This window comes from Psychromarinibacter sp. S121, from assembly GCF_049801035.1.
Taxonomy (GTDB): Bacteria; Pseudomonadota; Alphaproteobacteria; order Rhodobacterales; family Rhodobacteraceae; genus Psychromarinibacter.
The window spans coordinates 985,927-1,069,672 of the sequence record NZ_JBNAGE010000002.1; the positions used below are offsets into that span (position 1 = coordinate 985,927).

Genomic DNA, 83,746 nt, shown 5'->3' on the forward strand with positions numbered 1-83,746 from the left:
CAGGACGTGGTCGGGCTGGCCGTCGCCCGTCAGATCGCCCCGATACAGGGCGCCGTCCTTCACCTCGGCGGTTCCCGGTGCGCAGGAGTCGCGGATCGTGGCGGACAGGATGTCGGGCATTGCATCGGCGGGTGGGGCAGGCTTCGCGGTGATCAGCGGGATCGGCACCGGCTTGTCCGGGGTCTCGGCGGGCTTCGGCACGATCAGCGGGATCGCCCCGGTGGCGGCTGGCGCCTCTGGCATGGGGATCAGGGGGATGCCGCCGCTTGGGGCGGGCGGCGGCGGCGCGGTCTCTGGCTTCGGTGGTGGGAAGACCCCGGCGCCCAGCCGGCCCGGACCACATTCCGCCAGAACCCGCGAGATACCGTCGCGCGAACCGTTCAGACCCAGCGAGAAGCGTCCCGTGGGTGTGACGAAGGTTGCCCGGTTGCCGCTCATCAGGGCTTCGGCGACCTGTGGCGTCAGCGGTGCGGACCAGCCCGGCTCTGCGACGTAAGGATCGGTGAAAGCAGGAAGCGGAAAGCTCTGACCGTCGACGACAACCGTCACCGACCCGGTCGCGTAGTCGGTCGGCGACGAGAATGTCGTCAGGTCCAGCGTCGCGCCGTAGGGTGCGCAGTCGACTGTCGCCGTCCAGACCCAGCCCCGCTCATCCCGGCCAAGCGCCCAGGTGGCGCGGTCGCGAAACTCGGTATCGGCGAACCACCAAATGCCCGTCCGGATCGTCTGGGCGGCGGCGGACCCCGCGCCGAGGCATAGGGCGAGCAGACCCGCCAGACGAATAAGACGCATTAATTTACCCCCGGCCAATATCGCGAAGCGTCACTTGCCGCCTTGCGTGATGTCAAGCGCCAGAGGTCAAAGCCACATCGCGCTCAGAGGATTGGCGCAGGGGTTCGCGTAGGGGTCGGGCATGCCAAGGTAGACCAGCGGCTCGCCTGCCTCGTGGGCGCGGATGGCGTTGGTGGAATGCATGAAGGTCTGCGTCACGACCTCGGTCAGGTTCTCACGCTCGGCGCGCGGGCCGACCAGCAAAGGAGACAGCATCCATGTCGTTGGTTTCGTAACGCGCTGCGCGGGCGGCGTGATGTCGTCCCAGATCGCGGCGACATCGGTGATGAACAGGCTGGCTTCCGGATCGTCGGCAATGGTGTCGCCGAAGCTGGCGCGCAGGATGTGCCGCAGTTCGTCGTCGATCCGGCGGGTCAGCAGAGGCGCGGCAATCGCAGCCACCAATACGCCGACGCCCCCGGCCAGAAGCGTGCGACGGCGCATCAGACCGACCTCCCTGCGCGCAGCGACAGGGCCGATAGCGTCAGCGTCGGGTTCGCCGCCGACGAGGTTGGAAATGACCCGGCCCCCAGCGCGAACAGCCCCTCGACCTCGTGACATCGCAGGAACCCGTCGGTGACCGAGGTTTCAGGATCCAGGCCCATGCGGTGCGTACCCTGAATATGCGCCTCGGTCGGCGAGAAATGTTTCGACACGATGCCCTCGACCGGAAAGGGAAACACATCCGCCAGCCCCGCCTCGGCCCGCGCGATCCCGGCATAGGCATAGTCCGTGTGGCCGATCCACGTCACATCGGGCTCGCCGTCGTCGCCCAGCGTCACGCGATTGGCGGCCTGCGGAATGTCCTCGGCGATCAGTTTCAGTTTCAGCCGTTCGGTCCAGCGACCGGGCTCGGTCCGCAGCTCGTTCGGCGCGTTGTAGTTCTCCATCAGCACGGCGCCGGCGGTGGCGCGATGGGGGCCGTCGTAGAAGCCATAACAATGGCCGGTGATCGACGTGCCGCCGAAGTAGTTCGGCGCGCCCACGTCCACGATCAACTCTTGGCTCACCTGCTCGTGCAGATAGCGTCCCAGCACCGACGACGTCAGCCCGCTGCGCAACAGGATCGCGGCGTTCCCGATCGCGTTCGCCGCCACGCCGACCAGCCCGGCCCGGACCCGCCGCTCGTTCCCGTCCGCATCGCGCAGGACGACGCCTGTGGCGGTGCCGCCTTCGATCTCGACCGAGCGGACTTCGGCCCCCGGCACCAGCCGCGCCGTATCGCGGACGAAAGCGTCGATGCCGTTCAGGATCGAGAACTTCGCATCCACCGGGCACAGGTCACAGACGCCGTTCGTGCAGCAGCCGGCCCGTCCGCCGCCGTTGGCGCGCGCGCAGGCAACCGGCAGCCAGATATCCGGCCGCGCCGCGATGCAGGCCGCGTCGCTGCGGGAGATGGCATGCGGGGGAAAGGGGAAGGGGCCAGAGCGGGGATGAACCGGGTCGTCGTCGGGGCCCGCGATCTCCATCACCGCCTCGACCTCGGCATAAAAGGGCTCGAGGTCGTCGTACCGGATCGGCCAGCGCGCCCCGACGCCATGATCTTCGAACAAGGTGAAGTCAGACGGGTGAAAGCGCGGAACCTGTCCCCACCAGCAGTTCGAGTTGCCCCCGAACATGCTATGCGCGACCCAGTACTTCGGAAGTTCCGAGCGGTTGTCCAGGCGGTAGTCGGCGCGCGGCAGGTCCAGCGTTTCGATCTGGTCGGCGTGGGGCATCACCGGCCCGCGCTCGACCACCAGCACCCGCGCGTCGGCGGGCAAACCGGCAAGGAAGAACATCGCCGCGAAACTGCTGCCCGCGATCAGGACATCCCAGCGTTCTGCCGCGGCCTGCTCCGCGGTGATGGTCTTGAACATCGACGCCGGTCCCTGCCTAACCCTACGTCATCACCGTCACTATACGAGAGGTCGTTTCAAAGGCAAGCAACGCCCCCGGCACGGCGTGGCCTTGCATTCGGAGGCGGTGCTGGGTAGCAGATGCCGCGACCCATCCAGACGAGGCCCAAGATGGACGATCTCAGAACCAAATACCTTGAGGCGATCGCCGGCGCCGGCGACGAGTCCGCGCTTGAGGACCTGCGCCTGCAGGCCGTGGGCAAGAAGGGCGAGGTCAGCCTGAAGATGCGCGAACTGGGCAAGATGACCCCGGAAGAGCGTCAGGTGATGGGTCCGAAGCTGAACGCGCTGAAGGACGAGATCAACTCGGCCCTGTCCGCCAAGAAATCCGCGCTGGCCGACGCCGCGCTGGACGAGCGCCTGCGGACCGAGTGGCTGGATGTGACGCTGCCGTCGCGCCCGCGCCGCCAGGGCACGATCCATCCCGTCAGCCAGGTGACCGAAGAGGTCACGACCATCTTCGCCGACATGGGCTTTGCCGTGGCCGAGGGCCCGCAGGTCGAGGACGACTGGTACAACTTCGACGCGCTGAACATCCCGGCCGAGCACCCGACCCGGACCGAGATGGACACGTTCTACATGCACAAGGCCGAGGGCGACGACCGCCCGCCGCACGTGCTGCGTACCCATACCTCGCCGGTGCAGATCCGCGCCATGCAGGAACAGGGCGCCCCGATCCGCGTTATCGCGCCGGGCCGCGTGTACCGTGCCGACTACGACCAGACGCACACCCCGATGTTCCACCAGATCGAGGGTCTGGCGATCGACCGCGACATCTCGATGGCGAACCTGAAATGGTGCCTTGAGGAATTCTGCCGGGCCTTCTTCGAGGTCGACAAGGTCGAGCTGCGCTTCCGCGCCTCGCACTTCCCCTTCACCGAGCCGTCGGCCGAGGTCGATCTGCGCTGCTCGTGGGAAGGCGGCACGCTGAAGGTGGGCGAGGGCGACGACTGGATGGAAATCCTCGGCTCGGGCATGGTGCATCCGCACGTGCTGCGTTCCGGTGGGATCGACCCCGACCAGTGGCAGGGCTTCGCCTTCGGCATCGGGATCGACCGTCTGGCGATGCTGAAATACGGCATCCCCGACCTGCGCGCCTTCTTCGACAGCGACCTGCGCTGGCTGCGCCATTATGGCTTTGCCTCGCTGGACGTTCCCTCGCTTGCGGGCGGCCTGAGCCGCTGAGCCCTTTTGGTCTTCTGACCCTCCGGCTGGCCGTACAGACACGGCTGGCCGCCGAGGATCTGGGCCGATCCACGACCGATGACAGCCTGAAGGCCGAGATCGCCCGGCACGCCGAGACCGCGCGTCTGGCCGAGTCGGCCCTGCGCGAGCGCCGCTTGACCGCGCGCGAGGGTCGCGCGCTGTCCGACGCCAACGACCGCCTGCGCGCGATATTCGACAACGCGCTTGGCGGCTCGGTCCGAATGGCGCGGCAGGTGGCCCGAGACTTCCACGCCGACGGCGGCGACACGCGCGGCTTCGGCGCCCGCTATCGGCCCGCCGGAGGATGGCTGCGGTTCTTCCGCCGCGAGATGCGCCGCGCCCGCTGACTGGCGCGGTCGCGGATCGCGCCTAGGTTTCGTCGTCATGACCGCCATAGGAGAGACGACATGCGCCTGTTCCGCCACGAAAACCGTGAACGAAACCACGACACGCGGCGCGTCTATGCGCTGTTCGAGCTGGTCTACACCTTCGTCGACTTCGCGGCGGCGGTCTGTTTCACCATCGGCTCGGTGCTGTTCTTCTGGGGAAGCACGCAGCGCCCGGCGACGTGGCTGTTCCTTGTGGGCTCGATCCTGTTCGCGGCGAAGCCGACCTTGCGCCTGATGCGCGAGCTCAAGCTGGCGCGGATGGGCAAGCTGAAGACGCTGGCGGAACGCGCAGAGGGCTGACCCGGGGCGAACCGTCCATGGAAGGGCGGCGTGTCACGTGGTGGGGCGATTGGCCGGACGTGGGTGAACGCCGGTTCGCGCCAGAACGCACCGCCCCCCGGGCTCCGCCCGTTCGCCCCTTGAAAGGTCCCCCGGACCTTTCACCACCTTCGGTGGACCGGGGCGAACCCCTTCCGGTTCCCGTTCGATTTCGCTAAGGACACCGCGACCGCATGACGAGGCAAGAGGCACGCCCATGAAATTCACGATGTCCTGGCTCCGGGACCATCTCGACACCACCGCGTCGGTGGACGAGATCGCCGAGACGCTGACCGACCTCGGGCTGGAAGTCGAAGAGGTGATCAACCCTCTCGACACGCTGAAGGGCTTTACCGTCGGCTTCGTGAAAGGGGCCGAGAAGCATCCCGATGCCGACCGTCTCCGCGTCTGCAAGGTCGAGACCGACGCCGGCCTTCAGCAGATCATCTGCGGCGCACCGAACGCGCGCGCGGGCATCCGCGTCGTCGTGGCCAAACCGGGCATGTATGTGCCCGGTATCGACACCACGATCCAGGTCGGCAAGATCCGCGGGATCGAGAGCCACGGCATGATGTGCTCCGAGCGCGAGATGGAACTGTCCGACGAACACGACGGCATCATCGAACTGCCGGGCGAGCCTGCCATCGGCACCGAGTTCGCTGACTGGCTGGCCGAGCATCAGCCCGAGAAGGTCGACCCGGTGATCGAGATCGCGATCACGCCGAACCGGCAGGACGCGCTGGGCATTCGCGGCATCGCCCGCGATCTCGCTGCGCGGGGTCTCGGCACGCTCAAGCCCTACGCGGTAGAGCCGGTGGCGGGCAGCTTCGAAAGCCCGATCAAGGTGACCATCGCCGACGATCTGAAGGACAAGGACTGCCCGCATTTCACCGGCCGCGTGATCCGCGGCGTGAAGAACGGCCCCAGCCCGGCATGGCTTCAGGCGCGGCTGAAGGCCATCGGCCTGCGTCCGATCTCGGCGCTGGTGGACATCACCAACTTCTTCACCTTCGATCAGAACCGCCCGTTGCACGTCTTCGACGCCGACATCGTCAAGGGCGACCTGAACGTGCGCTGGGTTGACGCGCCAACCGAATACGAGGGGCTGGACGACAAGACCTACACCGTCGAACCCGGCATGATGGGGATCTACGACGACGCGGGTCTCGAAAGCATCGGCGGCTGCCTTGGCGGCGCTCACACCGGTTGCACCGAAGATACCGTCAACGTGTTCCTCGAAAGCGCCTATTGGGACCCGGTGACCATCGCCGCCACCGGCCGCCGGCTGAAGCTGAACTCGGACGCCAAGTACCGGTTCGAGCGCGGCGTCGATCCCGAGTTCACCCTGCCGGGGCTGGAAGCCGCGACGAAGATGATCCTTGAGATCTGCGGTGGCGAGGCGTCCGAGGTCGTGCAGGACGGGGCGCCGGTCGCCTACGACCGCGCGTACAAGCTTGACACCGACCGGGTGGCGAGCCTCGTGGGCATGGACATCCCCGCCGAGACCCAGCGCAAGACGCTGGAGGATCTGGGCTTCACCCTGAAGGGCGACATGGCGCACCCGCCGTCCTGGCGTTCCGACGTGAAGGGCGAGGCCGATCTGGTGGAAGAAGTCGCGCGGATCGCGTCGCTGACCAAGCTTGAAGGCCGCCCCATGCCGCGCCCGCAGGCCGGTGTGCCGAAACCGGTGCTTACCGTCACGCAACAGCGCGAACAGGCCGCCCGCCGCACCGCCGCGGCGCTGGGCTATAACGAGTGCGTCACCTATTCGTTCATCGACGAGGCCAGCGCCAGGCTGTTCGGCGGCGGCGAGGACGCGACGCGGCTCGAGAACCCGATCAGTTCGGAAATGAGCCATATGCGCCCGGCGCTGCTGCCGGGTCTGCTGCAGGCCGCCGCCCGCAACCAGGCGCGCGGTTTCGCCGACATGGCCCTGTTCGAGATCGGCACCGCCTTCCACGGCGGCGAGCCGGGCGAGCAGCACTTGCTGCTGTCGGGGCTGCTGGTCGGCCACACCGGCCCCCGCGACGTGCACGGCGCGCGCCGTCCCGTCGACGTGTTCGACGTGAAGGCCGACGCAGAGGCGGTGCTGGCCGCCATCGGCGCGCCGGCCAAGGTGCAGATCCTGCGCGGTGCGCAGGGCTGGTGGCATCCGGGTCGCCACGGCAAGATCTGCCTCGGACCCAAGAAGGTGCTGGGCGTCTTCGGCGAACTGCACCCGAAGGTGCTGCAGGAGATGGACGTGAAAGGGCCGGCGATGGCCTTCACGATCTGGCCCGCCGAGGTTCCGGTGAAGCGGTCCACCGGCGCGACCCGCGCCGCGCTTCAGATCAGCGACCTGCAGGCGGTCGAACGTGACTTCGCCTTCGTGGTGGACGCCGACGTCGAAGCGCTGACGCTGGTGAACGCCGCCGCCGGTGCCGACAAGGCGCTGATCGAAGACGTGCGCGTGTTCGACGAGTTCATCGGCGGCGCGCTGGGCGCGGGCAAGAAATCCCTCGCGATCACCGTGCGGTTGCAGCCCACCGACCAGACGCTGACCGAGAAGGACATCGAGGCGATCGGCGCCAAGATCGTCGAAAAGGTCACCAAGGCCACCGGCGGCACGCTGCGCAGCTGACGCCCGGACAGAACCCAAGCCTCAGGGCCGCCGGGCGCTTCCCGGCGGCCTTTGCATGTCCGGCTCCGGGCTTCTTCTCTTTCAAAATACCTCGGGGGAGCCGCGCGGCACGCGCGGCGGGGGCAGAGCCCCGCCCGCTTTCGGTCGCACGCCCGGCTTTGACATTCGCGCCACCGACAGCTAGCCCGGCCTCCGAACCGCAATGGAGGACGCAATGACGCTGAAGGTCTATCTCTCGGGCGAGATCCACACCGACTGGCGCGAGCAGATCGTCGAGGGCGCGCAGGGGCTGGACGTGAGCTTTGACAGCCCGGTCACCGATCACGCGGCCTCGGACGATTGCGGGGTCACGATCCTCGGCGCAGAGCCGGACAAGTTCTGGCACGACCACAAGGGCGCGCAGATGAACGCGATCCGGACCCGCAAGGGCATCGCCGATGCCGATGTCGTCGTGGTGCGGTTCGGGGACAAGTACAAGCAGTGGAATGCGGCCTTTGACGCGGGCTATGCCGCCGCGCTGGGCAAGTCGCTGATCGTGCTGCACGGCCCCGACCACCAGCACGCGCTGAAAGAGGTCGACGCCGCGGCGCTGGCGGTGGCCGAAGAGCCGCGGCAGGTTGTCGACATCCTGCGCTACGTCCTGACCGGCAAGCTGCCGGGCGCATAGGGTCCGACCGCGGCGTCCTGTTGACAGGGCGGTTGACCCAAGGGCATTCTTGATCCGCACCAAATGCATTTTGACGGAGTCGCGGGGCGATCCGCCGCCGCTTCCGGGTATTGGTTGGGAGGGGCCGAATGCCTCGTATTTTCCTGATTGCTGCGCTGATCCTGCCGCTGGCCGGCTGTGCGCAGTTCGTTTCCCGCAATTCAGAACCGGACCTGCGGTTCGGCATGGGCTATCGCGGCACCGACGATCCGTGCCGCCGCGTCGGGGCGACGCGTTACACCGCACCCTACATCAGCCGGGACGAGGACCTTGTCGGCTGCCCGGTGGACTTCGAAGGTCGCCCCGAATTCCAGACCCGGCTTGGCGGTCGCGAGGTTACGCGCACCGACGAATGGGTGATCTACCGGGTGCCGCTGACCGGAGAGTGATCGCGCGTTAACCGGCCGGATTGAAAAAGGGCTTCCGCATCGCTGATGCGCCGGGGTATGGTAGTTCCGTCAGATGACCCGTGCCTCTCAGCGCCTTGCGCGCCGGCAGGGTATTGACCTTTTCCGGCCAGCCCCTTATTCCGCAGCGTCTCGACAGAGAATCGGCCGCAAGCCGGGGTCGCGCCCCGCTTACAGTCAACTTCGTATGGCAAAGACCCGCAGACCCCTGTGTCCGCGGGTTCGCGTTGTGAAAAAAGGTTCTGGTATTACGGAACCGCAACTGAAAAGGACATATACGTGGCACGTATCGCCGGCGTTAACATCCCCACATCGAAGCGCGTTCCGATCGCGCTGACCTATATCCACGGCATCGGCCCCGCAGTCGCGAAAAGCATCTGTGAAGCCGTTGGCATCGAATCCACTCGCCGCGTCAACGAACTGTCCGACGCCGAAGTGCTGCAGATCCGCGAGCACATCGACGCGAACGTGACGGTCGAAGGCGACCTGCGCCGTGAAGTTCAGATGAACATCAAGCGCCTGATGGACCTTGGCTGCTACCGTGGTCTGCGCCATCGCCGCAACCTGCCCGTGCGCGGTCAGCGCACCCATACCAACGCCCGCACCCGCAAGGGCCCGGCGAAGCCGATTGCCGGCAAGAAGAAGTAAGGGAGAGCAGGAACAATGGCACGCGATCGTCGCGCTCCGAAGCGCAAGGTTTCCAAGAACATCGCCGCTGGTGTCGCTCATGTGAACTCCAGCTTCAACAACACCAAGATCCTGATCTCCGACGTGCAGGGCAACGCGATCTCCTGGTCGTCCGCCGGTACCATGGGCTTCAAGGGGTCGCGCAAGTCGACTCCCTATGCCGCCCAGATGGCCGCCGAGGACGCGGGCCGCAAAGCCCAGGAGCACGGCGTCAAGACGCTGGAAGTCGAAGTGCAGGGCCCCGGTTCAGGCCGTGAAAGCGCGCTGCGCGCGCTGGCTGCCGTCGGCTTCAACATCACGTCGATCCGCGACGTGACGCCGATTGCGCACAACGGCTGCCGGCCGCCCAAGCGCCGCCGCGTCTGACCGGGGATCGTCAACTATCACGGGCTGCGCAGACCCCCGCGCGGCCCGTTCAGCCGTTTTTACCTCGGGAGTCGTCCGCCACGGGTCATAGGGCGGAGGGCAGGAATGGAGGCCGCACAGCATGATCCATAAGAACTGGCAGGAACTGATCAAACCGACGCAGCTTGACGTCAAGCCGGGCAACGACCCTGCACGTCAGGCCACCGTCATCGCCGAACCGCTGGAACGCGGCTTCGGTCTGACGCTGGGCAACGCGCTGCGCCGCGTTCTGCTTTCGTCGCTTCAGGGCGCCGCGATCACCAGCGTCCAGATCGACAACGTCCTGCACGAATTCTCGTCCATCGCCGGCGTCCGTGAGGATGTGACCGACGTGGTCCTGAACCTCAAAGGTGTTGCGATCCGCATGGATGTCGAGGGGCCGAAGCGCCTTTCGATCTCCGCCAAGGGTCCGATGGTCGTCGCCGCCGGTGACATCTCGGAATCCGCGGGCATCGAGATCCTGAACAAGGATCACGTGATCTGCCACCTCGACGATGGCGCCAACCTGTTCATGGAACTCACCGTGAACACCGGCAAAGGCTACGTCTCGGCCGACAAGAACCGCCCGGAAGACGCGCCCATCGGCCTGATGCCGATCGACGCGATCTATTCGCCGGTCAAGCGCGTGTCCTACGACGTGCAGCCGACCCGTGAGGGTCAGGTGCTGGACTACGACAAGCTGACCCTGAAGATCGAGACCGACGGTTCGATCTCGCCGGACGACGCGGTGGCCTTCGCCGCCCGCATCCTGCAGGACCAGCTGTCGATCTTCGTGAACTTCGAAGAGCCCGAGGCCGCCGGCCGTGCCGACGAGGACGAGGGTCTGGAGTTCAACCCGCTTCTGCTGAAGAAGGTCGACGAGCTCGAGCTGTCGGTGCGTTCGGCTAACTGTCTGAAAAACGACAATATTGTCTACATCGGTGATCTGATCCAGAAAACCGAGGCAGAGATGCTGCGCACGCCGAACTTCGGCCGCAAGTCGCTGAACGAGATCAAGGAAGTGCTGTCCGGCATGGGTCTGCACCTTGGCATGGATGTCGAGGAATGGCCGCCGGAGAACATCGAAGATCTCGCGAAGAAATTCGAAGACCAGTTTTAAGGTCTCGGACAGGGTGCGCATGAATGCGCACCCTACGGCACCGTACGGTGCGCATTCATGCGCACCTTCATGGGCCAAACCCGGGCGGCAACGCCCCAAGGAGAACCGGGAGACACGCATCCCCGGTCGGACAAAGCAAAACCGCCCGTAGAGGGCACGAAATGGAGAAAGACCAATGCGTCACGCACGTGGCTACCGCCGCCTGAACCGCACCCACGAACACCGCAAGGCGCTGTTCGCCAACATGGCCGGCTCGCTGATCGAGCACGAGCAGATCAAGACGACCCTGCCGAAAGCCAAAGAACTGAAGCGCATCGCCGACAAGCTGATCACGCTTGCCAAGCGCGGTGACCTGCACGCCCGCCGTCAGGCCGCATCGCAGCTGAAGCAGGACGCCTACGTGGCGAAGCTGTTCGAAATCCTCGGCCCGCGCTATGCCGAGCGTAACGGCGGCTATACCCGCGTTCTGAAAGCCGGCTTCCGCTATGGCGACATGGCGCCGATGGCGATCATCGAATTCGTCGACCGCGACGTCGACGCGAAGGGCGCCGCCGACAAGGCGCGCGTTGCTGCCGAGGACGACGCCGAGTAATCGGTATTCCCGGACGCCGCGGACCTGTCAGACAGTCCCGGACAATAAAAAGGCCGCCCCGTGGGGCGGCCTTCGTCGTTTCGGCGTCCTGTATCGGTTCAGGCGCTCAGAACCTCGTCCTGCTCCGCGATCCCAAGCCGCTCGCGCATAGCCTGCGGCAGCATGCGTGCTGAGGCAACTCGCGGGGCCGGGCATTCGGGTATGATCCGGTCGGGCCCGACCAAGGTCGCGTATTCTGCGTAGTTGTCGAAGGCATGGCGCCCCGCGGCGTCGATGAAGGTCTCGCAGGGCGTGTCCTCGGCCAGGATCACCACGTGGCCCGGCGTCTCGACATGGTACACGGTCAGCGTCTGCGGCAGGTCCCGACGCGGCACCGCGACGATGCTGTCACCGTTCACAAGAACCCCGGCCTGCACCAGAAGCCCGTCGATCAGCAGTGCGTGATCCGACGTCACCATCAGGTCGCGCGCAGGCAGCCCATCGCCAAGCGCGCCCTTGCGAAGCCGCACCAGCCCGACGTCGAAAAACCGGGGGCGCTGGGTCTGCCGGCCGATCCAGAGCACGGGAACCTCCTGCCCCTCGGCCGTAAGCACCCGGTCGCCGGGCTTCAGCGTCTCGACCGCCGCCGGACCGTCCGGGGTCGCGATCCCGGTTCCGGGCCCGAAGCAATAGGTGTAAGGCGTCGTGACATCCGAGGTCAGCGTCTCGCCGCCCGTGTACAGAACATCGGAATAAATATACATGGCGCCGGTTCCGGCACCGGCCTGAACGATGACGCCGCCGTCGCTGGTAAGACCGCGCAAGACGTAATCGTTCTCTGGGCCGCCCGGCCAGCGGGTCAAAGTGACATGGTCGTCAATGTTGGTCTGATCGTCACCGTCGTCACTGTCCAGAGTGTCTGTCAGTATGAATGGATTAGGCGCACCAACCTGCGTGTCGATCGTGATTGTGCCTCCGGGTGTACCGGTAAAAGTATATCCGTACAGGAAGCTCTGAGATGCGGGCATGCTCCATCCTCTTTATTTTATATCGTTAATAACGATGATATCGAGGGAGACTTTTATTTCAATTATGACTTGGCGTCACCGCAAGTGCGTATCATCTATTCTTTCGATTGGGCTGTTTGGGTTTGAGCTAAAACGCCGCAGTCCTTAACGATACTTATTGGTGTTCGCCTGCCGAGCGGTTAGATACAGGGCATGGCTGACCTCTTCGACTCTGCATCCGAAACCCCGGCAACCGGGGGGCACCGCCCGCTGGCGGACCGACTACGACCGCGCACCTTGTCCGAGGTGATCGGCCAGCAGCAGGTGCTTGGCCCCGAAGCTCCGCTGGGCGTGATGCTGGAGGCTGGCGCCCTGTCCTCGCTTGTGTTCTGGGGGCCGCCGGGTGTCGGCAAGACCACCATCGCGCGGTTGCTGGCGAACGAGACCGATCTGCATTTCGTCCAGATCAGCGCGATCTTCTCGGGCGTGGCCGACCTTAAGAAGGTGTTCGAAGAAGCGAAGCTTCGCCGCCGCACGGGGCGTGGCACGCTGCTGTTCGTTGACGAGATTCACCGGTTCAACAAGTCGCAGCAGGACAGTTTCCTGCCGCACATGGAGGACGGGACGATCCTGCTGGTGGGCGCCACCACCGAGAACCCTTCGTTCGAACTGAACGCCGCGCTTCTGTCCCGCAGCCAGGTCCTTGTGTTGGAACGGCTGTCGCTGGCGGATCTGGAACGGCTGGTGCAGCGGGCCGAGAAGGAACTGGACCGCGCATTGCCGCTGACCGGCGAGGCGCGCGAGCAGCTTTTGGAGATGGCAGACGGTGACGGGCGCGCGCTGTTGAACCTTGTCGAGCAGGTGATGGCGTGGCGGACCGAACGGCCACTGGACCCGGCGGCGCTGACCTCGCGCCTGCAAAAGCGGGCGGCGCAATACGACAAGTCGGGCGATGCGCACTACAACCTGATCTCGGCGCTGCACAAGTCGGTGCGGGGGTCTGACCCCGATGCGGCGATGTACTGGTACACACGGATGCTGGCCGGGGGCGAGGACCCTCGCTATCTCGCACGGCGGTTCACCCGCATGGCGGTCGAGGACATCGGGCTGGCCGACCCGCAGGCGCAACGCGTCTGTCTCGATGCGTGGGAGACCTATGAACGACTCGGCTCGCCCGAGGGCGAGCTGGCGCTGGCGCAGGCGGTGATCTACCTCGCCCTCGCGCCCAAGTCGAACGCCGGTTACGCCGCCTACAAGGCTGCTGTCATCGCGGCGAAAAAGACCGGGTCCGAACCGCCGCCCAAGCACATCCTGAACGCGCCGACGAAACTGATGAAGGAACAGGGCTACGGCGACGGCTATGCCTATGACCACGATCAGGAAGACGCGTTCTCGGGTCAGAACTATTTCCCCGACGGGATGAAACGCGGTGTCTACTATCTGCCGGTCGAGCGCGGGTTCGAGCGTGAACTGAAGAAACGAGTCGACTATTTCGCCAGCCTGCGGGCCAAGCGGAACAGCTAAACCGTCAAAGGCTTTTCCGCGCCCTCAGCGCCGCCGTGATCGTGCCGTCGTCGAGGTAGTCCAGCTCGCCCCCGATCGGCACACCCTGCGCCAGCGAGGTGACGTTCACCCGCCCGTCCAGCTGGTCGGCGATGTAATGCGCGGTGGTCTGGCCGTCGATGGTCGCGTTCAGCGCCAGGATGACCTCGGTGATCCCTTCAGAGGTCACCCGGTCGATAAGCTTCGGGATGCGCAACTCGTCCGGCCCAACGGCGTCCAACGCCGACAAAGTGCCGCCCAGCACGTGATACCGGCCCTTGAACACGTTCGAGCGCTCCATCGCCCACAGGTCCGCCACGTCCTCGACCACGCACAGTTCGCCGTTGGCGCGCTTTTCGGCGGTGCAGATCGGGCAGATATCCCCGGTAGAGATGTTGCCGCAGTTCAGGCACTCGCGAGCGGTCTGCGCGACGGCCTGCATCGCCTCGGCCAGGGGTTGCATCAGAAGGCCGCGCTTCTTGATCAGGTGCAGAACGGCACGGCGCGCAGACCGGGGCCCAAGCCCCGGAAGCTTCGCCATCATCTCGATCAGGGCATCGATTTCGCGGGGTGCGTCGGACATGGCGAGAAGATAGACCGGGGTAAACCCGAGCGACAGCGGAATGTGCCGATGACCAGTTCCCAGACCACGCCCCAGACCACGCCCCGGCGTCTTGGCGACGTATCTTTCTGGTACGCCGACCTTGGCGGTCTGCCGGCCCGGCGCGCGCCGCTGGACGGAGACACGACCGCCGATGTCTGCATCATCGGCGCGGGCTACACCGGGCTTTGGTCCGCGTGGTACCTGAAGCAGGCCGATCCCTCGCTGGACGTTCTGGTGGTCGAGAAGGACTTCGCCGGTTTCGGCGCGTCGGGCCGCAACGGGGGCTGGCTGACCGGCGGGTTCGCGTGGAGCCACGACAAGTACGTGGCGGCCAGCGGCCCAGCAGGCGTGCGCGCGATGGTCGCGGCGATGAACGGCACCGTGGACGAGGTGATCCGCGTGGCCGAAAGCCAGGACATCGACGCTGACATCCTGCGCACCGACGAATTGGTGTTTGCGGTAAACGACGGCCAGATGGCCCGCCTTGCCGCCGAGGCCGAAGACCGCAAGCACTGGGGCGAAGCGGACCGGATCGACGTGATCGGGGCCGAGGCCGCGCGGGCGCGGGTGAACCTGCCGAACACCAAGGGCGCGATGGTGGTCAAGAACGTCGCCCGCATCCAGCCCGCCAAGCTGGTGCGCGGGCTGGCGGCGGCGGTAGAGCGGGCAGGCGTACGGCTTGCCGAGGGGACCACGGTTCAGACGATCGAGCCGGGCCGCGTCGTGACCGACCGGGGCGCCGTAACCGCGCGCCATATCCTGCGCGCGACCGAGGGCTTCACCGCGACGCTGCCGGGGTCCAAACGCGAGTGGCTGCCGCTGAACTCTGCCCAGATCGTGACCGAACCGCTGCCGCAGGACGTCTGGGAAAAGATCGGCTGGAAGGGGCACGAGATCGTCGGCGATTTCGCCAACGCCTACTGCTACTGCCAGCGCACCCGCGAGGGCCGCATCGCGGTCGGCGGGCGCGGGGTGCCGTACCGTTTCGGCTCGGCCATCGACCGGTCCGGCACGCCGGACGACGGCACCGTATCGCGGCTGATGGCGATCCTGCGGCGCCATTTCCCGGCGGCAGCGGACGCGCGGATCGACCACGCCTGGTGCGGGGTGCTGGGCGTGCCGCGCGACTGGTGCGCGACCGTTGGCTACGACGACACTACGGGGATCGGCTGGGCAGGGGGCTACGTCGGCGTTGGCGTTTCGACCTCGAACCTTGCCGGGCGCACGTTGGCGGACCTCGTCGCCGGGCGCGACAGCGACCTGACGCGGCTGCCGTGGGTAAACCGCCGGGTCCGGCGATGGGAACCCGAGCCGCTGCGCTGGCTGGGCGTACAAGGGATGTACAAGCTTCTGGAGGCTGCCGACCGGCAGGAGGCCAAGGGCGGAGGCGAGTCGAAGCTCGCAGCGCTTGGCTACAGGCTGACCGGGCGCTAAGGCGCCCGGCTGCCGGAAACGTTCAGAACGGAAGTTTGAAATCCGCCGGAAGACCGAGGCCTTCGGTAATTTTCGCCATTTCCTGCTGGCTGCGTTCGGATGCCTTGATCTGGGCGTCCTTGATCGCGGCGAGGATCAGGTCCTCGACCACTTCCTTCTCGTTCGGGTCGAAGATCGACGGGTCGATATCCAGCCCGGTCAGCTCGCCCTTGGCGGTGGAGGTGGCCTTCACAAGACCCGCGCCGGACTCGCCGGTCACGGTGATGGTGTCGAGAGCGTTCTGCATCTCGGCCATCTTCTCCTGCATTTCCTTGGCCTTCTTCATCATCCCGGCCATGTCGCCGAGCTGGCCCAATCCCTTGAACATTGCGTCGCTCCTTTGTCCGGGGTGTCAGTGGGGTAGATACGGACCGGGGTCCGGGGAAACAAGGGCAGTCGGCCTGCTCAGTCGTCCTCGAACGGATCCCATTCGTCTTCGACTTCAGGCAGCGCCTCTGCCTCCGCTTCTGCCGCGATTTCCTCGGGCGAGCGGATGTCGGTGATCCTGGCGTCCGGGAAGGCGTCGAACACGGCCTGCACCAGTGGGTGCTTCTTCGCTTCGGCTTCCAGCGCCATGCGGTCGGCGTCGCGGTCCTCGGCGATGGTGGTGCCGCCGCCCTCGTTCACGACGGTGACGGCCCAGCGGACGCCGGTCCACGTCTGCAAACGCGCGCCAAGGCGGGCGGCAAGGTCAGCGGGGGCGTCGTTCGTCGGCACGAACTCGATCCGGCCGGGTTGATAGCGGGCAAGGCGCAGCGTGGTCTCGACCTCGACAAGCAGCTTCACGTCGCGGTTCGAGCGGATCAGTTCGACCACGTGGTCGAAGCGTGCGAACCGGGCCAGCGCCTGCGCCGGGTCGTTCGCCAGCGCGGTGGCCGCGCCACCCGCTCCGCCACCGGACCGCATCCGCGCGGCGTGGGTCGCGACGGCGGTCGCACCGGACGAGCCGCCGCCGTCACCGCCGCCGGACCCGCCGTATCCACCGCCCGGAGGAGCGGCGGGCGGAGGCGTGTCCTGCAGCTTGCGAAGCAGGTCCTCGGGCGGCGGCAAGTCGGCCACGTGGGTCAGGCGGATCACCGCCATCTCGGCGGCCATCATGCCATTCGGGGCCTGCGCGACCTCGTCCAGCGCCTTCAGCAGCATTTGCCACATCCGGGTCAGCACCCGCATCGGCAGGCGCTGCGCCATGTCCAGCCCGCGCGCGCGTTCGTCGGGACCGATGGTCGGGTCCTCGGCGGCGTCGGGGGTGATCTTGATCACGCTGATCCAGTGAGTGATCTCGGCCAGGTCACGCAGCACCGCCAGCGGGTCCGCGCCATCGGCATATTGCGCCGCCAGTTCCGACAACGCGCCCGCCGCGTCGCCAGCCATGATCATGTCGAACAGGTCCAGCACCCGGCCCCGGTCGGCCAGACCCAGCATCGCCCGCACTTGGTCGGCGGTTGTCTCGCCCGCACCGTGGCTTAGCGCCTGATCCAGCAGCGAAGTCGCGTCCCGCGCCGACCCTTCCGCCGCGCGGGTGATCAGCGCCAGCGCCTCGTCCGAGATCTCGCCGCTTTCGGACCCGGCAATCTTGCGCAGCAGGTCCATCATCACTTCCGGCTCGATCCGGCGCAGGTCGAACCGCTGGCAGCGTGACAGCACCGTCACCGGCACCTTGCGGATCTCGGTGGTGGCGAAGATGAACTTCACGTGGGCGGGGGGTTCCTCCAGCGTCTTCAGCAGCGCGTTGAACGCACTGGTCGACAGCATGTGAACCTCGTCGATGATGTAGATCTTGTAGCGCGCGCTGGCCGCCCGGTAATGCACGCTGTCAATGATCTCGCGGATGTCGTTGACGCTGGTGTTGGACGCGGCGTCCATCTCCATCACGTCGACGTGGCGGCCTTCCATGATCGCCTTGCAATGCTCGCACACGCCGCAGGGGTCGGTGGTCGGGCCGCCGTTCCCGTCTGGGCCGATGCAGTTCATCCCCTTGGCGATGATCCGCGCCGTGGTCGTTTTCCCGGTGCCGCGGATGCCGGTCATGATGAAGGCCTGCGCGATGCGGTCGGCCTTGAAGGCGTTGCGCAGGGTGCGGACCATCGCGTCCTGCCCCACGAGATCGGCGAAGGTCTCGGGCCGGTACTTGCGGGCAAGGACCTGATAGGCGGCGGGGGCGGTGTCTTCGGGCATCTGGGTTCCGGCTGAATCGGGCACGGGACGAGCCTAAAGGAAGCGGCGGGCGGCCCCAAGCCCGGATAGCGGGTGCTTGCCGGAACGGCAGGCGGCGGTTAGGATCGGCGGGCCGCTCAGGGGCGGCATCCGGGTCCGCGGAAAGCTGTGACAGCACCCCCGAGACGAAACCGACCCACATTCGGTTGAACTCATGCCCGGTTGGCGGACCGGCGGGCGGATAGAGGGATACCGATGACACTTCATCCAGACAAGCTGAGACGCGTGGCCAAGGGGCTGCGCAAGGCGTTCGCGGCGGGCGAGCCTGCGGCGATGGCGCGGGTGCATGCCGTTCTGCCGGACGCACGCCAGTTGCGGCACACGGATGCGCTGCACGTGATCGCACGCGAAGAGGGTTTTGCCAGCTGGCCGCGCCTGAAATTCGCGGCAGAGGCGCTGAACATGGATCGCGCGCAGAAGGCGGTGCGTCTGGATACGGCGCTGCACTTCGGCCAGCACTGGGTGGTCGAGGCGCTGCTGGCGGAACTGCCCGATCTGGGGCGTGACGACCTTGGGCTGGCAGCCGCGTTGTACGACATCGACCACGTGCGCGCCGTTCTGGCGCGCGATCCGGGGGCGGCGCTGCGAGAGATCCGTGGGCGGCGTCCGATCCTGCACCTTTCCTTCTCGCAGCATGTTCACGGCGGCGGCGACGCGACCGACATGCTTGCGGTGGCAGAGGCGTTGTTGGCCGCCGGGGCGGACGTGAACGACAGCTATGCCCATCAGGGCGATCCGACCGCGCCGCTTTCGGCGCTTTATGGAGCTTTGGGGCATGCAAACAACATGGCGCTGGCCGGGTGGCTGTTGTCCAACGGCGCCGATCCGAACGATGGCGAGTCGCTGTATCACTCCACCGAGCTTGGACACCGCGACGGGTTGCGGTTGCTGTTGGATCACGGTGCGCGGCCCGAGGGCACAAACGCGCTGCCCCGCGCGCTGGACTTCAACGATCACGAGGCCGTCCGGATGCTTCTTGCCGCCGGCGCTGATCCGAACGAGGGGATCACGCAGCACCCCTCGGGCGAGCCGCCGTTCGTCATCCCGGCGCTGCATCAGGCCGCGCGGCGTATGTGCGACGGCGAGATGGCCGGGATCTTGCTAGGGGCCGGGGCCGACCCGTCGCGGCGCTACAAAGGCGTGACGCCCTACGCGATGGCCCGCGTGTTCGGAAACGATGCGGTGGCAAAACGAATCGAGCAGGCCGGGGGCGACACCGATCTCGCCCCGGAAGAGACCATTCTGGCCGCTGCGGCGGACGATACGTTACCCCGTGGCGCAACTTTGGCGGTCAATGGCTTGCCGGAGGTCTACCGGGTCTTGCCGCGAGAAATGATGCATCTCCGAGGCAAATTTTCTCACATCCAGAGACTGATAGAGCTTGGCCTTGATCCCGACGCGACCGACGGGATGGGGCTTCCGCCGGTGCAGATCGCGGGCTGGGAAGGGCTTCCCGATGCGCTGAAGTTTTTTCTCTCGCTTAATCCAAATCTTAAGCATATCAATGGGTACGGGGGTGATCTGCTGTCCACGATCATCCATGGGTCCGAGAACTGCCCGGCCCGGAATGAGCCATCCGAAAACAGGGATCATGTCGCCTGCGCGCGCCTTGCCCTCGAAGCGGGTGTCCCGCTTCCAAGACGTGCGATCGCCTTCGCGGGCGACGAGGCAATGGCGGCCTTTCTGGCCGACTGGGCCGAAGCGCATCCCGGGCAAGTGACGGAACCGTCGCCCTAGCGGGGTGCCACCATCCCTTGGGAGGTCGGCCAAGATGACTGTCGAAACGACACGCGAATCCTGGCTTTGGGTGAAGGTCCTGCTTGCCGCCTGGCTGGTGGCCTGGCTTGGGTCCTTCGCCGCCTTCTGGATGGCGCCGAACGACGATCTGGGACTGACCCGCAGTTGGAACAAGCTTCGCGTTCTGATGCTGTGGCAGGGTGTGGCGACGCTGTTCGCCATGCTCTGCGCGGTTCAGGCGCCGATGCTGCCACGGGGCTCGCGCCGGCGGCGGGCGGCCTATCTGCCGCTGGGTGTGCTGGTGGCCACGGTGGCCGGCGCCAGCATGATGGCCCTGTGGGCGGGAATGGCCTGAGGGGACTGCCTGAGATGACAGCCTGAAACGCGAACGGCGCCCCGTGGGGCGCCGTCGTAGGGTGAGAGGCTGATCACGACCCAAGCGGGTCTCGTTACGGCTGCTTCCTTCCGGACCTGACCGGGTTGGCGAGGCGCCTGCCCGCGCCAACCTCTCAAGGCGTCATTTAGGCGATCCGGCGAAGGGTTTCAAGCCGTGTGGCGACGCTTACAGCGTGATCCGGAACCGCGCGAAACCGTCCGGACCGTCGCCCGCCAGTTCCATGTCGACGCCGGTGACCGTCTCGACATACTGCTCTGCCGCCGGGCCGGTATCGAACAGCACCGTCGCGCCATCGAGAGGGGCGAAGGTCCAGTTGGCATCCGCCGACGGGTTGATGGTGCCCTGTTCCACGATGTAGCGCACAATGACGTCGCGGTTGGTGTCCGGGCCCTCGAAGATGATCGTCGACCCATCCGCACCGGGAAAGCTGCCGCCGCCCGAGGCGCGGTAGTTGTTCGTGGCAATCACGAATTCCTGCGCGGGATCGATGGGCGCTCCGTCGAACTGAAGGTTCACGATGCGGTTCGTGTCCGGATTGATCACGTTGCCGTCGCGGTCGAACTTCATCGGCTGCGACAGGTCGATCTGATATGTCACCCCGTCGATGACGTCGAAGTTGTAGCTAGGGAAGTCGGGGTTCAGCAGCACCGCGTCGGTCGCGCCCGGCTCGACCTGGTTGAACATGCCCGCCGATCGTTCCAGCCACTCTTTCACCTGCGCGCCGGTGATCTTCACCGCGCGGATGGTGTTCGGGTACAGGTACAGGTCGGACACGTTCTTGATCGCGACGTCGCCCGCCGGAACGTCGGTATAGTACTCGGGGCCGCCGCGACCGCCGGCCTTGAAGGGCGCGGCTGCGGACAGGATCGGCAGGCTTTCGTACTCGGTGCCCTGCATCATCTGCTCGATGTACCAAAGTTGCGCCTGGCTCACGATCTGAACCGACGGGTCATCGGCCACGAGCGCGAAATAGGAATGCAGCGGTGCAGAAGTCTTGCCGACCGCGCGGCGGACATAAGCCAGCGTATCGTCGTGTTCTTTCTGGACCGCGGCTTCGACCTCGGGATCGCTTTCGACAAGCGGCGTGATGGAACGGTCCTCGTTGCGCTGCGAGATCGGGCGGGCCGAGGTCTCGGAACTGACGACCTTCCACGCGTTCCCGTCCATCTCGAGCATCAGGTCGATCAGGCCAAGGTGCGAACCCCAGAAGCCGCCCATCGTGGCGGGCTTTCCGTGGATCGTGCCGGCGGTCGTGTCGACAGCGGCGAACTCGTCATAGGTCGGGCTGGGGAACACAAGGTGGCTGTGGCCGGTCATCACGGCGTCGATGCCGTCGACCGCGGCCAGCGGAACGCTGGCGTTTTCCATGCCGTCGGTGTGGTCAGCCGATCCGATGCCAGAGTGCGACAGCGCGATCACGATATCCGCGCCGGCCTCGACCATTTCCGGCACCCACGCTTCGGCGGTTGCGACGATGTCGCGGACCTGCACGTTGCCTTCAAGGTGCTTGCGGTCCCAGTTCATGATCTGCGGCGGGGTGAAGCCGATAATGCCGACCTTGATCTGGTGCTCGTTCCCGGCGCCGTCGGTCACGGTCTTGTCGAGGATCACGTAGGGCTTGAACAGGGTCTTGTCGTCGCGCGGACCAGCACCCTGTTCCAGCGCCACGTTGGACAGCACGACGGGGAAGTCGGCGCCCGCCATCGACTTCATCAGGAAGTCGAGGCCGTAGTTGAATTCGTGGTTGCCGATGGTGGTGGCGTCGTAGCCCAGCGTGTTCATCGCGGTGATGATCGGATGCATGTCACCCTCTTTCATCCCGCGCTCGTAGGCGATGAAGTCGCCCATCGGGTTGCCTTGGATCAGGTCGCCGTTGTCCAGCAGCATCGAGTTCGTCGCCTCGGCGCGGATCTCGTCGACGATCGAGGCGGTGCGGGCAAGGCCCACCGTGTCGACCGGTTTGTCGGCGTAATAGTCGTAGGGGAAGACGTGGACGTGCAGGTCGGTCGTCTCCATCAGGCGCAGGTGCACCTGGTTCGCGGCGGCGCGGGCGGAATAGGGGTGCAGTGCGATCAGCGAGGCGCCGGCGGCGGTGCCTGCAAGAAAAGAGCGGCGGTTGAGAATGATGGAGGGCTTGGTGGTCATGTCGATTCTCCCTGGACTATGCCGCCGAGCCTATAGCCTCGGCATGTGACACCAAAGCGATGGAATACGCCGCGGCGCGTTCGCGCCGACTGGTGCCGCTTTGGGCGGCGCAGAGGGCCCGATTGCCTCGGCCGTCGGTGCGTGCCAACAAGGGTGGAAACCAAGGGGGCAGGTGCGTGCGGATCGCGGAAACGGTGACTTTCGGAGGCTCGGCGCTGAACCGGGCGGCAGAACTGCGCGGTGACGCCGCGGGCATGGCGGCACGGATGGTCGACCCCGACGCGGGCTTCCTGCCGATATGGCGCGGCAAACCCCTGTTCACCAACGCCGAGCAGGATGGGCTGGCATGGCTGCCGCCCGGTCACACTGTCGTCGCAGGGGGCGAGGCGGTGTTTCTCGGGCTGGAAGGCGACGCGCCGCGTTTCGCCTGCGATGTCTCGGACTGGGAACCTGAAGAACTTCCCGACACGCTTGGGGCCTTTCTCGACCCGTCGCAACAGCGCCATCCCGACCTGCCGGGCGCAGAGGTGTTCGCCGAACTGCGCGCGGCGATGACCCGGATGACGCCGCGCGACGCGGAACTGGCGGCCACCGCCAAGGCGGTCACCGGTTGGCACGACAGCCATGGACACTGTGCCCGCTGCGGTCAGCCGACGGTAATCGCAATGAGCGGCTGGCAACGCGACTGCCCGGCCTGCGGCACGCACCACTTCCCGCGCACCGACCCGGTCGTGATCATGCTGATCACGCGTGGCAACAAGGTCCTGATGGGGCGCAGCCCGCACTGGCCCGAGGGGATGTATTCGCTGCTGGCCGGCTTCGTCGAACCAGGAGAGACCATCGAAGCGGCGGTGCGCCGCGAGGTCTGGGAAGAGGCGGGCGTGAAGGTCGGCGAGGTCGGCTATCTGGCGTCGCAGCCGTGGCCGTTCCCCTCGTCGCTGATGTTCGGCTGCCGGGGCGAGGCGCTGAGCGACGACATTACCATCGACCCGGTCGAAATCGCCGACGCGATCTGGGTTGGGCGCGAAGAGATGATGGATGTGTTCGCCGGAAACAGCCAGCGGTTGAAACCGGCAAGGAAGGGCGCGATTGCGCATTTCCTGATTTGGAACTGGCTGGCTGACAGGCTAGACTAGCGCGGGGCAGGGCAGACAAACGGGCGAAACCGATGAAGTTTTCCACGCGCGAGGATATCGAAGCGCCGATCGAGCACGTCTGGGCATCGGTCACCCGCTTCAAGCGGTTCGAGCGGCAGTTGCTGCGTCGAGGGGCCGAGGTTGTACGCGCCGACGGCGGGCGGCCCGGACTGGGCACCGAATGGAACGTGAGGTTCCAGTACCGTGGCAAGCCGCGCACGGTAGAGGCCAAGATCACCGAATTCGACCGGCCGCACGGCATGAATCTCGCCAGCCAATCGGGCGGTGTCGAGGGTCTGGTCTCTGTCGATCTGGTTGCGCTGTCGCCGCGTCGCACGCGGCTTCAGGTGGGTGTCGAACTGACCGCGACGAACCTGTCCGCGCGGTTGCTGGTCCAGTCGCTCAAATTCGCCAAGGCCAACCTCAGCAAGCGGTTCAGCGACCGGATCTACGAGTTCGCGCAGGACGTGGAAGACGGGTACATCAACGCCGGCTAAGCGCCGGGCTTCCTTCGCATCAGCTTCGGAAGCCGGTGTCGGCGTTTGCGGCGCGATGTCCCCGCTTGCGCGGGGATCCGTGGATCATCGAAGCGAACGCCGGTCAGGCGTCCGGCGGAATGACGCCCTTGCGCAGCATGAAGCACCCGTAAAAGCGGCGTTCGCCGGTCTGGATCACCGCATAGGCTTCCTTGGCGAGGTCGTAGAACGCGAAACGCTCGATGCTGATCATCTTGCGCGGCTCGCCTTCGGCGGCGTCGATCACCGTCTGAACCTCTGCCTGAACCGGCGGGACCTCGTCGGGTGCGTCGACAATCTCCATCCGGCCCGCGAAGTCGGGCACGAACGTGTCCAGCGGCAGAACCGACAGCACGGCTTCGGCGGCCTCGGCCGAGGTCAGGTTGTCCATCCGCAGCAGGTCGCCATACACCGTCTGGTGCGCGATGCTGTCAGAGGGGAAGTTGGTGTCGGACAGGATCAGATAGTCCCCGTGACCCATGGCGCGCAAAGCGTAGAGCACCTCTGCGTTGAGGCGCGGGTCGATGCCTTTGAGCATGGTCTTCCTCCGGAAGTCTTGGGGCGGCGTCAGGCCAGACGCGCGCCCGTGGATTTGTCGAACAGATGGATCGCTGCGGGATCGGCGGCAAGGTTGATCGTGTCGCCGACACGATAATCGCCGCGTTCGCGCAGGACCGAGGTCACCTCGGATCCGCCGGAGCGGATGACAAGGTGGGTTTCGGCGCCGGTCGGTTCGACCACCGCGACCTCTCCCGGCAGACCTTCGGCGGCGGGCGACAGCGCTTCGGGGCGGATGCCCACCGTCACCTCGCGCCCGTCCTCGCAATGCGCATTGCCTGCGATCCGCAGTTGCGTCGCCCCCGTGTCGGCCATGATCACGCCGTCGCGCTGGCGCAGCACGGCCGGCAGCATGTTCATCGACGGCGAGCCGATGAAGCTTGCGACGAAAGTGTTGGCGGGCGTGTCGTACAGTTCCAGCGGCGTGCCGATCTGTTCGATATGGCCGCCTTGCATCACCACGATGCGGTCGGCCATGGTCATCGCTTCGATCTGGTCGTGGGTGACGTAGACGGTGGTCGTCTTCAGCCGCTGGTGCAGTTCCCGGATTTCGGTCCGCATCTGCACGCGCAGTTTGGCGTCGAGGTTGGATAGCGGTTCATCGAACAGGAAGACCTGCGGGTCGCGCACGATGGCACGACCCATCGCCACCCGCTGCCGCTGGCCGCCGGACAACGCGCGCGGATAGCGGTTGAGATACTCGGTCAGCCCAAGGATTTCGGCCGCGCGGCGCACCCGGTCCTGAATCTCGTCCTTCGGCATCCCGGCCATCTTCAGCGAGAAGGCCATGTTGGCGCCGACCGTCTTGTGCGGGTACAGCGCGTAGTTCTGGAACACCATCGCGATGTCGCGCTTGGATGGCGGCAGGTTGTTCACCACACGCTCGCCGATCGAGATCGTGCCGGACGTGATCCCTTCAAGTCCGGCGATCATCCGCAGCAATGTGGACTTGCCGCAGCCCGACGGGCCGACAAGCACCACGAACTCGCCATCGGATATGTCAAATTCCACGCCGTGGATGACCTCCAGCGAACCGTAGTTCTTGCGAAGATCGCGGATCCGTACCTCGGCCATGCGCCTGAATTCCTCCCTTGTCCCCTCCGGACCCGCGCAGGTTAAGCGAAGGGACAAGCGCCTGTCCATCGCCGAAATTTTAGGCCCGAAGTATGCTTGACAGGTCACGAAGACGCGCCGCACAGTTGGCCGCGTGCGACCTCGCGTCGCTGCCGGCAACGGGAGAGGAGGCCCGACCCGGCGACAAGACAGGGAGGATGTCTTTATGAGAAGAGAAGTTTACAACTATTTGCAGCGGACCGGTCGGCTTAAGCGCCGGGACGTCCTTAAAGGTATGGCGGGCATGGGTACGCTCGCCGCGTTTTCCGGCGTGTCCACCGGCGCAAGCGTGCGCCCGGCCTGGGCCGCGAGCCATGGCGCGTTGCGCGCCGAAATCCTGAAGATCCCCGGTGTGGGGATGGGCAGCCCGACGGATGCCGATTGGCAGAAGGTCGGCGAGATGTGCCTTGGCCCGATCAAGGAAGTCGTGTCCGAGGGCGAGTTCGCCGGCGTCGAACTGACGTTCATGGGGCTCAACAACCAGAACCTTCACAACTTCCTGTTCCGCGGTTTCCTGAAGCCGTGGGAGGCCTACACCGGCGCCAAAATCAACTGGATCGACCTTGCGCAGGCTGACTACAACGCCCGTCTGCAGCAGTCGATCGCCACCGGCACCGTCGACTTCGACATCATCGAGATGGGTGCGCCCTTCGAGGGTGACGTTCTGGGCCGCGGCATGGCATCCGAGATGCCCGACTGGGTCGCCGAGATCATCGACATGGACGACTACGTCGACTACCTCAAGGCGCCGGTCGGCACGTGGGACGGCAAGACCTACCGCGTCTCGATCGACGGCGACTGCCACACCTTCGCATACCGCAAGGACTATTTCGGCGAGGGCTCGCTGACCGGGCGCGAGGTGCCGACCACCTGGCAGGAAATCAACGAGGTCTCGAAGATGCTGGCCGGTCAATCCGACCCGCTGACCGGGCTGGATGCGCATGGCTATCTCGACCCGCTGAAGGGCTGGGGCGGCTTTGGCTTCTACTTCCTCGAAAACCGCGCCGCGCCCTACGTGAAGCATCCGGACGATCCGGCCTGGCTGTTCGACCCGGACACCATGAAGCCCCGCGTCAACAACCCGGGCTGGGTGCAGGCGATCCAGGACGTGATGGATCTCATCGCGACCGAGAACGCCTATCCGCCAGACCAGATCAACGCCGACCCCGGCACGACCGCGTTCCAGCAGTTCCTTGCCGGCACCGGCTCGATGCTGACCTGGTGGGGCGACGTGGGCTCTAGCGCGCGCACCTCTGACACCTCGGTGGTGGGCGACGTCGTGGGCTTTGGCATCAACCCGGCCTCGGACCGTCGCTACAACGCGGCGTCCGGCGAATGGGAAGACACCATGAACGAGGCGCCGAACATGGCCTACCTCGGGTGGGGCGTCTATGTCATGGCCACGGTCGAAGGCGACGAGAAGAAGAAGAAAGCCGCATGGTCGGCTGCCGCGCACCTTGGCGGCAAGGACCTGTCGCTGTGGGCTTCGGCCTATCCGTCGGGCTTCCAGCCCTACCGCAACTCGCACTTCCAGTACGACGAGTGGGAAGAAGCCGGGTACGACCGCGAGTACATCGAGGACTATCTCGGATCGAACCTCGACAGCTACAACCACCCCAACGCGGCGCTGGAACCCCGTATTCCGGGCATCTTCCAGTACTACTCGGTCGCCGAGGACGAACTGGCGAAGGGCTTCGCGGGCCAGTACGGCAGCGCGCAAGAGACCGCCGACGCCATCGCGGCAGCGTGGGAGACGATCACCGACCAGATCGGCCGGGACCAGCAGATCGAGCTGTACAAAGCCTCGCTGGGTCTGTGAGTTGATCCTGTTGACGAAACCTCGGGGCGCGGCGCAGGTCGCGCCCCGTTTCTTCCAGCCGGAGGATTGCCTTGCGCTGGCTGATACGCGGCATGCTGGTGGTTTTGGTTCTGCTGGGGGCGTGGCACGCCCTGCAATGGAACTTCTACCGCGGCGCCCTGCCGGAGGGGCTGGGTATCTGGTGGCGCAGCTATGCGCAGAACCGCACATGGGGCTTCGGGCCGGGCGGCAACGAGACGGGCTTCAACGAATTCATCCTGCCGGACGCGGCGGCCGAACGGTTGGCCAAGGGCGGGCCGGACTATCTTGCGACGCTGGAGCCGATCGGCTCGCGGCGCGGGTGGTTCAGGGATGGCGGCTTTGCCGGCTGGTCCGAGACGCCGGTCCCGGTGGAACCGCCATGGGTGCTGCGGCCCGGCCACGCAGTTGCGGGGACGGGGCCGGACGGGCCGTCGATCTTGCACCTCCTCGACCGGTACGGCGGCCTGATCGCGATCCCGCCAGAGCGCAGGGCGCGGATCGACACCGCGCTGACCGCGCCGGGGAGTTTCTATGCATTCGGCGCGGGAGGACGGGTCATCGTCATCTCGCCGCCGCAACGACGCGCATGGGTGGCCTACGCGGGCTGAGCCGCTGCGCATCAGGGGGAGACACAGGGTAATGGCAACGGAAGAGGGCGACCTTCTTCACGTCGTGACGGACGACGACATCGGGCCGGGACGCAGGCGCATCGGCCATTTGCTGGTCTGGGGCTCGTTCGGGCTGCTGATCGCGGTTTTCGCGGTGCTGACGCTGGCGCAGACCGGCCGGATCGGGCTGGAATTCGGCAACTGGCGTCCGGCGCTGTACGCGGCGCTGTTCTGGGGCATCTGCCTAGGCGTCGCGCAGGTGGTGCTTTACGGCGAACAGGGCAAACGGACGCTGTTCATCCTTCCGGCGACCCTGTTCGTGATCGCGATGGTGGTGTTCCCGCTGGTCTTCGCGCTGGGCATCGCGTTTTCGAACTGGAACCTGTCGTCGCTGGAGGGCCGCAGCTTCAACGGCTTCGACAACGTGGTGCAGATGTGGAACGACCCGTTCTACTGGAACGCGCTGAAGAACATGGTCTGGTACACGCTGGCGATCATCGTGGAATACGTCATCGCGCTCGGCCTTGCCCTGATCCTTGCCAGCGAGATCAAGGCGCGGAAGTTCTTCCGCGTCGCGTTCCTGTTGCCGCTGATGCTGTCTCCGGTCGCGGTGTCGTGGATGATCGGCAAGTCGATGCTCGAGGGCCGCTTCGGCCCCATCGCGCGGCTGGCGCGCTGGCTGGGCTGGGACCGGCCCGCCTTTTTCTCGGACCCCGAGATCGCGCGGACCATGATCATGATCATGGATGCCTGGACCTTCATTCCCTTCATGATGATCATGCTGCTGGCGGGGCTTCAGGCGATCCCGCGCGACGTGCAGGAAGCCGCCCGCGTCGACGGCGCGTCCGGTTGGCGCGGCTTCTGGGAGGTCACCTTTCCGCTGATGCTGCCGGTGTCGATCACCGCGATCCTGATCCGCATCATCTTCAAGCTGAAGCTGGCCGACATCATCATCAACGTCACCTCCGGCGGCCCCGGCGGCGCGACGGACAGCGTGACCAGCTTCATCTTCCGCGAATACCGTGACCGGTCGAACGTGGGCTACGGAACATTGCTGGCGATCGTCTATCTCGTGCTGATCGTGATCTCGATCACGATCTTCATGAAGCTCGTCGACCGCTGGATGAATCCGAGGTACTGATATGACCGACGCAACCCAGACCTCTGCCCAGATCTTTCATGACAGCGAGCACGACACCGGCGGTCGCGTGAAATGGTTCGCCGGGCGCCTGGCGATCTACGGCATCCTGATCATCTGGACCATCGTGTGCTTGTTCCCGATCTACTGGACGCTGACGACCTCGTTCAAGCTGGCGCCGAACGTGATGCAGGGCCACATGATCCCGTGGGTGGACTACCAGCCAAGCTGGAAGGGCTTCGAAAGCATCGGCATGTCGCCGCGCCTGCTGGGACAGGAATCGACGGTGCGCGAGGAATTCCTGAAGCGCTTCACCAATTCGGTGATCACGGCGGGCTCGGCCTCGTTGCTGGCGGTGATCCTCGGGTCGATGACGGCCTACGGCCTGTCGCGGTTCCGCTATCGCTTCGGCTTCATGCGGAACCCGGACATCTCGTTCTTCTTCCTGTCGCAGCTGATCCTGCCGCCGGTGGTGCTCGCCCTGCCGTTCCTTGTGCTCTACAAAGAGCTCGACTTTCTCGACACCCGGATCGGGCTGATCCTGCTGTATACGCTGACGGTGCTGCCCATCGTCATCTGGATCATGCGCGACCAGTTCCAGTCTATCCCGGTCGAACTGGAAGAGGCCGCGCTGGTCGACGGCCTGTCGATCTGGGGGGCGTTCCTGACCATCGTCCTGCCCATCGCGCTGCCGGGCATGGTAGCGGCCTTCATCCTGTCGCTGGTGCTGACGTGGAACGAGTACTTCTTCGCAGCGCTTCTCACCTCTACGGACGCCAAAACGCTGCCGGTGATGGTCGCGTCCCAGACCGGATCGCAGGGGATCAACTGGTGGGCGATGGCGGCGCTGTCCTCGGCGGCGATCATCCCGCTGATCATCATCGGCGTCCTGCTGGAACGCTACATCATCAAGGGGATGGCCGCAGGCGCGGTGAAGTGATGGACGGGGTTTGGCCCCGTCGCACCGGAGGTGCGCATTAATGAGTTAGGGGGGCTTGGCCCCCCCTGCGCCTGCGGCGCATTCACCCCCAGGATATTTGAGGACCAAAGAAGCTGGGGGTTGCGGGCCTAGTGCGCCGCCACCGACACGGTGTCGACGATGGAGCGGCCACCGTCCACGGTCAGGATCTGGCCCGTCATGAAGCCCGAGCCCTCGGACGCAAGAAACCGCGTCGCCTCTGCCAGTTCGGTCGCGCTGGCGATCCGGGCAAGCGGCGTGTTGCGGATGATGTCGTCCCGGCACCCTTCCTTGATCTTCAGCGTGTCCTTCAGGCTGGCGCTCATGACGCTGCCGAAGGCCACCGCGTTGACGCGGATGTTGTGCGGAGCAAGCGCCACCGCCATCGCGCGGGTCATCTGGTCCAGCGCTGCGCAACTGATCGAATAGCCCAGCAGGTCCGGATGGGTGCGGCGCGCAGCGATCGAGCTGAGGTTTACGATGGACCCCTGACACGGCTTGTCCTCTTCCTCGGCCTGCTTGATCATCCGCTTGGCGACAAGCTGGGTCAGGCGGAGCGAGGTCATGAGGTTCTGCTGTAGCAGTTGCTCGACGCTGTCCTCTTCCGGGCACAGCGCTTCGGAATAGGCGACCTGACGGCTGGCGTTGACGAGGATGTCGACGGTGTCGAACGCGTCGATGGTCGCCGAGAGCAGGTTGGCGATCGACAGCTTCTCGCGCAGGTCGCCGGCGAAATAGCGGGCGCGGGAGTCGTCTTTCGAAGCCTCTTCGCCGATCTCGCGCACAAGGCCCTCTTCGTCCATGTCGGCGAAGACGACGTTGGCATCCATTTCGAGGAAGTGCCGCGCGATCGCGAGACCCACGCCGTTTGCGGCGCCGGTCACGATGGCGGTCTTGCCTGCGATGGAGAAAGACATGAGTGAGTGTCCTGATTCCTGAGGGGCAGCCTAGCGGCGGTTCCCGCTATCGGGAAGCGCCCTTTGCGGCAATGGGTTTCGCGGCGCAAAGGATCTTGAACCGGCCGGTCCCGGCCAGTTCCTCGACCTCGCGAAAGCGCGCGCGGGCCTCGGTCTCGTAGGGCAGGTGACGGTTCGCAACCATCCAGAGACGGCCCGAGGGTTTGAGCATCGCGGCCGCCGCCGCGATGAAGCCGCGGCCAAGCGCGGGGTCGGCGGCGCGGCTGGTATGGAAGGGCGGGTTCGACACGACGGCGTCCACCGGCGAGCCGGGCCGCCACGTCAGCGCGTCGGCCCAGTGGAACTGTGCGCGGGGATCGTTGACGTTCAGACGGGCGCAATCCAGCGCGGCGCTTTCAGCCTCGACCAGATGCAGTTCCTCGACCCCGCTGCGCTTCAGGACCTCTGCCGCCAGATAGCCCCACCCGGCGCCAAGGTCGACGACCCGCTTGGGCATCGCCTGCGGCAGCACCTCGGCCAGCGCGGCGGATCCGGCGTCGATCCCGTCGGCAGAGAACACGCCCGGCGCGGTGACGAAGCCGCCGATGTCCTGCCCGGCTTCCGGCGCGGCCCAGGCCGAGAAATCGCCGGTCGCGGTGAAGATCTTGCCGTGCGCTTTCGAGATCACCTCGCCCACGCTGCCAAGCTTGCGGCAATCGCGCAGCAGGCTTTCGACGCCGTCGTCCTTCTGCCCGTCAACGATCACGGTGCCGCCGGTCAGGGCCGCCGCCTGCGCCACCAGGGCGCGCGCCTCGGCCTTGGCGCGGGGCACGCAGACCAGCGCGGCGGCAAAGTCGCCCTTGGGCGCGATGCCGGTGTCGTAGCCCTGCGACGCGAAAACGTCGTGGTCGGGGCGGAAGCCCTGTATCACCTGCACGCGGTCCTTCGGCAGCGCCGAAAGGTCCGCGCCGGCGCGCGGGCGGAACACTGCGATGCGGCCGGCATCGGGCAGCTGGCACGCGCCGTTTTCCAGCGCGGTGGTCAGTCGTGTCGAGGACATGGGGTGCGGGCCCGGGGCCCTATTCCTTTTCCATGGTGCACTGCAGCGGATGCTGGTGCCGGCGGGCGAAGTCCATGACCTGACCCACCTTGGTCTCGGCAATCTCGAAGCTGAACACGCCGACCACGGCGACGCCTTTCTTGTGGACGGTCAGCATAAGTTCGAACGCCTGCGCGTGGTTCATGCCGAAGAAACGCTCCAGCACGTGGACCACGAACTCCATCGGCGTGAAGTCGTCGTTCAGAAGCAGGACCTTGTAGAGGGGCGGGCGTTTCGTCTTCGCACGCGTCTCCACCACGACGCCGGTATCCCCGCCGTCATCGTCCTTGTTCGTCATGATCTCGGGCCAATGCATCCCGTGCATAAACTCCGCCGAATGTCTTGATTGCCTGGAGCGACTATATAAGGTCACCGTTCCCCATGAAAAGGGGGGCCATGGCCCTGTGGCGCCCTATACAGAGTAAGTTGGACGGATGGCGGAAAAGTTAACGACGATCGCGTTCGATGCGGACGACACATTGTGGCACAACGAGCAGTTCTACCGCATCACGCAGGACCGATTCTCCGAGCTGTTGGCGGACCACGCCGATCCCGATCACCTTGACCGGCGCCTGTTGGAGGCCGAGCGGCGCAACATCGGCCACTACGGATTCGGCATCAAGGGCTTCATGCTGTCGATGATCGAGACCGCGATCGAGGTGACCGACAGCCGGGTGCCAGCGACCGTGATCTCGGAAATCATCGCGGCGGGGCAGGAGATGCTGCGCCATCCGATCGAGCTTTTGCCGCATGCCGAGGATGCCGTCGCCGCGGCGGCCGAGCGCTATCGGGTGCTGCTGATCACCAAGGGCGACCTGCTGGACCAAGAGCGAAAGCTGGCGCAGTCGGGGCTGGGCGATCTGTTCGACGGGGTCGAGATCGTCTCGGACAAGACCGCGCCGGTCTATTCGCGGATCTTCACCAGCCACGCCGACGGCCCTGCACGGGCGATGATGGTGGGCAACTCCATGAAATCCGACGTGCTGCCCGCGATCGAGGCGGGCGGCTGGGGCGTCTATGTCCCGCACGGCCAGACCTGGGCGCTGGAACATGCAGAGCCGCCCGAGGGGCACGGCCGCTTCCGCGAGATCCCCGATCTTGGTGCATTGATGCCACTATTGTTCGAATTTGAATAGCCGCGCTGCCACATTCTCGCCACAAAGGAAACATCTAGCGGTCGCGCGCGGCCTATCCGCAACATGTCGCGCGTCGCTTGAAGAGGTATTTCAAACACATTGAAAATCTTCTGTTTTCGGCTTTCGGGGGCCATGCTACGCTGACCTCAATGATTTGACCGGGCGAGAAACGATCCGGCGGAACGAGGCAGTACAGGATTGGTGACGTGACCGCGCGCCTTAAGCACATGGCCCGTCTGGGTCTTTTCTTCGTTATTGTAGCATTCTTCGCGCCCCTGTCGGCGGCAGCAGCGCCTTATGCAGCATATGTGATAGACGCCAGGACCGGAGAGGTCCTGCATTCGGACAACTCCGAAACCCGGCTCCACCCGGCATCGCTGACCAAGATGATGACGTTGTACATCGTCTTTCAGGCCGTGGAGCACGGCGAGATCACGATGGACACCGAGGTGACCATCTCGAAATTCGCGGCGTCAGAGCCGCCCTCGAAACTCGGCCTGCGCCCGGGGCAGCGGATCAAGCTGCGGTACCTGGTGCGGGCGGCGGCGATCAAGTCGGCCAACGACGCGGCGACCGCGCTGGGCGAGGCGATCTCGGGCTCCGAGGCGGCCTTCGCCGAACGGATGAACCGGACCGCCAAGGCGATGGGGATGCGGAACACGACCTTCCGCAACGCGCACGGCCTGACCGACAGCGCCCACCTGTCGACCGCGCGGGATATGGCGCTGCTGGGGCGGCACCTGTTCTACGACTATCCTGAATACTACAACCTGTTCAGCCGCATCACGACCGATGCCGGGCTGCGCGAGGTGGCGAACACGAACCGCCGCTTCCTGAGCGCCTACAAGGGCGCCGACGGGATCAAGACCGGCTACACCCGCGCCGCGGGCTTCAACCTCGTCGCCTCGGCAGAGCGGGGCGGGGTACGCATCATCGCCGCCGTCTTCGGTGGACGTTCGACCCCGTGGCGGAACGAGGAAATGGCGCGCCTGCTGGACCTCGGGTTTTCCAAGGCGCCGTCCCGCGTGGCCGTGCGCCGCCCGGCCAAGCCGGCCTATACGCCGGGCGCGGACCTCGGCCGCATCCGCTATGCGCAGCGCGCGCCCGACCGTAGCCCGATGCCGCGCCTGCGGCCCGGACCCGGCGTCGAGGCGCTGCCGGACGAATTGCTGGTCGCGATGGCCGAGACCATCGAGGAAACGGTGGTCGCCATCGAAGCGACGGCGCCCGCGGCCTCGACCCTGCCCGAAGGCGCCCGCACGCCGCCGCCCTCGAATCCGGGCGTGGTGACCGCCGCGCTTCCGGTCGGCGAACCTGCGCCCCTGCCGGTGCCACGCCCGGCGTCGCTGACGACCGAGGTCGCCGCGGCCCCCGATCCGGTGGTCGAAGCGGAACGCGTCGTGGTCGAACGGCTGTCCACCAGCGGCGACCGCCACTGGGGCATCAACGTGGGCCTGTACAGCTCGCGCTATCAGGCCGAGCGGGTGCTGTTGCAGACCGCGCTGACCGAACTGGGCACGCTGGACGAGGCGCTGCGGAAGGTGAAGCAGAGCAACAAGGGGTTCGAAGCGAACTTCGTCGGGCTCACCGCCGAAGCCGCCGAGATGGCCTGCGAACGACTGAAGGCGCGCAACATCGCCTGCACCACTATGGGCCCGGCGTCCTAAGCCAAAGTGCCGCAAGGTGCCGGGGGGCGTTGCCCCCCGCGCGCAGATTGCGCGCTCCCCCCGAGGTATTTCGAAAGAGAAGAAGCAGCCCACGCGCGGCGCTTCTTTGGTCCCAAAATATCCTGGGGGAGACGCGCGGCACGCGCGGCGGGGGCAAAGCCCCCAATGATGCGCAACGCGGGCGGGATCAGGCGACGGCGGCGTCGTCCATGAAGGCGGCGGCCATCAGTTCCTTCGTGTAGTCGGATTGCGGGTTCTCGAAGATTTCTTCGGCGGTTCCCGATTCCACCACGTCGCCCTGTTTCATCACGAACACCCGGTGCGACAGCGCGCGCACCACCCTCAGGTCGTGGCTTATGAACAGGTAGGCCAGCCCGTGCTTTTCCTGCAGACGACGCAGCAGGTCGACGATCTGGACCTGCACCGTCATGTCCAGCGCAGACGTCGGTTCGTCCAGCACCACCAGTTTGGGGCGCAGCACCATGGCGCGGGCGATTGCGATGCGCTGCCGCTGGCCGCCGGAGAATTCGTGCGGGTAGCGATCCATCAGGGCCGGGTCGAGGCCGACCTCGGTCATGATCTCTGCGACCAGCTCGCGCCGGGGCCGATGATCTTCGGAGCCATGGATCTTCAGCCCCTCCGATATGATCTGCTCGACCGTCATCCGGGGGCTGAGCGAGCCGTAGGGGTCCTGGAACACGATCTGCATTTCCGATCGCAGGTCGCGCATTGCGCCGCTGCGAAGGTTCTGGATCGGGCGGCCGTCGAAGACGATTTTCCCCTCTGACGAGATCAGCTTCATGATCGCCAGCGCCAGCGTCGTCTTGCCGGACCCGGATTCGCCCACGATCCCCAGCGTCTCGCCCGCGCGCACGCTGACGGAGGCGTCGTTCACCGCTTTCACGTGACCCACGACCTTGCGCAGCAGGCCGCGCTGGATCGGGAACCAGATGCGCAGATGCTCGGTCTCGACGATCTCGGGTGCGTTGGCCGGGACGGGCAGGGGATGGCCCGCCGCCTCGGCGCTGAGCAGCTTGATGGTGTAGGGGTGGGTCGGGTTGTCGAAGATCTCGGCGGTGGTGCCCTGTTCGACGATCTCACCGTCCTTCATCACGCAGACCCGGTCGGCGAAACGCCGGACGATGTTCAGGTCATGGGTGATGAACAACAGGCTCATCCCCTCGGCGTCTTTCAGTTCGGCCAGCAGGTCGAGGATCTGCGCCTGGATCGTGACGTCCAGTGCGGTGGTCGGTTCGTCCGCGATCAGAAGGTCCGGCCCGTTCGCCAGCGCCATCGCGATCATCACACGCTGCCGCTGGCCGCCGGACAGCTGGTGCGGGTAGTCCTTCAGCCGCGTTTCGGCATCGCGGATGCCCACCTTTGTCAGCAGTTCGACGATCCGGTCCTTGACCGCCGCGCCGCGCAGGCCCTGGTGCAGTTCGATCGACTCGCGCAGCTGCTTTTCCAGCGTGTGGAGCGGGTTCAGCGAGGTCATCGGTTCCTGGAAGATGAACGAGATGTCGTTGCCGCGCACGTTCTTCAGTTGCTCGAACGAGGCGCCGACCATCTGCTGGCCCTTGTAAAGGACCGAGCCGTCCACCTCGGCGCTGTCGGGCAGCAGCGAGACGGTGCTGAGCGCCGTCACCGACTTGCCCGAACCGGACTCACCCACAAGGGCCACGGTTTCGCCCTTGCCGACGGTGAAGCTGTTGCCCTTCACCGCGTGCACCGTCGCGCCGTCCTGGCGGAAGCGCACGTTCAGGTCGCGGACTTCGAGGATCGGCGTCATGCGAAGGTCTTTCTGGGGTCGAAGGCGTCGCGGATGCCTTCGAAGACGAAGACGAGAAGCGACAGCATGATGGCGAAGGTGAAGAACGCCGTGAAGGCCAGCCATGGCGCCTGCAGGTTCTGCTTGGCCTGAAGCGTCAGTTCACCCAGCGACGGGGCCGACGAGGGCAGGCCGAAGCCAAGGAAGTCCAGCGAGGCCAGCGTGCCGATGGTGCCGGTGATGATGAAGGGCAGCATGGTCAGGGTGGCGACCATCGCGTTCGGCAGCATGTGGCGGAACATGATGGTCCAGTTGCCGACCCCCAGCGCCCGCGCCGCGCGGACGTATTCGAAGTTGCGTGCGCGCAGGAATTCCGCGCGCACCACGCCCACCAGTGCGGGCCAGCCGAACAGCGCGGTCAGGAACACCAGCAGCCAGAAACTTCGGCCCAGGATCGCGAACATGATGATGATGATGTAAAGCGACGGGGTGGAGACCCAGATCTCGATCAGGCGCTGGAACACAAGGTCCAGCCACCCGCCGAAGAAGCCCTGCACCGCGCCCGCGATGATGCCCACGACGCTGGCAATCGAGGTCACGATGATGGTGAACAGGATCGACAGTCGGAAGCCGTAGATTACCCGCGCCAGCACGTCGCGGGCGGTGTCGTCGGTCCCCAGCCAGTGCTGGCTGTCCGGCGCCGACGGCGCGGTGCCCGAGATGTCGTTGATTGTGTTGTAGGAATAGGGGATCGGCGGCCAAAGCATCCAGCCTTGTTCGATCGCCCCGCCATCGACCGTGCCGGTCTCGGCCTGCGCCATCACGCCTTCGGGGTCGTCGAAGCAGCTTTCCAGCCCGCCCGAGACGATCAGGCATTTTACCTCGATATCGGCATAGACCGCCTCGGTCGCGAAATCGCCGCCGAACTGGGTCTCGGGATAGAACTTGAAGATCGGCATGTAGTAGTCGCCGCGGTAGTTCACGAGGATCGGCTTGTCGTTGGCGAGGAACTCGGCGAACAGCGACAGGCCGAACAGGATGCCGAAGATGATCGCCGACCAATAGGCCCGGCGGTTGCGCTTGAAGTTGCGCCAGCGGCGCTGGTTCAGCGGCGACAGGGTCATCCGCCGGCGGCGGACGGGCGGCACCGGTGCCGCGGGATCGCCGGGCGTGGGTTCGGGTTGCAGACCGGCGGGGGCGGTGCTGGGCTGGTGCGTCTGATCCATCTCAGGCCTCCCGCCGCTCGAAGTCGATCCGCGGGTCGACGAAGACATACATCAGGTCCGAGATGATGCCGATCACCAGCGACATCAGCCCGAACACGAAGAGCGTGCCGAAGATCACCGGATAGTCGCGGGCGACCGCCGCCTCGAAGCCCAGGCGGCCCAGACCGTCCAGCGAGAAGATCGTCTCGATGATGATCGACCCCGAGAAGAACACGCCGATGAACACCGCCGGGAAGCCTGCGATCACGATCAGCATCGCGTTGCGGAACACGTGGCCGTACAGCACGCGGCGCTCGGACAGGCCCTTGGCGCGGGCGGTCATCACGTACTGCTTCTTGATCTCGTCGAGGAACGAGTTCTTGGTCAGCAGCGTCAGCGTCGCGAAACTGGAGATCAGCGAGGCGATGACCGGCAGGGTGATGTGCCAGAAGTAGTCGGCGATCTTGCCGATCAGCGTCAGCTGGTCCCAGTTGTCCGAGGTCAGTCCCCTGAGCGGGAAGATTTTCCAGTACGACCCACCCGCGAACAGCACCAGCAGCAGGATCGCGAACAGGAACCCCGGGATCGCGTAGCCCACGATGATTGCCGACGAGGTCCAGGTGTCGAACGAGGTTCCGTCCTTCACCGCCTTGCGGATGCCCAGCGGGATAGAGATCAGGTAGGCGATCAGCGTCGACCACAGCCCGAGAGAGATCGAGACCGGCATCTTTTCGATGATCAGGTCGACCACGCTGATGGATCGGAAATAGCTCTCGCCGAAGTCGAAATGCAGATAGTTCCACATCATCGTCAGGAACCGTTCAAGCGGCGGCTTGTCGAAGCCGAATTCGCGCTCGAGTTCCTCGATGAACTCTGGCGGCAGCCCGCGCGCGCCGAGATAGCGGTCACCGGCGCCGCCGCCACCGCCGGCGGCGTTCGTGGCGGCTTCGTTGCCGCCGCCCGAGATCGACTCGAACACGTCGCCCGTGCCTTCCATGTTGGCGATGATCTGTTCGATCGGGCCGCCGGGCACAAACTGGGTCAGAACGAAGTTCACGATCATGATCCCCAGTAGGGTAGGGATCACCAGCAGGAATCTGCGAAGAATATAGGCTCCCAAGGGGAGAAGCTCCTTACTTCACTGCGCCGGCAGAACGAAGGTCGGCCGCGGCGTCCTCGTCGTACCACCAGAAGCTCAGGTACCCAAGCGCCAGCGGCGGCAGGTCTTCGGGGTGACGGTACATGTCGTAGTAGGCGACGGTGTTCACGTTCTTGAACCACTGCGGCACCCAGAAGCCCTTGGCGCGCAGGACGCGGTCCAGCGCGTGGGTCGCGGTGGCCAGCTCGTCCAGCGTCGGGGCATCGACAACGATCTCGATCAGCCGGTCGACGGCTTCATCCTGCAGGCCCATCAGGTTGCGCGAGCTGTCTTCTGCCGTGTCCGAGCCGTACCACTGGTACAGGCCGATGCCCGGCTCGAACCCCATCGAGAAGGTGTGGTTGACCAAGTCGTAGTCGCTGCTGCGGCGGCGGTCGACATATTGCGAGATGTCGACGCGTTCCAGCTTGGCGTCGATCCCGATCGAGCGGAGGTTCTGGATGTAGGGGTTGATGATACGGTCGAAGGTCGGGCTGTAGGACAGCACGGTCAGCGTCAGGGGCTGGCCGTCCTTGGTGCGGAAGCCGCCGCTGCCGGCCGTCCAGCCCGCCTCTTCCAGAAGGTTGGCGGCTTCGCGGCGCACGCGGCGGCCCGGAAGGTTCTCGGACGCCTCGTTGACCGGCGCCATCACGGCTTCGTCGGTAAGGATCGACGCGTCAAGCAGTCCCTCGTCCACCAGCGGTTGAAGCAGCGCGACCTCGGCCTCGGTCGGGGTGCCGGTGGCTTCTAGTGGCGAGTTCTCCCAGAACGAATTCACCCGTTCGTACAGCCCGTAGAACAGCGTGTCGTTCGACCATTCGAAGTTGAACATCATGCGAACCGCTGCGCGGACCTTCGGATCCTGCCACTTCGGGTCGCGAAGGTTGAAGACGAAAGACTGGCCCGAGCCGATGTTGCCGTCCGGCAGTTCTGCGGTCTTCACCCAGCCCTTCTGTACGGCGGGAAAGTTGTAGCCGGTCGCCCAGTCCTTCGACGAGTTCTCGATCCGGAAGGTGTATTCGCCTGCCTTGAATGCCTCGAACGCGGCAGAGCTGTCGGCGTAATACTCGACGCGGATCGTCTCGAAATTGTTCTGGCCGATGTTCAGGGGGTGGTCGGCGCCCCAGAAGTTCTCGTCGTAGCGATAGATGATCTGGCGGCCGACATCGAAGCTGTCGACCTTGTAGGCGCCGGTCGCCATGAAGGGTTCAAGCGTGCTTTCGTCCAGCCGTGCGCCGGTTTCCTCGAACCACGCCTTCGAGAAGGCGTTGGTGCCGCCAGCGATTCCGATGACGTCACGGCGGGGGGCTTCGTCCGTGAAGGTGAATTTCACGCGGTACTCGTCCAGCACCTCGACGCTTTCGATATAGCTTTTCACCACGTTCACGTATTCGGTGATGCCCTGTTCCATGAACAGTTCGAACGTGAACTTGATGTCCTCGGCGGTCATCGTGGTGCCGTCCCAGAACTTCACGTCGTCGCGCAGGTTGAAGATCACCCAGTCGCGGCTTTCGGGATATTCCAGCGTCTCGCACAGATAGCAGTACAGGCCATAGGGATCGTCCGCCGTGGCGGCCAGCATGTCCTCGTACATCAGTTCGGTCAGCGCCGCCGATACGCCCTTGCGGGTGTAGTTGTTGAAGCTGTCGAAGTTGCCCGATGCCCATTCGCTGATCTCGCCGCCCTTGGGTGCGACCGGATTGACATAGTCGAGATGGGAGAAGCCCTCGGGGTATTTCAGTTCGCCGAAGTTCGACACCCCGTGTGCGACGATGACCTCTTCGTCGGTCTCCTGCGCATGGGCGGTGGCGGCGAGGGCGGCCAGCGCGGCGGGCAGGGCGATCCGGCGGATCATGGTTGCGGTTCGGGGCATGTCGGGCTCCTTCCAAGGGACAGGCGGGTGCTTTGCACCAGGTACAGCCTAGCGTGTCTGTCGGGCGTGTCTTGCGCGAATTTTAAGAAAAATATCCTAATAGCAAGTTGCAGTCCGTCAAACGCGCGTGATCCGGCCGTTACACATGCAAAAGGGCCGCCCTTTGGGGGGCGGCCCTTGGCAAAACTGCTTGATCGGCGGGCGATCAGTCGTCGAGGCTGTCCAGCCACGCGATCAGGTTGGCGCGGTCCTCGACATCGTCCATGCCGCCGTAGGTCATCTTGGTGCCCGGCGCAGCGCCGCGCGGGTCTTCCAGGAAGTGGCTCAGGTTCTCGGGGGTCCAGGTCTCGCCGATCTGCTCCAGCGCGCCGGAGTAGGCATAGCCATCGACCGTGTCGATGCCGCGGCCAACCACGCCGTACAGCGTCGGGCCGGTGCCGTTCGCGCCGGGCTCGACCTTGTGGCAGGCCTGGCAGGGGCGGAACAGGCGCTCGCCCGCGGCGGCGTCGGCGGCGGCATAAACCTCGGCGAAGTCCACTTCGGGCTCGGGCTCGGCGGCGCTGTCGCTGTCCTCGACCTCGATCGTGTAGGCTTGGTGATGCTCGTCGCCGTGACCGGATTCGCCGACGTGGTACAGGGTCTCGCCAACCCAGCCGCCAAGAAGGAAGATCAGGAACGTGCCGCAGAAGCCGCCCACGACCTTGGTTACCGTCATTGTGTCGAACATATCGCGCCTAGCTCCGTCCAGATTCCGGCGCTATCTATCCGGTTCCCTTCCTCCGGTTCAAGGGATATGAGGCGCGACCAAACGACCTTTTCGGCATTTTTGGCGGACCTTACACGAAATGAGCGGACGTATCGCATTCCAAGGGGAGCCCGGCGCCTATTCTCATCAGGCCTGCCGAGACGCGCGACCGGACATGGAGGCGCTGCCCTGCCACACGTTTGAAGACGTGATTTCAGCCGTGAATACGGGCGCTGCGGACCTTGCGATGCTGCCAGTCGAGAACACGACCTATGGCCGCGTGGCCGACATCCACCGGCTGCTGCCGGAAAGCGGGCTGCACATCGTCGACGAAGCCTTCGTGCGGGTTCACATCTCGCTGATGGCGCTGCCGGGCGTGCCGATCGAGGATATCGAGAAGGTCCGCGCCCATCTGGTGCTCATCCCGCAATGCGCCGCGTTCCTGTCGGAATACGGAATCAAGGGCGAGGCCGCAGCCGACAGCGCCGGCGCGGCCGAGGAACTGTCGAAGGCCGGTCTGCGGACCGAGGGCGTGCTGGCCTCGGATCTCGCGGCAGAGATCTACGGGCTGAACATCCTTGCCCGACACATCGAGGACCACGCGCACAACACGACCCGGTTCCTGATCATGTCGCCGAAGCCCGAGCACGACCGCCGGGACGACCGCATGATGACGACCTTCGTGTTTCGCGTGCGGAACATTCCCGCCGCGCTGTACAAGGCGATGGGCGGCTTCGCGACGAATGGCGTCAACATGACCAAGCTGGAAAGCTACATGGTCGACGGCTCGTTCACCGCGACGCAGTTCTACGCCGACATTCAGGGGCACCCGGACGACCCGCACGTCGCCCGCGCGCTGGAAGAGCTGGAATACTTCACCTCGTACCTGAAGATCCTCGGCACCTACCCGGCGGACCCCGCGCGCGGCTAAGGCTACGGCCGGTTCCGGTCGCGCCGTCCGCCCAGCAGCCCACAGCTTTTCAGGTCGCGGCCGGCGGCCCGTGCGGCGGTCATCGCGATCAGCCGTAGGTCCATCGCGACCGAGCGGCGCCTGCGGTAGATCAAATCCAGTTCGGCTTTGCGGGGGACGCAGCGGCGGGAATAGACCGCGTCGGTTTCTTGAGCGGTCTCGCAGTCGGCCAGCAGCCTTTCCTCGTGCCGGTGATAGTACAGCGTCGCCAGTCCGGTGATGCCGGGCCGGCATTGCAGCACTTCGACGTACAACTCCGGGAAGCGCTGGACATACAGGCGCAGTGGCGGGCGGGGGCCGACAAAGCTGATGTCGCCGCGCAGCACGTTCCAAAGCTGCGGGATCTCGTCCATCCGTGTCCGCCGCAGGAACCGACCGTGCTTCGTCAGCCGCGCGGCCTTGTCGCCACCCGAGACGCCGCTGTCGGTGTCGACCACGGTCATCGTACGGAATTTCCAAAGCTGGAACGGCTCGGACGCGGTCTTCATCCGTTCCGAAACATAAAATACCGGCCTGCCGTCGCGGACGAGGATCAGCAGCGCGATCACCAGAGCCACGGGCGCAAGCACCACCGACAACAGCAGCGCAAGGATCAGGTCGAGCGCGCGCTTGCCGGGGGTCATGCCGCAGCCTCTGCTTCCGCCAGCCCGGCAAGCAGGGCGGGTGCCGGGCGGTCGGGAAGGGGGACCATCGCCTTCAGGCGCGACAGGTCCATCGAAACCTCGCGCAGCGCGGTCTCTGGCGCGGGCCGGGTGTCATAGCCCGCGTCCGCCGCATCCATCAGGGCCGCCATCTCGACCGGCGGATCGGCGGCGAGGTTCAGCACCGGCGGCAGGTCCGACTGACGGACCAGCGCCACCAGCACCTCTGCCAGCAGCGTGGGGTCGATATACGAACGGGCGGGCGTCGCCCCGTCGGCGAACCGGTCCAGCGTGATCGCCCGTCCGGCCGCGATGTTGCGAAACAGCGCGTCCGCGCCAGCGACGTTGCCCAGCCGCAGCGCGGTCACCGCGACGTCGCTTGCCGCTTCTGCGGCGCGCCGCTCCATGTCCAGCTTCGACGCGCCGTAGGCGGTGGCCGGGGCGCAGGGGCCGTCCTCTGCGTGGCCAGCGCCGGGGCCGTAGACGGCCATCGACGAGAACAGGAACACCCGCTGGCAGCCCGCCCGCCGCGCCGCCTCGATCACCGCCAGCGCGACTTCGGCGTTCAGGTCGAAGCTGTCCGCTCCCGGTGTCGCGCCCGCGAGGCATAGAACCGCATCCTGCCCGCATAGCGCGGGCGCCAGAGCCGCCGGGCCGTCCATCAACGTCCACGTTACATCAGCGCCGCTGCGGGCGCACCACGTTACCGGCACATCGCGGAAAGGCCGGCGCAGCAATTGCCCAACCCGGCTGTTTCCTCCCACGACCAGCAATTTGGCGTCCATCGCGTCCTCTTGTCCCGTCACCGGTCTAGCCCCACGGTCCGGGCTCCGCCAGAGCAGGCGCGCGGCGGGGCGGCAGGATGGCCACAGATGTGCACATATCCGCCACGGGTTCGGGCGGTCTCCGGGGGTCGCCTTGACCTCGCACCCGGCGCGCGGCAACCCTGCCCTGCGAGGGAGGTTCAATTTCGGCCCGAAGCGCATTCGCGCACAGGCAGCTCCTTCAAGGGGGGATTTCCATGAGCCGCAACCTGATCGCCATTCTGCGCGGCATCACACCCGACGATGCGGTGGCCACCGCCGCCGCGCTGATCGAGGCGGGGATCGACCGGATCGAGGTTCCGCTGAACTCTCCGCGCCCCTTCGACAGCATCGAGGCGATGGTCGATGTCCACGGTGACGCCGCTCTGATCGGCGCGGGCACCGTGCTGACCCCGGAAGATGTTGCGCGCGTGCATTCCGTTGGCGGGAAGCTGATCGTTTCGCCGAATTGCGACGAGGCGGTGATCCGCACGACGGTCGATGCGGGCATGCAAAGCTATCCCGGCGTATTCAGCGCCACCGAGTGCTTCAACGCGCTGAAATGGGGCGCGACCGGGCTGAAGATCTTCCCGGCGGCCCAAATGGGACCCGCCGGCCTTAAGGCGCTGCGCGCCGTGCTGCCGGACGGCACGCAGGTCTACGCGGTGGGCGGTGTCGGTCCGACCGACTTTGCCGCGTGGCATGCGGCGGGGATCGACGGCTTCGGCATCGGCTCTTCGCTGTACAAGCCCGGCAACCCGGTCGAGGTCACCGCCGCCAACGCGGCAGAGACCGTTGCCGCATATGACGAGGTGTGGGTATGAGCGACGTTTACGACAACCGCCGTTGCGAGCTGGGCGAGGGGCCGCTGTGGCACCCGGAGCGCCAGCAGCTGTTCTGGTTCGACATCCTGTCGAACCAGCTTCTGACCCAGCGCGACGGCGCGCCGTGGCGCTGGCAGTTCGACGAGATCGTCACCGCCGCGGGCTGGATCGACCGCGACCGCCTGCTGATCGCCAGCGAGACGCGGCTGTTCACCTTCGACCTCGAAACCGGTGACGAAACCTATGTCTGCGGGCTGGAAACCGAAGACGAGACGACCCGCTCGAACGACGGCCGCGCCGACCGGCAGGGCGGGTTCTGGATCGGCACGATGGGAAAGCAGGCGGAAGACGGCAAGGGCGCGATCTATCGCTGGTACGATGGCGAGCTTCGCAAGATCGTCTCGGACATCACCATCCCCAACGCGATCTGCTTCACCCCGGACGGCGCCGCCGCCTACTACGCCTGTTCCCGCGCCGGGATCGTGTGGCGCGAGGCGCTTGACGCGGATGGCTGGCCCGCGGGAGAGAAAGAGGTCTTTCTCGACTTCACCGGCGAGGACTTCGCCCCCGACGGCGCGGTTACCGACGTCGAGGGCAACTTCTGGAATGCCCAGTGGGGCGGCTACCGCGTCGCGGTCTACGACCCTTCGGGCGCGTTCATCGAGGCGCACGAGATCCCGGCGGCGCACACGTCCTGCCCCGCCTTCGGTGGCCCGGACCTGTCGACGGTCTACGTCACCACCGCGCTCGAGAACCTGCCGCCCGAAGAGGCCGCGCGGTCCGAGAACGGAATGACCTATCAATTCGCTTCCGGCGCCCGCGGGCTGCCAGAGCCGCGCGTGGAGATCTGAGTATGGCGGTGGAAACTTTTGGCACGACGCAGGACGGCGAGACCGTTTACCGGCTTCTGCTGGGCAACGGGCCGCTGTCGGTCGCCGTGCTGACCTACGGGGCGAACCTGCAGGACGTGCGGCTGGAGGGCGTGGCGCATTCGCTGACTGTCGGCAGCCCGGAACTGGCCGCCTACGAAGGCAAGATGGCAAGCTGCGGCGGCCTGATGGGCCCGGTGGTGAACCGCATCGCCGGCGGCACCGCCGAGATCGACGGCACCCGCTTCGAGTTCACCAAGAACTTCGGGGGCCGGCACACCATCCACGGCGGCGACGCTGCGTTTCACCGGCGCGTCTGGGAGATCGTGGAAGAAGGTCCATCGCACGCGGTTCTCCGGGTGAAGGCGCCGGACGGCGAGGCTGGCTTTCCCGGCAACCGCGTTGTGACTGCCCGGTTCGATGTGCTGGAAGACGCCACGCTGCGCCTGACGGTCGATGCCGAAACCGACGCTCCGACGCTGATGAACCTTGCCAACCACAGCTATTGGCGGATGGATGACGCGCCCACGGTGAAAGGGCAGGTGCTGACGCTTGCCGCCGATCACGTGCTGCCGCGCGACGAGGACATGATCGTGACCGGAGAGATCCTTCCGGTCGACGGCACCCGATTTGACTATCGCGAGGGCCGCGCGCTGGAGGCCGGGGCCGAGGGGCTGATCGACAACAGCTTCTGCCTGTCCCGCGCGCGCGTCGCTCTGCGGCCGGTGGCGTCTTTGCAAGGCCAAAGCGGCGTGCGGATGGAGATGTCCACCACCGAGCCGGGTGTGCAGGTGTTCGACGGCCATATCCTCGAGCTGCCGCAATACGCAGGCAACGACGGCCCTTCGCCTGTCGCCTATTGCGGCGTCGCGCTGGAAGCGCAGTTCTGGCCGGGCGCCACCGCTCATCCGGAGTTCCCCAGCTTCGTGCTGCGTCCCGGAGACGACTGGCAACAAGTGACCGAGTGGCGGTTTGCGCGGTAGGCCAAAGCCGGGGGCTCTGCCCCCGGACCCCCGGGATATTTCCGGTCCGAAGAAGCTGAGGAGGGCATGCCGGTGAAAGGAAGTGTCGAGGTGCGGCAGGCGATCATCGACGCCTGTCTCGAGATGAACAGCAGCGGGCTGAACCAGGGCACGTCGGGCAACATCTCGGTGCGCGAGGGCGACGGGATCCTGATCACGCCCTCCGGCCAGCCCTATGCGAGGATGAAACCCGAAGACATCGTCTGGCTGGGCTTCGACGGCAGCCGAGAAGGCGCGCTGAAGCCCTCGACCGAGTTCCGGTTTCACCTCGACATCCTGCGCGCCAAGCCCGAGATGAACGCGGTGGTGCATGCGCATCCGACCGCCTGCACGACGCTGGCGATCATGGAAAAGGGCATCCCGCCGCTGCACTACATGGTGGCGGTCGCCGGCGGGCACGACATTCGCTGCGCGCCCTACGCGACCTTCGGAACCGCAGAGTTGTCGGAACTTGCCGTCGCGGCGCTGGAAGACCGGGCGGCGTGCCTTCTGGCGCATCACGGCAGCATCGCCTGCGGCAACTCGCTGGACAAGGCGATGTGGCTGGCGGTGGAGGTCGAAGCGCTGGCCAAGCAGTACCTCGGCTGCCTGCCCTTCGGCGAACCGCCGTTGCTGAGCGTCGAGGAAATCGACCGGGTGCTGGAGAAAGTAAAAGGCTACGGCCTGCAGAAGTGAGCCCTGGTCCGCCTTTGGCGGCAAAAGGTCCGGGGGACCTTTTGAGGGGCGAACGGGCGGAGCCCCCCCGGTCCGCGCTATCGGCGATGCGTCCGCCTAGCCCTCGTCGCGTTCCGGCAGGCCGAGATACTTCGTCAGAAGCCGCTTCAACTGCCCGATCTCGCGCGGCGTCAGTCCATTCGGCCGCTCCGCGTCATGCGCCAGCAGCCGTGGCAGCGTGCGGCCGACCACAGCCTCGCCCTCTGGGGTCAATGACAGATGGATCGCACGGCGGTCCGCCGGGTCTGACTGGCGCTCGACCCAGCCGGAGGACTCGAACCCTTTCAGAAGCTTCGTCATGTAGGCCAGCTTGATCACCAGCATCTCGGCGACCTCGCCATGCCGGATGCCCGGGTTCTCGTGGATCACCGTCAGCACCGACAATTGCGCGGTGCTGAGCCCTTCCAGCGCCTCAAGCTGCTCGTCCATCCGGTAGACATGCGCCTGCGCCATCGACAGCAGAAAGCCGGACATCTCCGTCAGCACGCCAAAGCTTCGCGTTCCGTCGCCGGCCATACCCGTTCCCGCCTCCCGAAATCGTTTCCCCGTGAACTTCTGGTCCGTTGTTGTGACACGGGCGCTTGCGTCGCGGCAAGCCTGATCTGCGCGGGCGGGATGGCGCGGGCTTCGGGATGTGCTATTCGGCAGCCACCGCGCCGCACCGGCGCGCCGGACTTGAGGCGAGGAACGACATGGCCAAGACGATCTACATCCTGAACGGACCCAACCTGAACCTGCTGGGCAAGCGCCAGCCCGAGATCTACGGCCACGACACCCTGGAAGACGTCGAGCGCAACTGCCGCGCCGTGCTGGCCGAAGGCTTCGACCTCAAGCTGATGCAGTCGAACTGGGAGGGCCAGATCGTCGACTGGATCCACGAGGCGCGCGAACAAGCCTGCGGCATCGTCATCAACCCCGCTGCATTGACACATACCTCGGTCGCGGTGCTGGACGCGCTGAACACCTTCGTGGGCCCGGTGATCGAGATCCACATCTCCAACGTCCACAAGCGCGAGAGCTTCCGGCATCACTCTTACGTTTCGATGCGCGCCGACGGCGTCATCGCGGGGCTGGGGATCGAGGGCTACGAGGCCGCCGTCCGCCGCGTCTGCACCCTGGCCGCCTGAGGCCGGCGCGATGACACAGCTGATCACCGGCCACACAAGGATCATCGCTCATCTCGGCGTGCCGACCGAAAGCTTCCGCGCGCCGATGATTTACAACCCGTTCTTCGAGGAACGCGGCGTGGATTGCGTCGTGGTGCCGATGGGCTGCGGGCCTGACGACTTCCCGCAGTTCATGCGCATGGTCGCGCGGCTGACGAATTTCGCAGGCGCTCTGATCACAATGCCGCACAAGGTGCCCGTGGTGGACCTGCTGGACGAGGTCTCGCCCGCGGTCCGGATCTGCGGCGCCTGCAACGCGGTGAAAGCCGACGGCGAAGGCAGGCTGGTCGGCGACATGTTCGACGGCGAGGGCTTCGCGCGCGGTCTCTTGCGGAAGGGGTGCGAGATCGCCGGACGCTCGGCGCTGGTGGTGGGCTCGGGCGGCGTCGGCTCTGCCATCGCCGCGTCGCTGGCCAAGGCGGGTCTGTCCCGGCTGGGGCTTTTCGACGTGAACGGCGCCGCTGCCGAGCGGCTGGCCGGTCGGCTTGGCGAAAGCTACCCGGACGTCGCCGTCTCGACCGGATCGAACGACCCGGACGGCTGGGACATCGTCGTGAATGCAACGCCGCTGGGCATGAAGGCGGGCGACCCGATGCCGATGGACGTCGCGCGCATCGCGCCCGAGACCTTCGTCGGCGAGGTGGTGATGAAGCGCGAAGAGACAGCCTTCCTCGCCGCCGCCCGCGCCCGTGGCTGCGCCACGCAGGTCGGCGCCGACATGCTGTTCGAGCAGATCCCGGCCTATCTCGAATTCTTCGGCCTGCCTTCGACGACGCCGGATGTACTCCGCCGCGTGTCACGGTTAACGTATTAACGAACAAGCCAAGGGAGGAGCGACACAATGGAAATCCCCAAGAACCGGTTCAAGGAGGCGATCCTCGCCGGCAAGCCGCAAGTGGGCATCTGGTGCTCGATCCCCGATCCGGCGATGGCCGAGATGCTGGCCAACACCGGCTACGACTGGATGATGTTCGACACCGAACACTCGCCGATGGATCCCTTGAACGTGCAGCCGATGCTGCAGGCGGCGGCGCCTTATGACGTGTCCTGCGCGGTGCGTCCCACCGGGCTGGACCCGCTGCAGATCAAGAAATTCCTCGATGCCGGCGCCCAGACGGTGATGATCCCCTACATCCAGACACCCGAGGAAGCCGAACTCGCCGTGGCGGCGGTGTCCTATCCGCCCGACGGCATGCGCGGCGTCGCTGGCGTCATGCGCGCCAGCCGCTGGGGTGCCGTGGCCGACTATGGCCGCAAGGCGCGCGACGAGATCTGCCTGATCCTGCAGATCGAGACGAAGGAAGCGGTGGACCGGCTGGAAGAAATCGCCGCCGTCCCCGGCGTGGACGCAATCTTCGTGGGGCCTGCCGACATGGCGGCCTCGCTGGGCTACATCGGGCAGAACGGCCACCCCGAGGTGCGCAAGGCCTGCGCCGATGCGATCCGCCGCATCCGGGCCGCGGGCAAGCCGGCGGGCTTCCTGTCGCCCGACGACTCGCTGCTTGAAGAGATGGTGGACGCAGGCTCGGTCTTCACCGCTGTCGACCTCGACGTGACCATCCTGCGCCGCGGCGCGCTGGCGCGTGCGAAAGCGTGGAAGGACAAGCTCGGCGGGTAGGGGCCTGCCCGGCCTGACGCCGGGGCCTTCTTCTCTTCCAAAAATACCTCGGGGGAGTCGCGAAGCGACGGGGGCGGAGCCCCCATGCGCGCCAGTGCCCGGCAGCCGCGGGGGGTTGGACATTCCCCGCGCCGCCCCCTAGCGTCCGGGCATGAGTTCCGCGTCCCTTCTCGACACCCGTTATTCCTGGACCCGGCTGGCGATCACGCTGGCCGTGGCGTCGATCGGGAATGTCGGCATGTGGGCGGTCATCATGGTGCTGCCCTCGGTCGAGGCCGAGTTCGGCGTATCGCGCGCCGACGCTTCGCTGCCGTGGACGCTGACGATGGTGGGCTATGCGCTGGGCAACCTGTTGCTTGGCCGCGCCATCGACCGGTTCGGAGTCACCCGTGTCCTGCTGATCGCGGCTGTGTCCAATGCCCTGGGATTCACGCTGGCGTCGATGAGCGGCGGCATCCTGATGCTCGCCGCCTGTCAGCTTCTGATCGGCTTCGGTACCGCGGCCAGCTTCGGGCCGCTGATTGCCGATATCTCGCAATGGTTCCTGCGTCGTCGCGGTGTCGCGGTCGGCATCGCGGCAGCGGGAAATTACCTGTCGGGCGCGGTCTGGCCGTGGCTTCTGTCGGACGTGCTGGTGAACCGGGGCTGGACGGCGGTCTATCTGACACTTGCCGTCATCACGCTTGCTTTGATGATCCCCGGCGCCTTGGCGTTGCGCCGCCGGGTGCCGCCCGAGGCGCAGGCCGAGGCCGACGCGGTCTCGCACCTCAATCGCGGGCGGGTCAACCTGTCGCCCGCCGTGCTGCAATGGGCGCTTGTGATCGCCGGGGTCGGCTGCTGTGTCGCGATGTCGATGCCGCAGGTCCATATCGTCGCTCTGTGCACCGATCTTGGCTATGGCCCGGCAGTCGGCACAGAGATGCTGTCGCTGATGCTTTGGGGCGGGGTGGTCTCGCGCTTCGTCTCGGGCCTGCTGGCGGATCGGCTGGGCGGCGTGATGACGCTGCTGGTCGGCTCGACGCTGCAATGCATCGCGTTGTTTCTTTACCTTCCGGCGGGCGGCATGGCGTCGCTTTACGCCGTCTCGCTGGTCTTCGGTCTCAGCCAGGGCGGCATCGTCCCGAGCTATGCGCTGATCGTCCGCGAATACATGCCCGCGCGCGAGGCGGGCGCCCGTGTCGGCCTTGTGATCTTCGCCACCATTCTCGGGATGGCGCTGGGCGGCTGGATGTCGGGCTGGATCTACGACCAGACGGGCAGCTACACGATGGCATTCCTGAACGGCATCGGATGGAACCTTCTGAACCTCGCGATTGTCGGCTACATCTTCTTCACCACGCGGCGGCGGGCGGGGATGGCCCATGCCTGACGCCACGCACCATGTCGCTTTCAGACGCGCCCTGTCGCGTCCCCGCCTGTTAGACCCCACGCGACCCAGACACACCGGAGGCCCAAGATGAACGTGAACCTCACCCCCAATGACCTGTCCCACGTGGTCGCGGCCGACCGCGCCCACGTCTGGCATCACCTGACCCAGCACAAACCGTACGAGACGATCGACCCCCGCGTGATCGTCGAGGGGCGCGGCATGAAGGTCTGGGACGCCACCGGCAAGGAATACATCGACGCCGTCTCTGGCGGCGTCTGGACCGTCAACGTGGGCTACGGCCGCGAGACCATCGCGGACGCGGTGCGCGATCAGCTGGTGAAGATGAACTTCTTCGGCGGCTCGATGGGGTCGGTCCCCGGCGCGCTGTTTGCCGAGAAGCTGCTGGAGAAGATGCCGGGCATGAGCCGCGTCTACTATTCCAACAGCGGCTCCGAGGCGAACGAGAAGGCGTTCAAGATGGTCCGCCAGATTTCGCAGCGCTTCCACGGCGGCAAGAAATGGAAAATCCTGTACCGCGACCGCGATTATCACGGCACCACCATCGCCTGTCTCGGCGCGGGCGGGCAGGACGAACGCGGTGCGCTTTACGGCCCGTTCCCGGATGGCTTCGTGCGGGTGCCGCACTGCCTTGAGTACCGCAAACAGTGGGAGGACCTGTCGGGCGAAGAGTACGGTCGCCGCGCCGCGGACGCCATCGAGGAAGTGATCCTGCGCGAAGGGCCCGACACCGTCGGCGCGATCTGTCTTGAGCCCGTCACCGCCGGCGGCGGCGTCATCGTCCCGCCCGAGGGCTACTGGCCCCGCGTGCAGGAGATCTGCCGCAAGTATGACATCCTGCTGCATATTGACGAGGTCGTCTGCGGGCTGGGCCGCACCGGCACCTGGTTCGGTTACCAGAACTGGGGCGTCGAGCCGGACTTCGTGACGATGGCCAAGGGCGTCGCCTCGGGCTACGCGGCGATCTCCTGCACGGTGACGACCGAGAAGGTCTTCGAGATGTTCAAGGACGATGCCAGCGATCCGCTGTCCTACTTCCGCGACATCTCGACCTTCGGTGGCTGCACCGCCGGTCCGGCGGCGGCGCTGGAAAACATGCGCATCATCGAGGACGAGGGCCTTCTGGAGAACTGTCTTGCCATGGGCGAGCGCCTGATGGGGAACCTCGCCGCGCTGAAAGAGAAGCACGCCGTCGTCGGCGACGTGCGCGGCAAGGGCCTGTTCTGCGGCGCCGAACTGGTGGCCGACCGCGAGACGAAGCAGCCGGTCGAAGAGAAGAAGGCGCAGGCCGTGGTCGCCGCCGCGATGGCGCGGGGCGTCATCATCGGCTGTACCAACCGTTCGCTGCCGGGGATGAACACCACGCTGTGTCTCAGCCCCGCGCTGATCGCCACGCCTGCCGAGATCGACCGGATCACCGACGCCATCGACGGCGCGCTGACCGAGGTTTTCGGCTGACACCGCCTTTCGGCGCCCTTTGGCGGGGCGCCGAACCGGGGTAGCATCCCCTCGCATCAGTCATGAAATGCGAGGGGGCCCCATGACCACGACACTGGTTCACATCACCACCGGCCCAGCCGATCCGAACAAGGCGACGCTTGGCCTGCTGATCGCGCTGACAGCGCAGACCGAAGGGCACGACGTGACCGTCTTCCTTGCGGGCGATGGCGTTCACCTTCTGGCACAGGCGCATCGGGAACTTGAGGGCGAAGGCACCGGCGTCGTGGGCGAGCATCTTGCCCGCCATGGCGCGAAGGGCACGCGGTTCCTTGTGTCCGGCAAATCCGCGAAAGCGCGCGGGTACGGCGACGATTTGCTGGACGGTCTGAACGCCTCTTTCGCGATGCCGGAGAAGCTGGTCGAGGTCGCCGCGGCGGCGGATACCGTGCTGTGTTACTGATCCGCCGTGCCAGGACCTTCCCGTCTGGTGCGGCCCGACTGTTTCATGCGTGATCCATTGCATCGCCCCGGCCTTTTTGCCATGACGCCCGGGCATCAGCGAAAGGCTTCGGGCGATGGATCATTTTCTGTATCGTGACGGTCTCCTCCACGCCGAGGACGTGCCCGTCCCCGAGATCGCGGCAGCGGTGGGAACGCCGTTCTACGTCTATTCGACCGCCACGCTGACCCGGCATTTCAAGCTGTTCGACGACGGGCTGGACGGGGTGCCGCACCTTGTCTGTTACGCTATGAAGGCGAACTCGAACCAAGCTGTCCTGCGGGTGCTGGAACAGCTTGGCGCCGGTGTCGACGTCGTGTCGGGCGGCGAGTATGCCCGCGCCAGAGCCGCCGGTTTCTCGGGCGACCGCATCGTGTTCTCGGGCGTCGGCAAGACGCGCGAAGAGATGCGGCAGGTGCTGGAAGGCGGCGTCCGCCAGATCAATCTTGAAAGCGAGCCCGAGATGCGGCTGCTGTCCGAGGTGGCGGCATCCATGGGCGTCACGGTGCCCGTGACCGTGCGGGTGAACCCGGACGTGGATGCGAAGACGCACGAGAAGATCGCCACCGGCAAGAAAGAGAACAAGTTCGGCATCCCGATCGCCCGTGCGCGCGAGGTCTATGCCGAAGTCGCCGCGCTGCCGGGGCTGGAGGTCGTGGGAATCGACGTGCACATCGGCAGCCAGCTGACCGATCTTCAGCCTTTCCGCGATGCCTACAATCTGGTCGTGTCGCTTACGGAACAGCTTCGCGCCGACGGTCATGCCATTCGCCGCCTCGATCTGGGCGGCGGGCTTGGCATTCCGTACGAGCGGTCGAACGCGGCGCCTCCGTTGCCCACCGATTACTGCGAGATGGTCAAGGACGTCATCGGCCCCACCGGCTGCGAGGTCGAGATCGAGCCGGGCCGGCTTATCGCCGGGAATGCAGGCATCCTCGTCAGCGGCGTGATCTACGTGAAGTCCGGCGAGGGCCGCGATTTTCTTATTCTCGACAGTGCGATGAACGACCTGATCCGGCCTGCGATGTACGGCAGTCATCATGACATCGTGCCGGTGATCGAGCCTGCGGCGGGTGTCGAATACGCGCCCTACGACATCGTTGGACCGGTCTGCGAATCTGGGGATACCTTCGCCAAGCAGCGGCAGATGCCGCCCGTCGCGGCGGGCGATCTGGTCGCCTTCCGGTCCGCCGGGGCCTATGGCGCGGTGATGTCGTCAGAGTACAACACGCGGCCGCTTATCCCCGAAGTGCTGGTGCACGAAGATCAATTTGCCGTCATCCGCCCGCGACCTTCCTTTGACGAAATCATCGCCCGCGATAAGGTGCCTGCATGGTTGTAACGCGCGATCCGGCGCGACAACCGATGGCACGGGTATATGACCGAGACGACGAAGCTTTCTGACGCCGCACTCGACCGTTTGCGCTGGCCGCTGGCCCTGACCCGCACGGGCATGGTCGCCGAACGCGCGCTTCGGGCATTCTGGCCGCTCTGGACCGTCCTTCTGCTGGCGCTTGCCGCGCTGATGCTTGGGGTTCACGAAACCTTGCCGCTGGAAGTCACGTGGGCCGGCATTGTCGTCGCCGTTCTCGGACTGATCGGTGCGCTTTGGTACGGCATTCGCCGGTTCCACTGGCCCTCGCGGGCCGAGGCGCTGGATCGTCTGGACCGCACGCTTCCCGGCCGCCCGATTTCCGCGCTGGCCGATACGCAGGCAATCGGCGCCACCGACGCCGCGAGTCAGGCGGTGTGGAAGGCGCATGTCACCCGCATGGCCGAGCGCGCCGCTTCCGCCCGCGCCGTCGAGCCGAACCTTCGAATTGCAGACCGCGATCCCTATGCGCTGCGCTTCGTGGCGGCGCTGGCCTTCGCGGTGGCGCTGCTTTTCGGGTCTTTCCTGTCGGTCGCCACGGTGTCCGAGGCCGTACCCGGCGGCAGCAGCACCGTTGCGCAGGGCCCCAGCTGGGAAGGCTGGGTCGAACCGCCCGCCTACACCGGCAAGCCCTCGCTGTATCTCAATGACATCAAGCCCGGCACCTTCGAGGTTCCCGAGGCCAGCCGCGTCACGATCCGCCTGTATGGCGACGTTGGCGAACTGACGGTGACCGAGACGGTCTCGGGCCGGACGCATGAAGTGCCCGCCGCCAGCGACGAGGCGCAGAACTTCGAGGTCACGCAGGCCGGGCGCATCGCCATCGACGGCCCGAACGGCGCCGCGTGGGACATCAGCGTCACGCCGGACACGGCCCCGCAGGTCACCATCCTCGGCGAGCCCGAGCGTGGGCTGTCGGGCGAGATGCGCCAGACCTTCTCGGTCAGCGACGACTATGGCGTCGTCGCGGGCCGGGCCGAGATCACGCTGGACCTTGCCGCGATCGACCGCCGCTATGGTCTGGCTCCCGATCCCGAACCGCGCGAGCCGATCACGCTGGACCTTCCCATGACGATCTCTGGCGACCGGTCCGAGTTCGAGGAAGTCCTGATCGAGAACCTCGCGGAACACCCGTGGGCGACGCTGCCCGTGACGATGGTGTTCTACGCGACCGACGACCTTGGACAGGAAGGGCAGTCCGAGCCTGCCCACGTCGTCCTGCCGGGGCGCCGCTTTTTCGACCCGCTTGCCGGCGCGATCATCGAGATGCGCCGCGACATGCTGTGGAACCGTGACGAGAACGGCCGCCGCGTGGCGCAGGTTCTGCGCGCGGTCAGCTATCACCCGGACGAAGTTTTCGACAGCGACACCGCCTATCTGAAGCTGCGGACGTTGCAGCGTCAGCTGGAGCTGTTCAACCAGTACGGCATGACCGAGGAACAGCGCGACGAGATCGCGCAGATCCTGTGGGACCTTGCCGTCCTGATCGAGGACGGCAGCCTGTCCGACGCGCTGGAGCGCCTGCGCGAGGCGCGCGAACGTCTGGAAGAGGCGATGCGCAACGGCGCGACCGACGAAGAGATCGCGGAACTGATGCGCGAACTGCGCGAGGCGACGCAGGACTACATGCGTCAGCTGGCCGAACAGCAGCGCCAGAACGGCGAGAACCCGGACGGACAGGACCAGGCGCAGGGCGAACGGCAGGAGATCACCGGCGACCAGATCGAAGCGCTGATGGAACGGCTGCAGCAGCTTATGGAAGAAGGCCGCATGGACGAGGCCATGGAGCTGATGGAGCGACTGGCGGAGATGCTCGAGAACCTCGAGATCACCGAGGGCAACGGTCAGGGCTCGCCGGGGCAGGAAGCTATGGAAGGGCTGGGCGAGATGCTGCGCGATCAGCAGGATCTCAGCGACGAGACCTTCGGCGACCTTCAGGACCAGTTCGGCCAGAACGGCCAGCAGGGCGAACGTGGCGAGGACGGGCAGCGGGGCAACGGCCAGCAGCAAGGCGACGGTCAGGGTCAGGGGCAGGGTCAAAGCGGCCCGCCGAACGGATCGAACGGCCAGGGCCAAGGGCAGGGGCAAGGTCAGGGTGAACTTGACGGCGAAGCGCTTGCCGACCGCCAGCAGGCCCTGCGCGAGGAACTGAACCGCCAGCGCAACAACATGCCGGGCGCGGGCACCCCCGAGGGCGACGCCGCCGGCGAGGCGCTGGACCGCGCCGGCCGCGCCATGGACGAGGCCGAGGAAGCGCTGCGCAACGACGATCTTGCTGGCGCTCTGGACAGCCAGTCCGACGCCATCGAGGCGCTGCGCGAGGGGATGCGGAACCTCGGCGAGATGATGGCTCAGGAACAGAACAACCAGGGCCAGCAGGGCGAGGCGCAGGGACAGGCCGACAACAGTCAGGCCCGCGATCCGCTGGGCCGCGAGCCGGGGGCGAACGGTCAGATCGGCACCAACGAAGAGATGCTTCAGGGTGACGACATCTACGGTCGTGCGCGCGAACTTCTCGAGGAACTGCGCCGCCGCTCTGCCGAGCAGACCCGGCCCGACGAAGAACTCGACTACCTGCGGCGGCTGCTGGACCGGTTCTGACAGCCGTCGCTAGCCGCCGGTCAGGTGCCTGACACGATCCATCAGTTGCATCCGTAGCCCGAACCGGCGTTCACCGGCGGCGCTGTAGTGATCGCCGTCAAGGAAGTAGAGCCCCTCGCAATCCGTCAGGTCCTCGGGCAGGCGCAGGTCCACAAGGTCCTGCTGCGAGACATAGGCGACCGGCGAGCTTTCCAGCCGCTTCGCGACAGCATCGTCAAGCCGGGCAAAGGCGTCGCGCTGACCGGGACGCAGGGCATAGGGATAACGGCAACCGCGCCATGCCATGCTGTCGACGTTTACGTGCGGCTCCAGCCTCGGGCCAAGCCACAGCACCGGCGCGTGCGGGGCCAGCGTTTCGAGGTAGTCCACCACCGCCTCGATGCGTTTCTCATGCGGTGTAAAGCCGTCGAACGGCAGCGCGTCGCCGACGAAATCCGTCCGGGTGGCGGCGTTGCCGTCGGCATTGCGCAGCAGATAGAAGGCGGCCTGCGAGAACACGATGGCGCGGAAGTCTCCATCCGGCAGAAGGTCGACTGTGTCGGCATAGGGGCAGCCGCGCAGCGGTCCGTGCGGGCGGCAACCGGGCGAGACGATGCCGACGACGAAGGGTTCTTCCGGCGCGGTCGCGACCATCACGCCCATGATATCGACACCGTGGCTGTCGCCCAGAACCATCACGCCGGGGCCGAACCTGTCGCGGCAATCGCGGATCCGCGCCCGGGTTTCGGGATCAAGCGTCGCGGTGCTGAACACGCAAGCGCCGTCGTCGAAGCCTTCGGTCTCGATCGCGGCGTTCGCCTGCCGCTCTGCGTCGATCATCCGAACCATCGCCCGGCGGTCGGCGGGCAGAATGGCATAGTATGGCGTGCGCCAGCCGTCGCCATAGCCCACCGCCGCGCCCAGCGCCGAAAAGCTGCCGATGGCCGCCAGTGACAGACCGAACACGGCATCGCGCGAGACGCGGTCGCGCTGGCGGAACGGCCGTTCGACAAAACGCCACGACAGCCACGCAAGCGCGCCGGTCAGCGCGAACAGCGCGACGAGGGCGGTCCAATGCAGCCCGTCCGGCCACCGCATGCGGGCGAAGACCAAAACCGGTTGGTGCCAGAGGTACAGGGAGTAGCTGACAAGACCGACGGCCACCGGCCCACGCAGCGCCAGGGTGCGGCCCACAGGCTCGGCCTCTGACGCGAACAGCAGCACAAGGCAGGTGCCGGCAACCGGCAGCAGGGTGTAATGCGAGGGGAAGGGCAGGTCGCCGTGATAGGCCGCGATGGCTGCGGCGATCATCACCAGTCCGGCCGCCGCCGGAAGCCAGTGCGCGCGGACCTTGGGCATCGCAACCGTGCAAAGCGCGCCAGCCAGCAATTCCCAGAACCGGGTCGGCGACAGGAAGAAGTTCGCGACCGGCCATGCCCGCGCCCCCCACAGGGCCAGCGCGAAACTCGCCAGCGCCATCGCCAGCAGTCCGGGCACAAGCCAGGACCGCCGCCAGCGGACCAGCGCCAGCAGGATCAGCGGAAACAGGATGTAGAACTGTTCCTCGACCGACAGGCTCCACGTGTGCAGCAGCGGAAGCTCTTCCGCCGTGGGTGCGAAATACCCGGTTTCCAGCCAGAACAGGATGTTGGACCAGAAGGTCCCGGCCGCGAGGACGCTGCGCCCGAACAAGGCGATGTCGCCCGGCAGCATCAGCGCCACGGCGAAAGGGATGCATGCCGCCATCACGACGAACAGCGCGGGCAGGATGCGGCGGGCCCGGCGTTCGTAGAAGGTCAGGATCGAGAACCGGTCGTCCTGGATGTCCTGAAGCAGAAGGCCGGTGATCAGAAAGCCCGAGATGACGAAGAACACGTCGACCCCGACATAGCCGCCGCCGAAGCCCGGAACCCCCGCATGGAACAGCACGACCGGAAGCACGGCGACTGCGCGCAATCCGTCGATTTCCGGCCGGTATCGCATCGCTTTCGACCCCTTCGCGCCGCGAGGCGGGGCGCTAGCCTCCGATCAGGCCGTTGATCCTGACGACGATGCTCTCGATCCCGCCATTCACCGCGACCCGCACCTGGTTCACCGCGTCGACATAAGCCCGCAAGGCGGGTTCGGCCGCGGGCGCCGTGTCGGCGATATCGGGAGCGAAAGCGTATACCGCCACAAGCATCGCGACGATGATCACGACGATGAGAAAGCCAGAGCGGAAGCTCATCCCGGTTTCGGCGGGCGGCGGCGCCATCTCCGGCATCGTGTCGACGGTTTCGCGCTCGTCCTGTCCGCGCAGGGTCGAATTGATTTCGTCTACGTCGGGAAGCAGGCCGCTGCGGGTGCCGGGGGTATCGTCGATCTCGTCCTCGGTGTGACCGCGCATCTTCGCCATGCGGTCACGCGCGGCGGCAGAGCGATCCTGCGGCGTGTCGTCCTCGTCAAGCCCAAGGTCGGGCTGCGACTGCATCTCGGTCGCCGCTTCGGCGCGGCGTGCGGCCGACTCCCGTTCGGCTTCCTCGCGCAGGATATCGGCTATCTCGGGCTCGAGCTCGCGGCGGTTCGGAGCAGCGACGGGCTGGTCCTCTTCGTCCTCGTAATCTTCGTCATAGTCGTCGCCGTAGACCGCTCCGTCTTCCTCTTCGGAGGGCGTTTCCCATGCGGGCGGGACGCTTTCTTCCGCGTCGTCCTCGTAATCTTCCTCGTAGGTGTCTTCATAGGCGGCGCGGGCGCGTGCGGGGTCGTCGCCGGTGCTCTCGCCCTGATCGTCTGTCTCGGTTGCGGAAACATCCGCCGCGAAAGCGGCGTCCAGCGCGTCCTCTTCATCCTCGGGCTCGACGCCTTCGGGATGCTGGAACCAGCCGTGGCCGCAATTCGAACACTGGACGTCACGTCCGGCGGGCGGGATCAGGCCCGCGTCAACTTCGTATGTCGCGCCGCAGTTCGGGCAAATCAGCCGCATAACGTCCCTTTCGGATCGCCCCAGAGGTACCTCACGATCCCTTCCGCTTTTCCACAGGGTTTATCAGGCCCTTGGGGCAATTCAAAGCTTTTGCGCCGGGCCCGATTGCAACCGATCCCCAAGTTCGGCAAAAGAGCCGCAGTCTTAACACAGATCGGGGTGCCCAGGTGATCGAGCTCGACGACGTGTCCTACAGTTACGGCGGCGGCGAGCTTCTATCCGGAATAAGCCTGACCTTGCAGCCCGGCTCGTTCCATTTCCTGACCGGGCCGTCCGGGGCAGGGAAGACCACCTTTCTCAAGCTTTGCTATGGCGATCTTCTGCCGACCGCCGGGCGGGTGTCGGCCTTCGGGCAGGACGTGCGGGACATGGGCCGCGACGACATCGCGCGGCTTCGGCGGCGTGTGGGTGTGGTGCATCAGGACTGCGAGTTCCTTGATCACCTGTCCGTGGAAGAGAACGTCGCGCTGCCTCTTACTGTTTCCGGTCGGGATACAATCAACGAGGTTGCCAACCTGTCCGACCTGCTGTCGTGGGTCGGTCTGTCGGCGCAGGCGCGGTCGCTGCCGCCAGAACTGTCGGGCGGTGAACGGCAACGGGCGGCGCTGGCGCGCGCCGTGATTATGGCGCCCGAGATCATCATCGCCGACGAGCCCACCGGGAACATCGACTGGGAAATGTCGCTGCGTCTTCTGACACTGCTGGTCGAGCTCAACCGGATGGGCAAGACCATCGTGATCGCAACCCACGACCTGAACCTGATCCGGTCGGCAAAGGCGCAGGTGCAGGCGCGCGTGCTGCGCATCCGCGACCGTCAGCTTCAGCTTGCGGGAGCCGACCTATGAGCGTTCTGGGAGACATCGTGGGCGTCGCGCGCGGCGACCATCAGGCCGACCGCGTGGTTCCGCCCACAGGCCACACCGCGTGGCTGACGCTGTTCACGTCGGGCGCGATGGCCTTCCTTGCCGTTTTCGCGCTGGCGCTGTCTTTGGCGACGGGCCGCCTTGCCACCAACTGGGGCAACGAACTGGCCCGCACCGCCACCGTTCGGATTTCCGCCCCCGCGGGGCAGGAGGACGCGCAGGTCCGCGCCGCGATGCAGGTGCTGGAGACGACGCCCGGCATCGCCGAGGTTCGCGTCCTGACCGACGAGGAACAGCGGGCGTTGTTGGAACCGTGGTTCGGACCGGACCTGCCGATCGAGGCGCTTCCGGTGCCGCGCATGATCGAAGTGATCGAGGACGGTGACGGCTACGATTCCGAGGGCCTGCGCCTGCGCCTGACCGCCGAGGCGCCAGGCGCGGTGCTGGACGACCACACCCGCTGGCGGCGACCGCTGGTGTCCGCAGCCAGCCGCCTGCGGACGCTCGGCCTGCTGTCGATCCTGCTGATCGGCGCCGCGACCGCGGCGATGATCACTCTGGCCGCCAATGCCGCGCTGGCCGCCAATGCGCAGGTTATCCGCGTACTCAGACTGGTCGGCGCGCGCGACGTCTACATCGCCCGCGCCTTCGTGCGCCGCTTCACCCTGCGGGCGGTCACCGGCGCGGCGGCGGGCACCGTGGCGGGCATGGCGGCGATTGCCCTGCTGCCTTCGGCCTCGACCGAGGGCGGGTTCCTGACCGGGCTTGGCTTCCAGGGCTGGCACTGGCTCTGGCCGCTGGTGATCCCCGTGCTGGCCGCTATCGTGGCCTTCTGGGCGACCCGGACTGCCGCTTTCCGGTCCCTGAGGGAGTTGATGTAATGCAGTGGATCCGCTCGCTGATCTTCGTGGTGCAAATGTACCTCGCGATGGCGGTGCTGGCGGTATGGTACATCATCCCCGCGATCCGGTCGCCCAAGGGCGCCTATGACGGGATCCACACCTATTGCCGCTATGTGCGCTGGTCCGCGCGCTGGCTGGTCGGGCTGAAGACCGAGATCCGCGGCCCGGTGCCGACGGACGAGGTTCTGATCGCCTCCAAACACCAGTCCTTTCTCGACATCATCATGCTGTGCTCGGTGCTGCCGCGTCCCAAGTTCATCATGAAGAAGGAATTGAAGTGGGCGCCGATCCTCGGCTGGTTCGCCCTGCGCATCGGCTGCGTCCCGGTCGATCGCGGCAAGCGCGGCGCCGCCATCGCGCGGATGATCGAGGATGTCGAGAAGGGCGCGGCGCTGCCCGGACAGCTGATCATCTATCCGCAGGGCACCCGCGTCGCCCCCGGCGTTCAGCGCCAGTACAAGGTCGGCAGCGCCGTGCTGTACGAACAGCTTGGTCAGGACTGCGTGCCCGCCGCTACCAATGTCGGCCTGTTCTGGGCGCGCACGGGTATATACCGCAAGCCCGGCCTTGCCGTGCTTGAGTTCCTGCCCCGGATCGAAGCCGGACTCGACCGCGACACCTACATGCAACGGCTGGAGGCCGAGGTCGAAACCGCCTCCAACGGCCTGCTGGCCGAGGCCGGTTTCCAGCTGGAGTTCCAATGATGGACTACATCGAAGACATCGCCGCGCTCGAGGCGCTGTATCCCGAGCCGCCGGTGGAACGCTCGCTGACCAAGGTCGTGCCGCAGATGACGCCGATGTACCGCAAATGGATCATGGCCTCGCGCTTATGTATCCTGTCCACGGTCGGCCCCGAGGGCACCGACGCCAGCCCGCGCGGCGATGACGGCCCCGTGGTCGCCGAGCTGGACCCGCATCGGCTGGCGCTGCCGGACTGGCGCGGCAACAACCGGATCGACAGCCTGCGCAACATCGTCCGCGACCCGCGCGTCTCGCTGATGTTCATGGTGCCCGGCTCGCAGAACGTGGTGCGGGTGAACGGCACCGGCCGGATCAGCGCCGATCCGGCCCTGCTGCAAAGCTTCGAGCAGAAGGGCATGCACCCGCGCTCGGCCATCGTGGTCGAGGTCGCCGAGATCTATTTCCAGTGCGCCAAGGCCCTGATCCGCTCGGGCCTCTGGTCCCGTGGCGATGAAAGCGACGCGGTGCCGAGCGCGGGCGATTTCGTCAAGGAAATCGACGAGGGTTTTGACGGCGAAGCCTACGACCGCACCTACCCGGAATACGCCAAACCCCGGCTCTGGTAGACGGTACAGTTTCGGAACTGGCCTTGCGCGGAAGGTCCGTGGCATCGTCCTGACCGTGACCCAACGGAAAGGCGAGGCGTATGCCCGAGGTTTTCGGATACCAGGTGGACGAGGCGATCACGTCGCCAGAGGAATTGCGGCAGCACTACAAGATGCCGTCCCGCTATGTCAGCGACAAGGTCATTGACCATATCGATCCTCTTGCGGAACGCTTTCTCGCAGCCACATCGCTGGTGTTCCTCTCGACCCGCCGCCCGGACGGACAGATCGACCTCAGCCCTCGCGGCGATCCTCCGGGGTTTCTGAAGGTGCTGTCGCCGCGTCTTCTGGCACTGCCCGACCGGTTGGGAAACAACCGGGTGGACGCGTTCGAGGATCTGCTGCGCGATCCGCAGGTCGGGCTGATCTGCGTCATTCCCGGACATCGCGACACCCTGCGCATCTCTGGCGAGGCGCGGCTGGTCGTTGACCGGGACCTGTGCGACAGCCTGTCGGTTCAGGGCAAGTCCGCTCAGGCCGCGTTACTGATCCGCGTGAACCGTGTGCTGTGCCATTGCCCTAAGGCTTTCGTGCGCGGCGGCGTCTGGGATGTTGACGGATGGCCTGCGCGCGAGACGATCCCGACGCTGGGAGAGATGATGGTGGCCCATGGTGCGCTTTCCGACACCGTTGCCGAGGTCGACGGCATCGTGAAGCGCGACGGGGAAACGCGGCTGTACTGACCCGGGCTATCCCGTTCGCGATCCTGCGGCCGCCCGGACCGTGCGGGTGCCAAGCTTCTTCTCGATATGCTCGATCACCTTCGTCGCGATGTCCTGTCCGGTCACGCCCTCGACGCCTTCGAGGCCCGGGGACGAGTTCACTTCCAGCACCTTCGGCCCACTATCGCTGCGCAGCAGATCGACGCCCGCGAAATCCAGCCGCATCGCTTTCGCGGCGCGCAACGCCGTCTCGCGTTCCTGCCGGGTGATTTTCACCGTGCTCGCCGTGCCACCCTGATGCAGGTTCGACCGGAAATCGCCCGGCGTACCCTGCCGCCGCATCGAGGCGACGACCTTGCCGCCCAGCACGACACAGCGGATATCCTCGCCCGACGCTTCCTTGACGAAATGCTGCACAAGGAAATCGGCCCGCAGACCCCGGAAGGCCGAGATCACGCTGTCCGCCGCCTTCCGCGTCTCGGCCAGCACCACGCCCTTGCCCTGCGTGCTTTCCAGCAGCTTCAGGATCACCGGAGCGTCGCCCACGAGGTTGATCAGGTTCTTCGAATCCTTCGGGCTGCGCGCGAAGGCGGTGTCGGGCATGCCGATCCGGTGCCGCGCCAGAACCTGATGCGCGTGCAGCTTGTCGCGCGAAACCGAGATGCCCTCGGATCCGGTCAGGCAAAAGGTGCCCATCCCCTCGAACTGACGCACCACGGCGGTGCCGTAGTTGGTGATCGACGCGCCGATGCGCGGAATGATCGCGTCGTAATGGGGCAGCTTGCGGCCGTCATAGTGGACTTCGCCGCCGACGCCCTGGATGTGCATATAACAGCGCGAGGTGTCGATCACCTCCATCGTATGGCCGCGCGCCTCGGCCGCGGCGACGAGCCGTTTGCTGGAATAATTGTCGGGCTCGCGCGTCAGGATTGCCATGCGCAGCACGCGCTTCGTCCACTTGGACCGGGGCACGGCGCGATACTCGTCGAAGCTCAGTTCAGGCTGTTGGAAACTGGCCGACGGCGCGACCTGCACATCGTCCTGCAGCGCCGAGCGCCCCAGCAGCATCCGGTAGGCCATGCCGCTGCGGTCGGTCAGCGAAATCTCGATCGGCCAACTCCGCCCACCGATCAGGATGTCGGTCTCGATCACATAGCGATACTCGGTCTCACCGTTCGACGATGTCACCTCGCGCTGGTCCTTCAGCGGGGCCGAGCACATGATCTCCAGCTTCGGATCGTCCGGGTTCGGGTGGATGCCGAAACGCACCATCGGGCGGTCGGCGGGACCGAAAGGCTCGATGGCGAACGCGTGCAGCGCCGAGGTCCGCGCGCCGGTATCGACCTTCGCCTTGATCGCCGGCAGCCCCAGTTCGGGCAGCGCAAGCCATTCTTCCCAGCCCAAGGTAAACCCTGTCATGTCCTGTCCTCGTTACCCGATTGATCTTGCGGGCCTCGCGCCCGCGCCGCGGAATCGCCGCGCCTGTCGGCGCCCGTGTTGCCAGAGACATGTAGGGCGCGCCATGACGATTTCATGAACGACGCCGCCCGGGCGACCCGACACACGCAAAAGGGCGGCAGGCATGCAACGTCGGCCTCCGCCCGCTTCTTCTCTTCCGAAATACCTCGGGGGAGTCGCGCAGCGACGGGGGCAGAGCCCCCTCTGGCCCGGCGGGCTAGTGCCGCGTCAGGCCGCCAGTCCCTTCGACCCCATCGACAGGAACTTCTTGCGCCGGTCCTTGACCAGCGCATCGCGGTCCTTGCCGTCGAGCCCTTTCAGCATCGCCTCCAGCGCCTTGCGCACGCCATCCGTGGCGGCCAGCGGGTCGCGATGCGCACCGCCCAGCGGTTCGGGGATGATCTTGTCGATCACGCCAAGCTTGCTGAGATCCTGCGCCGTCAGGCGCAGCGCTTCCGCCGCTTCCCGCATCTTCTCGGCGTCTTTCCACAGGATCGACGCGCAGCCCTCGGGCGAGATGACCGAGTAGATCGAATGTTCCAGCATCGCGACCTTGTTGGCCGTGGCAAAGGCCACCGCGCCACCGGATCCGCCCTCGCCGATGATCACCGACACCATCGGCACGCCAAGCTGCAGGCAGCGCTGGGTCGAGCGGGCAATCGCCTCGGACTGGCCGCGTTCCTCCGCGCCCTTGCCGGGATAAGCGCCGGGGGTGTCCACAAGTGCGATGACCGGCAGGTTGAAGCGGTCGGCAAGGTCCATCAGGCGGATCGCCTTCCGATAGCCTTCCGGGCGCGCCATGCCGAAATTGCGTTCGATCCTGCTTTTGGTGTCATTGCCCTTCTCGTGGCCGATCACCACGACAGAGCGGTCGCCGAACCGGGCCAGCCCGCCCATCACCGCGTGATCGTCGGCAAAGTTCCGGTCGCCGGCCAGCGGCGTGTACTCGGTGAACAGAGCCTCGATATAATCCTTGCAGTGCGGCCGGTCGGGATGCCGCGCCACCTGGCATTTCCGCCACGGGATCAGGTTCTTGTACAGGTCCTTCAGCATCTGGGATGCTTTCTGGTCCAGCGCGGCGGCCTCTTTCTCGACGTCCATTCCCTCGCTCGTCCGTGCGAGCGCCCGGAGTTCGTTGGCCTTGCCTTCGATCTCGGCAAGCGGCTTTTCGAATTCGAGGTAGTGGGTCATGGATGGTCCCTGAGAGTGAGCGGTTGCGCGCTATATGACGATGCCGGACGTTCTTTGCAACGGGCTGCGCGGGGTCAGACCCCCCGCGTGATGCCCCCGTCGATGCGCAGGTTCTGCCCGGTGACGTATCGGCCTTCGGGACCGGCAAGGTACGAGATCAGCCCCGACACCTCGGCCATCGTCCCCGCGCGGCCGAGCGGAACGGGGGCAAGCCGTTCGTCGTTGTGCGGGCGGCTGTCGATGAAGCCCGGCAGGATGTTGTTGACGGTGATGCCGTCGGGACCGTGCTTGTCCGACAGAAGCTTGGTGAAGTTCCCCAGCGCCGCGCGGAACACGCCCGAGGTCGGAAAGCGCGGGTCCGGTTCGTAGGCCGCGAAGGTCGAGATGTTGATGATTGCGCCGCCGCCGTTCGCGGCCATGACCGGCACGACCAGCCGGCAGGGGCGGATCACGTTCAGCAGGTAGGCTTCCATGCCCCGGTGCCAGTCCTCGTCGGTGATGTCGAGCACGCCGCCTTTCGGCCCGTCGCCCGCCGAGTTCACCAGCACGTCGATCCGGCCCCATGCCTCCATCGCGCGGTCGACCAGCGCCTGATGCGTCGCCGGGTCGAGGTTCGAGCCGGTCACGCCGACGCCGCCCAGTTCTTCCGCCAGCGCTTCGCCCTTGCCCGAGGACGACAGGATCGCCACGCGGAACCCGTCCGCCGCCAGCCGCCGCGCCGCATCCGCTCCCATGCCGGAGCCTCCCGCCGTGATCAGCGCCACCTTCTGCTCGGTCATGTCCGTTCCTCCTGTCCGTCGGCCGGAAACTTGCACCTCGCGCCCGCCGCTGCAAGTCGGCAAGATTTGCGAACCGGGGGCAGGGCACAAGGGTCCCGGAACGAACCGGAGGATACGGAATGGCGGGACGCTACGAAGACAGGCTGCTGCGGGTGCTGGATTACATCCACGACAATCCCGCGGGCGACCTGTCGCTTGACGCTCTGGCCGACGTCGCCGCGATGTCGCGGTTTCACTGGCACCGCGTGTTCTGCGCGATGACCGGCGAAACCTGCGCACAGGCGGTGCGGCGGTTGCGCCTGCATCGCGCCGCCGGGTGGCTGATCCACTCCGAATGGTCGCTGGAGACGGTGGCCGAGCGGGCGGGCTACGCCAGCAAGCAAAGCTTTTACCGGGCCTTTGGCGAGGCGTTCGGCATGACTCCGGGTGCGTTCCGAAACCGCGGCGAGCTTCGGTCGCCGCTTCTGAAACCAGAGAAAGGAACCTACCCCGTGTTTCCCATCGAGATCATGACCCAGCCCGCCCGACGCCTTGCCGGTCTGCCCCACCGTGGCGACTATATGGACGTCGCCGAGAAATTCGAGAAATGCGCGATGCTGTTCGCAGCCCGCGCCCTGTGGCCGCACGGCAGCCAGATGATCGGCGTCTACTATGACGACCCCGACGCGGTGGCCGAAGCCGACCTGCGCAGCTTCGCGGGGATCAGCGTCGACAGCGGCGCCGCCGTGGATGCGCCGCTGGAAGAATTGCACCTGCCCGGCGGGCGTTATGCGGTTATGCACTACAAGGGACCGTATCCGGGGCTGAAAGCGGCCTATGCGCATCTCTACGGCTCATGGCTGCCGGAGTCGGGTGAGGAACTGGGCGATCACCCGCCCGTCGAGGTCTATCTGAACGCCCCCGTCGACACCGCGCCCGAGGATCTGCTGACCGAGGTTTGCGTGCCGCTCAGGTAGAGCTCCACAGCACCGGGATCAGCGACAATACCAGCAGCCCCGCCATCGTCCAGTTGAACGCCCGGATGCGGGCGGGCTTGTCCAGAAGCCGCCGGGCCTGTTGTCCGGCGGCGGCCCACAGGCTGATCACCGGCAGCGAGATCACCGCGAACGTCGCGATCACCAGCCCGATCGCAGGCAGGTCCCGACCCGGTGCATAAAGCGTGATCGCCGCCAGCACCATCGTCCACGCTTTCGGGTTCACCCATTGAAACAGCGCCGCCTGTAGCCCGGTCATCGGCGCGCCTTCGGCCGCGCCCGGCTCTGGTGGCGCGGCGTTTGCGATCTTCCATGCCAGCCAAAGCAGGTAGGTCACGCTAAGCGCCGTCAGGATCAGGTGCAGCGGCGGGAACACATCGAACGCGCGGGCAAGGCCAAGGCCCACCAGCAGGTTCATCACCGCCACGCCTACCGCGATGCCAAGGATATGCGGGATCGTTCGGCGATAGCCGAAGTTGGCGCCCGAGGCGAGCAGCATAAGGTTGTTCGGCCCCGGCGTGCCGGTCTGAACCAGCGCGAACAGCGCGAGGGCGGGAAGGTATGCGGTATCCATGCGGCGCAATCTTTCACGATCTCAGTCGCATGAGGTTGCGATTTGCGTTGCGCGAGGCGGTAAATTGACAACTATTGGCGCCTATGGACCGAATAGACGATCACATATTGCGTATTTTGTCCCGCGATGGGCGGATCAGCAACATCACTCTTGCGGCAGAGGTCGGCCTTTCTCCGTCCGCCTGCCTTCGGCGCGTTCAGGAACTGGAACGCTCGGGCATCATCAAGGGCTACCGCGCCGTCCTTGATGCCGCCCGGCTTGGCCACGGGTTCACGGCCTATGTCGGCGTTGGCCTGTCGAACCACAATTCCACCGCGCTCGACGCCTTCGAACGCGCGATGCGGCTGGCCCCGGAGGTGCGCGAGTTGCACAACACCACCGGCACCATCGAATACCTGATGCGAGTGGAATGCCCCGACCTTGCCGCCTATCAGCGGTTCCACCGCGAGGTGCTGGGCGCGCAGCCGATGGTCAGCGCGATCACGACATACGTCATCATGGGCAGCCCGAAGGACGAGCGGGCGTAGTACTGCATGTGTTTAACATGCTACTTAACGGTGCTATTCCAGACATCCATGCCGGGCCTTCTGCCGCGTTAGCTTTGAGATGCGCACTGATTTGGGCCGGTATGGTGCCGGTTTGGCAATAGCCCGGAAGGTAAGCATTTTTTAAGGAGGCAATCATGGCAGTGCAGTATACAGGAAACACGTTGACTGGGGTCGTCGTCTCGGGGAGCGGCGATACGTGGTTTACCCGCGAGGGGTATTACGTCGCTTCGGACGCAGACGGGTTCGATGCGGTTGATTTGGACAATTTGGAATACTTTCTTGATGGCGACATCTTTGCCGGAGACGACGGCATTGTCGCGACGTCCGGCTCGAACAACTTTGACGTCGTGATCGGCGCGAATGCGTCGGTCAACGCCGGCGGCGACGGGATTCAGTTCCTCGGAAACTCGCTTAGCGACACGGGCCACGACATCGTCAACTATGGAAGCATCACGGGATCTGGGGGCGAAGGCGTGGATGTTCGCGCCAGCCTGTCGTCGCTGACGAACCACGGCGCGATTACCGCCTCATCCGTCGGGGTGTACTTCTCGGGCGAGGGCAACAGGGTTATCAACTACGGGGAAATGACTTCCCACAACACCTACACGGCGTGGCTTGTCGGCGACAACGCGCAACTGGTGAATTACGGAACCATAACCGGCGGCCAGGGAGTCGACGCAATTATCGTGAGCGGCGACGACACAGAGGTCGTGAATGCTGGCACTGTCATTGGAACAATCGGACTTTCCATCGGCAACGTCGATACCGTCGCCATCGCCCGGAACACGGGTAGCATCATTGCTCAGGAGATCGGTGTCGAACTCAACGGCAACATCGGTGCGGCCGTGCTGGACTTCTCGAATTCCGGAGAGATCCGGGTTGCAAGCGGCGGCCTCGCAATCGAGGCCGACGAAACCACGAACCTGATTTACAACACCGGTATCATCGAAGGCCGTATCGAACTGGGTGACGGTAACGACGTGTACGACGGTCGTGGCGGCACTCTGATTGGCGTTGCCGATGGCGGTGGCGGGGCCGATACCTACTGGGTCGATGACAGCACTACAGAGGTGTTTGAAAGCCCTGGTGGCGGGGTGGACACGGTCTATGCCTCAGTTGATTTCGCGCTGGGCGGGTTCATCGAGAATCTGACCCTTGTCGGTGCAACCGACGTCGACGGCGCGGGCAACAGTTCGCAGAACATTGTTACCGGTAACGTGGCCGACAACTATATTTCGGGCGACGGGTCGCGCGATACGCTGTCCGGCGGCAGCGGAAGTGACACCGTGGACGGCGGGCGCGGCGACGACGTGCTGAACGGCGACGCGGGCGACGACATCCTGCTGGGCCGCGCCGGGGTCGACATCATGGACGGCGGAGAAGGCGACGATTTCCTGTTCGGCGGAGTCGGCGGCGACATCATGCTTGGCAACGACGGCAACGACACGCTGAAGGGCGGGCTTGGCTCTGACACTATGACCGGGGGCGACGGGCAGGATATCTTTGTGTTCAGCCGCGTGTCCGACAGCCCGTCCGGCGGTTCGGATGTCATCCTGGACTTCACGCCAGGAACAGACGTTCTGGATTTCAGCGGGATGCTGTCGGGCGTATTCGACCTGTCGATCCTTGGCCCCTATTCCGGGACGGGGCCCAGCATACGCACAAGCGTGAACACCTCGGGCGACACCATTGTGTTCGTGGATGCCGACGGCGACGGCGGCACCGACATGCGTATCGAACTGGATCAGGTGACCGGCGTGACCGAAAGCGACTTTCTCCTGTGACGGTCCGCGCCGCCCGACCTGGTTAGGCGGCGCCGATCATCTCGGCCTGGCGCACGATCACCTCGGCCTGCTTGATCGACGCGATGTCGACCAGCCGGCCCTTGTAGACCGTCGCGCCGGCACCGCTGGCCTTGGCGTCCTCCATCGCGGCAAGGATCTCGCGCGCCTCGGTCACCTTTTCGGCGGACGGGGTGAAGACCTCGTTCGCCAGTGCCACCTGCTTGGGGTGGATCGCCCACTTGCCGACCATGCCCAACGTGGCGGAGCGGCGCGACTGGGCGACGAAGCCGTCGTTGTCCGAGAAATCCCCGAACGGGCCATCGACAGGCAGAACCCCGTGGGTGCGGCAGGCGGCCACGATGGCGGCTTGCGCCCAATGCCACGGGTCGGGCCAGTACCGCTGGCCCTCGCGCACCATGTAATAGTCTTCCTGCGTGCCACCGATGCCGGTGGTCTGCATCCCCATGGACGCGGCGAAATCGGCCGCGCCGAGGCTCATGGCCTCAAGGCGCGGGGAGCCGGCGGCGATGTCCTCCACATGCGCGATGCCGGCTGCACTTTCGATGATGACTTCGAACTTGATCGGCTTCTCGCGGCCGACGGCGCGTTCGGCAGCGGTCACGAGGGCGTCCACCGCATACAGATCGGCGGCACAGCCGACTTTGGGGATCATGATGCGGTCCAGACGGTGCGAGGCCTTCTCGACCACCTCGATCACGTCGCGGTACCAATAAGGCGTGTCCAGTCCGTTGATCCGCACCGACAGCGTCTTGTCGCCCCAGTCCACGTCGCCGATCGCCTCGATCACGTTGGCGCGCGCCTGCACCTTGTCGTCGGGCGCGACGGAATCCTCGAGGTCGAGGTTGATCACGTCCGCCGCGCTGGCCGCCATCTTCTCGAAGATCGCGGGACGCGAGCCGGGGCCGAACAGCTGGCAGCGGTTCGGGCAGGCAGGGGCGGCGGGCTGTATGCGGAAGGACATTCGGAACCTCTTCGCAACAAGATTTCAAGTTCAGCGCCGTTCTCGATATATTGTTGCTTTCACGTGTGCAACCCGCTTTTTGCGGCGCAGCGGGCCTTTCGCCGATGCGGCACGAGGCGCAGGGTGGGACGGGAGGCGCGCATACGCGTTCGCAAACTGCACATCTTTCGAGCATCCGACGATCTGCCGGAGAATCTTCGCACATATCGTCAAAACGACGCAGAGATTTGCGCGTTGACCCTGCAATCCGCCGAACTTGGCAAACATCCTCGACTTGCCCGCCGCTAGACTATCTCGTCAGAAAACGGAGAAACGCGCAATGATCGAGACCCCCTATCTACTGTTCCTCGGCGATGCCCCTGACGGGCTGGCGGCCAAGGTCGCCCAAGGCATCAAGGACTGGCGTCCGCAATACGCGCTGGGCCAGTACCGGATGGACGGGTGCAAGGCGGATCTCAGGATCGAGGACATGGATCTTGCCGCCGCCAAGGACGCGGGCGCCAAGACGCTGGTGATCGGCGTCGCCAACCGTGGCGGCGTGATCAGCCAGGAATGGAAGAAAGTCCTGATCGCGGCGCTGGAAGAGGGCTTCGATCTTGCCTCTGGCCTGCACAACCTTTTGCGCGATGAAGAGGACCTTGCCGCCGTCGCCAAGTCCTGCGGCCGCCAGTTGCACGACGTGCGCGTTCCGTCGGTGAAATATCCGATCGCGAACGGCAAGAAACGGTCGGGCAAACGCTGCCTTGCCGTCGGCACCGATTGCTCGGTCGGCAAGATGTACACCGCGCTGGCGATGGACAAGGTGATGAAAGAGCGCGGCATGAAGTCGTCGTTTCGCGCCACTGGCCAGACCGGCATCCTGATCACCGGCAACGGCGTTCCGCTGGACGCGGTGGTCGCCGACTTCATGGCCGGCTCGATCGAGTGGCTTACGCCGGACAATGACGACGACCATTGGGACATGATCGAGGGGCAGGGCAGCTTGTTCCACGTGTCCTACTCGGGCGTCACGCTGGCGCTGGTCCACGGCGGCCAGCCCGACGCGCTGGTGTTGTGCCACGAACCCACGCGGACCCACATGCGCGGGCTGCCCGAATATGACCTGCCGACGCTGGAAGCGCTGCGGGACACCGCGCTGCCGCTGGCGAAGGTGGCGAACCCGGCTTGCCAGGTCGTCGGCGTGTCGATCAATACTGCCGGCATGGGCGAAGACGAGGCGCTGTCGTATCTGGAGAAGGTCGAGAAGCAGATGGGCCTTCCCACCGCCGACCCGTTCCGTCAGGGTGCCGAGCGTCTGGCCGACGCGCTGGACGCCATCTGATCCGCCTGCGGGCAAAGAGACCAAACGCGGGGGCCGTCATGGCCCCCGAAACGTTTACGACACGATATACGGCACGAGTAACGACTGGGGGAGCGCCATGAAACTCGACATCACGCAGGACGCCTTCAAGATCGCTGGCAGCTTCGTCATCTCGGGGCGCGGCGACAAGAAGCCCTGGGTGCGGACCGAAGCCTGGGTGCTGACCGTCACCATCGAACGCGACGGCATCGTCGGGCGCGGCGAATGCACCCCTTACCCGCGCTACAACGAGACACTGGAAAGCTCGACGGACGAGATCCTTGCGGTCGAGGCGCAGTTGAAGGCCGGGCTGGACCGGCAGGGGTTGCTGACCGCGATGAAGCCGGGTGCCGCACGGAACGCAGTGGACTGCGCGCTGTGGGACTGGGAGGCCAAGGCGGCAGGCAAGCGGGTCTGGGAACTGGCCGGCCTGCCAGAGCCCAAGCCGGTGCCGACCGTCTTCACCCTGTCGCTGGGCGAACCCGACGACATGCGCGCCAAGGCGGCCGAGAACGCGCACCGCCCGGTGCTGAAGGTCAAGCTGGGCGGCGAGGGCGACATTGCCCGGCTTCGCGCCGTTCGCGAGGGGGCGCCGCAGTCCCGTATCGTGATCGACGCGAATGAGGGCTGGACGCTGGACACCTACCGCGAGATGGCCGCCGTACTGCCCGACCTTGGCGTCGACATGGTGGAACAGCCGTTGCCCGCCGGGGACGACGGGGCGCTTCTGGGCATCGACCGTCCTCTGCCGGTCTGTGCCGACGAAAGCTGCCACGACCGGACGTCGTTGCCGAAGCTCAAGGGCAAGTACGACATCGTCAACATCAAGCTCGACAAGACCGGCGGCCTGACCGAAGCACTGGCCCTGCGCGAGGCTGCGTTGGCCGAGGGCTATGGCATCATGGTCGGCTGCATGATGGGGTCGTCGCTGGCGATGGCGCCCGCGCATCTGGTGGCGCAGGGGGCGACGGTGGTCGACCTCGATCCGCCGCTGCTGCTGTCGACGGACCGCGAGGATCCGATGTTCTACGACGACGCGGGCGCGCATCCGCCGTCCGCGGCGCTTTGGGGTTGATTTCGGCGGGGAAAATCCGGTGAGGGCAGGTCGCTTGCGCCGTTGCGGCTGACCTCCTATAGCCGCGCGCAACAGGTCCACCGAACCAAGGGGTACGCCCGATGATCCTTGACCGCCGCACTTTCCTGATGGCGTCCGCCGCCGCAGCCGCCGCACCGTCCATGGGGCTGGCCGCTGCCGGTTATGCACCCCGGCCGAATGGCTGGCGGGGCTTTACCCTGACCACCAGCGTCGCGTTGCCCCGCGCGGGCGCGCCGGCGCAGGTCTGGGTGCCGGTACCCTCGCTGACCGCGGCAGAGTGGTCCCGCCCCGGCGACACGACCTTCACCACCACAGCCGACCGGGCCGAACTGGTGGTGGACAACGCGCAGGGCATTGCCTTTGTCCATGCCGCGTGGGACGCGGGCGACACTCCGGCCACGCTGGATGTGGTTTCGCGCGCCGCCACGCAAAGCCGTGCGGTGACGTTCGACACCACCGGCGCCTCGCTGACGGCTGACGAGCGCGCCCGCCACACCGCCCCGACAGACCTGATCCCCACCGATGGCATCGTCCGCGAGACCGCGCTGATGATCACGGACGGTATTCCGGACGACCTGACCAAGGCGCGCGCGATCTTCGACTGGGTCGTCGAAAGCACCGAGCGGAATCCGGAAACCCGGGGCTGCGGGCTGGGCGATGTGGCCTCGATGCTGACGCTGGGCGACCTGACCGGCAAGTGCGCCGACCTGAACGCGCTGTACGTGGGCCTTGCCCGCGCTGCCGGTCTTCCGGCGCGCGATCTCTACGGTCTGCGCGTCGCGCAGTCGGCCTTCGGCTATAAAAGCCTTGGCGCCGGGTCCGAGACGGTGACCAAGGCGCAGCACTGCCGCGCTGAGGTCTTCGTCGAGGGCATCGGCTGGATCCCCGCCGACCCGGCCGACGTGCGCAAGGTCGTGCTCGAGGAGCCGCCGAAAACCCTGACGCTGGCCGATCCCGAGGTGCAGGACGTCCGCGCCGCGCTGTTCGGTTCCGCCGAGGGCAACTGGCTGGTCTACAACGACGCCCATGATGTCGTGCTGCCGGGGGCCACGTCCGGCACGCTGCCGTTCCTGATGTACCCGCATGCCGAGATCGACGGCGTCGAGCAGGACGAACTGTCTCCCGACGATTTCGTCTATACGATCACCGCGCGCGAGATCGTCTGAGCGGACACGCGCCGCTCAGGACGAGGCGGCAAGATCCATGTGGCGCTTGAAGCGCGGGTCCATCCTTGGATCCGCGCCCGCCGCTTCCGCCAGCCGCACCACGTAGTCCGCGCAGCAAAGGTGGTGCAGCCGCGCGACGCCGGGGATTGCCATCGCCTCGGCATACAGCGGATCGAAGCGGGGGGCATAGCGCAGGGCCGACAGGTCTTCGACCTCGTTTCGGTTGTAGTTGTCCCAGAACTCGTCGGTGTATCGGTCCTTCCCGGCCGAGGGGCTGGCGATGCCGCGCTTCAGCGCATAGCTCTCGGGCGTGCGGGTGATGTAGTGGTTCATCTGCGCGCCGACATGCGTGACCCGGTCGGGCGCCGTCGCGCGCTGCGCCGCGCCGTCCGGGTTGTAGCGGCCCAGCTTGCGCCCCTCGCCATCCAGCCAGACGTTTCCGGCCTCGCCCCAGATGCCGGGGCCAAGGAACCGCTGCGGACTGTGCGCGCCATAGACCGCGAATTCCAGCGGTCGGCGGATCAGCGATTTGAACGAGGTATTGGCCTTGTGATCCGTCTCTGCCGCGCGAGTGAAGAAACGGTGCTGAAGCGCATCCTCCCACCTGGCGTGACCCGAGGTGCCGAAGCACTTCCAGTGGAAGCCGATGCCGTGGAACCGGTTGTCCGACGTATCGCCAAGGTAGCTGGCAACCGTGCCGTCTCCGATATGGAAGACAAGAAACTCGTCCACGTCGCAGACCAGCAGCCATTCATGGGCGGCGGTCTGCGGGTGGTTGCGGATGGCGCGGTGCGCGGTGCGCTTGGGCGGGGTGCCGGGATCGGGCGAATGGGTGGTATGTGTCAGCCAGCCCGCCTCGTGCAGCAGGTTCAGCAGCTGGGGTGAATGATCCGTGCAATCGTTCGTCGCGATCAGGATGTCGAACCCAAGCATCCGGTACCACGTGACCCACTCGACGAGAAAGGCGCCCTCGTTCCGCATTCCTGCGGCCACGAGAAACTCCGAACTCTGCGTCATGACACGTAATCCCTGCCGGTTCCCTGTCGCAGGTATACCCGCCCGGCGCGCCACGTAAACCTAGCGCCCCACCCAAGGTTGACCGGGCGCGGCGCGGCTGCCACTGTCCGCGCCGGGGCGGTAACGGCAGGCGCATATGGACATCCGAAACCAGGTGATCGGGCTGATCCGGTTTTCCTTCGCGACGATCGGGAATTTCTATCCGGGCTTCGAGACGATCGAGGACATGGAAGCCTTCCTGTTCGACCCGGAACGTCTGGAGCGGCGGTTCCGGCTGTTCGAGGTCTACTGCCTGCCGTCGCTGGCGCAACAGACCGACCCGGACTTTACCTGCATCCTGCTGGTCGGTGCGAACATGCCCGCCGCGTGGAAGGACCGACTGAAGGAGATGTGCGCCAGAGTCCCGGCGATCCGCATCATCGAGGCCGAGCCGCAGCATCACTACGCCGGTATCCGCGCCGCCTTCGCCGAGATCCCGTCAGAGGGGTTCACGCACCGCACCACCTTCCGGTTCGACGACGACGATGCGCTGGACAACGGTTTCATCGCGCGGCTGAAGGACATCGCGCCCAAGGCGGCGGCTGTGGGCGGTATCGACAACCCGACCGCCATCGCCCACAACCTTGGCTTCTATCTTGAGCGGCGGGACGACAAGACGATCGTCTACCCCACGTGCGAACGCACGCCGATCAGCGTGGGGGCGGCGCTGATCGCGCCGGTCAGCTGGCGCGACAATATCTACAAGGTGGACCACCGGCAGTTGCCGCAGTTCTTCAACGCATGGTCGGACACCCAGCACTATGCCTATGTCCGCACGATCCATCAGGACAATAAGGCAAACCCGCATCGGACGGGCGAGAAGCTGCAACTGCCGAACAAGGAAATCGACGCGATCCTGCGCGAGAACTTCGGCCGCAAGCTTGGGGCGTTCAAACACATCGATTGAAGTCGCGCTTACGGGCAGGACGTTCCGGGAATTCCTGCGCCGCACGCACTTCTCAAGGCCCGTGTCTCGCCCCGCGCACTTCGGCTCTGGCGCGGCCCGGGTTTCGCTGATAGCTGCCGAAGCATGACGACGTCATCCAATTCCGACAACCTGCGCGGCGCGGCCCTCATGGCGGGCTCCATGGCCTGCTTCACCATGAACGACACCGCGATGAAGGCGCTGTCGGACGAGTTGCCTATGTTTCAGGCGGTGTTCCTGCGCGGGATCGCCACCTCGGTCTGGATGTACCTTTTGGCCCGCGCGCTGGGTGGCCTGCGCTTCAACTTCTCGCGCCGTGACTGGACGCTCATCGCGATCCGGAACGTGACCGAGATCGGCGCGGCCTATTTCTTCGTTTCGGCCTTCTTCAACATGCCCATCGCCAACGCGACCGCGATCCTGCAGGCGATGCCGCTGTCGGTCACGCTGGCGGGCGCACTGTTTCTGGGCGAGACCGTCGGCTGGCGCCGGATCAGCGCGATCCTCGTCGGCTTCGCGGGGGTGATGCTGATCGTGCGGCCGGGGGGCGAAGGGTTCAACTTCTACTCGATCTACGCGCTGATCGCCGTGGCTCTGGTGACCGTGCGGGATCTTCTGTCCCGCCAGCTGTCGTCCGACGTGCCGTCGATGACGGTCGCCTTCTTCAACGCGGTCGCGGTCATGATCTTCTTCGGCATCGGCTCGATCTTCATAGAGTGGCAGCCGGTTTCCGGGCTGGCCGCGATGCAGATGGGCATGGCCTCGGTTCTGCTGATCGGGGGCTATGTGTTCTCTGTCTCGGCGATGCGGGTGGGCGAGGTCGCGGTGATCGCGCCGTTTCGGTACACCAGCCTGCTTTGGGCCCTGCTGCTGGGGTTCGTCGTGTTTGCCGACTGGCCGGACCGGCTGACGTTGCTGGGCGCGGCGATCGTGGTCGCGACGGGGGTCTACACGTTTTACCGGGAAAGAAACCTCAGCAGATCCACTCCGAAAGCGCTCCGCATCCGTTGACAGCGGGGGCGTCGTTCCCCACCTACAGGCGGTGACGCTCTCTGCTTGACGCGCCGGGAGGGCGGGCTGTTGACAAGGGTCGGGACTCACCCTATACGGCGCGCACTTGGGCAGGGGGCCTCCTGCCTTTAACAGAACTGTAGTGGTCACGATCCAGGCATATGCCTCGATCCTCTGAATGCCCACCGCATCGTTCCCGCGAACGGGGACGGGGGCGGTTTTCGTGTTTTGCGGACGCGCGGAGCACGCCAGATGAACCGGGGACGCGCGCCCCAGAGATGAACATGAAGTGTTGCAACACGGGGAATAAACCGGAATGCCAACGATCCAACAGCTGATCCGCAAGCCGCGGCAGCCCAAAGTCAAACGGTCCAAGTCTCAGCACTTGGAGAGCTGCCCGCAAAAGCGTGGCGTCTGCACGCGTGTCTACACGACGACGCCGAAGAAGCCGAACTCGGCCATGCGTAAGGTTGCCAAGGTGCGCCTGACGAACGGTTACGAGGTCATCAGCTACATCCCGGGTGAAAGCCACAACCTGCAGGAGCACTCGGTGGTCCTGATCCGTGGCGGCCGTGTGAAAGACCTTCCGGGCGTTCGTTACCACATCCTCCGCGGTGTTCTGGATACCCAGGGCGTCAAGGACCGTAAGCAGCGCCGGTCGAAGTACGGCGCCAAGAAGCCGAAATAAGAGGATCTGACAGATGTCCCGCCGTCACGCTGCTGAAAAACGCGAGATTCTGCCCGACGCCAAGTATGGCGATCGCGTGCTGACGAAGTTCATGAACAACCTGATGATCGACGGTAAAAAGTCGGTCGCGGAAAGCATCGTCTACAACGCCTTCGAGCGCGTTGAAGGCAAGCTGAAGAAAGCTCCCGTGGAAGTGTTCCACGAGGCGCTGGACAACATCAAGCCGGCCGTCGAGGTCCGCTCCCGCCGTGTTGGTGGTGCGACCTACCAGGTTCCGGTCGAGGTGCGCCCCGAGCGTCGTGAAGCGCTGGCGATCCGCTGGCTGATCACCGCCTCGCGCGCCCGCAACGAGAACACCATGGAAGAACGCCTTGCTGGCGAGCTGATCGACGCGGTCAACGGCCGCGGTTCTGCCGTCAAGAAGCGCGAAGACACCCACAAGATGGCCGACGCGAACAAAGCGTTCAGCCATTACCGCTGGTAATTCAGATCTAAGGGCCCTCCAATGGCACGCGACTACCCCCTCGAGCGCTACCGTAACTTCGGTATCATGGCGCACATCGACGCCGGCAAAACCACGACGACCGAGCGGATCCTGTACTACACCGGCCGGTCCCACAAGATCGGCGAAGTTCACGATGGCGCCGCCACCATGGACTGGATGGAACAGGAGCAGGAGCGTGGCATCACGATCACCTCTGCTGCCACGACGACGTTCTGGCAGTGGCAGGAAGATCCGACCGAGGAAGGCACCTCGGACACCAAGTTCCGCTACAACATCATCGACACCCCCGGCCACGTGGACTTCACCATCGAAGTGGAGCGTTCGCTGGCCGTTCTCGACGGCGCGATCTGTCTTCTGGACGGTAACGCGGGCGTCGAGCCGCAGACCGAAACCGTGTGGCGTCAGGCTGACCGCTACAAGGTTCCACGCATCGTGTTCGTCAACAAGATGGACAAGATCGGCGCGGACTTCTTCAACTGCGTGAAGATGATCAAGGACCGCACGGGCGCGACCCCCGTTCCGGTGAACTTCCCGATCGGCGCCGAGGATCAGCTGGAAGGCATCGTCGACCTCGTGACCATGGAAGAGTGGGTCTGGAAGGGCGAAGACCTGGGCGCCTCGTGGGTGCGCGGTCCGATCCGTGACGAACTGAAAGACCTGGCCGACGAGTGGCGCTCGACCCTGATCGAGAACGCCGTCGAGCAGGACGACGACGCCATGGAAGCCTACCTGGAAGGCGAAGAGCCCGACGTCCCGACCCTGCGGAAACTGATCCGCAAGGGCACGCTGTCGCTGTCCTTCGTTCCGGTTCTGGGTGGTTCGGCCTTCAAGAACAAAGGTGTCCAGCCGCTGCTGAACGCCGTTGTCGACTTCCTGCCGGGTCCGCTTGACGTTCCGCCGTACATGGGCTTCTCGCCGGACGACGAAACGGAAGAGCGTAACATCGCGCGTCACGCCAACGACGACGAGCCCTTCTCGGGCCTCGCGTTCAAAATCATGAACGACCCGTTCGTCGGCTCGCTGACCTTTACCCGGATCTACTCGGGCGTCCTCAAGAAGGGCGACTCGATCACGAACTCGACGAAGGGCAAGCGCGAGCGCATCGGTCGTATGATGATGATGCACTCGAACAACCGTGAAGAGATCGACGAGGCGTTCGCGGGCGACATCATCGCGCTGGCCGGTCTGAAAGAGACCACCACCGGTGACACCCTCTGCGACAGCCAGAAGCAGGTCGTCCTCGAAACCATGACCTTCCCCGATCCGGTTATCGAGATCGCGGTCGAGCCGAAGACGAAGGCCGACCAGGAGAAGATGTCCCAGGGTCTGCAGCGCCTTGCCGCCGAAGACCCGTCCTTCCGCGTCGAGACCGACATCGAGTCGGGTCAGACCATCATGAAGGGCATGGGCGAACTTCACCTGGACATCCTGGTTGACCGTCTGAAGCGCGAGTTCAAGGTCGAGGCGAACATCGGTGCGCCGCAGGTGGCCTATCGCGAGACCATCTCGAAAGAGGTCGAGCACACCTACACCCACAAGAAACAGTCGGGTGGTTCGGGTCAGTTCGCCGAGGTCAAGCTCATCATCACCCCGACCGAGCCGGGCGAAGGTTACTCCTTCGAGTCGCGCATCGTCGGCGGTGCGGTGCCGAAGGAATACATCCCCGGCGTCGAGAAGGGCATCAAGTCGGTCATGGACTCCGGTCCGCTGGCAGGCTTCCCGGTGATCGACTTCAAGGTTGCTCTGGTCGACGGTAAGTTCCACGACGTTGACTCCAGCGTTCTCGCCTTCGAAATCGCGGCCCGCATGGGTATGCGCGAAGGGATGCGGAAAGCCGGCGCCAAGCTTCTGGAACCGATCATGAAGGTCGAGGTGCTGACGCCGGAAGAATACACCGGCAACATCATCGGCGATCTGACGTCCCGCCGGGGTCAGGTGCAGGGCCAGGAGAACCGCGGCAACGCGATCGCCATCAACGCCTTCGTGCCGCTGGCCAACATGTTCGGCTACATCAACAACCTGCGCTCGATGTCCTCGGGCCGCGCGCAGTTCACGATGCAGTTCGACCATTATGAACCGGTGCCGCAGAACATCTCGGACGAGATCCAGTCGAAGTACGCCTAAGTGCGGTGCGTGGGAGACCACGCACCCTACCCCGTAGGGTGCGCGATGATGCGCACCGCAAAAGAACAAGGAGGCCACCATGGCTAAGGAAAAGTTTGAACGTAACAAACCGCACGTCAACATCGGCACGATTGGCCACGTTGACCATGGCAAGACGACGCTGACGGCGGCCATCACGAAGTACTTCGGTGACTTCCGTGCGTATGACCAGATCGACGGCGCGCCGGAAGAGAAGGCCCGCGGCATCACGATCTCGACCGCTCACGTGGAATACGAGACCGAGAACCGTCACTACGCACACGTCGACTGCCCCGGCCACGCCGACTACGTGAAGAACATGATCACCGGTGCCGCCCAGATGGACGGCGCGATCCTGGTCGTGAACGCCGCTGACGGCCCGATGCCGCAGACGCGCGAGCACATCCTGCTGGCCCGTCAGGTCGGCGTTCCGGCGCTGGTCGTGTTCCTGAACAAGGTCGACCAGGTGGACGACGAGGAACTGCTCGAGCTGGTCGAGATGGAAGTTCGCGAACTGCTGAGCTCGTACGAGTTCCCGGGCGACGACATTCCGATCATCGCGGGTTCGGCTCTGGCCGCCATGAACGGCGACAACCCGGAGATCGGTGAAGAGAAGATCAAGGAACTTCTCGCCGCCGTCGATGAGTACATCCCGACCCCCGAGCGTGCTGTGGACCAGCCGTTCCTGATGCCGATCGAAGACGTGTTCTCGATCTCGGGCCGCGGTACCGTTGTGACCGGCCGTGTCGAGCGTGGCGTGGTGAACGTGGGCGACGAACTGGAAATCGTCGGCATCAAGGACACCAAGAAGACGACCTGCACCGGCGTGGAAATGTTCCGCAAGCTGCTGGATCGCGGTGAAGCCGGCGACAACATCGGCGCGCTGCTGCGCGGTATCGACCGTGAAGGCGTCGAGCGTGGCCAGGTTCTCTGCAAGCCGGGTTCGGTGAAGCCGCACACGAAGTTCAAGGCCGAGGCCTACATCCTCACCAAAGAGGAAGGTGGCCGTCACACCCCGTTCTTCGCGAACTACCGTCCGCAGTTCTACTTCCGGACCACGGACGTGACCGGCACCGTGACCCTGGCCGACGGCACCGAGATGGTGATGCCGGGCGACAACGTGTCGTTCACGGTTGAACTGATCGCGCCGATCGCGATGGAAAACGGCCTGCGCTTCGCCATCCGTGAAGGCGGCCGCACCGTCGGCGCCGGCGTCGTGTCGGAAATCATCGAGTAA

The 83,746-nt window shown here is 65.7% G+C and carries 81 protein-coding genes and 1 other RNA gene (1 of these 82 cut by a window edge); 52 read left to right on the forward strand and 30 right to left on the reverse strand.

From position 1 onward, the window contains the following. The 3 genes from ACP156_RS13260 to ACP156_RS13270 form a co-directional block, all read right to left on the reverse strand. On the reverse strand, positions 1–792 hold the 5' portion of the coding sequence (locus ACP156_RS13260) for a hypothetical protein (protein ID WP_425051808.1). The gene continues 255 nt to the left of window position 1, outside the view; 792 of the gene's 1,047 nt are visible here — the first part of the coding sequence; it begins with the start codon at positions 790–792; its stop codon lies off the left edge, out of view. Between the two features lie 66 nt (positions 793–858). Then, positions 859–1,275, reverse strand: a complete 417-nt coding sequence (locus ACP156_RS13265) for a hypothetical protein (protein WP_425051809.1) — start codon at positions 1,273–1,275, stop codon at positions 859–861. Then, positions 1,275–2,690 (reverse strand): GMC oxidoreductase, encoded by a 1,416-nt coding sequence (locus ACP156_RS13270; RefSeq protein WP_425051810.1) that lies wholly within the window; start codon positions 2,688–2,690, stop codon positions 1,275–1,277. Before ACP156_RS13270 ends, ACP156_RS13265 begins: the two co-directional genes overlap by 1 nt. A gap of 150 nt (positions 2,691–2,840) precedes the next feature. Between ACP156_RS13270 and pheS the strand changes: the two genes are divergently transcribed. The 10 genes from pheS to rplQ all read left to right on the forward strand — a co-directional run bounded on the left by pheS (position 2,841) and on the right by rplQ (position 11,158). Continuing rightward, positions 2,841–3,914 (forward strand): phenylalanine--tRNA ligase subunit alpha, encoded by a 1,074-nt coding sequence (gene pheS, locus ACP156_RS13275; protein WP_425051811.1) that lies wholly within the window; start codon positions 2,841–2,843, stop codon positions 3,912–3,914. A 155-nt stretch (positions 3,915–4,069) separates the two neighbouring features. Beyond that, the gene (locus tag ACP156_RS13280) at positions 4,070–4,282 is read left to right on the forward strand and encodes a hypothetical protein (RefSeq protein ID WP_425051812.1); all 213 of its coding nucleotides are present in this window, start codon (positions 4,070–4,072) and stop codon (positions 4,280–4,282) included. A gap of 60 nt (positions 4,283–4,342) precedes the next feature. Continuing rightward, the gene (locus ACP156_RS13285; protein WP_425051813.1) at positions 4,343–4,624 is read left to right on the forward strand and encodes a YrhK family protein; all 282 of its coding nucleotides are present in this window, start codon (positions 4,343–4,345) and stop codon (positions 4,622–4,624) included. Positions 4,625–4,859: 235 nt separating this feature from the next. Further along, on the forward strand, positions 4,860–7,262 hold the full coding sequence (gene pheT, locus ACP156_RS13290; RefSeq protein WP_425051814.1) for a phenylalanine--tRNA ligase subunit beta: 2,403 nt from the start codon (positions 4,860–4,862) through the stop codon (positions 7,260–7,262). A 214-nt stretch (positions 7,263–7,476) separates the two neighbouring features. After that, a complete protein-coding gene (locus tag ACP156_RS13295; RefSeq protein ID WP_425051815.1) occupies positions 7,477–7,929 on the forward strand; it encodes a YtoQ family protein in 453 nt (150 codons plus the stop codon). Positions 7,930–8,057: 128 nt separating this feature from the next. After that, a complete protein-coding gene (locus tag ACP156_RS13300; RefSeq protein ID WP_425051816.1) occupies positions 8,058–8,357 on the forward strand; it encodes a hypothetical protein in 300 nt (99 codons plus the stop codon). Between the two features lie 297 nt (positions 8,358–8,654). Next, entirely contained in the window at positions 8,655–9,023 is a 369-nt protein-coding gene (rpsM, locus tag ACP156_RS13305; RefSeq protein WP_425051817.1) for a 30S ribosomal protein S13, read from the forward strand. 15 nt (positions 9,024–9,038) lie between these two features. Then, positions 9,039–9,428, forward strand: a complete 390-nt coding sequence (gene rpsK, locus ACP156_RS13310; protein WP_275568785.1) for a 30S ribosomal protein S11 — start codon at positions 9,039–9,041, stop codon at positions 9,426–9,428. 121 nt (positions 9,429–9,549) lie between these two features. Next, on the forward strand, positions 9,550–10,566 hold the full coding sequence (locus ACP156_RS13315; RefSeq protein WP_425051818.1) for a DNA-directed RNA polymerase subunit alpha: 1,017 nt from the start codon (positions 9,550–9,552) through the stop codon (positions 10,564–10,566). Positions 10,567–10,741: 175 nt separating this feature from the next. Next, entirely contained in the window at positions 10,742–11,158 is a 417-nt protein-coding gene (gene rplQ / locus ACP156_RS13320) for a 50S ribosomal protein L17 (RefSeq protein WP_425051819.1), read from the forward strand. A gap of 98 nt (positions 11,159–11,256) precedes the next feature. Here rplQ and ACP156_RS13325 read toward each other — a convergent pair whose 3' ends face one another. Continuing rightward, positions 11,257–12,165 carry a Hint domain-containing protein gene (locus ACP156_RS13325; protein ID WP_425051820.1) on the reverse strand — a complete coding sequence of 303 codons (909 nt, stop codon included), beginning with the start codon at positions 12,163–12,165 and terminating at the stop codon, positions 11,257–11,259. A gap of 192 nt (positions 12,166–12,357) precedes the next feature. Between ACP156_RS13325 and ACP156_RS13330 the strand changes: the two genes are divergently transcribed. Beyond that, positions 12,358–13,668: a replication-associated recombination protein A gene (locus ACP156_RS13330; protein WP_425051821.1), complete on the forward strand. Its 1,311-nt coding sequence runs from the start codon at positions 12,358–12,360 to the stop codon at positions 13,666–13,668. Positions 13,669–13,672: 4 nt separating this feature from the next. On the opposite strand, the gene recR is transcribed toward ACP156_RS13330, so the two are convergent. Beyond that, the gene (gene recR, locus ACP156_RS13335; RefSeq protein ID WP_425051822.1) at positions 13,673–14,269 is read right to left on the reverse strand and encodes a recombination mediator RecR; all 597 of its coding nucleotides are present in this window, start codon (positions 14,267–14,269) and stop codon (positions 13,673–13,675) included. 48 nt (positions 14,270–14,317) lie between these two features. Here recR and ACP156_RS13340 point away from each other — a divergent pair, with 48 nt between their 5' ends. Beyond that, positions 14,318–15,724: an NAD(P)/FAD-dependent oxidoreductase gene (locus tag ACP156_RS13340; protein ID WP_425051823.1), complete on the forward strand. Its 1,407-nt coding sequence runs from the start codon at positions 14,318–14,320 to the stop codon at positions 15,722–15,724. A gap of 22 nt (positions 15,725–15,746) precedes the next feature. Here the strand turns inward: ACP156_RS13340 and ACP156_RS13345 are convergent, their stop codons facing one another. Next, positions 15,747–16,091, reverse strand: coding sequence for a YbaB/EbfC family nucleoid-associated protein (locus ACP156_RS13345; protein WP_425051824.1), 345 nt, complete (start codon positions 16,089–16,091; stop codon positions 15,747–15,749). A 77-nt stretch (positions 16,092–16,168) separates the two neighbouring features. Next, positions 16,169–17,938 carry a DNA polymerase III subunit gamma/tau gene (locus ACP156_RS13350; protein ID WP_425051825.1) on the reverse strand — a complete coding sequence of 590 codons (1,770 nt, stop codon included), beginning with the start codon at positions 17,936–17,938 and terminating at the stop codon, positions 16,169–16,171. A 234-nt stretch (positions 17,939–18,172) separates the two neighbouring features. On the opposite strand from ACP156_RS13350, the gene ACP156_RS13355 reads away from it, so the two are divergent. Beyond that, positions 18,173–19,714, forward strand: coding sequence for an ankyrin repeat domain-containing protein (locus tag ACP156_RS13355; protein ID WP_425051826.1), 1,542 nt, complete (start codon positions 18,173–18,175; stop codon positions 19,712–19,714). A gap of 34 nt (positions 19,715–19,748) precedes the next feature. Beyond that, positions 19,749–20,069: a hypothetical protein gene (locus ACP156_RS13360; RefSeq protein ID WP_425051827.1), complete on the forward strand. Its 321-nt coding sequence runs from the start codon at positions 19,749–19,751 to the stop codon at positions 20,067–20,069. A gap of 59 nt (positions 20,070–20,128) precedes the next feature. Here the strand turns inward: ACP156_RS13360 and ffs are convergent. Together ffs and ACP156_RS13370 are read right to left on the reverse strand one after the other, a co-directional pair. Further along, positions 20,129–20,226: signal recognition particle sRNA small type (gene ffs, locus ACP156_RS13365), an RNA gene on the reverse strand. Positions 20,227–20,276: 50 nt separating this feature from the next. Further along, positions 20,277–22,256, reverse strand: a complete 1,980-nt coding sequence (locus ACP156_RS13370; RefSeq protein WP_425051828.1) for a bifunctional 2',3'-cyclic-nucleotide 2'-phosphodiesterase/3'-nucleotidase — start codon at positions 22,254–22,256, stop codon at positions 20,277–20,279. Positions 22,257–22,432: 176 nt separating this feature from the next. Between ACP156_RS13370 and nudC the strand changes: the two genes are divergently transcribed. Next, positions 22,433–23,392: an NAD(+) diphosphatase gene (gene nudC / locus ACP156_RS13375; protein ID WP_425051829.1), complete on the forward strand. Its 960-nt coding sequence runs from the start codon at positions 22,433–22,435 to the stop codon at positions 23,390–23,392. A 32-nt stretch (positions 23,393–23,424) separates the two neighbouring features. Continuing rightward, positions 23,425–23,889 carry an SRPBCC family protein gene (locus ACP156_RS13380; protein ID WP_425051830.1) on the forward strand — a complete coding sequence of 155 codons (465 nt, stop codon included), beginning with the start codon at positions 23,425–23,427 and terminating at the stop codon, positions 23,887–23,889. Between the two features lie 103 nt (positions 23,890–23,992). On the opposite strand, the gene ACP156_RS13385 is transcribed toward ACP156_RS13380, so the two are convergent. Together ACP156_RS13385 and ACP156_RS13390 are read right to left on the reverse strand one after the other, a co-directional pair. Continuing rightward, positions 23,993–24,445, reverse strand: a complete 453-nt coding sequence (locus tag ACP156_RS13385) for an RbsD/FucU family protein (protein WP_425051831.1) — start codon at positions 24,443–24,445, stop codon at positions 23,993–23,995. Positions 24,446–24,474: 29 nt separating this feature from the next. Next, positions 24,475–25,539 (reverse strand): ABC transporter ATP-binding protein, encoded by a 1,065-nt coding sequence (locus ACP156_RS13390; protein ID WP_425051832.1) that lies wholly within the window; start codon positions 25,537–25,539, stop codon positions 24,475–24,477. A gap of 283 nt (positions 25,540–25,822) precedes the next feature. On the opposite strand from ACP156_RS13390, the gene ACP156_RS13395 reads away from it, so the two are divergent. The 4 genes from ACP156_RS13395 (at position 25,823) to ACP156_RS13410 (ending at position 30,104) form a co-directional block, all read left to right on the forward strand. Further along, a complete protein-coding gene (locus tag ACP156_RS13395) occupies positions 25,823–27,397 on the forward strand; it encodes an ABC transporter substrate-binding protein (RefSeq protein ID WP_425051833.1) in 1,575 nt (524 codons plus the stop codon). Positions 27,398–27,468: 71 nt separating this feature from the next. Next, positions 27,469–28,026, forward strand: coding sequence for a hypothetical protein (locus tag ACP156_RS13400; RefSeq protein ID WP_425051834.1), 558 nt, complete (start codon positions 27,469–27,471; stop codon positions 28,024–28,026). 31 nt (positions 28,027–28,057) lie between these two features. Then, a complete protein-coding gene (locus ACP156_RS13405; protein WP_425051835.1) occupies positions 28,058–29,167 on the forward strand; it encodes a carbohydrate ABC transporter permease in 1,110 nt (369 codons plus the stop codon). A gap of 1 nt (position 29,168) precedes the next feature. After that, on the forward strand, positions 29,169–30,104 hold the full coding sequence (locus ACP156_RS13410; protein ID WP_425051836.1) for a carbohydrate ABC transporter permease: 936 nt from the start codon (positions 29,169–29,171) through the stop codon (positions 30,102–30,104). Between the two features lie 128 nt (positions 30,105–30,232). On the opposite strand, the gene ACP156_RS13415 is transcribed toward ACP156_RS13410, so the two are convergent. The 3 genes from ACP156_RS13415 to clpS are packed head-to-tail and all read right to left on the reverse strand — an operon-like array spanning position 30,233 to position 32,415. Further along, positions 30,233–31,039, reverse strand: coding sequence for an SDR family NAD(P)-dependent oxidoreductase (locus tag ACP156_RS13415; RefSeq protein WP_425051837.1), 807 nt, complete (start codon positions 31,037–31,039; stop codon positions 30,233–30,235). A 46-nt stretch (positions 31,040–31,085) separates the two neighbouring features. Continuing rightward, positions 31,086–32,078, reverse strand: a complete 993-nt coding sequence (locus ACP156_RS13420) for a class I SAM-dependent methyltransferase (protein ID WP_425051838.1) — start codon at positions 32,076–32,078, stop codon at positions 31,086–31,088. 19 nt (positions 32,079–32,097) lie between these two features. Beyond that, on the reverse strand, positions 32,098–32,415 hold the full coding sequence (gene clpS, locus ACP156_RS13425) for an ATP-dependent Clp protease adapter ClpS (protein ID WP_425051839.1): 318 nt from the start codon (positions 32,413–32,415) through the stop codon (positions 32,098–32,100). 136 nt (positions 32,416–32,551) lie between these two features. Between clpS and ACP156_RS13430 the strand changes: the two genes are divergently transcribed. Together ACP156_RS13430 and ACP156_RS13435 are read left to right on the forward strand one after the other, a co-directional pair. Next, the gene (locus tag ACP156_RS13430) at positions 32,552–33,253 is read left to right on the forward strand and encodes an HAD family hydrolase (RefSeq protein ID WP_425051840.1); all 702 of its coding nucleotides are present in this window, start codon (positions 32,552–32,554) and stop codon (positions 33,251–33,253) included. A gap of 227 nt (positions 33,254–33,480) precedes the next feature. Next, positions 33,481–34,920 carry a serine hydrolase gene (locus ACP156_RS13435; protein WP_425051910.1) on the forward strand — a complete coding sequence of 480 codons (1,440 nt, stop codon included), beginning with the start codon at positions 33,481–33,483 and terminating at the stop codon, positions 34,918–34,920. A gap of 187 nt (positions 34,921–35,107) precedes the next feature. Here the strand turns inward: ACP156_RS13435 and ACP156_RS13440 are convergent, their stop codons facing one another. The 5 genes from ACP156_RS13440 to ACP156_RS13460 all read right to left on the reverse strand — a co-directional run bounded on the left by ACP156_RS13440 (position 35,108) and on the right by ACP156_RS13460 (position 41,631). Continuing rightward, positions 35,108–36,709, reverse strand: coding sequence for an ABC transporter ATP-binding protein (locus ACP156_RS13440; RefSeq protein ID WP_425051841.1), 1,602 nt, complete (start codon positions 36,707–36,709; stop codon positions 35,108–35,110). Next, positions 36,706–37,812, reverse strand: a complete 1,107-nt coding sequence (locus tag ACP156_RS13445) for an ABC transporter permease (protein ID WP_425051911.1) — start codon at positions 37,810–37,812, stop codon at positions 36,706–36,708. The genes ACP156_RS13440 and ACP156_RS13445 overlap by 4 nt, the downstream gene beginning before the upstream one ends. Positions 37,813–37,915: 103 nt before the next feature. After that, positions 37,916–39,013 carry a microcin C ABC transporter permease YejB gene (locus tag ACP156_RS13450; protein ID WP_425051842.1) on the reverse strand — a complete coding sequence of 366 codons (1,098 nt, stop codon included), beginning with the start codon at positions 39,011–39,013 and terminating at the stop codon, positions 37,916–37,918. Between the two features lie 13 nt (positions 39,014–39,026). Beyond that, entirely contained in the window at positions 39,027–40,904 is a 1,878-nt protein-coding gene (locus ACP156_RS13455) for an extracellular solute-binding protein (protein WP_425051843.1), read from the reverse strand. 205 nt (positions 40,905–41,109) lie between these two features. Further along, positions 41,110–41,631, reverse strand: a complete 522-nt coding sequence (locus tag ACP156_RS13460) for a c-type cytochrome (RefSeq protein ID WP_425051844.1) — start codon at positions 41,629–41,631, stop codon at positions 41,110–41,112. 118 nt (positions 41,632–41,749) lie between these two features. On the opposite strand from ACP156_RS13460, the gene ACP156_RS13465 reads away from it, so the two are divergent. After that, a complete protein-coding gene (locus tag ACP156_RS13465) occupies positions 41,750–42,580 on the forward strand; it encodes a prephenate dehydratase (RefSeq protein WP_425051845.1) in 831 nt (276 codons plus the stop codon). A 2-nt stretch (positions 42,581–42,582) separates the two neighbouring features. Here ACP156_RS13465 and ACP156_RS13470 read toward each other — a convergent pair whose 3' ends face one another. Both ACP156_RS13470 and ACP156_RS13475 read right to left on the reverse strand, forming a co-directional pair. After that, positions 42,583–43,242: a sugar transferase gene (locus ACP156_RS13470; RefSeq protein ID WP_425051846.1), complete on the reverse strand. Its 660-nt coding sequence runs from the start codon at positions 43,240–43,242 to the stop codon at positions 42,583–42,585. After that, the gene (locus ACP156_RS13475; protein ID WP_425051847.1) at positions 43,239–44,045 is read right to left on the reverse strand and encodes an NAD-dependent epimerase/dehydratase family protein; all 807 of its coding nucleotides are present in this window, start codon (positions 44,043–44,045) and stop codon (positions 43,239–43,241) included. The genes ACP156_RS13470 and ACP156_RS13475 overlap by 4 nt, the downstream gene beginning before the upstream one ends. A gap of 236 nt (positions 44,046–44,281) precedes the next feature. On the opposite strand from ACP156_RS13475, the gene ACP156_RS13480 reads away from it, so the two are divergent. From ACP156_RS13480 to ACP156_RS13495, 4 genes are all read left to right on the forward strand, one after another. Further along, the gene (locus ACP156_RS13480) at positions 44,282–44,887 is read left to right on the forward strand and encodes a 2-dehydro-3-deoxy-6-phosphogalactonate aldolase (protein WP_425051848.1); all 606 of its coding nucleotides are present in this window, start codon (positions 44,282–44,284) and stop codon (positions 44,885–44,887) included. Beyond that, positions 44,884–45,738 carry an SMP-30/gluconolactonase/LRE family protein gene (locus tag ACP156_RS13485; protein ID WP_425051849.1) on the forward strand — a complete coding sequence of 285 codons (855 nt, stop codon included), beginning with the start codon at positions 44,884–44,886 and terminating at the stop codon, positions 45,736–45,738. Before ACP156_RS13480 ends, ACP156_RS13485 begins: the two co-directional genes overlap by 4 nt. Positions 45,739–45,740: 2 nt before the next feature. Continuing rightward, entirely contained in the window at positions 45,741–46,739 is a 999-nt protein-coding gene (locus ACP156_RS13490; RefSeq protein WP_425051850.1) for an aldose epimerase family protein, read from the forward strand. A 66-nt stretch (positions 46,740–46,805) separates the two neighbouring features. Continuing rightward, positions 46,806–47,453 carry a class II aldolase/adducin family protein gene (locus ACP156_RS13495; protein WP_425051851.1) on the forward strand — a complete coding sequence of 216 codons (648 nt, stop codon included), beginning with the start codon at positions 46,806–46,808 and terminating at the stop codon, positions 47,451–47,453. Positions 47,454–47,549: 96 nt separating this feature from the next. On the opposite strand, the gene ACP156_RS13500 is transcribed toward ACP156_RS13495, so the two are convergent. Then, positions 47,550–48,008, reverse strand: a complete 459-nt coding sequence (locus ACP156_RS13500; protein ID WP_425051852.1) for a MarR family winged helix-turn-helix transcriptional regulator — start codon at positions 48,006–48,008, stop codon at positions 47,550–47,552. A gap of 176 nt (positions 48,009–48,184) precedes the next feature. Between ACP156_RS13500 and aroQ the strand changes: the two genes are divergently transcribed. The 8 genes from aroQ to ACP156_RS13540 all read left to right on the forward strand — a co-directional run bounded on the left by aroQ (position 48,185) and on the right by ACP156_RS13540 (position 57,575). Then, complete coding sequence (gene aroQ, locus ACP156_RS13505; protein ID WP_425051853.1) at positions 48,185–48,619, forward strand: type II 3-dehydroquinate dehydratase; 435 nt, start codon at positions 48,185–48,187, stop codon at positions 48,617–48,619. Between the two features lie 10 nt (positions 48,620–48,629). Next, a complete protein-coding gene (locus tag ACP156_RS13510; protein ID WP_425051854.1) occupies positions 48,630–49,472 on the forward strand; it encodes a shikimate dehydrogenase family protein in 843 nt (280 codons plus the stop codon). A 27-nt stretch (positions 49,473–49,499) separates the two neighbouring features. Then, positions 49,500–50,276, forward strand: a complete 777-nt coding sequence (locus ACP156_RS13515) for an HpcH/HpaI aldolase family protein (protein ID WP_425051855.1) — start codon at positions 49,500–49,502, stop codon at positions 50,274–50,276. Between the two features lie 151 nt (positions 50,277–50,427). Then, on the forward strand, positions 50,428–51,645 hold the full coding sequence (locus tag ACP156_RS13520) for a CynX/NimT family MFS transporter (RefSeq protein ID WP_425051856.1): 1,218 nt from the start codon (positions 50,428–50,430) through the stop codon (positions 51,643–51,645). An 87-nt stretch (positions 51,646–51,732) separates the two neighbouring features. Beyond that, the gene (gene tpa / locus ACP156_RS13525) at positions 51,733–53,121 is read left to right on the forward strand and encodes a hypotaurine--pyruvate aminotransferase Tpa (RefSeq protein WP_425051857.1); all 1,389 of its coding nucleotides are present in this window, start codon (positions 51,733–51,735) and stop codon (positions 53,119–53,121) included. 82 nt (positions 53,122–53,203) lie between these two features. Next, a complete protein-coding gene (locus ACP156_RS13530) occupies positions 53,204–53,563 on the forward strand; it encodes a DsrE family protein (RefSeq protein WP_425051858.1) in 360 nt (119 codons plus the stop codon). A gap of 115 nt (positions 53,564–53,678) precedes the next feature. Then, positions 53,679–54,944 (forward strand): diaminopimelate decarboxylase, encoded by a 1,266-nt coding sequence (lysA, locus tag ACP156_RS13535; protein ID WP_425051859.1) that lies wholly within the window; start codon positions 53,679–53,681, stop codon positions 54,942–54,944. A gap of 36 nt (positions 54,945–54,980) precedes the next feature. Next, positions 54,981–57,575 carry a TIGR02302 family protein gene (locus ACP156_RS13540; protein ID WP_425051860.1) on the forward strand — a complete coding sequence of 865 codons (2,595 nt, stop codon included), beginning with the start codon at positions 54,981–54,983 and terminating at the stop codon, positions 57,573–57,575. Positions 57,576–57,584: 9 nt separating this feature from the next. Here the strand turns inward: ACP156_RS13540 and ACP156_RS13545 are convergent, their stop codons facing one another. Beyond that, complete coding sequence (locus ACP156_RS13545; RefSeq protein ID WP_425051861.1) at positions 57,585–59,537, reverse strand: acyltransferase family protein; 1,953 nt, start codon at positions 59,535–59,537, stop codon at positions 57,585–57,587. A gap of 34 nt (positions 59,538–59,571) precedes the next feature. Beyond that, a complete protein-coding gene (locus ACP156_RS13550) occupies positions 59,572–60,516 on the reverse strand; it encodes a zinc-ribbon domain-containing protein (RefSeq protein WP_425051862.1) in 945 nt (314 codons plus the stop codon). 167 nt (positions 60,517–60,683) lie between these two features. On the opposite strand from ACP156_RS13550, the gene ACP156_RS13555 reads away from it, so the two are divergent. The 5 genes from ACP156_RS13555 to ACP156_RS13575 all read left to right on the forward strand — a co-directional run bounded on the left by ACP156_RS13555 (position 60,684) and on the right by ACP156_RS13575 (position 64,312). After that, positions 60,684–61,361: a cell division ATP-binding protein FtsE gene (locus ACP156_RS13555; RefSeq protein ID WP_425051863.1), complete on the forward strand. Its 678-nt coding sequence runs from the start codon at positions 60,684–60,686 to the stop codon at positions 61,359–61,361. Next, positions 61,358–62,260: a cell division protein FtsX gene (locus ACP156_RS13560; RefSeq protein WP_425051864.1), complete on the forward strand. Its 903-nt coding sequence runs from the start codon at positions 61,358–61,360 to the stop codon at positions 62,258–62,260. The genes ACP156_RS13555 and ACP156_RS13560 overlap by 4 nt, the downstream gene beginning before the upstream one ends. Beyond that, positions 62,260–62,985, forward strand: a complete 726-nt coding sequence (locus tag ACP156_RS13565) for a lysophospholipid acyltransferase family protein (protein ID WP_425051865.1) — start codon at positions 62,260–62,262, stop codon at positions 62,983–62,985. Before ACP156_RS13560 ends, ACP156_RS13565 begins: the two co-directional genes overlap by 1 nt. Next, positions 62,985–63,590 carry a pyridoxamine 5'-phosphate oxidase family protein gene (locus ACP156_RS13570; protein ID WP_425051866.1) on the forward strand — a complete coding sequence of 202 codons (606 nt, stop codon included), beginning with the start codon at positions 62,985–62,987 and terminating at the stop codon, positions 63,588–63,590. Before ACP156_RS13565 ends, ACP156_RS13570 begins: the two co-directional genes overlap by 1 nt. An 80-nt stretch (positions 63,591–63,670) precedes the next feature. Further along, positions 63,671–64,312 (forward strand): MSMEG_1061 family FMN-dependent PPOX-type flavoprotein, encoded by a 642-nt coding sequence (locus tag ACP156_RS13575; RefSeq protein ID WP_425051867.1) that lies wholly within the window; start codon positions 63,671–63,673, stop codon positions 64,310–64,312. Positions 64,313–64,318: 6 nt separating this feature from the next. On the opposite strand, the gene rimK is transcribed toward ACP156_RS13575, so the two are convergent. The 3 genes from rimK to ACP156_RS13590 all read right to left on the reverse strand — a co-directional run bounded on the left by rimK (position 64,319) and on the right by ACP156_RS13590 (position 67,719). Continuing rightward, positions 64,319–65,710: a 30S ribosomal protein S6--L-glutamate ligase gene (rimK, locus tag ACP156_RS13580; protein WP_425051868.1), complete on the reverse strand. Its 1,392-nt coding sequence runs from the start codon at positions 65,708–65,710 to the stop codon at positions 64,319–64,321. A 267-nt stretch (positions 65,711–65,977) separates the two neighbouring features. Then, complete coding sequence (locus tag ACP156_RS13585; protein WP_425051869.1) at positions 65,978–66,940, reverse strand: acetyl-CoA carboxylase carboxyltransferase subunit alpha; 963 nt, start codon at positions 66,938–66,940, stop codon at positions 65,978–65,980. A 74-nt stretch (positions 66,941–67,014) separates the two neighbouring features. Next, positions 67,015–67,719, reverse strand: coding sequence for an SDR family oxidoreductase (locus ACP156_RS13590; protein WP_425051870.1), 705 nt, complete (start codon positions 67,717–67,719; stop codon positions 67,015–67,017). 119 nt (positions 67,720–67,838) lie between these two features. Here ACP156_RS13590 and ACP156_RS13595 point away from each other — a divergent pair, with 119 nt between their 5' ends. Continuing rightward, positions 67,839–68,675: an AraC family transcriptional regulator gene (locus ACP156_RS13595; protein ID WP_425051871.1), complete on the forward strand. Its 837-nt coding sequence runs from the start codon at positions 67,839–67,841 to the stop codon at positions 68,673–68,675. On the opposite strand, the gene ACP156_RS13600 is transcribed toward ACP156_RS13595, so the two are convergent. After that, entirely contained in the window at positions 68,668–69,267 is a 600-nt protein-coding gene (locus tag ACP156_RS13600; RefSeq protein WP_425051872.1) for a LysE family translocator, read from the reverse strand. The genes ACP156_RS13595 and ACP156_RS13600 overlap by 8 nt on opposite strands. A gap of 74 nt (positions 69,268–69,341) precedes the next feature. Here ACP156_RS13600 and ACP156_RS13605 point away from each other — a divergent pair, with 74 nt between their 5' ends. After that, positions 69,342–69,794: an Lrp/AsnC family transcriptional regulator gene (locus tag ACP156_RS13605; RefSeq protein ID WP_425051873.1), complete on the forward strand. Its 453-nt coding sequence runs from the start codon at positions 69,342–69,344 to the stop codon at positions 69,792–69,794. Between the two features lie 155 nt (positions 69,795–69,949). Continuing rightward, positions 69,950–71,599, forward strand: coding sequence for a calcium-binding protein (locus ACP156_RS13610; RefSeq protein ID WP_425051874.1), 1,650 nt, complete (start codon positions 69,950–69,952; stop codon positions 71,597–71,599). A 22-nt stretch (positions 71,600–71,621) separates the two neighbouring features. On the opposite strand, the gene ACP156_RS13615 is transcribed toward ACP156_RS13610, so the two are convergent. Continuing rightward, positions 71,622–72,581 carry an L-malyl-CoA/beta-methylmalyl-CoA lyase gene (locus tag ACP156_RS13615; protein WP_425051875.1) on the reverse strand — a complete coding sequence of 320 codons (960 nt, stop codon included), beginning with the start codon at positions 72,579–72,581 and terminating at the stop codon, positions 71,622–71,624. Positions 72,582–72,900: 319 nt separating this feature from the next. On the opposite strand from ACP156_RS13615, the gene dgcN reads away from it, so the two are divergent. The 3 genes from dgcN to ACP156_RS13630 all read left to right on the forward strand — a co-directional run bounded on the left by dgcN (position 72,901) and on the right by ACP156_RS13630 (position 76,182). Beyond that, entirely contained in the window at positions 72,901–73,902 is a 1,002-nt protein-coding gene (gene dgcN / locus ACP156_RS13620) for an N-acetyltransferase DgcN (protein WP_425051876.1), read from the forward strand. Between the two features lie 97 nt (positions 73,903–73,999). Next, on the forward strand, positions 74,000–74,995 hold the full coding sequence (dgcA, locus tag ACP156_RS13625) for an N-acetyl-D-Glu racemase DgcA (protein ID WP_425051877.1): 996 nt from the start codon (positions 74,000–74,002) through the stop codon (positions 74,993–74,995). 101 nt (positions 74,996–75,096) lie between these two features. Then, a complete protein-coding gene (locus tag ACP156_RS13630) occupies positions 75,097–76,182 on the forward strand; it encodes a transglutaminase-like domain-containing protein (RefSeq protein WP_425051878.1) in 1,086 nt (361 codons plus the stop codon). 15 nt (positions 76,183–76,197) lie between these two features. Here the strand turns inward: ACP156_RS13630 and ACP156_RS13635 are convergent, their stop codons facing one another. Beyond that, positions 76,198–77,199 carry a glycosyltransferase family 2 protein gene (locus ACP156_RS13635; RefSeq protein WP_425051879.1) on the reverse strand — a complete coding sequence of 334 codons (1,002 nt, stop codon included), beginning with the start codon at positions 77,197–77,199 and terminating at the stop codon, positions 76,198–76,200. A gap of 136 nt (positions 77,200–77,335) precedes the next feature. Between ACP156_RS13635 and ACP156_RS13640 the strand changes: the two genes are divergently transcribed. The 6 genes from ACP156_RS13640 (at position 77,336) to tuf (ending at position 83,746) form a co-directional block, all read left to right on the forward strand. Continuing rightward, positions 77,336–78,145, forward strand: a complete 810-nt coding sequence (locus ACP156_RS13640; protein ID WP_425051880.1) for a glycosyltransferase — start codon at positions 77,336–77,338, stop codon at positions 78,143–78,145. 123 nt (positions 78,146–78,268) lie between these two features. Beyond that, a complete protein-coding gene (locus ACP156_RS13645) occupies positions 78,269–79,174 on the forward strand; it encodes a DMT family transporter (RefSeq protein ID WP_425051881.1) in 906 nt (301 codons plus the stop codon). Between the two features lie 316 nt (positions 79,175–79,490). Then, entirely contained in the window at positions 79,491–79,862 is a 372-nt protein-coding gene (gene rpsL / locus ACP156_RS13650; protein ID WP_025311764.1) for a 30S ribosomal protein S12, read from the forward strand. 13 nt (positions 79,863–79,875) lie between these two features. Further along, positions 79,876–80,346 carry a 30S ribosomal protein S7 gene (gene rpsG / locus ACP156_RS13655; RefSeq protein WP_275635111.1) on the forward strand — a complete coding sequence of 157 codons (471 nt, stop codon included), beginning with the start codon at positions 79,876–79,878 and terminating at the stop codon, positions 80,344–80,346. Positions 80,347–80,367: 21 nt separating this feature from the next. Beyond that, a complete protein-coding gene (gene fusA / locus ACP156_RS13660) occupies positions 80,368–82,491 on the forward strand; it encodes an elongation factor G (protein ID WP_425051882.1) in 2,124 nt (707 codons plus the stop codon). A gap of 79 nt (positions 82,492–82,570) precedes the next feature. After that, positions 82,571–83,746 carry an elongation factor Tu gene (tuf, locus tag ACP156_RS13665; protein WP_425051883.1) on the forward strand — a complete coding sequence of 392 codons (1,176 nt, stop codon included), beginning with the start codon at positions 82,571–82,573 and terminating at the stop codon, positions 83,744–83,746.

Excerpts from the sequence above, each read along its gene's own strand:
- ACP156_RS13265 (WP_425051809.1), bottom strand. The coding sequence starts at position 1,275 with ATGCGCCGTCGCACGCTTCTGGCCGGGGGCGTCGGCGTATTGGTGGCT.
- ACP156_RS13270 (WP_425051810.1), bottom strand. The coding sequence starts at position 2,690 with ATGTTCAAGACCATCACCGCGGAGCAGGCCGCGGCAGAACGCTGGGAT.
- pheS (WP_425051811.1), top strand. The coding sequence starts at position 2,841 with ATGGACGATCTCAGAACCAAATACCTTGAGGCGATCGCCGGCGCCGGC.
- ACP156_RS13285 (WP_425051813.1), top strand. The coding sequence starts at position 4,343 with ATGCGCCTGTTCCGCCACGAAAACCGTGAACGAAACCACGACACGCGG.
- pheT (WP_425051814.1), top strand. The coding sequence starts at position 4,860 with ATGAAATTCACGATGTCCTGGCTCCGGGACCATCTCGACACCACCGCG.
- ACP156_RS13295 (WP_425051815.1), top strand. The coding sequence starts at position 7,477 with ATGACGCTGAAGGTCTATCTCTCGGGCGAGATCCACACCGACTGGCGC.
- ACP156_RS13300 (WP_425051816.1), top strand. The coding sequence starts at position 8,058 with ATGCCTCGTATTTTCCTGATTGCTGCGCTGATCCTGCCGCTGGCCGGC.
- rpsK (WP_275568785.1), top strand. The coding sequence starts at position 9,039 with ATGGCACGCGATCGTCGCGCTCCGAAGCGCAAGGTTTCCAAGAACATC.
- ACP156_RS13315 (WP_425051818.1), top strand. The coding sequence starts at position 9,550 with ATGATCCATAAGAACTGGCAGGAACTGATCAAACCGACGCAGCTTGAC.
- rplQ (WP_425051819.1), top strand. The coding sequence starts at position 10,742 with ATGCGTCACGCACGTGGCTACCGCCGCCTGAACCGCACCCACGAACAC.
- ACP156_RS13325 (WP_425051820.1), bottom strand. The coding sequence starts at position 12,165 with ATGCCCGCATCTCAGAGCTTCCTGTACGGATATACTTTTACCGGTACA.
- ACP156_RS13330 (WP_425051821.1), top strand. The coding sequence starts at position 12,358 with ATGGCTGACCTCTTCGACTCTGCATCCGAAACCCCGGCAACCGGGGGG.
- recR (WP_425051822.1), bottom strand. The coding sequence starts at position 14,269 with ATGTCCGACGCACCCCGCGAAATCGATGCCCTGATCGAGATGATGGCG.
- ACP156_RS13340 (WP_425051823.1), top strand. The coding sequence starts at position 14,318 with ATGACCAGTTCCCAGACCACGCCCCAGACCACGCCCCGGCGTCTTGGC.
- ACP156_RS13345 (WP_425051824.1), bottom strand. The coding sequence starts at position 16,091 with ATGTTCAAGGGATTGGGCCAGCTCGGCGACATGGCCGGGATGATGAAG.
- ACP156_RS13350 (WP_425051825.1), bottom strand. The coding sequence starts at position 17,938 with ATGCCCGAAGACACCGCCCCCGCCGCCTATCAGGTCCTTGCCCGCAAG.
- ACP156_RS13355 (WP_425051826.1), top strand. The coding sequence starts at position 18,173 with ATGACACTTCATCCAGACAAGCTGAGACGCGTGGCCAAGGGGCTGCGC.
- ACP156_RS13360 (WP_425051827.1), top strand. The coding sequence starts at position 19,749 with ATGACTGTCGAAACGACACGCGAATCCTGGCTTTGGGTGAAGGTCCTG.
- ACP156_RS13370 (WP_425051828.1), bottom strand. The coding sequence starts at position 22,256 with ATGACCACCAAGCCCTCCATCATTCTCAACCGCCGCTCTTTTCTTGCA.
- ACP156_RS13380 (WP_425051830.1), top strand. The coding sequence starts at position 23,425 with ATGAAGTTTTCCACGCGCGAGGATATCGAAGCGCCGATCGAGCACGTC.
- ACP156_RS13385 (WP_425051831.1), bottom strand. The coding sequence starts at position 24,445 with ATGCTCAAAGGCATCGACCCGCGCCTCAACGCAGAGGTGCTCTACGCT.
- ACP156_RS13390 (WP_425051832.1), bottom strand. The coding sequence starts at position 25,539 with ATGGCCGAGGTACGGATCCGCGATCTTCGCAAGAACTACGGTTCGCTG.
- ACP156_RS13395 (WP_425051833.1), top strand. The coding sequence starts at position 25,823 with ATGGGTACGCTCGCCGCGTTTTCCGGCGTGTCCACCGGCGCAAGCGTG.
- ACP156_RS13405 (WP_425051835.1), top strand. The coding sequence starts at position 28,058 with ATGGCAACGGAAGAGGGCGACCTTCTTCACGTCGTGACGGACGACGAC.
- ACP156_RS13410 (WP_425051836.1), top strand. The coding sequence starts at position 29,169 with ATGACCGACGCAACCCAGACCTCTGCCCAGATCTTTCATGACAGCGAG.
- ACP156_RS13415 (WP_425051837.1), bottom strand. The coding sequence starts at position 31,039 with ATGTCTTTCTCCATCGCAGGCAAGACCGCCATCGTGACCGGCGCCGCA.
- ACP156_RS13420 (WP_425051838.1), bottom strand. The coding sequence starts at position 32,078 with ATGTCCTCGACACGACTGACCACCGCGCTGGAAAACGGCGCGTGCCAG.
- clpS (WP_425051839.1), bottom strand. The coding sequence starts at position 32,415 with ATGACGAACAAGGACGATGACGGCGGGGATACCGGCGTCGTGGTGGAG.
- ACP156_RS13430 (WP_425051840.1), top strand. The coding sequence starts at position 32,552 with ATGGCGGAAAAGTTAACGACGATCGCGTTCGATGCGGACGACACATTG.
- ACP156_RS13435 (WP_425051910.1), top strand. The coding sequence starts at position 33,481 with ATGGCCCGTCTGGGTCTTTTCTTCGTTATTGTAGCATTCTTCGCGCCC.
- ACP156_RS13440 (WP_425051841.1), bottom strand. The coding sequence starts at position 36,709 with ATGACGCCGATCCTCGAAGTCCGCGACCTGAACGTGCGCTTCCGCCAG.
- ACP156_RS13445 (WP_425051911.1), bottom strand. The coding sequence starts at position 37,812 with ATGACCCTGTCGCCGCTGAACCAGCGCCGCTGGCGCAACTTCAAGCGC.
- ACP156_RS13455 (WP_425051843.1), bottom strand. The coding sequence starts at position 40,904 with ATGCCCCGAACCGCAACCATGATCCGCCGGATCGCCCTGCCCGCCGCG.
- ACP156_RS13460 (WP_425051844.1), bottom strand. The coding sequence starts at position 41,631 with ATGTTCGACACAATGACGGTAACCAAGGTCGTGGGCGGCTTCTGCGGC.
- ACP156_RS13465 (WP_425051845.1), top strand. The coding sequence starts at position 41,750 with ATGAGCGGACGTATCGCATTCCAAGGGGAGCCCGGCGCCTATTCTCAT.
- ACP156_RS13470 (WP_425051846.1), bottom strand. The coding sequence starts at position 43,242 with ATGACCCCCGGCAAGCGCGCGCTCGACCTGATCCTTGCGCTGCTGTTG.
- ACP156_RS13475 (WP_425051847.1), bottom strand. The coding sequence starts at position 44,045 with ATGGACGCCAAATTGCTGGTCGTGGGAGGAAACAGCCGGGTTGGGCAA.
- ACP156_RS13480 (WP_425051848.1), top strand. The coding sequence starts at position 44,282 with ATGAGCCGCAACCTGATCGCCATTCTGCGCGGCATCACACCCGACGAT.
- ACP156_RS13485 (WP_425051849.1), top strand. The coding sequence starts at position 44,884 with ATGAGCGACGTTTACGACAACCGCCGTTGCGAGCTGGGCGAGGGGCCG.
- ACP156_RS13490 (WP_425051850.1), top strand. The coding sequence starts at position 45,741 with ATGGCGGTGGAAACTTTTGGCACGACGCAGGACGGCGAGACCGTTTAC.
- ACP156_RS13495 (WP_425051851.1), top strand. The coding sequence starts at position 46,806 with ATGCCGGTGAAAGGAAGTGTCGAGGTGCGGCAGGCGATCATCGACGCC.
- ACP156_RS13500 (WP_425051852.1), bottom strand. The coding sequence starts at position 48,008 with ATGGCCGGCGACGGAACGCGAAGCTTTGGCGTGCTGACGGAGATGTCC.
- aroQ (WP_425051853.1), top strand. The coding sequence starts at position 48,185 with ATGGCCAAGACGATCTACATCCTGAACGGACCCAACCTGAACCTGCTG.
- ACP156_RS13510 (WP_425051854.1), top strand. The coding sequence starts at position 48,630 with ATGACACAGCTGATCACCGGCCACACAAGGATCATCGCTCATCTCGGC.
- ACP156_RS13515 (WP_425051855.1), top strand. The coding sequence starts at position 49,500 with ATGGAAATCCCCAAGAACCGGTTCAAGGAGGCGATCCTCGCCGGCAAG.
- ACP156_RS13520 (WP_425051856.1), top strand. The coding sequence starts at position 50,428 with ATGAGTTCCGCGTCCCTTCTCGACACCCGTTATTCCTGGACCCGGCTG.
- tpa (WP_425051857.1), top strand. The coding sequence starts at position 51,733 with ATGAACGTGAACCTCACCCCCAATGACCTGTCCCACGTGGTCGCGGCC.
- ACP156_RS13530 (WP_425051858.1), top strand. The coding sequence starts at position 53,204 with ATGACCACGACACTGGTTCACATCACCACCGGCCCAGCCGATCCGAAC.
- lysA (WP_425051859.1), top strand. The coding sequence starts at position 53,679 with ATGGATCATTTTCTGTATCGTGACGGTCTCCTCCACGCCGAGGACGTG.
- ACP156_RS13540 (WP_425051860.1), top strand. The coding sequence starts at position 54,981 with ATGACCGAGACGACGAAGCTTTCTGACGCCGCACTCGACCGTTTGCGC.
- ACP156_RS13545 (WP_425051861.1), bottom strand. The coding sequence starts at position 59,537 with ATGCGATACCGGCCGGAAATCGACGGATTGCGCGCAGTCGCCGTGCTT.
- ACP156_RS13550 (WP_425051862.1), bottom strand. The coding sequence starts at position 60,516 with ATGCGGCTGATTTGCCCGAACTGCGGCGCGACATACGAAGTTGACGCG.
- ACP156_RS13560 (WP_425051864.1), top strand. The coding sequence starts at position 61,358 with ATGAGCGTTCTGGGAGACATCGTGGGCGTCGCGCGCGGCGACCATCAG.
- ACP156_RS13565 (WP_425051865.1), top strand. The coding sequence starts at position 62,260 with ATGCAGTGGATCCGCTCGCTGATCTTCGTGGTGCAAATGTACCTCGCG.
- ACP156_RS13570 (WP_425051866.1), top strand. The coding sequence starts at position 62,985 with ATGGACTACATCGAAGACATCGCCGCGCTCGAGGCGCTGTATCCCGAG.
- ACP156_RS13575 (WP_425051867.1), top strand. The coding sequence starts at position 63,671 with ATGCCCGAGGTTTTCGGATACCAGGTGGACGAGGCGATCACGTCGCCA.
- rimK (WP_425051868.1), bottom strand. The coding sequence starts at position 65,710 with ATGACAGGGTTTACCTTGGGCTGGGAAGAATGGCTTGCGCTGCCCGAA.
- ACP156_RS13585 (WP_425051869.1), bottom strand. The coding sequence starts at position 66,940 with ATGACCCACTACCTCGAATTCGAAAAGCCGCTTGCCGAGATCGAAGGC.
- ACP156_RS13590 (WP_425051870.1), bottom strand. The coding sequence starts at position 67,719 with ATGACCGAGCAGAAGGTGGCGCTGATCACGGCGGGAGGCTCCGGCATG.
- ACP156_RS13595 (WP_425051871.1), top strand. The coding sequence starts at position 67,839 with ATGGCGGGACGCTACGAAGACAGGCTGCTGCGGGTGCTGGATTACATC.
- ACP156_RS13600 (WP_425051872.1), bottom strand. The coding sequence starts at position 69,267 with ATGGATACCGCATACCTTCCCGCCCTCGCGCTGTTCGCGCTGGTTCAG.
- ACP156_RS13610 (WP_425051874.1), top strand. The coding sequence starts at position 69,950 with ATGGCAGTGCAGTATACAGGAAACACGTTGACTGGGGTCGTCGTCTCG.
- ACP156_RS13615 (WP_425051875.1), bottom strand. The coding sequence starts at position 72,581 with ATGTCCTTCCGCATACAGCCCGCCGCCCCTGCCTGCCCGAACCGCTGC.
- dgcN (WP_425051876.1), top strand. The coding sequence starts at position 72,901 with ATGATCGAGACCCCCTATCTACTGTTCCTCGGCGATGCCCCTGACGGG.
- dgcA (WP_425051877.1), top strand. The coding sequence starts at position 74,000 with ATGAAACTCGACATCACGCAGGACGCCTTCAAGATCGCTGGCAGCTTC.
- ACP156_RS13630 (WP_425051878.1), top strand. The coding sequence starts at position 75,097 with ATGATCCTTGACCGCCGCACTTTCCTGATGGCGTCCGCCGCCGCAGCC.
- ACP156_RS13635 (WP_425051879.1), bottom strand. The coding sequence starts at position 77,199 with ATGACGCAGAGTTCGGAGTTTCTCGTGGCCGCAGGAATGCGGAACGAG.
- ACP156_RS13640 (WP_425051880.1), top strand. The coding sequence starts at position 77,336 with ATGGACATCCGAAACCAGGTGATCGGGCTGATCCGGTTTTCCTTCGCG.
- ACP156_RS13645 (WP_425051881.1), top strand. The coding sequence starts at position 78,269 with ATGACGACGTCATCCAATTCCGACAACCTGCGCGGCGCGGCCCTCATG.
- rpsL (WP_025311764.1), top strand. The coding sequence starts at position 79,491 with ATGCCAACGATCCAACAGCTGATCCGCAAGCCGCGGCAGCCCAAAGTC.
- rpsG (WP_275635111.1), top strand. The coding sequence starts at position 79,876 with ATGTCCCGCCGTCACGCTGCTGAAAAACGCGAGATTCTGCCCGACGCC.
- fusA (WP_425051882.1), top strand. The coding sequence starts at position 80,368 with ATGGCACGCGACTACCCCCTCGAGCGCTACCGTAACTTCGGTATCATG.
- tuf (WP_425051883.1), top strand. The coding sequence starts at position 82,571 with ATGGCTAAGGAAAAGTTTGAACGTAACAAACCGCACGTCAACATCGGC.